Annotated in this window: 108 protein-coding genes, 1 tRNA gene and 2 pseudogenes (1 of these 111 running past the window's edge); 33 read left to right on the top strand and 78 right to left on the bottom strand. The window is 69.0% G+C overall.

Going from position 1 to position 112387, the window contains the following annotated elements; translation table 11 throughout:
• Nucleotides 1–87: 87 nt before the first annotated feature.
• From J9315_RS17570 to J9315_RS08690, 7 genes and pseudogenes are all read right to left on the bottom strand, one after another.
• Nucleotides 88–846: a transglycosylase family protein gene (locus J9315_RS17570; protein WP_269780024.1), complete on the bottom strand. Its 759-nt coding sequence runs from the start codon at nt 844–846 to the stop codon at nt 88–90.
• 118 nt (nt 847–964) lie between these two features.
• A complete protein-coding gene (locus J9315_RS08715) occupies nt 965–3343 on the bottom strand; it encodes an excinuclease ABC subunit UvrA (protein WP_211977563.1) in 2379 nt (792 codons plus the stop codon).
• 9 nt (nt 3344–3352) lie between these two features.
• Entirely contained in the window at nt 3353–3772 is a 420-nt protein-coding gene (locus tag J9315_RS08710; RefSeq protein ID WP_198498767.1) for a VOC family protein, read from the bottom strand.
• A gap of 1 nt (nt 3773) precedes the next feature.
• A complete protein-coding gene (locus J9315_RS08705) occupies nt 3774–4205 on the bottom strand; it encodes a helix-turn-helix transcriptional regulator (RefSeq protein ID WP_198498768.1) in 432 nt (143 codons plus the stop codon).
• Between the two features lies 1 nt (nt 4206).
• The gene (locus J9315_RS08700; protein ID WP_198498769.1) at nt 4207–5745 is read right to left on the bottom strand and encodes an APC family permease; all 1539 of its coding nucleotides are present in this window, start codon (nt 5743–5745) and stop codon (nt 4207–4209) included.
• A 15-nt stretch (nt 5746–5760) separates the two neighbouring features.
• A pseudogene (locus J9315_RS08695) lies at nt 5761–7176 on the bottom strand (FAD-dependent oxidoreductase); the annotation flags it as partial.
• 37 nt (nt 7177–7213) lie between these two features.
• Nucleotides 7214–8197 (bottom strand): SDR family oxidoreductase, encoded by a 984-nt coding sequence (locus J9315_RS08690; RefSeq protein WP_198498771.1) that lies wholly within the window; start codon nt 8195–8197, stop codon nt 7214–7216.
• A 95-nt stretch (nt 8198–8292) separates the two neighbouring features.
• Here J9315_RS08690 and J9315_RS08685 point away from each other — a divergent pair, with 95 nt between their 5' ends.
• Complete coding sequence (locus tag J9315_RS08685; protein WP_198498772.1) at nt 8293–9261, top strand: WYL domain-containing protein; 969 nt, start codon at nt 8293–8295, stop codon at nt 9259–9261.
• A gap of 18 nt (nt 9262–9279) precedes the next feature.
• Here the strand turns inward: J9315_RS08685 and J9315_RS17565 are convergent, their stop codons facing one another.
• Entirely contained in the window at nt 9280–10050 is a 771-nt protein-coding gene (locus J9315_RS17565; protein WP_198498773.1) for a septal ring lytic transglycosylase RlpA family protein, read from the bottom strand.
• Nucleotides 10051–10214: 164 nt separating this feature from the next.
• The gene (locus J9315_RS08675; protein ID WP_198498774.1) at nt 10215–10571 is read right to left on the bottom strand and encodes a hypothetical protein; all 357 of its coding nucleotides are present in this window, start codon (nt 10569–10571) and stop codon (nt 10215–10217) included.
• A 55-nt stretch (nt 10572–10626) separates the two neighbouring features.
• On the opposite strand from J9315_RS08675, the gene J9315_RS08670 reads away from it, so the two are divergent.
• On the top strand, nt 10627–11361 hold the full coding sequence (locus tag J9315_RS08670) for a glycerophosphodiester phosphodiesterase family protein (RefSeq protein WP_198498775.1): 735 nt from the start codon (nt 10627–10629) through the stop codon (nt 11359–11361).
• 82 nt (nt 11362–11443) lie between these two features.
• Complete coding sequence (locus J9315_RS08665) at nt 11444–11785, top strand: RNA polymerase-binding protein RbpA (RefSeq protein ID WP_009375781.1); 342 nt, start codon at nt 11444–11446, stop codon at nt 11783–11785.
• Nucleotides 11786–11862: 77 nt separating this feature from the next.
• Here the strand turns inward: J9315_RS08665 and J9315_RS08660 are convergent, their stop codons facing one another.
• Nucleotides 11863–12606, bottom strand: coding sequence for a polyprenol monophosphomannose synthase (locus J9315_RS08660; protein ID WP_198498776.1), 744 nt, complete (start codon nt 12604–12606; stop codon nt 11863–11865).
• Between the two features lie 284 nt (nt 12607–12890).
• Nucleotides 12891–13805 carry a metal-dependent hydrolase gene (locus J9315_RS08655; protein WP_198500968.1) on the bottom strand — a complete coding sequence of 305 codons (915 nt, stop codon included), beginning with the start codon at nt 13803–13805 and terminating at the stop codon, nt 12891–12893.
• A gap of 87 nt (nt 13806–13892) precedes the next feature.
• Between J9315_RS08655 and J9315_RS08650 the strand changes: the two genes are divergently transcribed.
• Both J9315_RS08650 and secA2 read left to right on the top strand, forming a co-directional pair.
• Entirely contained in the window at nt 13893–15602 is a 1710-nt protein-coding gene (locus tag J9315_RS08650; RefSeq protein ID WP_232623595.1) for a 5'-3' exonuclease H3TH domain-containing protein, read from the top strand.
• 1 nt (nt 15603) lies between these two features.
• Entirely contained in the window at nt 15604–17865 is a 2262-nt protein-coding gene (gene secA2, locus J9315_RS08645; RefSeq protein ID WP_198498777.1) for an accessory Sec system translocase SecA2, read from the top strand.
• 54 nt (nt 17866–17919) lie between these two features.
• On the opposite strand, the gene J9315_RS08640 is transcribed toward secA2, so the two are convergent.
• The 5 genes from J9315_RS08640 to J9315_RS08620 all read right to left on the bottom strand — a co-directional run bounded on the left by J9315_RS08640 (nt 17920) and on the right by J9315_RS08620 (nt 23692).
• A complete protein-coding gene (locus J9315_RS08640) occupies nt 17920–20610 on the bottom strand; it encodes a DEAD/DEAH box helicase (protein WP_198498778.1) in 2691 nt (896 codons plus the stop codon).
• The gene (tatC, locus tag J9315_RS08635) at nt 20607–21395 is read right to left on the bottom strand and encodes a twin-arginine translocase subunit TatC (RefSeq protein WP_171006939.1); all 789 of its coding nucleotides are present in this window, start codon (nt 21393–21395) and stop codon (nt 20607–20609) included. Before tatC ends, J9315_RS08640 begins: the two co-directional genes overlap by 4 nt.
• A 56-nt stretch (nt 21396–21451) precedes the next feature.
• Nucleotides 21452–21733, bottom strand: a complete 282-nt coding sequence (tatA, locus tag J9315_RS08630) for a Sec-independent protein translocase subunit TatA (protein WP_232623596.1) — start codon at nt 21731–21733, stop codon at nt 21452–21454.
• Nucleotides 21734–21807: 74 nt separating this feature from the next.
• Entirely contained in the window at nt 21808–22695 is an 888-nt protein-coding gene (locus tag J9315_RS08625; protein WP_198498779.1) for a WYL domain-containing protein, read from the bottom strand.
• Nucleotides 22679–23692 carry a WYL domain-containing protein gene (locus tag J9315_RS08620; RefSeq protein WP_232623597.1) on the bottom strand — a complete coding sequence of 338 codons (1014 nt, stop codon included), beginning with the start codon at nt 23690–23692 and terminating at the stop codon, nt 22679–22681. The genes J9315_RS08625 and J9315_RS08620 overlap by 17 nt, the downstream gene beginning before the upstream one ends.
• 51 nt (nt 23693–23743) lie before the next feature.
• Here J9315_RS08620 and J9315_RS08615 point away from each other — a divergent pair, with 51 nt between their 5' ends.
• Nucleotides 23744–24880: a DUF3866 family protein gene (locus tag J9315_RS08615; protein ID WP_198498780.1), complete on the top strand. Its 1137-nt coding sequence runs from the start codon at nt 23744–23746 to the stop codon at nt 24878–24880.
• Between the two features lie 12 nt (nt 24881–24892).
• Here the strand turns inward: J9315_RS08615 and J9315_RS08610 are convergent, their stop codons facing one another.
• The 7 genes from J9315_RS08610 to dop all read right to left on the bottom strand — a co-directional run bounded on the left by J9315_RS08610 (nt 24893) and on the right by dop (nt 30939).
• Nucleotides 24893–25267: an FKBP-type peptidyl-prolyl cis-trans isomerase gene (locus J9315_RS08610; RefSeq protein WP_198498781.1), complete on the bottom strand. Its 375-nt coding sequence runs from the start codon at nt 25265–25267 to the stop codon at nt 24893–24895.
• 61 nt (nt 25268–25328) lie between these two features.
• Nucleotides 25329–26285, bottom strand: coding sequence for an FKBP-type peptidyl-prolyl cis-trans isomerase (locus tag J9315_RS08605; protein WP_232623598.1), 957 nt, complete (start codon nt 26283–26285; stop codon nt 25329–25331).
• A 33-nt stretch (nt 26286–26318) separates the two neighbouring features.
• Nucleotides 26319–27722, bottom strand: coding sequence for a Pup--protein ligase (gene pafA / locus J9315_RS08600; RefSeq protein WP_332839524.1), 1404 nt, complete (start codon nt 27720–27722; stop codon nt 26319–26321).
• Complete coding sequence (gene prcA / locus J9315_RS08595) at nt 27722–28411, bottom strand: proteasome subunit alpha (RefSeq protein ID WP_198498782.1); 690 nt, start codon at nt 28409–28411, stop codon at nt 27722–27724. Before prcA ends, pafA begins: the two co-directional genes overlap by 1 nt.
• Nucleotides 28408–29208 (bottom strand): proteasome subunit beta, encoded by an 801-nt coding sequence (prcB, locus tag J9315_RS08590; protein ID WP_198498783.1) that lies wholly within the window; start codon nt 29206–29208, stop codon nt 28408–28410. Before prcB ends, prcA begins: the two co-directional genes overlap by 4 nt.
• A 1-nt stretch (nt 29209) precedes the next feature.
• Nucleotides 29210–29401: a ubiquitin-like protein Pup gene (locus tag J9315_RS08585; RefSeq protein ID WP_095375555.1), complete on the bottom strand. Its 192-nt coding sequence runs from the start codon at nt 29399–29401 to the stop codon at nt 29210–29212.
• Nucleotides 29401–30939: a depupylase/deamidase Dop gene (dop, locus tag J9315_RS08580; RefSeq protein WP_198498784.1), complete on the bottom strand. Its 1539-nt coding sequence runs from the start codon at nt 30937–30939 to the stop codon at nt 29401–29403. Before dop ends, J9315_RS08585 begins: the two co-directional genes overlap by 1 nt.
• A 32-nt stretch (nt 30940–30971) precedes the next feature.
• On the opposite strand from dop, the gene J9315_RS08575 reads away from it, so the two are divergent.
• Nucleotides 30972–31367 (top strand): DUF3054 domain-containing protein, encoded by a 396-nt coding sequence (locus tag J9315_RS08575; protein WP_198498785.1) that lies wholly within the window; start codon nt 30972–30974, stop codon nt 31365–31367.
• A gap of 40 nt (nt 31368–31407) precedes the next feature.
• Here the strand turns inward: J9315_RS08575 and arc are convergent, their stop codons facing one another.
• From arc to J9315_RS08560, 3 genes are read right to left on the bottom strand one after another with little or no spacing between them, the layout of a single operon-like run.
• The gene (arc, locus tag J9315_RS08570; RefSeq protein ID WP_198498786.1) at nt 31408–33054 is read right to left on the bottom strand and encodes a proteasome ATPase; all 1647 of its coding nucleotides are present in this window, start codon (nt 33052–33054) and stop codon (nt 31408–31410) included.
• Nucleotides 33051–34175 (bottom strand): tRNA (adenine-N1)-methyltransferase, encoded by a 1125-nt coding sequence (locus J9315_RS08565; RefSeq protein ID WP_232623599.1) that lies wholly within the window; start codon nt 34173–34175, stop codon nt 33051–33053. Before J9315_RS08565 ends, arc begins: the two co-directional genes overlap by 4 nt.
• 46 nt (nt 34176–34221) lie before the next feature.
• Entirely contained in the window at nt 34222–35382 is a 1161-nt protein-coding gene (locus J9315_RS08560; RefSeq protein ID WP_198498787.1) for a site-2 protease family protein, read from the bottom strand.
• 153 nt (nt 35383–35535) lie between these two features.
• Between J9315_RS08560 and J9315_RS08555 the strand changes: the two genes are divergently transcribed.
• On the top strand, nt 35536–36345 hold the full coding sequence (locus tag J9315_RS08555; RefSeq protein WP_198498788.1) for a PD-(D/E)XK nuclease family protein: 810 nt from the start codon (nt 35536–35538) through the stop codon (nt 36343–36345).
• On the opposite strand, the gene J9315_RS08550 is transcribed toward J9315_RS08555, so the two are convergent.
• Nucleotides 36323–36982, bottom strand: a complete 660-nt coding sequence (locus J9315_RS08550) for an HAD family phosphatase (protein WP_198498789.1) — start codon at nt 36980–36982, stop codon at nt 36323–36325. The two genes, J9315_RS08555 and J9315_RS08550, sit on opposite strands and share 23 nt — an antisense overlap.
• Nucleotides 36983–37004: 22 nt before the next feature.
• Between J9315_RS08550 and J9315_RS08545 the strand changes: the two genes are divergently transcribed.
• Nucleotides 37005–37835 carry a PAC2 family protein gene (locus tag J9315_RS08545; protein ID WP_198498790.1) on the top strand — a complete coding sequence of 277 codons (831 nt, stop codon included), beginning with the start codon at nt 37005–37007 and terminating at the stop codon, nt 37833–37835.
• A 1-nt stretch (nt 37836) separates the two neighbouring features.
• Here the strand turns inward: J9315_RS08545 and mshC are convergent, their stop codons facing one another.
• From mshC to J9315_RS08530, 3 genes are read right to left on the bottom strand one after another with little or no spacing between them, the layout of a single operon-like run.
• Nucleotides 37837–39096, bottom strand: coding sequence for a cysteine--1-D-myo-inosityl 2-amino-2-deoxy-alpha-D-glucopyranoside ligase (gene mshC / locus J9315_RS08540; protein WP_198498791.1), 1260 nt, complete (start codon nt 39094–39096; stop codon nt 37837–37839).
• Nucleotides 39097–39136: 40 nt separating this feature from the next.
• Nucleotides 39137–39970 (bottom strand): SCO1664 family protein, encoded by an 834-nt coding sequence (locus J9315_RS08535; RefSeq protein ID WP_232623600.1) that lies wholly within the window; start codon nt 39968–39970, stop codon nt 39137–39139.
• Nucleotides 39957–40520 (bottom strand): DUF3090 domain-containing protein, encoded by a 564-nt coding sequence (locus J9315_RS08530; RefSeq protein ID WP_137824063.1) that lies wholly within the window; start codon nt 40518–40520, stop codon nt 39957–39959. Before J9315_RS08530 ends, J9315_RS08535 begins: the two co-directional genes overlap by 14 nt.
• A 95-nt stretch (nt 40521–40615) precedes the next feature.
• Between J9315_RS08530 and J9315_RS08525 the strand changes: the two genes are divergently transcribed.
• A complete protein-coding gene (locus J9315_RS08525) occupies nt 40616–40924 on the top strand; it encodes a hypothetical protein (protein WP_198498792.1) in 309 nt (102 codons plus the stop codon).
• Between the two features lie 54 nt (nt 40925–40978).
• Here the strand turns inward: J9315_RS08525 and J9315_RS08520 are convergent, their stop codons facing one another.
• On the bottom strand, nt 40979–41878 hold the full coding sequence (locus J9315_RS08520; RefSeq protein ID WP_198498793.1) for an aldo/keto reductase: 900 nt from the start codon (nt 41876–41878) through the stop codon (nt 40979–40981).
• Nucleotides 41879–41950: 72 nt separating this feature from the next.
• Between J9315_RS08520 and J9315_RS08515 the strand changes: the two genes are divergently transcribed.
• Nucleotides 41951–42784, top strand: a complete 834-nt coding sequence (locus J9315_RS08515) for an undecaprenyl-diphosphate phosphatase (protein ID WP_198498794.1) — start codon at nt 41951–41953, stop codon at nt 42782–42784.
• A gap of 2 nt (nt 42785–42786) precedes the next feature.
• Here J9315_RS08515 and J9315_RS08510 read toward each other — a convergent pair whose 3' ends face one another.
• On the bottom strand, nt 42787–43518 hold the full coding sequence (locus J9315_RS08510; protein WP_198498795.1) for a histidine phosphatase family protein: 732 nt from the start codon (nt 43516–43518) through the stop codon (nt 42787–42789).
• A 54-nt stretch (nt 43519–43572) separates the two neighbouring features.
• Between J9315_RS08510 and J9315_RS08505 the strand changes: the two genes are divergently transcribed.
• Both J9315_RS08505 and J9315_RS08500 read left to right on the top strand, forming a co-directional pair.
• Nucleotides 43573–43776: a DUF5703 family protein gene (locus tag J9315_RS08505; RefSeq protein WP_232623601.1), complete on the top strand. Its 204-nt coding sequence runs from the start codon at nt 43573–43575 to the stop codon at nt 43774–43776.
• An 8-nt stretch (nt 43777–43784) separates the two neighbouring features.
• Nucleotides 43785–44762 carry a DMT family transporter gene (locus J9315_RS08500; RefSeq protein ID WP_232623602.1) on the top strand — a complete coding sequence of 326 codons (978 nt, stop codon included), beginning with the start codon at nt 43785–43787 and terminating at the stop codon, nt 44760–44762.
• On the opposite strand, the gene J9315_RS08495 is transcribed toward J9315_RS08500, so the two are convergent.
• From J9315_RS08495 to J9315_RS08475, 5 genes are all read right to left on the bottom strand, one after another.
• Nucleotides 44716–46023 (bottom strand): M20/M25/M40 family metallo-hydrolase, encoded by a 1308-nt coding sequence (locus tag J9315_RS08495; RefSeq protein ID WP_211979219.1) that lies wholly within the window; start codon nt 46021–46023, stop codon nt 44716–44718. The two genes, J9315_RS08500 and J9315_RS08495, sit on opposite strands and share 47 nt — an antisense overlap.
• Before the next feature lie 112 nt (nt 46024–46135).
• Nucleotides 46136–46223: transfer RNA gene (locus tag J9315_RS08490), tRNA-Leu, on the bottom strand.
• A gap of 137 nt (nt 46224–46360) precedes the next feature.
• A complete protein-coding gene (locus J9315_RS08485) occupies nt 46361–47221 on the bottom strand; it encodes a MaoC/PaaZ C-terminal domain-containing protein (RefSeq protein WP_211979218.1) in 861 nt (286 codons plus the stop codon).
• Nucleotides 47221–48576, bottom strand: coding sequence for a 3-oxoacyl-ACP reductase (locus J9315_RS08480; RefSeq protein WP_211979217.1), 1356 nt, complete (start codon nt 48574–48576; stop codon nt 47221–47223). Before J9315_RS08480 ends, J9315_RS08485 begins: the two co-directional genes overlap by 1 nt.
• Nucleotides 48573–49862 (bottom strand): acetyl-CoA C-acetyltransferase, encoded by a 1290-nt coding sequence (locus J9315_RS08475; RefSeq protein WP_211979216.1) that lies wholly within the window; start codon nt 49860–49862, stop codon nt 48573–48575. Before J9315_RS08475 ends, J9315_RS08480 begins: the two co-directional genes overlap by 4 nt.
• A 62-nt stretch (nt 49863–49924) precedes the next feature.
• Here J9315_RS08475 and J9315_RS08470 point away from each other — a divergent pair, with 62 nt between their 5' ends.
• Together J9315_RS08470 and J9315_RS08465 are read left to right on the top strand one after the other, a co-directional pair.
• The gene (locus J9315_RS08470; RefSeq protein WP_211979215.1) at nt 49925–50578 is read left to right on the top strand and encodes a TetR/AcrR family transcriptional regulator; all 654 of its coding nucleotides are present in this window, start codon (nt 49925–49927) and stop codon (nt 50576–50578) included.
• A gap of 54 nt (nt 50579–50632) precedes the next feature.
• Nucleotides 50633–52669 (top strand): acyl-CoA dehydrogenase, encoded by a 2037-nt coding sequence (locus J9315_RS08465; protein ID WP_211979214.1) that lies wholly within the window; start codon nt 50633–50635, stop codon nt 52667–52669.
• Between the two features lie 13 nt (nt 52670–52682).
• Here J9315_RS08465 and J9315_RS08460 read toward each other — a convergent pair whose 3' ends face one another.
• The 6 genes from J9315_RS08460 to J9315_RS08435 all read right to left on the bottom strand — a co-directional run bounded on the left by J9315_RS08460 (nt 52683) and on the right by J9315_RS08435 (nt 62023).
• Entirely contained in the window at nt 52683–53717 is a 1035-nt protein-coding gene (locus J9315_RS08460) for a homoserine O-acetyltransferase (RefSeq protein ID WP_211979213.1), read from the bottom strand.
• 1 nt (nt 53718) lies between these two features.
• Nucleotides 53719–55041, bottom strand: coding sequence for a bifunctional o-acetylhomoserine/o-acetylserine sulfhydrylase (locus J9315_RS08455; RefSeq protein WP_198498802.1), 1323 nt, complete (start codon nt 55039–55041; stop codon nt 53719–53721).
• 130 nt (nt 55042–55171) lie between these two features.
• Nucleotides 55172–58585, bottom strand: a complete 3414-nt coding sequence (locus J9315_RS08450) for an error-prone DNA polymerase (RefSeq protein WP_211979212.1) — start codon at nt 58583–58585, stop codon at nt 55172–55174.
• The gene (locus J9315_RS08445) at nt 58585–60228 is read right to left on the bottom strand and encodes a DNA polymerase Y family protein (protein ID WP_211979211.1); all 1644 of its coding nucleotides are present in this window, start codon (nt 60226–60228) and stop codon (nt 58585–58587) included. Before J9315_RS08445 ends, J9315_RS08450 begins: the two co-directional genes overlap by 1 nt.
• Nucleotides 60218–60937 (bottom strand): DNA recombination/repair protein RecA, encoded by a 720-nt coding sequence (locus J9315_RS08440; protein WP_249121064.1) that lies wholly within the window; start codon nt 60935–60937, stop codon nt 60218–60220. The genes J9315_RS08445 and J9315_RS08440 overlap by 11 nt, the downstream gene beginning before the upstream one ends.
• 156 nt (nt 60938–61093) lie before the next feature.
• A complete protein-coding gene (locus J9315_RS08435) occupies nt 61094–62023 on the bottom strand; it encodes a cation transporter (protein WP_211979210.1) in 930 nt (309 codons plus the stop codon).
• A gap of 200 nt (nt 62024–62223) precedes the next feature.
• On the opposite strand from J9315_RS08435, the gene J9315_RS08430 reads away from it, so the two are divergent.
• From J9315_RS08430 to J9315_RS08420, 3 genes are read left to right on the top strand one after another with little or no spacing between them, the layout of a single operon-like run.
• Nucleotides 62224–62910 carry a class I SAM-dependent methyltransferase gene (locus J9315_RS08430; RefSeq protein WP_211979209.1) on the top strand — a complete coding sequence of 229 codons (687 nt, stop codon included), beginning with the start codon at nt 62224–62226 and terminating at the stop codon, nt 62908–62910.
• A gap of 24 nt (nt 62911–62934) precedes the next feature.
• Nucleotides 62935–63399, top strand: a complete 465-nt coding sequence (locus J9315_RS08425; protein WP_211979208.1) for a tRNA (cytidine(34)-2'-O)-methyltransferase — start codon at nt 62935–62937, stop codon at nt 63397–63399.
• Between the two features lie 35 nt (nt 63400–63434).
• Complete coding sequence (locus J9315_RS08420; protein WP_198498808.1) at nt 63435–64259, top strand: PfkB family carbohydrate kinase; 825 nt, start codon at nt 63435–63437, stop codon at nt 64257–64259.
• Nucleotides 64260–64369: 110 nt separating this feature from the next.
• On the opposite strand, the gene J9315_RS08415 is transcribed toward J9315_RS08420, so the two are convergent.
• Complete coding sequence (locus tag J9315_RS08415) at nt 64370–64624, bottom strand: type B 50S ribosomal protein L31 (RefSeq protein WP_009375892.1); 255 nt, start codon at nt 64622–64624, stop codon at nt 64370–64372.
• A gap of 177 nt (nt 64625–64801) precedes the next feature.
• On the opposite strand from J9315_RS08415, the gene J9315_RS08410 reads away from it, so the two are divergent.
• Entirely contained in the window at nt 64802–65365 is a 564-nt protein-coding gene (locus J9315_RS08410) for a YbaK/EbsC family protein (RefSeq protein WP_211979207.1), read from the top strand.
• A gap of 74 nt (nt 65366–65439) precedes the next feature.
• On the opposite strand, the gene J9315_RS08405 is transcribed toward J9315_RS08410, so the two are convergent.
• Nucleotides 65440–66225, bottom strand: a complete 786-nt coding sequence (locus tag J9315_RS08405) for a phosphatase (RefSeq protein ID WP_249121063.1) — start codon at nt 66223–66225, stop codon at nt 65440–65442.
• A 259-nt stretch (nt 66226–66484) separates the two neighbouring features.
• Here J9315_RS08405 and J9315_RS08400 point away from each other — a divergent pair, with 259 nt between their 5' ends.
• Nucleotides 66485–66982: a hypothetical protein gene (locus J9315_RS08400; protein ID WP_211979205.1), complete on the top strand. Its 498-nt coding sequence runs from the start codon at nt 66485–66487 to the stop codon at nt 66980–66982.
• 16 nt (nt 66983–66998) lie between these two features.
• Here J9315_RS08400 and J9315_RS08395 read toward each other — a convergent pair whose 3' ends face one another.
• The 6 genes from J9315_RS08395 to J9315_RS08375 all read right to left on the bottom strand — a co-directional run bounded on the left by J9315_RS08395 (nt 66999) and on the right by J9315_RS08375 (nt 71253).
• The gene (locus J9315_RS08395; RefSeq protein WP_249121062.1) at nt 66999–67601 is read right to left on the bottom strand and encodes a maleylpyruvate isomerase family mycothiol-dependent enzyme; all 603 of its coding nucleotides are present in this window, start codon (nt 67599–67601) and stop codon (nt 66999–67001) included.
• A 76-nt stretch (nt 67602–67677) separates the two neighbouring features.
• Entirely contained in the window at nt 67678–68247 is a 570-nt protein-coding gene (locus J9315_RS17445) for a sigma factor-like helix-turn-helix DNA-binding protein (protein ID WP_282959874.1), read from the bottom strand.
• Between the two features lie 3 nt (nt 68248–68250).
• The gene (locus J9315_RS17440; RefSeq protein WP_249121060.1) at nt 68251–68670 is read right to left on the bottom strand and encodes a sigma-70 family RNA polymerase sigma factor; all 420 of its coding nucleotides are present in this window, start codon (nt 68668–68670) and stop codon (nt 68251–68253) included.
• Nucleotides 68671–68696: 26 nt separating this feature from the next.
• Complete coding sequence (locus tag J9315_RS08385) at nt 68697–69608, bottom strand: RNA methyltransferase (protein ID WP_211979204.1); 912 nt, start codon at nt 69606–69608, stop codon at nt 68697–68699.
• Between the two features lie 25 nt (nt 69609–69633).
• Nucleotides 69634–70452 carry a sulfite exporter TauE/SafE family protein gene (locus J9315_RS08380; RefSeq protein WP_211979203.1) on the bottom strand — a complete coding sequence of 273 codons (819 nt, stop codon included), beginning with the start codon at nt 70450–70452 and terminating at the stop codon, nt 69634–69636.
• Between the two features lie 15 nt (nt 70453–70467).
• On the bottom strand, nt 70468–71253 hold the full coding sequence (locus J9315_RS08375) for an ABC transporter ATP-binding protein (RefSeq protein ID WP_198498818.1): 786 nt from the start codon (nt 71251–71253) through the stop codon (nt 70468–70470).
• A gap of 43 nt (nt 71254–71296) precedes the next feature.
• Here J9315_RS08375 and J9315_RS08370 point away from each other — a divergent pair, with 43 nt between their 5' ends.
• Nucleotides 71297–72031 carry a hypothetical protein gene (locus J9315_RS08370; protein WP_211979202.1) on the top strand — a complete coding sequence of 245 codons (735 nt, stop codon included), beginning with the start codon at nt 71297–71299 and terminating at the stop codon, nt 72029–72031.
• The gene (gene serB, locus J9315_RS08365) at nt 72028–72687 is read left to right on the top strand and encodes a phosphoserine phosphatase SerB (protein WP_249121059.1); all 660 of its coding nucleotides are present in this window, start codon (nt 72028–72030) and stop codon (nt 72685–72687) included. The genes J9315_RS08370 and serB overlap by 4 nt, the downstream gene beginning before the upstream one ends.
• Here serB and J9315_RS08360 read toward each other — a convergent pair.
• The 3 genes from J9315_RS08360 to J9315_RS08350 form a co-directional block, all read right to left on the bottom strand.
• Nucleotides 72665–73153, bottom strand: a complete 489-nt coding sequence (locus tag J9315_RS08360; RefSeq protein WP_211979201.1) for a histidine phosphatase family protein — start codon at nt 73151–73153, stop codon at nt 72665–72667. The two genes, serB and J9315_RS08360, sit on opposite strands and share 23 nt — an antisense overlap.
• Nucleotides 73154–73157: 4 nt before the next feature.
• Nucleotides 73158–73916, bottom strand: a complete 759-nt coding sequence (gene fabI / locus J9315_RS08355; protein WP_137824033.1) for an enoyl-ACP reductase FabI — start codon at nt 73914–73916, stop codon at nt 73158–73160.
• Between the two features lie 76 nt (nt 73917–73992).
• Nucleotides 73993–74703 carry a beta-ketoacyl-ACP reductase gene (locus tag J9315_RS08350; protein WP_198498821.1) on the bottom strand — a complete coding sequence of 237 codons (711 nt, stop codon included), beginning with the start codon at nt 74701–74703 and terminating at the stop codon, nt 73993–73995.
• A gap of 119 nt (nt 74704–74822) precedes the next feature.
• Between J9315_RS08350 and J9315_RS08345 the strand changes: the two genes are divergently transcribed.
• Genes J9315_RS08345 through J9315_RS08335 form a run of 3 tightly spaced genes read left to right on the top strand, consistent with a single transcriptional unit; the run spans nt 74823 to nt 76521 of the window.
• A complete protein-coding gene (locus tag J9315_RS08345) occupies nt 74823–75416 on the top strand; it encodes a DUF3099 domain-containing protein (protein WP_211979200.1) in 594 nt (197 codons plus the stop codon).
• Nucleotides 75413–75625 (top strand): hypothetical protein, encoded by a 213-nt coding sequence (locus J9315_RS08340; RefSeq protein WP_137824030.1) that lies wholly within the window; start codon nt 75413–75415, stop codon nt 75623–75625. The genes J9315_RS08345 and J9315_RS08340 overlap by 4 nt, the downstream gene beginning before the upstream one ends.
• Nucleotides 75625–76521, top strand: coding sequence for an SURF1 family protein (locus J9315_RS08335; RefSeq protein WP_211979199.1), 897 nt, complete (start codon nt 75625–75627; stop codon nt 76519–76521). Before J9315_RS08340 ends, J9315_RS08335 begins: the two co-directional genes overlap by 1 nt.
• Nucleotides 76522–76573: 52 nt before the next feature.
• Here J9315_RS08335 and abc-f read toward each other — a convergent pair whose 3' ends face one another.
• The 10 genes and pseudogenes from abc-f to J9315_RS08285 form a co-directional block, all read right to left on the bottom strand.
• Nucleotides 76574–78172, bottom strand: a complete 1599-nt coding sequence (gene abc-f, locus J9315_RS08330) for a ribosomal protection-like ABC-F family protein (RefSeq protein WP_211979198.1) — start codon at nt 78170–78172, stop codon at nt 76574–76576.
• Between the two features lie 245 nt (nt 78173–78417).
• Nucleotides 78418–78873 (bottom strand): annotated as a pseudogene (locus J9315_RS17435) (ribonuclease H); the annotation flags it as partial.
• A gap of 171 nt (nt 78874–79044) precedes the next feature.
• Nucleotides 79045–79380 (bottom strand): metal-sulfur cluster assembly factor, encoded by a 336-nt coding sequence (locus J9315_RS08320; protein ID WP_137824023.1) that lies wholly within the window; start codon nt 79378–79380, stop codon nt 79045–79047.
• Nucleotides 79380–79874 (bottom strand): Fe-S cluster assembly sulfur transfer protein SufU, encoded by a 495-nt coding sequence (gene sufU / locus J9315_RS08315; RefSeq protein WP_211979196.1) that lies wholly within the window; start codon nt 79872–79874, stop codon nt 79380–79382. Before sufU ends, J9315_RS08320 begins: the two co-directional genes overlap by 1 nt.
• Entirely contained in the window at nt 79871–81154 is a 1284-nt protein-coding gene (locus J9315_RS08310) for a SufS family cysteine desulfurase (protein ID WP_211979195.1), read from the bottom strand. The genes sufU and J9315_RS08310 overlap by 4 nt, the downstream gene beginning before the upstream one ends.
• Nucleotides 81154–81912, bottom strand: a complete 759-nt coding sequence (gene sufC / locus J9315_RS08305; protein ID WP_198498830.1) for a Fe-S cluster assembly ATPase SufC — start codon at nt 81910–81912, stop codon at nt 81154–81156. Before sufC ends, J9315_RS08310 begins: the two co-directional genes overlap by 1 nt.
• Nucleotides 81913–81923: 11 nt before the next feature.
• Complete coding sequence (locus J9315_RS08300; protein ID WP_198498831.1) at nt 81924–82247, bottom strand: non-heme iron oxygenase ferredoxin subunit; 324 nt, start codon at nt 82245–82247, stop codon at nt 81924–81926.
• Entirely contained in the window at nt 82244–83419 is a 1176-nt protein-coding gene (gene sufD, locus J9315_RS08295) for a Fe-S cluster assembly protein SufD (RefSeq protein WP_211979194.1), read from the bottom strand. The genes J9315_RS08300 and sufD overlap by 4 nt, the downstream gene beginning before the upstream one ends.
• A gap of 33 nt (nt 83420–83452) precedes the next feature.
• A complete protein-coding gene (sufB, locus tag J9315_RS08290; RefSeq protein WP_137824018.1) occupies nt 83453–84883 on the bottom strand; it encodes a Fe-S cluster assembly protein SufB in 1431 nt (476 codons plus the stop codon).
• On the bottom strand, nt 84880–85599 hold the full coding sequence (locus J9315_RS08285; RefSeq protein ID WP_137824017.1) for a helix-turn-helix domain-containing protein: 720 nt from the start codon (nt 85597–85599) through the stop codon (nt 84880–84882). The genes sufB and J9315_RS08285 overlap by 4 nt, the downstream gene beginning before the upstream one ends.
• 119 nt (nt 85600–85718) lie before the next feature.
• On the opposite strand from J9315_RS08285, the gene J9315_RS08280 reads away from it, so the two are divergent.
• The 4 genes from J9315_RS08280 to J9315_RS08265 are packed head-to-tail and all read left to right on the top strand — an operon-like array spanning nt 85719 to nt 88783.
• Nucleotides 85719–86654 (top strand): ABC transporter ATP-binding protein, encoded by a 936-nt coding sequence (locus J9315_RS08280; protein WP_211979193.1) that lies wholly within the window; start codon nt 85719–85721, stop codon nt 86652–86654.
• Nucleotides 86651–87436 carry an ABC transporter permease gene (locus J9315_RS08275; protein ID WP_249121058.1) on the top strand — a complete coding sequence of 262 codons (786 nt, stop codon included), beginning with the start codon at nt 86651–86653 and terminating at the stop codon, nt 87434–87436. Before J9315_RS08280 ends, J9315_RS08275 begins: the two co-directional genes overlap by 4 nt.
• Nucleotides 87437–87450: 14 nt before the next feature.
• On the top strand, nt 87451–88356 hold the full coding sequence (locus tag J9315_RS08270; RefSeq protein WP_211979192.1) for a COX15/CtaA family protein: 906 nt from the start codon (nt 87451–87453) through the stop codon (nt 88354–88356).
• On the top strand, nt 88319–88783 hold the full coding sequence (locus J9315_RS08265) for a VOC family protein (protein ID WP_211979191.1): 465 nt from the start codon (nt 88319–88321) through the stop codon (nt 88781–88783). Before J9315_RS08270 ends, J9315_RS08265 begins: the two co-directional genes overlap by 38 nt.
• Before the next feature lie 221 nt (nt 88784–89004).
• Here the strand turns inward: J9315_RS08265 and J9315_RS08260 are convergent, their stop codons facing one another.
• Nucleotides 89005–89991, bottom strand: coding sequence for a heme o synthase (locus tag J9315_RS08260; protein ID WP_137824014.1), 987 nt, complete (start codon nt 89989–89991; stop codon nt 89005–89007).
• A gap of 11 nt (nt 89992–90002) precedes the next feature.
• Nucleotides 90003–90500, bottom strand: coding sequence for a hypothetical protein (locus J9315_RS08255; protein WP_211979190.1), 498 nt, complete (start codon nt 90498–90500; stop codon nt 90003–90005).
• A gap of 225 nt (nt 90501–90725) precedes the next feature.
• Here J9315_RS08255 and tkt point away from each other — a divergent pair, with 225 nt between their 5' ends.
• From tkt to J9315_RS08240, 3 genes are read left to right on the top strand one after another with little or no spacing between them, the layout of a single operon-like run.
• Nucleotides 90726–92810 carry a transketolase gene (tkt, locus tag J9315_RS08250; protein WP_211979189.1) on the top strand — a complete coding sequence of 695 codons (2085 nt, stop codon included), beginning with the start codon at nt 90726–90728 and terminating at the stop codon, nt 92808–92810.
• Nucleotides 92807–93910 (top strand): transaldolase, encoded by a 1104-nt coding sequence (gene tal, locus J9315_RS08245; protein WP_211979188.1) that lies wholly within the window; start codon nt 92807–92809, stop codon nt 93908–93910. The genes tkt and tal overlap by 4 nt, the downstream gene beginning before the upstream one ends.
• Nucleotides 93907–95523, top strand: coding sequence for a glucose-6-phosphate isomerase (locus tag J9315_RS08240; RefSeq protein WP_211979187.1), 1617 nt, complete (start codon nt 93907–93909; stop codon nt 95521–95523). The genes tal and J9315_RS08240 overlap by 4 nt, the downstream gene beginning before the upstream one ends.
• A 113-nt stretch (nt 95524–95636) precedes the next feature.
• Here J9315_RS08240 and secG read toward each other — a convergent pair whose 3' ends face one another.
• The 10 genes from secG to J9315_RS08190 all read right to left on the bottom strand — a co-directional run bounded on the left by secG (nt 95637) and on the right by J9315_RS08190 (nt 109286).
• Nucleotides 95637–95882: a preprotein translocase subunit SecG gene (gene secG / locus J9315_RS08235; RefSeq protein WP_137824009.1), complete on the bottom strand. Its 246-nt coding sequence runs from the start codon at nt 95880–95882 to the stop codon at nt 95637–95639.
• 44 nt (nt 95883–95926) lie between these two features.
• Nucleotides 95927–96712, bottom strand: a complete 786-nt coding sequence (tpiA, locus tag J9315_RS08230; protein WP_211979186.1) for a triose-phosphate isomerase — start codon at nt 96710–96712, stop codon at nt 95927–95929.
• Between the two features lie 12 nt (nt 96713–96724).
• Nucleotides 96725–97945 carry a phosphoglycerate kinase gene (locus J9315_RS08225; RefSeq protein WP_211979185.1) on the bottom strand — a complete coding sequence of 407 codons (1221 nt, stop codon included), beginning with the start codon at nt 97943–97945 and terminating at the stop codon, nt 96725–96727.
• Nucleotides 97942–98943 (bottom strand): type I glyceraldehyde-3-phosphate dehydrogenase, encoded by a 1002-nt coding sequence (gap, locus tag J9315_RS08220; RefSeq protein WP_198498843.1) that lies wholly within the window; start codon nt 98941–98943, stop codon nt 97942–97944. Before gap ends, J9315_RS08225 begins: the two co-directional genes overlap by 4 nt.
• A 9-nt stretch (nt 98944–98952) precedes the next feature.
• Nucleotides 98953–99936: a DNA-binding protein WhiA gene (whiA, locus tag J9315_RS08215; RefSeq protein WP_137824005.1), complete on the bottom strand. Its 984-nt coding sequence runs from the start codon at nt 99934–99936 to the stop codon at nt 98953–98955.
• Nucleotides 99937–99962: 26 nt separating this feature from the next.
• On the bottom strand, nt 99963–100958 hold the full coding sequence (gene yvcK, locus J9315_RS08210; protein WP_211979184.1) for a uridine diphosphate-N-acetylglucosamine-binding protein YvcK: 996 nt from the start codon (nt 100956–100958) through the stop codon (nt 99963–99965).
• A gap of 1 nt (nt 100959) precedes the next feature.
• Entirely contained in the window at nt 100960–101844 is an 885-nt protein-coding gene (gene rapZ, locus J9315_RS08205) for an RNase adapter RapZ (protein WP_137824003.1), read from the bottom strand.
• 120 nt (nt 101845–101964) lie between these two features.
• Nucleotides 101965–103827 (bottom strand): excinuclease ABC subunit UvrC, encoded by a 1863-nt coding sequence (uvrC, locus tag J9315_RS08200; protein WP_211979183.1) that lies wholly within the window; start codon nt 103825–103827, stop codon nt 101965–101967.
• The gene (gene uvrA, locus J9315_RS08195) at nt 103820–106699 is read right to left on the bottom strand and encodes an excinuclease ABC subunit UvrA (protein WP_211979182.1); all 2880 of its coding nucleotides are present in this window, start codon (nt 106697–106699) and stop codon (nt 103820–103822) included. The genes uvrC and uvrA overlap by 8 nt, the downstream gene beginning before the upstream one ends.
• Before the next feature lie 73 nt (nt 106700–106772).
• Nucleotides 106773–109286 (bottom strand): DEAD/DEAH box helicase, encoded by a 2514-nt coding sequence (locus J9315_RS08190; RefSeq protein WP_211979181.1) that lies wholly within the window; start codon nt 109284–109286, stop codon nt 106773–106775.
• Nucleotides 109287–109357: 71 nt separating this feature from the next.
• Here J9315_RS08190 and J9315_RS08185 point away from each other — a divergent pair, with 71 nt between their 5' ends.
• Nucleotides 109358–109648, top strand: a complete 291-nt coding sequence (locus J9315_RS08185) for a YciI family protein (RefSeq protein WP_211979180.1) — start codon at nt 109358–109360, stop codon at nt 109646–109648.
• Nucleotides 109649–109763: 115 nt separating this feature from the next.
• Here J9315_RS08185 and J9315_RS08180 read toward each other — a convergent pair whose 3' ends face one another.
• On the bottom strand, nt 109764–110828 hold the full coding sequence (locus J9315_RS08180; protein ID WP_211979179.1) for a TerC/Alx family metal homeostasis membrane protein: 1065 nt from the start codon (nt 110826–110828) through the stop codon (nt 109764–109766).
• Nucleotides 110829–111139: 311 nt separating this feature from the next.
• Nucleotides 111140–112387, bottom strand: the 3' portion of a protein-coding gene (uvrB, locus tag J9315_RS08175) for an excinuclease ABC subunit UvrB (protein ID WP_232623606.1). Its footprint extends 888 nt past the window's final position; 1248 of the gene's 2136 nt are visible here — the last part of the coding sequence; its start codon lies beyond the right edge, outside the window — the gene reads right to left on this strand; the stop codon is at nt 111140–111142.

The raw sequence follows: 112387 nt of genomic DNA, 5'->3' as shown, positions 1-112387 counted from the left end.
GACGATGAGCACATCTGTCCGGGGTCCGCGCGTGGGAATCGTCTCAGAGGACGGTCACCGTGCCCTGAGTGCGCCGACTCCCCCGGATCAGAAGATCTGGATGACGTGCCCGGTGAGGCCGGTGCCGTTCGGCGGGCTCCCGCCGTCGTCCGACTCGGGTGCGTCGCCGGTGTCTGCCGAGTCGCCGGCGGTGCCGTCGGCAGGCGCGTCGTCCGTCGGCTCTTCGGGCGCTGCCGGTTCTTCCGCGGCGGGCTCCTCAGGCTTCGGCTCTTCAGCCTTCGGCTCTTCAGCCTTCGGCTCTTCAGCCTTCGGTTCCTCGGCCTTGGGCTCCTCGGGTGCCGGCGGCTCCTCAGCCTTCGGTTCGTCCTTCTTGGGTTCCTCGGCCTTGGGCTCTTCGGGCTTCGGCTCGTCCTTCTTCGGCTCTTCGGCCTTCGCGTCCTCGTCCTTCTCGGCCTCGGAGGCTCCGCCGTCATCGGCAGCGCCGTTCGCCTTCGTCAGGCCGGCCTTCTTCCCGCACGTCGGCCAGGCGCCGGGACCCTGCACGGCGAGCGTCTTCTGCGCGATCCGGATCTGCTCCTCACGGCTGGCTTCGTGCGGCATGCCCTCACCGCCGAACGCCTTCCACGTCTGCAGCGAGAACTGCAGACCGCCGTAGTAGCCGTTGCCCGTGTTGATGCTCCAGTCGCCGCTCGATTCGCAGGCGGCGACGCGATCCCACACACTCTCGGACTCATCGGCCTGGGCGGGCGCATTCGCACCGAGGAGACCGGCCGCGGCCAGTGCCCCGGCCCCGACGAGCATCGCGGATCTGCGCAGGAAGGTGCTGACGAGTTTCACAGTGGTCATCTCCGTTGTGAGGTGGGTGCATGCCCTTGGGAAGGAGCCTCGGACACGGCCGGACGTTACCGAACCGTTAGAAACGGTAATCGACTTCTCCGGCCGTGTCTATACGGGCACGGAAAGTTCACACCTGTACACTCTGCCGGACATAATCGCCGAGGTGGCGCGCCGTGAGCGTGGCACCGTCGGCGATGAGCTCGGCGGGATTGCCGGTGAAGACGACCCGCCCGCCGTCGTGTCCGGCTCCCGGCCCGAGATCGATGATGTGATCGGCATGCGCCATGACCGCCTGATGGTGTTCGATGACGATGACGGTACGGCCGGCGTCGACGAGGCCGTCGAGGAGGCGCAGGAGGTTCTCGACATCGGCGAGGTGGAGGCCGGTCGACGGCTCGTCGAGCACGATGACCGACGCCGCGTCGGCGGCCTTCGCCGACAGATGCGCGGCGAGTTTGAGGCGCTGCCGCTCACCGCCGGACAGCGTCGTCAGCGGCTGGCCCAGACTGATGTAGCCGAGACCGACGTCGACGAGGGTGGCGGCGATCTTCGCGGCCTGCGGGATCCTCGACTCCCCCGCTGAGAAGAAGTCGACCGCCTCGGCGGCGGGCATGTCGAGCACCTCGCGGATGTTCCTGCCCCCGAACGTGTAGTCGAGCACCGCGGCCTGGAAGCCCTTGCCCTGACAGACATCGCACGGGGCCGACATCCCCGCCATCATCCCGAGATCCGAATAGATCACGCCGGCCCCGTTGCACACCGGACAGGCCCCTTCGGAGTTCGCGCTGAAGAGGGCCGGTTTGACGTCGTTGGCCTTCGCGAACGCCTTGCGGATCGGTTCGAGCATGCCGGTGTACGTCGCCGGATTGCTCCGTCTCGATCCCCTGATCGGCGTCTGGTCGATGATGATGACCCCGTCGCGGGTGACGAGCGAGGTGTCGATGAGCGTGCTCTTGCCGGATCCGGCGACCCCGGTGACGACGGTGAGCACCCCGAGGGGGATGTCGACGTCGACGTCGCGGAGATTGTGGCCGTCCGCTCCTCTGATCTCCAGTGCGCCCGTCGGTGTGCGCACGGCCTCCTTGAGCGCGGCGGTGAAGCCGAGATGATCGCCGGTGCGCGTGCCCGACTCCCGCAGACCCGCGACCGTGCCGGTGAAGCAGATCTCTCCCCCTGCGGTGCCGGCACCGGGGCCGAGGTCGACGACATGATCGGCGATGCCGATCGTCTCCGGTTTGTGCTCGACGACGAGGACGGTGTTGCCCTTGTCCCGCAGCTGCAGGAGCAGACGGTTCATCGACTCGATGTCGTGAGGGTGGAGGCCGATCGTCGGTTCGTCGAAGACGTAGGTGACGTCGGTGAGCGCGGAGCCGAGATGGCGGACGAGCTTGATCCGCTGGGCCTCTCCCCCGGACAGCGACCCCGATGAGCGCTCGAGGGAGAGGTAGCCGAGTCCGATGTCGACGAAGGCCTGCACGGTCTCTTTCAGAGACGCGACGAGCGGTGCGACACCGGGGTCGTCGATCTCAGCGAGCCACGCGGTCAGCTCCGAGATCTCCATCGCGCACACCTCGGCGATGGACTTCCCGGCCAGCAGCGAGGACCGCGCCGCCGCATTGAGCCGCGTGCCGTGGCACTCGGGGCACTCGGTGAAGACGACGGCGCGGTCGACGAACTCCCGGATGTGCTTCTGCATGCCGTCGCGGTCCTTGGACAGGAACGACTTCCGGATCTTCGGGATGAGGCCGTCATAGGTGAGGTTCGTCCCGCTGACGACGATCTTCTCCCCCTCGAGATCGAGCAGGGCGCGCCGCTGCGCGGCCGTGAACTCGGCCACCGGGACGTCGGGGTCGAAGAACCCCGACTCCGCGTAGAAGCGGACGGACCAGCCGCCGACCTTGAACCCGGGGACGGTGATCGCCCCCTCGTTGATCGACTTCGTCTCGTCGACGATCTGCGCGACGTCGATGTCGGTGGCCGTGCCCATCCCCTCGCAGTGCGGGCACATGCCGCCGTTGACGCTGAATTCGCGCCGTTCGACCTCCTTCGCATCGCCCTTGACCGTCGTCACCGCGCCCTTGCCGCTGATCGTCGCGACGTTGAACGAGTAGGCGTTGGGCGAGCCGAGGTTCGGTTCGGCGAGCCGGGAGTAGAGGATCCGCAGCTTCGCGTTGATGTCGCTCACGGTGCCCACGGTCGAGCGCGGGTTCGCCCCGATCCGCTCCTGATCGACGAGGATCGCCGTCGTCAGGTTCTCGAGGACGTCGACGTCGGGCCTGGCCATCTGCGGCATGAACCCCTGGACGAAGGCGCTGTAGGTCTCGTTGATCATCCGCTGCGACTCCGCGGCGATCGTGCCGAAGACGAGTGAGCTCTTGCCCGACCCGGAGACACCGGTGAACACGGTGAGCCGGCGTTTGGGCAGGTCGACGGAGACGTCGCGGAGGTTGTTCTCCCGGGCCCCGCGCACCCGGATGAGGTCATGGCTGTCCGCTGCCTGGGTCATCGCGGCCCTTCAGTCCCGCTGCTGGACGCGGATGAGGTTGCCGGCCGGATCGCGCAGCGCGAAGTCGCGCAGACCGTAGGGCTGGTCCATCGGCTCCTGGACGATGTCGGCGCCCTTCGCCTCGACCTCGGCGAAGACGGCGTCGACAGCGGGGCTCGCGAAGACGATGGACGCGTAGCTGCCCTTGGCCATGAGCGCCTCGATGGTCTCGCGCTCGGCATCGGTGAGCGTCGGGTCGACGACGGCCGGGGTGAGCACGATCGAGGTGTCGGGCTGGTCGGGGGCGCCGACGGTGATCCAGCGCATCTGGCCCTGGCCGACGTCGAGGCGGACCTCGAAGCCGAGGACGTCGCGGTAGAAGGTCAGTGACGCCTCGGCGTCGGTGTGCGGAAGGAAGCTGGCAGTGATCGAGATGTCCATGACTCTCATGCTAGTCGCCGGGGCGGTGTCCCACTTCTCGATTCCTGACGGGCCTGAGCACGGTCTTGGCGATGATCGTCGGAAGGTCGAGGTCGCCGTGGACCGCCCGCTGCCGGTAGCTCGTCGGTGACATGCCGACGAGCTCGGAGAACCGCGTGCTGAAGGTGCCGAGCGAGGTGAACCCGACGGCGAAGCAGATCTCGGTGATCGAGAGGTCGCCGCGGCGGATGAGCGACATCGCCCGCTCGATGCGCCGGGTGAGCAGGTAGGCATACGGCGACTCGCCGTAGGCGGCCTTGAAGCGGCGGCTGAGATGACCGGCCGACATGTGCACCCCGGCCGCGAGGTCGGGGACGTTGAGGGGTCGGTCGAACTCGCGGTCGATGCGATCGCGGACCCGCCGCAGCGCCCGCAGCTCGGCCAGCCGATGCCTCTCCCCCACCTCAGGCCGCCTCGGCGTGGATGCCCTTCTTCAGCGTCTCCCCGCGGAAGTACGCGGGGTGGCGCACGGCCTGGATGATCATGATGACGACGCCGAGGAGGAGCACCCCGATCCCGAGGACGAAGACGAGGCCGATGCCGAAGACCGATGACCCCGACCCGTACGAGGGGTCGAGGGAGTCGATCGCGGTGCGGACGAAGATGACGAGGAGGGTGAGTCCGCCGAGGAGGGGGAAGAGGAAGCGGAAGAACACCGTCCGGGCGGAGAGGAAGAGGGACCGGCGGAAGTACCACGTGCAGGCGAGTCCGGTCACCCCGTAGTAGAAGCAGACCATGAGCCCGAGCGCGGTGATCGTGTCCCACAGGGCGTTCTCGGACAGCAGGCGCATGACGACGTAGAAGATGATCGCCGCTGCCGCCGAGGTGATCGTCGCGACCGAGGGCGACTTGAAGCGCGGGGAGACGTTGCCGTAGCGCTTCGGCAGCGCACCGTAGTGGCCCATCGCGAGGATCGTGCGTGAGGGTGAGACCATCGTCGACTGCAGCGAGGCGAGTGACGAGGAGAGCACGGCGATCGAGACGATGATGGCGAAGGGGCCCATGATCGGTGAGGCGAGTGCTGCGAAGATCGACTCCTGGTTCTCCGGGTTGCCGGCCCCGAGGCCCTCCGTGCCGACGCCGGCGTAGGCGATGACGGCGATCGTGCAGGCGAGGTAGATGACGACGATCGCGACGATCGTCAGCATCGCCGCCCGGCCGGGGGTCTTCTCCGGGTCCTTGGCCTCCTCGTTCATCGTGATGACGGTGTCCCAGCCCCAGAAGAGGAAGATCGACAGCGACACGGCCGCCGCGATCGTCGAGAAGTCCCCGGCCGCGACCGGGTTGAACCAGTCGAGGCTGACCGGGGTGGCGTCGAAGGCGGTGCCGTTGGCGACGTGGATGAGTGCGGCGATGACGAACCACCCGAGCGCGATGACCTGGAAGGCGACGAGCCAGACCTGGACCTTCTCGGTGGCTTCGACGCCGCGGTAGGAGATCCAGGCGGCGACCGCGGTGAGCAGGATGGTGATGGGGATGTTGATCCACAGCACCCGGGTGAGGTCGGCGATCGCGGGATCGGAGAAGATCTGGCTGAGGAGGATGAAGAGGAAGTCGACGCCGACGGCGGCGAGGTTGGACAGGACGAGCACGGTCGCGGCGATGAGCCCCCAACCGCCCATCCATCCGAGCCACGGGCCGAAGGCGCGCGTCGCCCACGTGAAGGTCGTGCCCGAATCGGGCATCGCGGTGTTGAGCTCCCGGTAGCCGAAGACGACGAGGAGCATGGGGACGAAGCCGATGAGGAGGATCGCGGGGGTGTGGACCCCGACCTCGGAGATCGTCGGGCCGAGCCCCGATGTGAGCGTGTACGCGGGCGCGATGCAGGCGATGCCGATGATCGCGCCGCCGATCGCACCGACCTTGCCGGCGGAGAGCCCCTTTGCGCTCAGGCCGGAGTCGGTTTCGATGGGGCGTTCTGGTGCGGGTGTTGCCGAAGTCATCCGTTCATCTAACCACTAGTCGGCGAGAGCGCGAAGCACCGTCTCAGCGGTGTCCCGCCCGATCCGCACCGCGCCGTCGACGTGCTGGTAGCCGCGGCCGGCGATGTCCGAGCTCGCGAAGTGGAGCGGCCCGACGGGATCGTTCTGGTACCGGCCCCAGCGGCTCAGTCCCCCGAGGTCGTAGCTCGTCGCGTACGCCCCGCGCGTCCATTCCTCGGCCCCGAAGTCCGAGAGGTGGAAGACCGTCGGGGTGAGCGCCTCCGGTCCGAGGAACGCGGCGATCGCCTCGAGGATCTCAGTCTTCCGGTCCTCCTCGCTCAGTGCCCACATGCGGTCGGCGTTGACGTCGGAGATGAAGCCGACGAGCGTTCCCTGCTCCTCCCCGTGATTCGTGTTGTCGTAGACCTCCTGGACGAGGTGGCCGGCGCCGAAACCGGTGCCCGACAGGCCCTGCTCCCGCCAGAACGGGCGCGGGTACGTCGCGTGGACCTTGATGACGAGCCCCATCGACTGGTGTTGGTGGAAGACCTGCTGGAGGCGCGGCAGGTGCGGGACGTAGGTGATCCGGGAGTAGAGGTTGGGCGGGACGGCGACGATCACCGCGGTGCCGGTGTAGGACGCGTCATCGGTGGAGACGACGACGTTCTCACCGCTCCAGTCGATGGTTCGGACGGGGCTGTTCAGCCGCACGATGTCCTCGCCGAGGTCGGCGGCCAGGCGCTGCGACACCGACTGCATGCCGCCGACGACCCGGCGGTCGAGGATGAAGTGGTCGTCGACGAGGTGGGAGAACGATCCCGCCGAGGCGGCCATGAGGATCGCCTGGAGCGCCGAGAACGCGGTCGTCGGCTTCGTCAGCATGCCTCCGGCGACGAACATCCCGATGTTCGCCACCGCGAGCGCGTCGTCGGACTGCCCCTCCAGCCAGTGCTGGAAGGAGACTGCGTCGAGGTCGGCGGCCTCGGCGGCGTCCCACGGGGCGTCGGCGCCGATGCGCTCGGCGAGGTCGTCCAGCAGGCCGATGAGGCGTTCCATCTCCGCCTGCGTGGCCGCGGGCACGGGGAACATGCCGCCGTCGTAGACGGTGCGGGTCCCGTCGGGTGCGAGGTAGACGCTGTCGCCGTCCCGGTAGCGCTGGTAGGTCGTCAGGCCGAGTTCGTCGACGAGGTCGAGGATCGCCGTCTGGTCCGGTGAGATCCACTGGCCGCCGATCTCGAACATCTGTCCGTCGATCGTGTCCGTCCACGTCCTCCCGCCCACCCGGTCGCGGGCTTCGAGGACGATGACCGACCGGCCCGCCGCGGTGAGCGCGCGGGCGGCGGTCAGCCCCGTCGGCCCGGCTCCGACGATGATGACGTCTGCTGTCTCCTCCGACATGGCGCTCCCCTCAAGGATCGTGGTTCCTCTGATGTACTGCCAGAGTAGTCCCGGGCACCGGGGTTGGGTAGCGGTGTCTCACGACACCCGGTCATCGGAAGGTCATCGGGTCCGCGGACGGATCGTCCTCCTTCGCGGCGAGGTAGCCCCACGAATCGGGTCGGGAGCCGTCGAGGTCGGTGAGATCGTAGGTGCCGGCGAGGTCGAAGCTGCTCAGCGTGAGTCCCGTGAAGCGGTGACGGTCGGGATCGGCGGCGAGTGCGGCGATGCCGCGGCCGATCAGGTGCGGGGTCTCGGAGATCGCGAAGTCCCGGGGTGCGGCCTCGTTCGACTCGTCGAGGGCGTCGGTCAGCCACGTCTCCTCAGTCGTCGCGAAGCCCTCGAGCATCATCTCCGAGCGCAGCCAACCCGGGGTCAGGGCCACGGCGGTCGCGCCGACGGGGGCGAGCTCATGGGAGAGACCGAAGGCGAACCGGCTGATCGCCGTCTTCGTGAGGTCGAGCCAGATGGATTCGCGGAAGTGCGTCGCGTTGTAGGCGCTCGTGCCGTCGGTGATCTCGATGTGGAGCCCGCCCGGTGTGCGGGTGAGCAGCGGGAGGAGGGCACGGGCGGTGAGGAGGTGGCTGAGCAGACCGGTCTCGAGGAGTCGCCGACCCTGGGCGCCGTCGCCCTCCCACAGCGGCTGACCCCAGGACACGTACGCCTCTCCGCCGATGTCGCCGACGAGGATGTCGAGGCCCCGGCCCTCCGCCTCGACCTGCTCGGCCAGGGCGGACAACGACTCCTCGTCGAGGTGGTCGCAGACCACGGCCTGCCCCTCTCCCCCGGCGGCGCGGATGAGGTCGACCGTCTCCTCGATCGTCTCCGGTCGCCCGTAGTCCGATGGTGCGCCGGCCGTCGACCGGCCGGTGCACCACACGAATGCTCCGGCGGCGGCGAGTTCCCGGGCGATCGCCCGGCCGGCGCCGCGGGTCGCCCCGGCGACGAGAGCGGTCCGGCCGGCCAACGGTCGGCTGTCGAGACGGGTCGGTGCGGGTCGGGTGGAGGACTGAGCTGGAGCTGGTGAATGCGTCATGGATCGATCCTCGACCCCGATCCCTGACATCCACTGTCAGGGATGAGCATAGAATCTCTGTCCATGGATGCTGTGTCGCCGGTCGGGAGAGCTGCGTGAAGGCCGCCCGACTCGTCTCGGAGATCGCGCTGCTCTCGGCGCGGTCGCATCCGCTCACGGCGAGCGACCTCGCGACCCGCCTCGAGGTCACGGTGCGCACGATCTACCGCGACCTCGCTGAACTCTCCCGGATGGGCGTGCCCATCGTCACGGAGTCCGGTCCGGGCGGCGGGGTGAGCCTCCTCGGCGAGTGGACGTCACCGCTGTCGGGCCTCACCCGCACCGAACTCGATTCGGTGCTCCTCGGATCCTTCGCCTCCGCTGATCTCGGGCTCTCCGGCGACCTCGCGACAGCGCGGGCGAAGATCGCCGCTGTTTCCGGTCACGACGATCTCACGCGCACCGTCATCGTCGACGGTCCCGACTGGTTCGCCGAGGAGGCCGCTCCCCCGGCACTGAACACCGTGGCCACCGCACTGCGCCAGCGCCGCGGTCTCCGCTTCGCCTATGCGCGGGCCGACGGCACCCGGCAACGCAGCGTCATTCCGCTGGGTCTCGTCGTCAAGGCCGGGCGCTGGTACCTCGTCGCCCAGCCGCCGGGAGTCGCGCCCCGGACGTATCGGGTCTCGCGGATCTCCGAGGTCCGCGTGCACTGGACGCAGGCGACCGGTCCCACGGGATTCGACCTCGCCGACCACTGGCAGCAGGCGCGCATCGACTTCGACCGGAGTCTGCGCACACTGCCGGTCCGGATCCGGCTCCCGCAGACGGCGTGCGCTGATCTCGTCCACCACGTCCCCGGTCCCCTCACCGCCGAGGCGGTGGCCGCCGCCCGTCCGGTCACCGGGGCCGACGGGGTGGGCCGCATCGAGGTCGACATCGCCCTCGAATCGGTCGAGGTCGCCGTCTCGCAGCTGCTCACCGTGCCCGGGGTCGAGGTCGTCTCCCCGGCGGAAGTGCGCGAGAAGCTCGCACGCCGGGCGTGCGAGCTTCTCGAACTCAACAGAGGGACCGGCCGGCTGTGACCGGCCGCGCGATCGGTGTCAGAGGACTTCGTAGGTGCCCTGGATCTCCCCGGCGCTGATGCCGCCGACGGCGGACATCGCGGCCTTCGAGAGGTCGATGCAGCGGGATCCGCTGTAGGGGCCGCGGTCATTGATGCGCACGGTCACGGACTTGCCGTTGGCCTTGTTCGTGATCTTCACCTTCGAGCCGAAGGGCAGACTCTTGTGCGCGGCGGTGAGCTCGTTCGTGTTGAACGTCTCGCCGTTCGCGGTCTTCTGTCCGTCGAAGCCGTCACCGCCGCCGTAGTAGGACATCGGGCACGAACCGGAGCTGCCGGCCGAGGACCCCGACTTCGAGGGTGCGGAGTCGTCGGATCCGGAGGACTTCGATCCGGAGCTCTGTGCCGTCGACGACTTCTCGCTCGAGGCCGACGGCTTGGGCTCCGGTGCCTTCGTCTTCGCTTCGAGCGAGAGCTTCTCCGGCTCGGCCTTCGCCTGCTCCTCGGCCTTCTTGAGGTTCTCATCGGCGGCCGGGCTGGCAGCGGGAACCTCGACGACGACCGGGCTCTGCGCGACGACCTGCTCCGCGGGTCCGGCGGCATTCGGCGCCATCGCGAACGTCGACCCGACGACCGCCGCGGTCGCGGCGGCGGGCACGATGAAGGCCGAGAGCACGGGGCGCGACCGGACGGCGGAGAGGACTCCGGTCGCCGAGTTCGCCTCGGGTGCGTGGCGCCCTGTGCGCTTCTTCGCCGGCTTGAGTGCGGCGAGGAGCGAGCCCTTCGTCGAGGTCGAGGAGTGTTTGCCCACAGTCCGTCCTTCGCGTGAGAGTGCGCGGCACACGCTCAGCGAGCCTGTGCCCCAAGTTATCGGATCGTTACCTGGGGCCAGTCTAGTTAACGAACTGTTACATTTTCAACGCGGCACGCGCAATCGCCGCCCGAGCGCAGGAGACTTCCGTCACTGCGGCGGTGTCAGTCGCGGGTGCGCCCGGCGGCATCGCCGGTGTCCCGTGACCGCCGCGTGACCAGTCGGCGGACGCTGTCGGCGCCCGAGGTCACGGTCTCCTGTGCCCGGTCGAAGGCGCGTTCGACCTTGCCGCTGCGCACGGCGTCGTCGATCGCATGGGAGACGCTGCCGAGCGCCCTGTTCACCGACGACTCGGCGGCCTCGATGAGGCGTGAGCCCTTTGCGGCCTCACGGACGTTCCTCACGCCGCTGCTCGCGGCGCCGTAGGCGCGGGTCGCCGCGGTGCGCGCCCGCTCGGTGGGGGTGCGCTTGGTCGAATCGATGACGAAGTCCGGTTCGATGGGGTCCTGTGCTCGGCTCATGCCTCCATCGTTGTCGACACCAGGAGAGATTTCAACAGGACTCTAGGATTGGATCATGAATTCCCAGCCTGAGATCATCGCCCACCGCGGCGGCCTGTGGCCCGGCACGAGTGAGAACACGCTCACGGCGTTCACCGCGGCCTGGGACGCGGGAATCGTCTGGATGGAAACCGACGTCCACGCCTCCGCCGACGGCGTCCTCTTCGCCGCCCACGATGCGGATCTGCGGCGCATCGCGGACTGCCCGCATCTCATCCGGGACCTGCCGGCCGACGAGCTCGACGCCATCGACCTCGTCGACGGCGGACGCCTGCCCCGCCTCGGCGATCTCGTCGATGCCCTGCCGGGTGCGAAGTGGAACATCGACGTCAAGGCTCCGGAGTCGATCGCGGCGATGGTCCGCTTCGTCCGCCTCGGCGGCATCGAGGACTCCCTGCGCCTGGCGTCGTTCTCCGATGCCACGCTGCGCCGGCTGCGGGCGAGCCTGCCCGGGGTGGCCACCTCGGCGGGCACCGGGGAGACGGCACGGTTCCTCCTCGGCGCCCTGCCCGGCTTCCCGACTCGCGGTCTGCTCGAGCTCTCCCCCGACCTCGACGCCTTCCAGGTGCCGATGCGCTGGAAGGGCGTGCCGATCGTCACGGGCGACTTCGTCGACCGCGCCCACCGGCTCGGCCTCGAGGTGCATGTGTGGACGATCAATGAGGCAGCCGACATGCGCACGCTCGCCGGCCTCGGCGTCGACGCCATCGTCACCGACGACGTGCCGCTCGCGCAGCGCACGCTCGGCTGACCGTCCGCGCAGGGGAATAGCCCGAAGCGGTAGACTGTTGCTTTCGTATGCACGTCTGCAGTCGAGTCGGAAGGTCGAAGAGATGAGCGAACGCAGTCTTCGCGGAACACAGTTGGGCTCGCGCAGCCTGGAGTCGGAGGAGGGCGTCGAGCCGGCGCCGCGCCAGATGGTCGAATTCGAATGCGAGGACGGCACCCGCTTCAAGGTTCCGTTCTCGATCGAGGCGGAGGTCCCCTCGACGTGGGATTCGGGCATCCACGGCATCGGCGTGCGCGTCGGCGTCAACGAACCCGACGGCGAACCCGAGAAGCACGTGCGCTCGCACTGGGACATGCTCCTCGAGCGCCGGTCCTTCGACGAACTCCAGGTCCTCCTCGACGAGCGCCTGGCGATTCGCCGCGGTGAGGTGCCCGCGCAGAGCTGAGACTCCGCTGCCCGACACGAGGGGCGTCGACCGAGAGGTCGACGCCCCTCGTGCATTCGCGAACGGAACCGGGGCCCTCAGCGTCCGAAGAGGGCGCGCACCTGGCGGCCGCGGCGGGCCAGTCCCCAGCCGGCGACCTTCGTGAACGCCTCCGAGATGATCGAGGAGCTCATCTTCGACTCCCCGAGTTCGCGTTCGACGAAGACGATCGGGACCTCGAGCACGCGGAAGCCGGCCTCGATCGTGCGATACGTCATGTCGATCTGGAAGCAGTAGCCCTGGGATTCGACCCCGGTCAGCTGCAGCGCCTCGAGGACCTCGCGGCGGTACGCGCGGAAGCCGGCAGTGGCGTCCCGGACCCCGAGGCCCATCATCGCGTCGACGTAGAGGTTGGCCCCTCGCGAGAGGAGGAAGCGGGACCGGGGCCAGTCGACGATCGCGCCGCCGCGCACCCAGCGGGAGCCGATGACGAGGTCGGCGGCACCGGCGAGTGCCGGAGCGATGAGCTGTCCGAGGTCGAGGGGCCGGTGCGACCCGTCGGCATCGAATTCGCAGATGATCTCGTAGTCGCGCTCGAGCGCCCACGTGAAGCCGGCGATGTAGGCCATGCCGAGACCGGCCTTCTCCGTGCGGTGGAGGACGTGGACGCGCTCATCGACGGCCGCCTGCGCAGCGGCCCACTCCCCCGTCCCGTCGGGAGAGCCGTCGTCGACGACGAGGACGTCGACCTCGGGCTGATGCTCGAACAGCCCCGCAAGGGTGACGGGAAGGGCGAGACGTTCGTTGTACGTCGGGATGACTACCAGAATCTTCGAAACCACGGCGTCAACCCTACGCCCACCCGGGAGCAAACAATGAGCCGACACCCCCGCCTTCGGACCACGCTGTGCGCGAACGGGACAACCGCGGCGCACAGTGAGTTATCTATTGACAGGAGTGTCGGCTCCATTCCACGACCGGTGGAACGTCAACGACGAATCTAATCGCTCGACCCGAGTCTGCAAAATGTCTGTGACCTGCGACTTTGATCAAATCCGCAGGTGAGAGCGAAGTGTCAAGGGGAAGAAAACTTTCCGCTTCTCGGCGTGTCGGATTGAAATCCGGCTCAGCTCACGCGTGTCGGCAGGGCGACGTCGGGAGCGAGCTCGGGCAGCCCGGGGGTGCCGGAGGCCGGATCCGTGCTCCACGCCGCCACCCGGGGGTCGGCGACCTGGACGACGAGGCGTTCGACCCGCCACCGCACGTAGTCGGCGGCGGCACCGGGACGGAGCACTCCGCCCTCGGGGTTGCCAGCGGCCCGGTGGGCGAACCGGGTGGCGGCGTTGAAGGCGGCGCGCGCGCCGACCCCGTCGCTGCCGATGACCGCGTCGCGCACGCTCACCCACGGCGATTCGTGGGCGAAGACGAAGGAGACCTGCGCTCCGGCGGAGAGCAGCGCGGCCAGGGGCTGGTCGCGGCTCGGGTCGAGGGTGAGTGCGACACCGGTCCGGCCGATGTCATCGACGAGGGACGCGGGCACCGTGAAGTCGAGGAGCAGACGGTACCCCCAGCGCTGCGCGTGGGCGGGGTCCGCGGCGAGTCGGGTGAGCACTGCGGTGAGCTCCTCAGCGTCGGCGACGACGAGGTAGAGGGAGGTCTCGGGCAGGGCCGTCAGTTCCGCCAGGGCCGCGGCGGGCAGCCACGCCCGGCTGCCGCCGGCCGCGAGCTCCGGGTAGCCGATGACCGTGAGGCCCTCGGGCGCGTCGGCCGCGAAGCGCGCAATGCCCGCCTCATCGCCGAGGGCGTGGACGTAGGCGATGCCCGCGTCATGGAGGGCGGCCGGACTCGGCGCCGCCTCGTCGAGGAGGAGGCCGGCATGGACGAACCCGGGCGTGAGGAAGTCACCGCCCAGGTCGATCGCCTCGGCGTCGAGGGCGAGTGCCGCCTCGTCCGAGCCGATGAAGTTCACGGTCCCGTCCGCGCTGCCGAGGGCAGTCGCGAAGGGATCGACGCTGCTGTAGACATCTCCGCCGTAGTACATGATCACAGCCGCCAGGCTACACCTGCCGCCGCGCACCGCGCGCATCGGGCGTCGCGGTGTCAGCGCCGTCGGGTATCGTCGGGGACTGTGAAGCCTTTGGTACTCGTCGACACGCCCGCGCTCTACTACCGCGCCTACTATTCGGTGCCGGATTCGATCGTCAACGACGAGGGCCAGCCGGTCAACGCCGTCCGCGGAGTCATCGACGCCATCGCCCAGATGATCCGCCGCTTCTCCTCGGCGCGGGTGATCGCGACGATGGACGCCGACTGGCGCCCGGAGTTCCGCACCCGGATCATGCCCGAGTACAAGGCGGCCCGGATCAAGGACGCCGAGGCCGGCACGGAGATCCCTCCCGAACTCGACGCCCAGCTGCCGATCATGCGTCGGGTGCTCGCGGCCGCCGGCATTCCCATCGCCGAGGTGGAAGGGACCGAGGCCGACGACGTCATCGCCACTCTCGCCGCGGAGTCGACGACCCCGGTCGTCATCGTCTCCCCCGACCGGGACCTGCTCGCCCTCCTCGACGCCGAGCGCGACATCAGCGTGCTGCGCCCGCGCAAGGGCGGCGAATGGGAGGCCATCGGCGCCGCCGACCTCCCGGCGCTCTACGGGGTCGCGACCGGCCTGCGCTACCGTGAGCTCGCCGCGCTGCGCGGCGACCCCTCCGACGGGCTGCCGGGCGCGCCGGGCATCGGGGAGAAGACCGCCGCCACCCTGCTGACGAGCTTCGGCTCGCTGTCCGGCATCATCTCCGCGGCCAAGGCAGGGGTCAAGGACGGGGGTCTGAGCCCGAAGCGGGCGACGACGATCGTCGACTCCGAGGAGACGCTGCTCAAGACCGTCGACGTGATGACGTGCCTGACCGACGTCGCCCACGGTCTCGATCTCACGGCGCTGCCCCACCCGGTCGACGCCGACGCCGTGACGGCGGCCGCGGCGGGACAGAACATCACCCGCTCCGTCGACAACCTGCTCGCGGCCCTGAGCGAAGCCGCCCGCGACGGCGCCGCCCCGGCGGCGGACACAGCGGCCGTGCCCGCGCCGGGGCCTGCCTCGAGTGCTGCCACCGCGCCGCCGTGGCCGCAGGCCCGCCTCATCGGCTTCGACCTCGAGACGACGGGGGTCGAACCGGCGACCGCGCGCATCGTCACCGCCGCGCTCGTCGAGGACCCCGACCGCGTCGAGATGTGGCTGGCCGATCCCGGCATCGAGATCCCCGAGTCCGCCCGCGCCGTCCACGGCATCACCACGGAGTACGCGCAGGCCAACGGCTCCCCCGCCGTCGAGGTCGTCACCGCCCTGTGCTCAGCGTTCGCCGGCTTCCGCGACGAGGGCGCCGTCGTCGTCGGACACAACATCGTCTACGACCTCAGCGTCCTCGACGCCGAGGTCCGGCGCCACCGCCCCGACCTCACGCTGAGCGAGCTGCTGCCGGCGATCGTCGACACCTTCGTCATCGACCGGCACGTCGACCGGTACCGCAAGGGCAAGCGCACCCTGACCGCGACCGCCGAGGCATGGCACGTCGCCCTCCTCGACGCCCACGACGCGGCCGCCGACGCGCGCGCCGCCCTGGACATCTCCCGAGCGATCGCTGACAGCTCGGTGGAGATCGCGGGACTGACCGGGCCGCAGATCATGGCCGCCCAGCGGGACTGGAAGCGCGCTCAGGCCGCGGATCTCCAGTCGTTCCTGCGCCGCAAGGGCAACGCCGAGGCGGTCGTCGACGGGTCATGGCCGATCGCCGTCGAGGATAGAATCGACTCTCGACCCCCGCAACAGACAGGACGATGACTTGGGACTCCTTTCCCGTTTGCTCAACCGCCCGGGCGCGCAGGCCGAGAAGGCCACCGGCTGGTTCGAGAAGGCCACCGCGGACATCGACGCCGCCGGCGCCGAATTCGCCGATCTCAGCGATGCCGAACTCACCGAGGCGGCCAGTGAGGTCTTCGCCAGCGGCGGAGCCAAGGACACGCTCATCCGATACGCCGCACTCGCCCGCGAAGCCGCCGAACGCACCCTCGGCGAACGCGCCTACGACACGCAGCTGACCGGTCTCGTCGGTCTCCTCCAGGGCCACATCGTCCAGATGGCCACCGGTGAGGGCAAGACCCTCGTCGGCGCCCTCGCTGCCGCCGGGTACGCGCTCCAGGGCCGCCGGGTCCACGTCGTCAGCGTCAACGACTACCTCGCGGTGCGCGACCGCAGCTGGATGCAGCCGGTCTTCGACCTCCTCGGCGTGACCTCCGCGGCGATCTCCGCTGCCCAGGACGACGCCGAGCGCCGCGCCGCCTACCGTGCCGAGGTGCTCTACGCCTCGGTCACCGAGGTCGGCTTCGACGTGTTGCGCGACCGCTTCGTCCTCGACGATGACGACATCAGGGTCGCCGAACGCGACGTCGTCATCGTCGACGAGGCCGACTCCGTCCTCATCGACGAAGCCAGGGTCCCCCTCGTCCTCGCCGGCTCCTCGAGCATCGAGGACGGCAACGAGCGCATCGCCGCGCTCGTCGAGACCCTCCACCCGGGCGTCGACTACGAGATCAGCCCCGACCGCCGCGCGGTGTCCCTGACCGACGACGGCGTCACCCGCGTCGAGGACGAACTCGGGGTCGAGCTCTACGGCGACGGCGCGGCAGACCTCGCCGCCGTCAACCTCGCCCTCTACGCCAAGGCGCTCGTCAAACGCGACGTCGACTACCTCGTCGTCGACGGAGCGATCAAGCTCATCTCCGCCTCCCGCGGCCGCGTCGCCGAACTCCAGCGCTGGCCCGACGGCCTCCAGGCCGCCGTCGAGGCCAAGGAGAAGCTCGTGACCACCGAGAGCGGGGAGATCCTCGACCAGATGACGGTCGAAGAGCTCATCCACGGCTATGCCACCGTGTGCGGGATGACCGGAACGGCGCTCGCCGTCGGCGACGACCTCCGCGAGTTCTACTCACTCGAGATCGTCCCCGTCGACACGCATCTGCCCGTCATCCGCGATGACGAACCCGACCGGCTCTACACGTATCAGGAGTCGAAGGAGCGGGCCATCGTCGAGGAGGTCGTCGAGAACCACACGAAGGGCCGCCCCGTGCTCATCGGCACCTCCTCGGTGGCCGAAAGCGAATCCCTGGCCGCCCGCCTCATCGACCGCGGCGTCGACGTCGCCGTCCTCAATGCCAAGGACGACTCGGCCGAAGCCGCGATCATCGGCGATGCCGGACGCGCCGGCGCCGTGACCGTGTCGACCCAGATGGCCGGGCGCGGCACCGACATCCGCCTCGCCGACGACGAGGTCGCCGAGGCCGGCGGGCTGCTCGTCATCGGCGCCGGACGCTACCTCTCCTCCCGCCTCGACGACCAGCTGCGCGGTCGTGCCGGACGGCAGGGGGATCCGGGATCATCGGTGTTCTTCACAAGCCTCGAGGACGAGCTCCTCACCCGCGTCCCGGAGATCCAGCGCTTCGTCACCGAGGGCGATGAGAACGGATGGATCGAATCGAAGCGGGCCCTCACCCTCGTCGAGCACGCCCAGCGGGTCGCGGAGGGGCAGAACACGGCCCTGCACCGCGACACGTGGCGGTTCAACGAGCTCATGGCCAAGCAGCGCGAACTCGTCCTCGCCCGCCGCCGGGAGCTGCGGGAGGACAACGAGGCCATCGACGAGCTCAGGGAGCGCCTCGGGGACACGGTGACCGACCTCGAGAAGGAGCATTCGACCGACCTCATCGATGAGAGCCTGCGCTCCGTGCTCCTCTTCCACCTCGACGCCCGGTGGGTCGACCATCTCGCGTTCCTCAACGACCTGCGGGAGGGCATCCACCTGCGCACCTTCGCGAAGGAGAAGCCGCACGAGGCGTTCAACACGGAGTCGATCCGCGTGTTCTCCTCGTTCTGGTCCGATGTCCTCGACGACTCGCAGGCCACGGTCGAGGAAGCGGAGTTCACCGACACCGGGATCGACCTCGCCTCCCACGGCCTCAAGCGCCCCTCGTCGACGTGGACCTATCTGACGACGGAGAACGCCTTCGGCTCCGACATCGAGAACATCGTCAAGCGCATCCGCCGCTGAGGCGCCGGCTCGCGAGGCAGGGGTACGCGAGCCGGCGGCTCGCGCGTCGTCGCCTCAGGAGTCGTCGGCGACGACGCCGCGGCGCACCGCATCGATGGTCCGGCGGATGCGCACCGCGGTCTCCGGGGTGACGACCTCGGTGAGCTGTCCGAGGAGGTCGAGCGTCTGCTTCGCCCAGCGGACGAAGTCGCCGGCGGCGATGTCCGTGCCCCTCAGGGACTCGGCGAGGTTCTTGCCCTCCGTCCACCGGTACATCGGAGTGAACAGCCCGCGGTCGGGTTCCGGCGTCGGGGTCAGCGCGTGCTGCTCCTCGAGCCGGTAGAGCTCCTTCCACAGGTCGATCGCCTCATCGCCTGCGACCTTGAGGTCGCGGCTGGGGGCGCGTTCGGCGTGGAAGCTCTCGCTGCGCCGGGCCTGGTAGACGAAGCTCGAGGCGAAGGCCGCGAGTTCGGGTTCCGTGAGCCTGTCCCAGAGGCCGGCGCGGACCGTCAGCGCCACGAGGAGGTCGCGCTCCCCGTAGATGCGGCGCAGCATGTCAGAATGCTCCGGGTCGAACCCGAGCGTCGCCAGCACCTCCTGCACGCGTTCGAAGACGAGGGCGATCGAGGTCGTGCGTCCCTCGATGCGCTTGATGAGCGACGCGTTCTCCTTCTGCAGCTTCGCCGCGCGATTGGCCCACCGGGCGTGCATCTCGCGGTCGGGACAGTCATGGCAGGGATGGGCCCGCAGCCGCGCCTGGAGTTCGGCGACCGTCGTGCTCACCCCGGTGCCCGTCGGGGTCGAGACCCAGTGCGCGTCACGGTCGACGCGGCCGTCGGCGATCGCCTCGGCGAGGATGCCGAGCAGCACCCGCCGGTCGGCGGCCTGCCGGTGATTGAACTTCTTCGGCACCTTGATCCGCCCCATCGAGGCGACCGGTTCGGTGACCTCGTGGGGACGCAGATGCCAGACCTTGCCCTGTTCGGTGAGCACCGTCGGCAGCCGGGAGACCCCGTCGCGGGAGCTCATCGGGGCGATGATCACCGCGGTGCCCTCGACGCGCTTCGTCGGCAGGGTGATGACATCGCCGACCTTGAGCGCGGTCAGCGATTCGACGATGTCCCGCTGCTTCGTCTTCGACTTCGTCCGCGTCTCCTGCTTCTCCGTCTCGGAGATCTGCTGCCGCAGCCGCGCGTACTCGCCGAAGTCGCCGCGGTCGCACTGCATCGACGTCTCGTACGCCGCGATCGTCGCTTCGTTCTTCCGGACCTTCCGGGCCAGACCGACGACGGCCTTGTCGGCCTGGAACTGGGCGAACGAGGTCTCGAGCACCTTCGCCGCGTCGGCGGGACTCATCCGGGAGAGCAGGTTCGCCGTCATGTTGTATGTCGGACCGAACGCCGAGCTCAGCGCGTACGAGCGGTTCGAGGCGAGACCGGCGACCTCGCTGATGTCCATCGTCGGATGCCACACGACGACGGCGTGGCCGATCCGGTCGATGCCGCGGCGGCCGGCGCGGCCGGTCAGCTGCGTGTACTCCCCCGGGGTGATCGACGCATGGGCTTCGCCGTTGAACTTCACGAGCTTCTCGAGGACGACGGTGCGGGCGGGCATGTTGATGCCCAGCGCCAGGGTCTCCGTGGCGAAGACGACCTTGATGACGCCGGCGGAGAAGAGCTCCTCGACGAGTTCCTTGAACTGCGGGATCATCCCGGCATGGTGGGCGGCCACGCCGAGGAGGAGCCCCTCGCGGAACGAGTGGTAGCCGAGGATTCCGAGGTCCTCGGCGGGCAGTTCGTCGCGCAGTCGCTCGAGCGCGGCGTTGACGATGACCTTGTCCTCACGCGTGTTGAGGTCGGCCCCTGTGGCGATGTACTGCTCGACGGCTTCGTCGCAGCCGTTGCGGGAGAAGATGAACATGATCGCCGGCAGCATCCCCGCCTCGGCGAGGGAGGCGACGATCTGCGTGCGGCTGGGCCGGCGGAAGCGGGCCTTGGCCCCGCGCTCGCGCTTCGACCGCGGTCCCCCGTACGTCCGGGTGGCGTGGGAGAGGGCGGGATCGATGCGCTCGGAGTCGTGGTGGGTGAAGAGGTCGTACATGCGGTGCCCGACGAGCGCGTGGTTGACCAGCGGCACCGGACGGTGCGAGGTCGAGATCACCGTCGTCGGCCCGCGGACCTCGCGCAGCCACGCCCCGAACTCCTCGACGTTCGACACCGTCGCCGAGAGCGAGACGACCTGGACGCGTTCGGGCAGGTGGATGATGACCTCTTCCCACACGGGCCCGCGGAAGCGGTCGGCGAGGTAGTGGACCTCGTCGAGGACGACGAAGCCGAGGTCGTCGAGGCCCTCGGGGTCGTTGTAGAGCATGTTGCGCAGCACTTCGGTCGTCATGACGATGATCGGCGCATCGCGCCGGATCGACGTGTCACCGGTGAGGAGGCCGACGTTCTCCGCCCCGTGGACGGCGACGAGATCGGCGAACTTCTGATTGCTCAGGGCCTTGATCGGGGTCGTGTAGAAGACCCGCTTGCCCTCGTCCATCGCGAGGTCGACGGCGAATTCGGCGATGATCGTCTTGCCCGCCCCGGTGGGCGCGGTGACGAGGACGTCCTTGCCCTCCTGCAGTTCGGTGCAGGCCTCGAGCTGGAAGTCGTCGAGGGCGAAGTCGGTGCGGGCGATGAACCGTCCCAGCGGCGTCTGGTCGCGTTCGGCGCGGGCCCGGAACTCCGCATACGCGGCGGCCGGACTCTGGGAGTCGTTCATCGCTGTCCCTTCTCATCGTCGTCGTCGAGTTCGTCCGGGTCGACCCAGACGCCCTGGGCGACGAGCTTGCGCTTGCGTCTGCGGTCGCCGAGCACGCAGATCCCCCACGCCAGGCAGAAGAGCGTGAGCATGGGGATGACGAGGAAGAACATCGACATCGCATCGGGGGTGGGGGTGGCGACGGCGGCGAAGACGAAGGTGATCATCACGATGATGCGCCAGGACTTGCGGATCCGCGTCGCCGAGAGGATGCCGAGCATGTTGAGTCCGACCATGAGGACGGGCAGCACGAAGGCGAGGCCGAAGACGACGATGATGACCATGACGAAGTTGAGGTAGTCCTGCGCCGGGATGATGTTCGTCGCGCCAGAGGGCGTGAACGAGGTCAGGGCCTTGACGGCGTTCGGCAGCGCGAAGAACGCCATCGCGGCGCCCGCGAGGAAGAGCGGGACGGCGGCGCCGAGGAACCCGAACGAGTAGCGCTTCTCCTTCTTCGTCAGGCCGGGGACGACGAACGCCCAGACCTGATAGAGCCAGATCGGGCACGAGATGAAGAGGCCGATGAAGAACGAGAGCTTGATCTTCATGTCGAACGGCGAGGCGACGCCGGCGAAGTTGACCTGCGCCACCCGACCGGTGGAGTCGTTGATCGTCCTCACCGGCTCCTGGAGGATGTCGAGGACCGGGTCGTAGAGGAACCAGCCGCCGATGGCGCCGAGGAGGATGGCGACGGCCGCGATGACGAACCGGTTGCGCAGTTCGATGAGATGCCCCATGACGGGCATCTTCTTCTCAGGGTTCTTCTTCCGTGAGGACAGGCCGCTCCGTTCGCTGTGGGATTTCACTTCTCGCGAGACTGCGGATCCTGGTTCGGCTGCGCCGCGGACGGGTTCGGCGCGGCATCAGGCGTGGTGCGCGGGGCCGACTGGTCGGACTCTCGTCCCAGCTGACCCGGTTCGGTGGTCTTCTCTTCGTTGTCATCGCTGCGGAGGTCCTTGACCTCGGACTTGAAGATCTTCAGCGACTGGCCGAGGCTCCTGGCCAGCATCGGCAGCTTGGGAGCACCGAAGATGAGGATGATGACGATGACCACCACGGCGATGTGCATGGGGCTTAAGTTCATGAGAGCTCCTAGGCTTGTGACTGCTCCTGGCAATTCTACGCTGTGCGGCTGAGCCTTTCATCCGCGCGCGCCGATCAGCCGAGGCGCTCCCGGGCGGCGGCCACCGCGGCCGGCGCGTCGATGGCGGAGACGACGTCGGCATGGCCGAGGAGGAACCGGGCCAGCCAGTCGCGGGAGTGAACGGTGAGACGGATCTCGACGCTGCCGTCGCCGTCGACGCCGTACGTCCGCTCACGGACGTCGAGCTCGTCGGCGAGCCACGCCCCGGCCGCGGTCAGGGTCATCGTCACCTCGGTCGGCGCCTCGGGGGCGGCACCCTCGTGCATCGGCGGATGCGCGGTCTCCGTCCAGGCGCGGATCCGGGACAGGGCGAAGCGGCGCGGGCCCTGCGCGGAGTAGCACCACGCATCGAGATACCAGTCGGCCCCGGGCACGAGCCGCGTGGGGGCGATGGTGCGCGTGGTCAGTTCGTCGCGGGACTCGACGTAGTAGTCGATCTCGACGGCCGCCTCGGCGGCGATGAACCCCTTGAGCGCGCTCATCAGCTCCTCGTCGGCGGGGACGGGATCGACGTCGACGGGGGTGTGGAGGTTCTCCCCTGCCGCGACCCGCAGCTTCGCCGCCGCCGTGCGCACCGCCTCGGCGTCGAGTCCCGGCAGGGCGGCGATGAGCTCGAGGGCGAGGACGAGGACACCGGCCTCCTCGGCGCTCAGGCGCACGGGGACGGAGACCTCCTCGGCGTTGGAGATAAAGATCTTCCCGCCGTCCCACGTCGCGTCGATGAGGTCGTCGGGCATGTGGCCGGGACGACCGGTGACGAAGAGGAGCTCGAGGTCGTCGATGAGGGTCGCCGCGTCGATGCCGAAGTACGCCGCCGTCTCCTCGAGGTCGGCGCCGGGGTGGGCGTCGAGGTAGGGCACGAGGCTGAGCAGCCGGGTGAGCCTCTCACGCGCTGAGGACACTGCGACCTCCCAAGCGGTCGAGGGAATCGGCGATCGTCTCCCGGCGCGCCTGCACCGCGCGGACGAGCTCGGCGGGCCCGCGGACCTCGACGGCGTCGCCGAAGCCGACGATCTCGGCGGCGAGCGTCTGGGCGTCGGAGTACTCGACGATGATGTCCTCGCCGTCCTCGCGCACCCGGCGCCGGCGCAGCGGATCGGCCCGGTGGGCGGCGAGGCGCAGCCGCGCCTCGGTGACGACGGCCATCTCGGTGCTCGCCTGGAGGCTGACCGCGGGCGCGAAGTCGGCGGGGATCTCGTAGTCCCCGGGCTCCCGTCCGCCGAGCTTGGTGAGCTTCCCCTCGATCCGGGTGAGCCGGAACGTGCGTTCGGCACCCCGGTCGAGGTCGAAGCCGATGAGGTAGACCCGGTCCCCGCGGCTGAGCAGGGCGTAGGGTTCGAGGCGCACCTTCCGCGGGCTCTGCCCGGGCTTGTGGTACTTGAAGCTCACCGCTTCCCGGGCGTTGATGTGGTGGAGGGCGGTGGCGAAGTTGACGTTGCCGAGTTTGCTCGCCGCCCCCGGGCCGATGCTCAGCCCCTGCCCGGCGGTGAGCTCGATGCCGAGCGCCCGCAGCTTCGTCAGGGCCTGCGCACTCGAGGCGCCGAGTTCGGTGTCGGACCAGAAGCGCGCGGCCACGGCCACCGCTGCCGCCTCGGCGGGGGTGAGATCGACATCGCCCATCGCATAGTCGTCGGTGGAGATCCGGTACCCGGTCTCCCCGACATCGGAGTACGCGTCGTGCTCGCCGCGGGTCGCGATCGTGATCCCCATGTGCCGCAGCAGCTCCTTGTCGCGGGAGAACTTGCGGTCGAAGGCGGCGTCGTCGAGGTCGCCGTAGCCGTCGATGGCGCTCATCAGGGTCGTCCGGGACACCCAGCCGCGGGCCGCCCGCAGGGCGATGAGCAGGTTCATCAGCCGCTCGGTCTGCTGCCGCTGGCGGCTGGCGCGTTGTGTGTTCACAGCATCCACCGTAACCCACCGCCACAGGGATCGGGCGATAGGGTTGGGACCATGATTCATTGGCGCACAGGCACTGTCGCAGGCATCCGCTCCTCCCGTCCCGGCCTCACCGAGGTCGACGCCGACCTCGATCGGCCGCTGCCGGGCACGGATGTGGCCCGGATCAGGGCGATCGCCTACACCGAGGCGGTCGGCACGCCGCAGGTCGGCGACACCGTCCTGCTCAACGTCTCCGCGCTCGCGAAGCGGCTCGGCACCGGCGGCTTCGGCCTCATCGTGGCGTTGCCCGACCGTCTGCCCGCGGACCCGGCCCCGGGTCCCGGCCATCTCGTCAAGGACCGCTACTCCCCCCTGCAGACGATGGTCCTCGGCGTCGACGATCAGGAGTCGGAGCATCATGAGACCCTCGCCGCGGCGGACTCGATCGACGGCATGCCCGTCGTCGTCGCCGACCTCCACTCCGCGCTGCCGGCGATCGTCGCCGGCATCCGCGCCGTCGATCCGACGCTGCGCATCGCCTACATCCTCACCGACGGCGCGGCGCTGCCGGCCGCGTTCTCCCAGGCCGTGGCCGGTCTCACCGCTGCCGGGTGGATCGCCGGCAGCATCAGCACGGGTCAGTCGTGGGGTGCTGATCACGAGGCGGTGACGATCCACACCGGCCTGCTCGCGGCCAAGCACGTCCTCGGCGCCGACATCGCCGTCGTCGCGCAGGGACCGGGCAACCTCGGAACGGGAACGAAGTACGGGTTCTCCGGTCTCGTCGTCGGCGAGCACCTCAACGCCGCCGCCCTCCTCGGCGGCATCCCCGTCGGGGTGCTGCGGATGTCGAACGCCGACGCCCGGGGCCGGCATTTCGGGATCTCCCACCATACGCTCACCGCGCTCGCCGAGGTGGCCCGTCCGGGCGTGCGGGTGCCGGTGCCCGACTTCGCGACGCTGCCGGAGACCGACCGCGCCGCCATGGATCCCGACCCGCAGGTCATCGCCGAAGTGGTCGCCGACCAGCTGCCGCAGCTGCGCGACCATGAGCTCGTCGACGTCGATCTCACCGGGCTGTGGGCGGCCCTGGAGGACAGCCCCGTGGGCCTGTCGACGATGGGACGCAGACTGCCCGCCGATGCGGCAGCGTTCCTCGCTGCCGCCGCGGCGGGCAGGTATGCGGCGGGGCTCGTCTCCCCCGCCTGAGTCGGCGTCGGCTCAGCGGACGCCTTCGAGGTCGCAGACGAAGATCAGCGACTCGCCGGGCTTGATGACCCCGCCGGCACCCTGATCGCCGTAGGCGAGGTGCGCGGGGATCTGCAGGGTGCGGCGGCCGCCGACCTTCATCCCCTGGATGCCCTGGTCCCAGCCGGCGATGACCATGCCGGAGCCGAGACGGAACTCGAGCGGGGTGCCGCGGTTGTACGAGGCGTCGAACTCCTCGCCCGTCGAGTGGGCGACGCCGACGTAGTTGACGCTCACGGTGTCCCCGGGCTTCGCCTCGGGGCCGTCGCCGATGATGTCGTCGACGATGACGAGCTCCGTGGGAGCCTCCCCGCCGGGGAATTCGACTTCGGGCTTCTGCTTGGCCATGGTGTTCCTCCTTGGTGGTGGACTGCAGCGCCTGACCGGGCGGTCGAGCGCTCGTGCCGTCTCAGCCGTCGGCCGAGAGGATGTCGATGACGAAGATCAGCGTCGCGTTCTCCGGGATCTTCGGCGGGCTGCCGGCCGAGCCGTACCCCTTGTCCGGGGGAATGACGAGGACGATCTGGCTGCCGACCTTGTGCCCGATGAGGCCTTCGTTCCAGCCGTCGATGACGTTGGCCTGACCCACCGGGGAGACGGGGAACGGCTGGCTGCCCTCGGGCCAGTTCGAGTCGAACGGCTGCGACGTGTCGTCCCACAGCCATCCGGTGTACTTCACGGCGACGGTCTGGCCCTCCTTGACCTCGGGGCCGGTGCCCTCGATCGTCGTGAACGACTGGAGGTCGCTCGGCTTGTCGCCGGTGGGAGCGGTGATCTTCGGTTCGCCGTTGTCCTCCCACGTCACGGTCACGGGGTTGCCGGACTGGTCGGCCTCCTCGCCCTCGGCGCGGGTGAGCGGCTGCGAGGTCTTCTCGATGTCGATGACGTAGATGAGCGTCTGGCTCGGCTGACCCTGCTGGGGGCTGCCGTTGAGGGTCATGAGCACCCGGGAGCCGACCTTCTTGCCCTCGATCGCGGTGTAGAGGTCCTCGGAGATCTGGGACTTGTCCATGGGGAACCCGGCGGGCGAACCCGAGTCGTAGCTCGACTCGATGACCTCGCCGGTGACGCCGGAGACCAGCGTCATCTGCGCGGTGACCTGCTCGCCGGCGGCCACCGGATCGCCGTCGCCCTCGCTGAGCACCTTCGCCTCGGTCGATTCGACGACGAGCGGGGCGGTGAACTCCACTGTCGGCTTCTCGCCCGGATCGCCGTCGACGGTGATGTCGTCGAGGCTCGTCGACTTCGCGTCCTGGGCGGGCACGGAGGCCGGAGCGCTCGCTCCGCTGTCGTCGGGCTCGGACGACCCGCAGGCCGAGAGCAGCAGCACGGCTGCCGCGATGGCGCTGAGCACTGTGGTGCGCACGTGGTTCCTTTCGTCGGAATGTTCCAGACGATCCTACAGGCCGGCGATGAGAGCTTCCGCCTGCGGATGCGTCGGAGAGAAGGGATCCTTGAGCGCCACGGCGCGGCCCGATTCGTCGTTGAGGCGCAGGTGGACCCAGTCGACGGTGTAGTCGCGGCGGGCGTCGTGGGCGGCGCGGATGAACTCTCCGCGCACGGCCGCCCGCGTCGTCTGCGGCGGAGCCTCCTTCGCCGCGTCCTGGGCCTGCCGGCTGACGAGGCTCTTCGCCAGGCCCGCCGCCTCGAGTCTGGGGAAGAGCCCGGTGGCCGGGGTGATGTCGTGGTAGGCGATGTCGAGACGCTGGATCTGCGGGTCGCTCAGCCCGATGTCACCGCGGGCCATCGCCCGGTCGATGAGCGTGCGCTTGATCACCCAGTCGATCTCGGTGTCGACGCCCGCGAAGTCCTGCGCCTCGACGGCGGTGAGCATCCGCGACCACAGGTCGATGACGTAGGCGGCCAGCGCCTCGTCGCCGAGGCTGTGGTCACCGGTCTCGACGAGGTGGGCCGCCCGGTCCCGGTAGTCGGCGAGCAGTCCCAGCGGCGTCGTCGTCGACCCGTCGCTGCGTTCGAGGACGGTCCTGCCCGTGAGGTCGCGGGCGATGACGCGGATGTCGCGGACGGGGTGGCGCAGCCCGTGGTCGGGGAGGCGCGCCCCCTGTTCGATGAGGTCGAGCATGAGCACGGCGGAGCCGAGCTTGAGCGCCGAGGTGGCCGTCGACATCGAGGAGTCGCCGACGATGACGTGGAGCCGGCGGTACTTCTCCGCATCCGCGTGCGGTTCGTCGCGGGCGTTGATGATCGGCCGCGACCGGGTCGTCGCCGAGGACAGGCCCTCCCACATGACATCGGAGCGGGCGGAGAGGCCGAAGGTCATGTCCGTGCGCGTGACGTCCTCGTCGGGATGGAAGGAGGAGGTGCGGGGAATGATCGCCCCGGCCCCGACGAGCAGCTGCCGGGTGACGAGGAAGGGCAGGAGCACGGTGGTCAGCCGGTTGAAGTCGAGGCCGCGCCGGATGAGGAAGTTCTCGTGCGAGCCGTAGGAGTTGCCCGCCGCATCCGTGTTGTTCTTCACCATGTGGATCCGCCCGGTCAGCCCGTCGGCGGCCAGGGCCTCCTGCGCCTGATCGAGGAGGTCGATCATCAGCGCCTCGCCGGCCCTGTCCTGGGCGAGCAGGTCGGGCAGCGAATCGCATTCGGCCGTCGCGTACTCCGGGTGGGAGCCGACGTCGAGGTAGAGGCGGGAGCCGTTGGGGAGGAAGACGTTCGACGACCGCCCCCAGCTGACGACCGGTCGGAAGAGGTAGCGGGCGATCTCCTCGGGACCGATCCGCCGCCGGTCCTCCCCCGGGGTGTGGGCGAGCCCGTACTCGGTCTCGAGCCCGTAGATGCGGGCCATCAGTCCGACCTGAGCTCGGCCAGGGCGGCATCGGAGAGCCGCCGGAAGGTGCGATGTCCGGGCACCTCGCGGTCGAGCACGGCGGCTTCGAGGTCGTCGACGGGCAGCGGACCCGAACCGGCGGCCTTGAGCGCCTCGACGCCGAGGTCGACGACCGCGGTGAGCGGCTTGGCGCTCGTGACGATCCCCTTGAGGCGGGCGGTGATCGCATCGGCCTGACCGCCGATGGCCACGTGCTCCGTCTCATCGATGACGGACCCGTCGTAGGTGATCCGATAGAGCTGGTCGGTCGCGGCGGTCCGGCCGAGCTCGGCGACGACGAGTTCGACCTCGAAGGGCTTCGACTCGGTCGTGAACACCCCGGCCAGTGTCTGGGCGTAGGCGTTCGTCAGTCCCCGGGCGGTGACGTCGCTGCGGTCGTAGGAGTAGCCGCGCAGGTCCGCGTAGCGGACCCCGGCCTGCCGCAGCGTCTCGAACTCGTTGTACTTGCCGACGGCGGCGAAGCCGATGCGGTCGTAGATCTCGGCGATCTTGTGCAGCGTCGGCGAAGGGTTCTCGGCGAGCAGGAGGATGCCCGTGTCGTAGCGGAGGACGACGACGGACCGGCCGCGGGCGATGCCCTTGCGCGCGAAGTCCGCCCGATCCTTCATCAGCTGTTCGGGTGAGACGTAGAACGGTGCCTGAGTCATGCCTGTGCCTTCCGCGTCCGCTCCGCGACCACCTCGGCGGCGGTGGCGAGCACCCGGTCGGCGGGGACCTCCCTGACCCCGGTGCCGAGTTCGACGGTGAAGACCGTCGGGGCGAGCTTCCGCACGAAGTCCGGTCCCCCGGTCGCCGAATCGTCGTCGGAGGCGTCGAAGAGGGCTTCGACGGCGACGGTGAGCGCGGCATCGGGCTCGAGTCCGGGCTCCCAGAGCTTCTTCAGCGCACCCCGGGCGAACCCGGAGCCCGAGCCGATCGCGTGGAAGCGGTGCTCCTCGTACTTGCCGCCGGTGATGTCGAAGCTGAAGATCTGACCCTGGGGGCGGGAGTCGTCGACGCCGGCGAACATCGGCACGACGCTCAGTCCCTGCATCGCCAGTCCGAGGTTGCCGCGCAGCATCGCCGCGAGCCGGTTGGCCTTCCCACCGAGGGAGAGCCGGGCGTCCTCGATCTTCTCGTAGTGCTCGAGCTCGAGCTGGAAGAGCCGGATGAGGTCGAGGGCGACACCGGCGGTGCCGGCGATGCCGATGACGGAGTAGTCGTCGGCGGGACGCACCTTCTCCATCGCGTGGGAGGCGATCATGTTCCCGATCGTCGCCCGCCGGTCGCCGGCCATGAGGACGCCGGAGCCGGTGTGGAACGCGACGATCGTCGTCGCGTGCGGCAGCTGCTCGCTCATCGCAGAGCCCTGCGGCTGCGGCAGCGCGTCCGGGGCGAGGTCCCGGATGAGGTCGATGAAGGAGTTGCTCGTCGAGCTGAGGAATGCAGGCGGGAACCCTGCCATCTCATTGGCCGCCCTTCTGCACGAAGTTGCGGACGAACTCTTCGGCGTTGGACTCGAGCACGCTGTCGATCTCGTCGAGGATCGAATCGACGTTCTCGGTGTTGATCTGGGCGGACACCGCCTGCGGCGGATCGACCGGCGGCTCGTCCCCACCGGCGGAGTGGTCCTTGTTGATCTGTTCGTTCGAGCTCATCACAGCCTTCTCTCTTGCGTCTTGGCGCTCAGTCTAGTCACTCCCAGGGCCGTGAGCAGGCCGTCGACGTCGTCGACGCCGGACAGCCGCTCGGCGAGCAGGGCGCGGGTTCCCTTGCGGGGTTCGCTCATCGGCAGGCGCACCAGCCCGGCGGCCCCGGCGTCGAAGACGAGGGAGTCCCAGCTGGCGGCGACGAGGGCGTCGGAGAACCGCGTCACCGCGAGTCCCCTGAGGTAGGCCCGGGTGCCCTCCGGCGGGGTGGTGACGGCGGCCTCGACCTCCTCCGGCGTCGTCAGACGGGTGATCCGCCCGGCCCTCTCGAGCTTGTGGAAGAGGCCCTTCTCGGGGCGCACATCGTGGTACTGGACGTCGATGAGGGCGAGCTTGGGATGATCCCAGGACAGTCCCTCCCGCTGCCGGTAGCCGTCGAGGAGCACCCATTTGGCGACCCAGTCGATCGAATCGGCGAGCGTGGTGGGATCGGTCGCGAGACCGTCGAGGAAGCGACGCCATTCGGCGAGCACCTCCTGCGTCTCCGGGTCATCGCCCGCGTGCTCCCGGCACGCGGTCCAGTAGAGGTCCTGGATCTCCAGGGCGGTCAGGTGAGACCCGTCGGCCAGCGGCAGGCGGGTGCTCAGCTGGAGATCATGGGAGACGTCCCAGAGCGCCTGGAGCGGGTCGGCGAGCTCGATCCGGGGGGCCAGACCCGCCTCGATGAGGCCGAGGACGAGGGCGGTCGAGCCGAACCGGACGAGGGTCGCGGGTTCGGCGAGGGTGGCGTCGCCGATGATGACGTGGAGTCGGCGGTACCGGTCGGGATCGGCATGCGGTTCGTCACGGGTGTTGACGATGGGGCGGCGCAGGGTCGTCTCGAGTCCGACCTGGGCTTCGAAGAAGTCCGCCCGCGAGGAGATCTGGAAGCCGGGGGTCTCCGCTTCGCGGCCGATCCCGACCCGACCGGAGCCGCAGAGGATCTGCCGGGTGACGAAGAACGGGATGAGCCCGGCGACGAGGTCGTCGAAGTCGACGGTGCGGTCGACGAGGTAGTTCTCATGGGTGCCGTAGGAGGCGCCCTTCGAATCGGTGTTGTTCTTGTAGAGGTTGACCGGCGCGTCGGTGGCGGCCAGCCGACGGACGGAGGCCAGGGCGACGAGATCCCCGGCCCGGTCGTAGGCGACGAGGTCACGCGGGGTGAGCACCTCGGGAGAGGAGTACTCGGGGTGGGCGTGGTCGACGTAGTAGCGGGCGCCGTTCTCCGTGACGACGTTGGCGAGGTACTCGGCTTCGACCGCCTCGGCGGGCAGGTGCGTGAGCTGGGAGGCGTCGGCGTCGGCGACGTTCATGAGGAACCCGCGGGCATCGGCGAGCGGGGACTCGGTCTCGAAGTCCCAGAAGCTCTGGGACGACTTGAGACCGCGCGGTCCCGCATATGCGTCGACGACGCGCGCGGAGTCGCGCATCGGGTTCGCCCCGGGGTTGCCCGGCTGGCTCAGCCCGAACTCGGTCTCGGCTCCCATCACCCGGTGCACCGTGATCATGACCTGCTCCCTCCACCGTTAGACTCGCACTCGTGGCTGCGAAGAAATCTCATCTCCCGATCGCCCTAGTCGTCGACCTCGTGCTCGTGATCCTCTTCACGATCATCGGGCATTACACCCACTCTAACGACCTCGACCCGCAGGGCATCGTCACGACCGCCTGGCCGTTCGTCGCCGCCCTCGTCGTCGCGTGGGTGCTCGCCGCGGTGTGGGACCGACCGCTGTCCCCGCTCGCCTCGGGCACGGGGATCTGGGCGATCACCGTGCTGCTCGGCCTCGTCATCCGCGGCCTCACCGGCGCCGGCGGGGATCCCGGGCAGGTTCCCGTGAGCTTCATGATCGTCGCCACGACGCTCAACTTCATCACCCTCGTCGGCTGGCGGGTCATCGCCACCGCCGTCTCCGGCGGCGGCAAGCGCCGCCGCTGAGCCGCAGACCACGACCCACAAGCCCGGACCCGGTCCGGCCTCAGAGCAGGTCGGGGTTCGGGGTCGCCTCGGCGATCTCGGACTCGAGCGTCGGGGCTCCGCGGGTCGTGTCGAGGTGCATCATCCGCAGATGGGTGACCCGCTCGCCCTTGCGCCCGGAGATCCGCGCCCACTCGTCGGGGTTCGTCGTGTTCGGCAGGTCCTCGTGCTCGCTGAACTCCTCGGCGATCGCCTCGGCGAAGTGCTCGGGATGCAGACCCCGCTGCCCGGTCTCGAGCAGTGACTTGATCGCCCCTTTCTTCGCCCGGTCGACGATGTTGTGGATCATCGCGCCCGAGGCGAAGTCGGAGAAGTGGAGGACCTCGCGGGAGCCGTCGGCGTAGGTGGCCTCGACGAACTCGTTCTCCGGCACGCTCGCGTACATCCGCTCGACGCAGTAGTCGATGAGGGCGCTGACCGTGGCTTCGGCTCCGCCGTGTTCGGCCACGAGGCTCTCCCGCAGCGGCAGCGCCGGGGTGAGGTACTTGCCGAAGATGTCGCGCGCGGCCTCGGCGTCGGGCCGTTCGATGCGGATCTTCACGTCGAGGCGACCGGGCCGCAGGATCGCGGGGTCGATGAGGTCCTCGCGGTTCGAGGCGCCGATGACGATGACGTTGTCGAGCTGCTCGACGCCGTCGATCTCCGTGAGCAGCTGCGGAACGATCGTCGTCTCGACGTCGGAGGACTTGCCGGTGCCGCGGGTGCGGAACAGCGATTCCATCTCGTCGAAGAAGACGACGACGGGGAACCCGGCCGAGGCCTTCTCACGGGCTCGGGCGAAGATCAGCCGGAGCTGCCGCTCCGTCTCCCCGACGTACTTGTCGAGGAGTTCGGGGCCCTTGATGTTGAGGAAGTAGGTCTTCCGCGCCCGTTCCGAGCTGCGTTCGGCGAGCGAGTTCGCGACCGCCTTGGCGATGAGCGTCTTGCCGCAGCCGGGCGGACCGTAGAGGAGGATGCCCTTGGGCGGTTTGAGCCCGTGCTCGGTGTAGAGCTGCGGGTGCTCGAAGGGCAGTTCGACGGCGTCCTGGATCTGCCCGATCTGATCGGCGAGACCGCCGATGTCCGAGTACGTGATGTCGGGGACCTCTTCGAGCAGGAGCGAGGACACCTCCGGCTTCTCGACGACCTCGAGGGCGAAGTGGGTGCGGGTGTCGACGACGACGGCATCGCCGAGGCGGACGCCTGAGTCGAGGACCTCCTGCGTGAGGACGTAGACCTGCTCGTCGTCGCCGGGAGCGCCGACGAGGATGCGGGTGTCGTCGATGAACTCGCGGACGGTGACGACGCTGCCGACCGAGCCGAAGTCGCCGGTGCCGATGATGACGAGGCCCTCGGACAGGAGCACCTCGGTGCCGGGACGCAGCGACTTCGCCTCGACCTCGGGACCGACCGCCACCCGCATCCGCCGTCCGCCGACGATGACATCGGCGAACAGGCCCGCGTCGTCGACGGCGATGAGGGTCCCCCAGCTGTTCGGGGGCTCGGTCAGCCGCCTGGCCTCCTCCTTGATCCGCCCGAGCTCCTCCCGGGCGGTGCGCAGCGTCTTCGACAGCGCCTCGTTCCGCTTGCCGGCGGTGAACAGCTGCTGACGCAGGGAGGCGGTGTCCTCCCGCAGCTTCTTCACCTCGCTCGTCGGTGTCTCTGTCATCGGCTGTCCTCCTTCTGCTCTGGGTCCGTGGCCGCTGCGGCCGGCTGGTCTGCGGCAGGCTGTGCCGGGTCGGTCTGGTCTCCGGCAGGCGGCGCCGGGTCAGGCTGGTCTGCGGCTGGCTGTGCCGGATTGGTGCCGGGAGTCTCGAGTCGTCTGCCGGCCTCGCGCATCACCCGACGCAGCTTCTTGCCGGTCGCCACCCGGGTGCCGATCGCCGTCTCCGTCACCTCTCCTCCGGTCCACGCCTCGACGTCGGCGGTCGAGGCCGGCGCACCCTGGGGGCGTTTCTTCTTCTCCAGGGGCACCTCCCCCGGTGCCATTCTGCGGGCGATGACGAGGAAGCCGGTGTGGGCGATCATCCTGTGGTCGGGACGGACGGCGAGTCCGTCGACGTGCCAGCCGCGGACCATCGACTCCATCGCGCTAGGTTCGCTGAAGCACCCGGTCTCCCGGACCGCCTCGACGAAGCGCGAGAGCTGCGGGACGGTCGCGACGTAGGCGATGACGACGCCCCCGGGAGCCAGCGCCTCCGTGACGGCGGCGAGCACGTTCCACGGGGTGAGCATGTCGAGGACGACGCGGTCGACCGTGCCGGGGGCGAACTCCGCGGGCAGGGTCTCGGCGAGGTCGCCGACCGTGACCGCCCAGTTGTCGGGGGCGCCGTCGAAGAAGTCGGCGATGTTGCCCGCGGCGATGTGGGCGAACTCCTCGCGCAGCTCGAAGGAGTGGAGGCGGCCCTGGGGCCCGACGGCGCGCAGCAGGGCGATCGACAGGGCGCCCGACCCGACGCCCGCCTCGACGACGGTGGCTCCGGGGAACACGTCGCCGAGGGTGACGATGAGACCCGAGTCCTTCGGGTAGACGACGGCGGCCCCGCGCGGCATCGAGAGCACGAAGTCCTCGTAGAGGGGGCGGAAGACCTGGAAGTCCACACCCCCGGAGTTCGTCACGACGATGCCCTCGGGACGGCCGATGATGTCGTCGTGGCTGATGAGTCCCTTGTGGGTGTGGAACACCTCTCCGGAGGCGAGCACGATCGTGTGCATCCGGCCCTTGGGATCGGTGAGTTGGATCTTCTCCCCCGCGCGCAGTGCGGTGTCGGGTCGGTGAGGCTGAGTCATGATGCTTCTACTCTACGCTGGTGAGGTGTGCCTTACGCACACCGGTTCAGGCCGCGAGAAGCTCGTCGAAGAACTCCTGCAGATCGATGACGCCGACGAGCGTGTTGCCGTCCATGACCAGGCAGAACTGCGCCTTGGGGCGGTGGGTGAGCGACTCGAGCAGATGCGGTGCCGTGATGTCCTTGGGCACCCCGATCCAGCCGGCAAGGGGCCTGGCCACTTCGCCGACGGGGATGTGGGTCATCGATTCGGCAAGGCGACCGGCCGCGGCGTGGCGGTCGACGAGACCGTAGGGCAGCCCCTTCTGGTCGAGGACGACGATGAGCGTGCGCTCCTTGGCATGGCCGAGCGTGTTCGCATAGTCGAGGGTGTCGGCGAGATCGGCGTCCCAGGTCGCGGCGATCGCCGGCTGGATGACCTGCCGCAGATCGTAGGTCTCCATCTTCCGGGCCCGCTTCGCATGGGTCGCGGCATCCCCGGCGGAGAACCACAGCATGATGGCGATGAGCGACATCCAGGCGACGTTGAGCGGATCGGGCCGCTGACCGGCGAGCAGCGGGGTGATGACCGACCAGCCGATGAAGCCGATCGCGATGATCCGCCCCACCCAGCTCGCGACGATCGTGCCGAGGTACTGGGACCCGGTGATCCGCCACATCAGCGCCTGCAGCGCCCACCCGCCGTCGAGCGGGATGCCCGGGAGCAGGTTGATCGCGCCGAGGGCGACGTTGGCGAAGGTGATCGCGACGAGGAGCAGCCACGGCACCGAGTACGGGGTGACCGCGCTCAGGCACCACCACCCGAGGAGGGCGAGGACGATGTTGACGATGGGCCCGACGATGGAGATGACGAAGCTCGTCATCGCCGCCTTGTCGCGCGGGTTGTCGACCTGCGGTTCGAAGCGGGTGAAGCCGCCCCAGATGTTGAGCTCGATCGCCGCGACCTTCTGCCCGTAGAACTGGCCGGCGACGCCGTGGGCGAGTTCGTGGAGGAACACCGAGGCGAAGAGGAGGACGGCGTAGGCGAACGCCACCGCCCACGACCACAGCCCGAGGTCGGGGCGCACCGTGTGCACCCACGGGGCGAAGAGGATCGTGATGACGATCGCGGCGAGGAACCACGACCACGCGAGGATGACGGGGGCGCCGAGAACGGTCCCCAGGCGCACGCCGGATGAGGCGCCGGTCTGGTGGTTCTTCGCGGCCATGAAAAGGACATCCTCTTGCACGTTGGGGTCGGGATTCTCAGCCTAACAGCGGCAGAGGCCTTCACCATGTCAGACGCGTCGTGTCCGCTCAACTCGACGGGGCCTGCCGCGTCGTGCCCGGCCCGTGTCAGGACCCCTCGTTAGAGTGGGTGCATGGCCGAGCTCACCAGTCTCTCTCCGTCCCGTGCGAACGACTTCGTGCAATGCCCCTTGAAGTTCCGCTTCCGCAGCATTGACAGGCTTCCGGAACCCCCTTCACAGGCGGCATTCAAGGGCACGCTCGTCCACTCCGTGCTCGAGCAGCTCTTCACGCTGCCGGCGGCCGAGCGCACCGAGGACGCCGCCCAGGCGATGCTCTCCCCGAGCTGGGACGCCCTGGTGGAGAAGGACCCGACCGTGCTCGAGATCTTCGCCGATGATCAGGAGAAGGAGACATTCTTCACATCCGCCCACAACCTCGTGCGCGCGTACTTCACCCTCGAGTACCCCGAGCATCTCGAACCGGAGACGACGGAGAAGTACGTGACGACGACGCTGGACAACGGGCTCGAGCTGCGCGGGTTCATCGACCGGGTCGACGTCGCCCCGGGCGGGGAGAAGCGCCTCGTCGACTACAAGACCGGCAAGCAGCCGAAACCCCAGTACGGGCGGGAGGCGAAGTTCCAGATGGGGTTCTACGCGCTCGTCGAGTACCGGCTCACCGGAGAGCTCGTCCACACGCTCCAGCTCATGTACCTCGGCTCGCGGAGCATCCTCAAATCCCATCCGACTCCGGCCGATCTCGAGGCCAGCGAATTCGAGATCGCCGCGATCTGGAACGACATCGTCGCAGCCGCCGAAGCCGATCGCTGGCGTCCCCGGAAGTCCCCGCTGTGCAACTGGTGCTCGTTCAAGCCCCTGTGCCCGGCCTGGGGCAACGCCGCTCCCCCGACCCCGGAGATCACGCGGATAGTCGGGACGTGAGCGCGCGCAGATCGTCGACGTCGTGTCCGGCGAGGCTCGTCCACAGGGTCGTGCCGGGGGCGGGGTCGAGGTCGACGAGGTGCGGGATGCCGATCGCGATCGTGCCCGCCGCCTCGGCGCTGGCCAGTCCGGGCCGGGAGTCCTCGAGGGCGATGCACCTGCCGGGATCGAGACCGAGCAGCGCGGCTCCCGCGAGGTAGGGCTCCGGATCGGGTTTGCCGGCGCTGACCTCGTCACCGGAGATGAGCCCGACGAAGCTGTCGGGCGGGCACGCGGCGATGACCGCCTCGGCGAGGCTGCGGTAGGACATCGTCACCATCACACACGGAATCCCCTCCTCCCGCAGCGCGCTCAGCAGCTCGAGCGCGCCGGGCCGGAAGGGCACGGACTCCGCGATGCGGGCGATGACGGCCGCGAGCAGCGTGTCGACGATGACGGGGGCGGGCAGGTCGAGTCCGGCCTCCCGCATGAGGCTGCCGGAGGTGAGGAGATCGTTGCCGACGAACTCGAGGCCCTGCTCCTCCGACCACGGCAGTCCATGGGCGGCCATGAGCTCGGTCTCGGCCTCGATCCAGTACGGTTCGGTGTCGACCAGGGTTCCGTCCATGTCCCAGAGGACCGCGCCAGGATTCGTCATGGTTCCAGCGTAATGTGGTCGCATGACATTTCTCCCATCAGGTCACGGTGCGCTCGTCTTCATCGCCTTCGAGGGGCAGGACGCCGATGCTTCGGAGGCGGCGAGCTCGCTGGTCAAGGACATCATCGACACGTGGGGGCTCGACGACAGCGAGATCCTCGACACCGACGGCTTCTACGAGTTCCGCTTCTCCGAACCGGAGATCGAACGCGATGAGACGGGACGCGCGAGCATCGCGTGGCCCGGCGTCGAGGTCCACCGCGGCACCCATGAGGGACGTGCCGTCACCGTCATCCACGGGCACGAGCCCGGACTCAAATGGCGGGAGTTCCTCTCCCTCATCCTCGCCGAGGTGGGTGAGGACGATTCCGTCGTCCTCCTCGGCGGCCTCCACGCCGAGGTGCCCCACACCCGGCCGCTGCCGGTCGTCGCGAACACCGAGGACCCCGACCTCGCCGCGCAGCTGGGCATCGAGATCAACAGCTACGAAGGGCCCATCGGCATCCTCGGACTCCTCGGGGTCGCGTGCTCGTGGCGGCAGCTCACCGCGATCAACCTCTGGGTGGGCGTGCCCGACTACCTCGGGGACTCGCCGTCGCCGAAGGCCGAACTCGCACTCGTCCGGGCCGTCGAGAAGACCACGGGGATCGAGATCGACATTCCCATCCTCGAGGAGGAGAGCCGAGCCTGGGAGCTCGGCGCCGATGAGGTCGTGTCGGGCAATCCGCAGCTGGCCGAGCTGCTCGGGCGCCTCGAGCAGCGCATCGACGCGACCGAGCTGCCCGAGGCCAGCGGCGAGGCGATCGCCGCGGAATTCGAACGCTACCTGCGCGGACGCGGCCGCGAGCGCTGAGTCAGTCGCGCAGCCGGATGCCGAGCAGGGCGTCGACGGCGTCGGCGACCCGCTCCCCGGTCACGGCGCCGGGCTCCCCGGCCGGTGTGTCGGCGTAGTGCTCGGCCCATTCGTCGAGGATCCCCAGGGCCCGGGGGCTGTCGAGGTCGTCGGCGAGGGCTTCGCGCAGGAGGCCGATGATGTGGGTGCGCAGCCCCTCCCGGCACTCCGATTCGCACGTCGCCGCGTGCTTCCATGCGGCGAGGCGCTCGGCCGCGGAGTCGAGGAGGTCGCGGGTGAAGTTCCAGTCGCTGCGGTAGTGGTTCGACAGGAGCACGGTGCGGATGACCATAGGGTCGACGCCCTCGGCGAGCAGCTGCGAGACGAGGACGAGGTTGCCCTTCGACTTGCTCATCTTCTCGCCCTCGAAGCCGACCATGCCCGTGTGCATGAACGTCCGCGCCAGCGGCGTGCGCTGCCACGCCGCGGCGTGGGCGGCGCCCATCTCGTGGTGCGGGAAGATGAGGTCGCTGCCGCCGCCCTGGACGTCGACGGGCAGGCCGAGACAGTCGTCGGCGATGACCGTGCACTCGATGTGCCAGCCCGGGCGTCCGGGACCGAGCGCCCCGCCGTCCCAGGAGGGTTCGCCGTCGCGGGCCGCGCGCCACAGCAGCGGGTCGAGCGGATTCTCCTTGCCGGGGGTCTCCGGGTCGCCGCCGCGCTCGGCGGACAGGCGCAGCATCGTCGCCCGATCGTCGTGGCTGACGCTGCCGAACGGCGGCTGAATCGGGGTGTCCACCCGGTAGTAGACGTCACCGTTGTCCAGGGTGTACGCGGCCCCCTCGGCGAGGAGGGCGCTGACGGCGGCGGCGATCCGCGGAATCGATTCGACGACGCCGACGTAGTCCTGGGGCGGGATGACGCGCAGCGCCTCCATGTCGTCGCGGAAGAGCTGGATCTGCGACTCGGCGAGTTCGCGCCAGTCCACGCCCGTGGCCGCGGCGCGTTCGAGCAGCGGGTCGTCGACATCGGTCGTGTTCTGGACGTAGACGACGTCGAGGCCGGCATCGCGCCACACCCGGCCCAGCAGGTCGAAGGCGACATAGGTCGCGGCATGGCCGAGGTGGGTCGCATCGTAGGGGGTGATCCCGCAGACGTAGAGGGCTGCTCTGCCGTCGCGTCCGCTCAGTCGCCTCGGGCTGCGCGCCCCGGTGTCGAAGACGGTGGGGACTGTGCCGGTGGTGGACAGCTGGGGCAGCTCAGGTGCGGACCATGATTTCACGCAGACCAGCCTAACCGAGACCGGCGGTCGCGAGCACGTCCTAGATCGGCGGCCAGGGAATCGCCGTCCTGTCCTCGGGCGGAGGGGGGAAGATCCCGGTGTCGGCCAGGGTCTGCGCCCGCTGCGCGAGCGCTGTGATCTCCGTCTCCCGCAGGCACTCGGTGAGCGCGTCGACGAGCACCGCGGGCATGGCCGCGACCTCGTCGAGGGCCGCGCGCTCGGTGTCATCGAACGCGGAGTCGGCGAATCCCCAGAGCACCGTGCGCAGCTTCTCCTCCGGGTGGAAGCTCAATCCGTTGTCGATGCCGAACGTCCCGAACCCCCCGGTCACCCCGGGCAGCACGCTGCCAGTGATGATGTGCCCGGCCTTGCGGTCGGCGTTGCCGGCGAGCAGATCGAAGAAGGCGACCCGGCGCAGCTCCTCGCCGAGGCTGTGGGAGAGGACGAGGTCCCGTCCGTCCTCGGTGCGCAGGGCGAACATCGGGGCGAACGCCTCGGGGATCCCGTCGATCTCGGTGAGCGCGACGTCGGCGTCGTCGCCGGCGTCCTCGACGTAGGCCTGGAGGGAGCCGGGACCGTGCGGCAGATCGGTGCGGAGCACGGTGGGCGGGACGACCCGCAGGCCGAGGTGGGCGCTGAGCCGGTACGCGGCGACTTCGCGCAGCCCCAAGGTGCCGTCGGGGAAGTCGTGGAGGGGTCTCTCGCCGGCGATCGGCTTGTAGACGGCCTTGAGCACGCGGTCGGCGTGGTCGACGACGACGAGCGAGGTCGAGTTGCTCGCCCGCGGGATGTCTCCCATGAGCGTGGGCTCCCCGCCGGTCAGCGCGGATTCGACGAGGCGGTCGACCGCCGCCGGGCCGTCAGGCTCGTGCAACACCGTTGGCGCGCGGGCAGAGGTGGCCTTCGGGTTCGAGCGGCAGCGAGCAGAACGGGCAGTCCCCGCGCCCGGCGGAGACGACCTGCTCGGCGCGGCGCGCGAACTCGCGGGCACCGGCCGCATCGAGGACGGTGCGCAGCACATCGCGCTCGACCTCGTCGTCATCGGGGTCGGCCGAGGTGCCGGCCTGCGCGTCCTCCTCGGTGAGTTCGAAGCACTCGACGACGAGTTCGTGGGCGACGGTGTCCCACCCCAGGCTCATCGTCCCGACCCGGAACTCGGGGTCGATGGGGACGTTGAGCCCGGCATTGTCGATGCGGTCGTCGATCGCCGTCTGCGGCACGCGGGCGGCGGGGTCCTTGATCATCACCATGTCGAGGAGCTCGGTGATGCGGTCGGCGAGGATCTCGACCTGCTCCTTCTCGACGATCACCGTCGTCAGGGCGTCGCCGGACTTCGCTTGGAGGAGGAAGGTCCGCTCCCCCGGCAGGCCGATCGTGCCGACGACGAAGCGGTCGGGTGTGGGGTGATCGTAGAGTGAGGCCATGTGGCCCAGCCTAATCCACTGCCGCCCGGCCGTCGGAACCCCGGCCATCTGCGCCGACCCTAGGCGTGACCGTCGTGCTGGGATACATTTGACTCATGAGCACAGATCCTCGTGAGGCCCTGGACGCATTCCTCGAAGCGGTGAGGGAGCACTTCGCCGCATCCGCACATCGCAATGGAGACCAAGACCCCCGAGTCGAAGCCGCGTACATGGCTTTGGCCGACGCCTTCGAGATCTACGAAGACGCCATCTACACCGCGTATGACGAAGTCACCCCGTTCGAGCTCTTCGACGACGTCGAGGATGCGAAGGCCGACGACGAAGACGAGGACTACGACGAGTTCGGCGTCGCCGATGACGACGATGACGAGGACGAGGACGACATCGACGACGCCCGGCGCTGACGCCTCACGAGGGCTGACCCTCACGAGGACCGGTGCCTGCCGGGAGCCGAGATTTCAGGAGATCTGCTCGAGCACCTCGGCGATCTCCGGTTCGAGGGTGACGTCGCTGCTCATGATCTGACCCAGCTGCTCCGGGGTGCGCGCGGAGACGAGGGTGGAGGCGATGCCGCGTTCGCGGTTGAAGGCCAGGGCGATGTCCGTCGTGCTCACCCCGAGGGCCGCCGCGGCCCGGCGCACGCCCGCGAGCACCCGCGACGCCCTGTCGTCGAGGTAGGGCGAGACGTAGTCGGAGAGCTCCCCCGCCAGCCGGGAGTCCTGGGGAGTGCCGCGCTGGTACTTGTCCGCAAGCACCCCGCGGCCCAACCCGGCACCGGCGATGAGGCCGATGCCCGCATAGTCGCAGGCCGGTCCGAGCTCGGCATCGGCGTCGCGGTTGAGCAGGGAGTATTCGCTGATCGCGCACGCGATCGGAATGCCGGCCCCGCGCATCTCGGCGAGCTGCCATCCCGTGTGGTGGGAGACGCCGACGTAGCGGACGGTGCCGAGCGTGAGCAGGGTGTCGATCGCCGAGGCGGTCTCGGACCTGTCGACCTCGGCGTCGAAGACGTCGAGGACGAGGACGTCGAGGTGCTCGCGGCCGATCGCGCGCAGCAGCTCGGCGACCTGGTCGAGGATGCGGGCGCGCCCGAGCCCGAGCTCGATGTGGGAGGACTCACTCAGCGACACCCCGACCCTGCCCATCACACTCACCGCGTCCGGCAGGTCGACCTGTCCGAGGACTTCGGCCGCATGGAGGCCTGAGCTGGGAAGTTCGAGGAGATTGCCGCCCGCCTCGGCGTAGGCGTCGACGAGCCTCTGCGCGTCCCGCCCGTCGACCCGATGCCCCCACTCGAAGGTGCCCAGACCCACATCGCTGACGTCAAGACCGGTCGTTCCCAGGCGGTTGGAGTTCATGATTCTTGAGGTTACCCGATTCGCCGACTACCGTGGTCACGTTCCCGCCAACCCTCTTCTCCTAGGAGACGCATGTACGAATGGCTCGTGGCCGCCGTGCTCGGAATCGTCCAGGCACTCACGGAATTCCTGCCGATCTCATCGTCGGCGCACGTGCGCATCGTCGGCGAATGGCTCCTGCCGGGTCGGGATCCGGGGGCGTTCTTCACCGCGATCATCCAGATCGGCACCGAGCTCGCCGTCGTCGTCTACTTCTGGCGCGACATCGTCTCCATCATCTCGAAGTGGTGCCTGGCGCTCGTCGGCAGGCATGACCGCAAGGACCCCGAGGTGCGCCTGGGCTGGCTCATCATCGTCGGGTCGATCCCCATCGTCATCCTCGGACTCCTCTTCCAGGACTACATCGAGACGACCTTCCGCAGTCTGTGGATCACCGCGACGATGCTCATCGTCTTCGGCCTCATCATCGGCCTCGCGGACTGGGTGGGGAAGAAGCAGTACACGATCGAGGACATGACCTGGGGACAGGGCATCGTCTACGGCTTCGCGCAGGCTCTCGCCCTCATCCCCGGCGTCTCCCGCTCGGGAGGCACGATCATGGCCGGCCGGTTCATGGGCTTCGACCGTCCCGCCGCTGCGCGCTACTCGTTCCTGCTGGCGATCCCCGCCGTGCTCGGGTCGGGCTTCTACGGCATCGTCAAGAGCCTCGGCGACACCGAGATGGTGCTCGGCTGGGGTCCGACGATCCTCGCCACCGTCATCGCGTTCTGCCTCGGCCTCGCCGTCATCCACTGGTTCCTGCGCTACATCCAGACGAAGTCGTTCGCGATCTTCGTGTGGTACCGCGTCGCGCTCGGCATCCTCCTCTTCATCCTCCTCGGCACCGGCGTCCTCGCCGCAGGCTGAGGTCACTCGGGGTCGCTGAGACCGCCGCCGCCGGGCACACCGGCCTCCGCAAGCCCGGCGGCGGTCACCGACATCGCCGTGAGCACCGGGAACGGCCCGGAGTAGTCGATGATCGTGAACGAGCCGGGGGCGACCGCGAGCCGCTGGAAGTCATCGAGCGGCATACCGAGCGCCTCGGCGATGATCGCCTTGATGATGTCGCCGTGGGAGACGATCATCCCCCACGCGGGCTTCGGCTTCTCCCCCGCTGCCGACGATTCGCTCGGCGGCTCGGGTCGCTGCGCCGCTTCCTGCTCCAGCCTCTCGAGCTCCCGGAGTTCGCCGACGAGGAACCGCACCCCGGACACGGCCCGGTCGGCCGCCTCGGCGATGGCCTCGCCGGCGGGGAACCGCATCGCCGAGGCGCGCCGGCTCACCGTCTCCCAGTCGGGTGTCGTGACGAGGTCGGCGAGGCTGCGCCCGGTCCAGTCCCCGTAGTCGAGTTCGACGAACTCCTCGCCGATGCGGGTCTCGGTCACCTCGATGTGCGTCTGTGCGATCTCGGCGGTCTGCACGCACCGCAGCAGCGGTGAGTGGATGAGGCGGGCGAAGGAGGTGTGCGGAAGCATCCGCAGCGTCGCCTCCAGTGCCCGGGTCCCGTCCTCGGTCAGCGACACGCCGGGGGTGCGTCCGGCGAGGATCCCTGCCGTGTTCGCGCTCGAGAGTCCGTGTCTGAGGAGGACGATGACGGGCATACGATCCAGATTAGCCCACATCGTCTACAGTGGCCCTATGAAGGAGGTGGGCGCATGAAACGCCAGCGACCGAGGATGACCTACGAGTTCCGGAAGGTCTCGTTCTCCAAGGACGTCCCGCGCTCCGTCAGTCTCCAGGAGCTCAACGACCAGGCCGAATACGGTCAGTGGGAGCTCGCACGGACCCGGATCTCCGCCGGGGGCACCCGCACCGTCTGGCTGCGCCGCAAGATCATGCCGCTGCCGACCGCCGGCTGATCGCGGGGTTGGCAACGCACTCGGGCTTCCTCTCCCTCCTCCTCGCCGGCTCCGCGACGATCCTCGCGGGGGCGGCGATGTCGCTGCAGGGACGCGCCAACGGTCTGCTCGGGGCGGTGCTCGGAGGCGCCGTCTTCGCCGCGCTCATCTCCTTCGCCACGGGTCTCCTCGTCGTCGGCGCAGTCCTCGTCGCGAGCGCGTCGTCGCGGGCCGCGGCCCGTGAACTCGTCGTCTGGGTGCGCTCGGGCCGGCTGCCGTGGTGGATGCTCCTCGGCGGGCTCAACGGCGCGTTCGTCGTCGTCGCCCAGGCGGTGACGGTCCCGCTCATGGGCGTCGCGATGTTCACGATGGCCTTCGTCGCCGGTCAGGTCGCCGGCGGCATCATCGTCGACGGCACGGCGCTGCCGCCCGGCGGCCGTCAGCGGCTGACGGTGCTGCGCATCCTCGGGGTCCTCATCGTCCTCGGGGCCCTCGTCGTCGGCGCCGCCGAGCGGCTCGACCTCGGGGTGCCGTGGTGGGCACCGGTGCTGCCGTTCATCGCCGGCGGTCTCGTCAGTGTCCAGCAGGCCTTCAACGGCCGCGTCCGGGCGGCATCCGGATCGGCCGTCGTCGCGACGACGGCGAACTTCGCGACCGGGTTCGTCGCCCTCCTCGCGGCCACCGCCGTCGTCATGGCCGGCGGTGCGCGGTGGCAGGGGTTCCCCACGGCGCCGGAGGAGTGGTGGCTGCTGCTCGGCGGAGCCTTCGGGGTGATCTTCATCGGGATCACCGCGCTCACGGTCGGTCGCCTCGGCGTGCTCCTCCTCAGCCTCTTCTCGCTGTTCGGGAACCTCCTCGGCGCGCTCCTCCTCGACTACCTGCTGCCGCTGCCGGGATCACTGGTGAGCGTGACGACGGTGCTCAGCGCCGCGCTCGTCCTCGTCGGGATCGCGGTGACGATCACGCCCGCATCAGGAAGTCGCCGAGGACGCGGGTCCCGAACCTGAGCGCGTCGACGGGCACGCGCTCGTCGACGCCGTGGAACATCGCCGGGAAGTCGAGGTCCCCGGTGAGCCGGAGAGGTGCGAACCCGTAGCCGGCGATCCCGAGCTCCGACAGCGACTTGTTGTCGGTGCCGCCCGAGAGCGTGTACGGCAGCACCCTGGCGTCCGGGTCGGCGGCGAGCAGGCTCGCGTTCATCTGGGCCACCAGCGGGGTCTGATAGTCGGCTTCGAGGGCAGGGCCCTGTTCGCTGACCTCGATGTCGATGCCCGGTCCGGCGAGTTCCTTGATCGTGAGCATGACGTCCTCGTGCTGGCCGGGAAGCGTACGGCAGTCGACGTATCCGGTCGCCGTGCCGGGGATGACGTTGTGCTTGTAGCCGGCCTCGAGGAACGTCGGGTTCGACGTGTTCTGCAGGGTCGGGGCGACGAACTTCGCGACGGAGCCGAGCTCGGTGAGCAGTTCGCCGATCGTTTCCGAGGTGAAGGCGATCCCGGTGATCTCCGAGACCCCTTCGAGCAGCTGTCGTGTCGCCGGGGGGATGTCCTGCGGCCATTCGTGCTCGCCGATCCGGGTGATCGCCGCGGCGAGCCGGGTGACGGGGTTGTCGTCGTTGCGCTGGGAACCGTGGCCGGCGGAGCCGTGGGCGATGAGGTTGAGCCATGCCAGCCCCTTCTCCGCTGTCTGGATGAGGTAGACCCGCTGTCCGCGGATGTCGACGGAGTAGCCGCCGACCTCGGAGATCGCCTCGGTGGCGCCGGCGAAGAACTCGGGGTGGTTGCGCACGACGTAGCGGGCCCCGTATTCGCCTCCGGCCTCCTCGTCGGCGAAGAAGGCGACGATGAGGTCGCGGCGGGGCTGGAGGCCCTGGCGGACCATGTCGCGGATCGCCGCGATGATCATCGCGTCCATGTCCTTCATGTCCACGGCCCCGCGTCCCCACAGCAGACCGTCCTTGATGACACCGGCGAAGGGGTCGACGCTCCAGTCCTCGGCGGCGGCCGGGACGACGTCGGTGTGGCCGTGGACGACGAGGGCCGGAGCCGTCGCATCGACGCCGGCGATCCGGGTGACCAGCGACGCCCGGCCGGGAGCGGATTCGACGATCGTCGACGCCAGCCCCACCTCGGCGAACCAGCTCTCGATGAGCTCAGCGGCCGGGCGTTCCGGGTTCGCCTTGTTCATCCCCCAGTTCTGGGTGTCGATGCGGATGAGCTGCTGGCACAGGGATGTGACCTCGTCCTCGGCGGCACTGAAATCAAACATGGAGACTCCCCTTCGACACGACGGTGCTGAACAGGATCAACGTTAACGCACGGGCGCGACGGGGAATGAGCGAAGGCCCTCCCGGATTCCTCCGGAAGGGCCTTCCCTGTTGTGCGCGAAGGGGGACTTGAACCCCCACGTCCGATAATTTGGACACTAGCACCTCAAGCTAGCGCGTCTACCAATTCCGCCACCCGCGCTGGCAACAGGAATTACTCTACACGCGTTCGGCGGCGGCGCAAAATCGAATCGGCCGTTTGTGACCGACCTCACTGCACACCGTCTCTGACCTCAGGCGATGCCTGTAGGCCGGCTCAGGCGATGCCGCCCGACAGCCTCAGGCGCTGCCGCTCGGTGCGGCCACCTCGGTGACGCTCGAGAGCACGTGCGGCTTGCCCTTAGCCGGGTCGAAGACCGCGAAGTCCGCCGCCTCGTGCCGCGCTCCCCCGGTGAAGGCGAACCCGACGGTCGCGGGAAGCAGGATCGGCTTCGCGAAGGAGACGTCCCAGCGGTAGGACTCGAGCCTGGGGTCGGCCGCAGCCAGCGCCCGGGACGCGGTGTACATCCCGTGCGCGATGACCTTGGGGAACCCGAAGCCGCGCGCGGCGAGCCCGTTGAGGTGGATGGGGTTGTAGTCGCCGGAGACCTTCGCGTAGCGCTGCCCGATGATCGGGTCGAGCCGCCAGCGCGCGGTCGGCAGCGGCGCGACGAAGTCCTCACGCGCCGGCTGCGGCTGCTCCTGCGCACCGGCGAGTCGCTTGCCCTTCGCCAGGTACGTCGTCGTCTCCGTCAGCACCGTCTCACCGTCGACCTGGGCGGTGACCTCGACGTCGATCGTCGTCCCCGCCGGATGCGCGAAGGGGCCGGCCAGCGAGACGGAGAAGTCGACGACATCGCCGATGCGCACCGGGCGGATGACCTCGACCCGATTGCGGATGTGGACCATCCCGACGAGCGGCAGCGGCACGGCGGGATCGCTGAGGAGCTGCATGCTCAGCGGGAACGCGAGCACGTGGAGGTAGCCGGGATGGACGACGTCGCGCAGCGGAGCCTCGATGACCTTCGCGAACCCCGCATAGGCGGTGGCGTCGATGGCGATGCTGCGCGCGATGGTCCTGTCCGGCAGGTCCGTGCCGGGACGCGTGCCGAACGGCAGGGCCTTGAGCACGGCCTTCGCGTAGACGGGAAGCATGCTCATCACGCACCCACCATGTTCTGCCCGCACACCCGCAGGGTCTGGCCGTTGATGCCGCGCGCCGAGGCGGAGGCGAGGAACGCGATCGTCTCGGCGACGTCGACGGGCAGTCCGCCCTGCTGGAGGCTCGAGAGCCGGCGCGCGACCTGCCGGGTGAGCGGGGGCATCGCCGCGGTCATATCGGTTTCGATGAACCCGGGGGCAACGGCGTTGGCGCTGCCGCCGAGTGCCGCGAAGTCCCCCGCCGAGGCGGCCGTGAGTCCGATGACCCCGGCCTTCGACGTCGCATAGTTCGTCTGCCCGCGGTTGCCGGCGATGCCGGAGGTCGAGGCGAGCGACACGACCTGCGCGCCCTCGGCGAAGCGTCCGGTCTCGAAGAGGCGGGAGTTGATGCGCGCCTGCGAGGCGATGTTGACCGCGATCACTGAGTCCCAGCGGGAGGCGTCCATGTTCGCGAGCAGCTTGTCACGGGTGATCCCGGCGTTGTGGACGAGGATGTCGACGGTGCCGTCGGCGGCCTCGGCGATCGCGTCGGCGGCCCCGTCGGCGGTGATGTCGAGCTGGAGGGACTTGCCCCCGACCTCGTTCATCACCTGCGCCAGCGCCTGCCCGGCCTGGGGCATGTCGACGCCGATGAGGTGGGCGCCGTCGCGGGCGAGCACGCGAGCCACCTCGGCGCCGATGCCCCGGGCGGCCCCGGTGACGACGGCGGTGCGCCCGGCGAGCGGACCGGTCTGACCGGTGGCGAGGAACTCGGCATCGGTCACGCTCTCGCCGGCACCCGAGGTCACGGTGATGAACTGGCCGTCGACATACGCCGATTTGCCCGACAGGAGGAACCACAGCGCCGACGCCACCGACGGCGCGTCGATGCCGACGCCGCGCCCGAGGAGGATCCCGTTGGCTGTCGCGCCGCGCCGCATTTCATGGGCCAACGACCGGGTGAGACCGGTGATGCCCTGGGTGGCGGCGGCCACCTGCGGCTCCTGAGCGGTCGGGTCGGGTGCTGCCGAGATCGTCACGACGCGACCGCATTTGGCCAGCGACCGCACCGCTCCGCCGAGGCCGAGCACGGTCTCGGAGAGCTCGGAGGGCGAGGTCACGTCGTCGAGGACGGCGATGATCGCCCGCAGCGACTCATCGGGGGCCGCGTGCCGCCTGACCTCGAATCCGTTGTCGAGGAGGAGGTCGGCGATCGTCTGGGCCCCGCTGCCGGAGCCTGTGACGAGGACGGGCCGGCGCAGATAGGACTCGGGGGTCGAGCCGAAGCGCTGGAGTTCGACGGGCTGCGGGAGACCGAGGGTCTTCGCGATCTTCCCGAGCGGTCCGCCCATGAGTTCGAGGTACTTGTCCTTCATGCTGCCTCCACGATCGCCGTGAGTCCCTGTCCGCCTGCTGCGCAGATCGAGACGAGGGAACGCTTCTTGCCGGTCTCCTTGAGGTACTTCGCGGTCGTCGCGATGATGCGTCCGCCGGTCGCGGCGAACGGATGTCCCGCCGCGAGCGAGGAGCCGAGCGGGTTGAGCTTCGACCGGTCGAGGGTTCCGAAGGCCCCGTCGAGACCGAGCTTCTCGCGTCCGAACTCCTCGGACTCCCAGGCGGCCAGATGCGCGAGCACTGTCGAGGCGAAGGCCTCATGGATCTCGAAGACGTCGAAGTCGTCGAAGGTCAGACCGTTGCGGGCGAGCAGCCGGGGCACGGCGTAGGCGGGAGCCATGAGCAGGCCCTCGGCTCCGTCGACGAAGTCCACAGCGGCCGCCTCGGCGTCGATGAGCCGGGCCAGCGGGGTGAAGCCGTGCTCGGCCGCCCACTCCTCGCTGCCGAGCAGGACCGATGCGGCCCCGTCGGTGAGCGGGGTCGAGTTGCCCGCGGTCATCGTCGCCGCGGTCGGCAGGCGCTTGCCGAAGACCGGGGAGAGCTTCGCGAGCGATTCGAGTGTCGAGTCGGGGCGGAGGTTCGTGTCGCGGCTGACTCCGAGGTACGGGGTCACGAGGTCGTCGAAGAAGCCCTCGTCCCACGCCCTGGCCAGTCCCTGGTGGGAGGCGAGGGCGAGTTCGTCCTGGGCCTCCCGGCTGATCTGCCATTCGGCGGTCGTGATCGCCTGGTGCTCACCCATGCTCAGGCCGGTCCGCGGCTCCCCCGTCGACGGCGCCTGCGGAGCGAGGTAGGCGGGGCGGATCTGCGCGGCGATGCGCACGCGCTGCGTCAGCGTCTTCGCCCGGGAGAGCTCGAGGAGGATCTCCCGCAGCGAGTCGTTGACGACGATCGGCGCGTCCGAGGCCGAGTCGACGCCCGCGGCGATGCCCGATTCGATCTGCCCGGCGTTGATCTTGTTCGTCAGGCTGACGACGGTCTCGAGGCCCGTGGCGCAGGCCTGGCCGATGTCGTAGGCCGGTGTCGTCGGGGACAACGCCGAGCCGAGCACGGCCTCGCGGGTGAGGTTGAAGTCCTTCGAATGCTTGAGGACGGCACCGCCGGCGACCTCGCCGATCGTCTCCCCGGCCAGCCCGAAGCGGGCGACGAGGCCGTCGATCGTGCTCGTGAGCATGTCGAGATTGCTCGCCTTCGCGTACTGCTTGTTCGACCGCGCGAAGGGAATGCGGTTGCCGCCGAGGATGACGGCGCGTGAGGTGGGTGCGGGCATGAGCGCCTCCGTGTCTGTCGAGGAATTAGCTGTTACCGACAGTACCTGATACCGTCTGTATCATGAAATCGCTCACAGACGGCCGCTCGACGCGGTGGCAGGAGCATCGCGACAGTCGCCGCCGCGAGCTGCTGCGGACGGTCCGCCATGTCGTCGACGAACACGGTGACGATCTGTCGATGGAGCAGATCTCCGAGCACTCCGGGACGACGAAGGCCGTGCTCTACCGCTACTTCACCGACCGCGCCGGGCTCCAGGAGGCGATGGGCGGCTGGGCGATGCAGGTGATCGCGAACTCGCTCGACGAAGCGAGCGCCTCCCGCGTCCCGATCGCAGACTCCGCCGGTCCGACCCCTGACCGCCGCGAGACCCTCGAGGCGATGATCCGCGCGTTCGTCAGCCTCGCCGCCGAGTCGCCGAGCATCTACCGCTTCTGCGACCAGGCCGTGGGGCGATTCGATCCCGGTGAGGAGGGCGGCTTCTTCCGCGAGGTCGCCGACCTCCTCGCCGAGCGCCTCGACCTCGATGTCACCGACGGACGGTTCGCCGGTGACGACGGGAAGCTGTGGGCCGCCGGCGCCATCGGCTTCGTCCGCGCCGCGACAGAGACGTGGCTCTCGGCCCCCGGCTCCCCCGAGGCGTTCGCCGCCTCGGTGAGCACGTGGCTGTGGGCGTCCCTGCCGCCCGAGGCCAGGGGCGCCCCGCCGACAGCCTGAGACACCCTTACGATTCGACCACGCACCGCCATCGCACAGACCAGGAGCACACGCATGACCGACTTCGCGCTCGACCTCGACCCCACCGCCATCCAGACCGTCCTCGACGGACGCTGGGCAGAGGCCCGCCGCCAGGGACGCAGCCTCGCCCTCGACGAGTCCACCCACCTCGATCCCGCTGACGACCTCGAGACCACCCGCGCGAACACGCTTGCCGCGGTCGGACTCATGGCCGGCACGAAGCTGCCGATGGCCGCGCTGCCGGAGACGCTCGGGGGCACGAACGAACACGCTAAGACCGTCGCCGGCTTCGAGGAGACCGTGACCGCCTCGCCGAGCCTGCAGATCAAGGCCGGAGTGCAGTTCGGACTCTTCGGCGGGGCGATCCTCCACCTCGGCAACCCCACCCAGCACGCCGACTGGCTCGTGCCCGCCCAGCAGGGAGAGCTGCTCGGATCGTTCGCGATGACCGAGATCGGCCACGGCTCCGATGTTGCCGCGATCGGCACGACCGCGACCTACGATGCCGCGACCGAGGAGTTCGTCATCGACACCCCGTTCCGGGCCGCGACGAAGGAGTACATCGGCAACGCCGCCCGAGACGCGCGGGCCGCCGTCGTCTTCGCCCAGCTCATCACCGCCGGGGTCAACCACGGCGTGCACGCGTTCTTCGTGCCCATCCGCACCGCCGACAGCCAGCCGCAGCCGGGCGTGAGCATCGAGGACGACGGTTACAAGGGCGGGCTGCGGGGAGTCGACAACGGTCGCTTCGCTTTCGACGCCGTGCGCATCCCGCGCACGAACCTCCTCGACCGCTACGGCGCGGTGACCGCCGACGGCGAGTACTCCTCCCCCATCGACTCGCCCGGACGCCGGTTCTTCACGATGCTCGGCACCCTCGTCCAGGGTCGCGTCTCCCTCGACGGGTCCGCGGTCGTGGCGAGCAAGCTCGCCCTCGACATCGCCGTGCGCTACGGGCTCGAGCGCAAGCAGTTCACCACCGTCGACGACTACACCGAGACGACGCTGCTCGACTACCAGCAGCACCAGCGCCGGCTCATGCCCGGCCTCGCCGCGGTCTACGCCTCGAGCCTCGCCCATGAGAAGCTGCTCACCTCGTTCGAGGAGGTGTTCTCCGGCGTCGACGACAGCGAGGAGAACCGCGCCCTGCTCGAGACCCGGGCCGCGGCGTTCAAGGCCGACTCGACATGGATGGCCCTCGACGTCATCCAGGAGTGCCGCGAAGCCTGCGGCGGTGCCGGCTTCATGGCGGAGAACCGCCTCGTGGGCCTGCGGGCCGACCTCGACGTCTACGTGACGTTCGAAGGCGACAACACGGTCCTCCTCCAGCTCGTCGCCAAGCGCATCCTCGGGGACTACGCCAAGGAGTTCGCACACATCGACGTCGGCGGGGCCGCCCGCTTCATCGGCACCCAGGCCGCCGAGCACACGCTCTACCGCAGCGGCCTGGCCAATGCCGGGCGCGCGATCTCCGACGTCTTCACCCCCAATCTCAGCGAGAGGCGGATCCGTTCGGGTCGCCTCCAGCGCACCCTGCTCGAGACCCGTCTCGAGGTCATGGTCTCCGGGCTCGCCGCAGCGCTGCGTCCGGCGGCGAAGATGCCGGCGGCGCAGGCGGCCGAGCTCTTCAACTCCCAGCAGCACGAACTCGTCGAGATGGCCCGCGCCTACGTCGAACTCGAGAAGTGGAAGGCCATCGACGAGGCGATGCGGGAGCAGAAGGATCCCGCCCAGGCGAAGATCTTCCGCCGTCTGCGCGACACCTACGGGCTCAGCCTCATCGAGAAGCACATCGGCTGGCACCTCATGTACGGCCGTCTGCCGATGTCGCGGGCACGGCAGGTCGGTGAGACGCTCAACCGCCTCTGCGCGAAGCTCGCGGCCAACGCCCTCGATCTGGTCGACGCCTTCGGCTACGGGGATGATCACCGGCGGGCGACGATCGCCACCGGCGTCGAAGCCGAGCGGCAGGCCGAGGCCGCCGCCCACTACCGGCGAGCCCGCGCCCAGCGCGACTACCCGGTGCCGGAGAAGCAGCTGAAGAAGGCCGCGAAGTCCCGCACCGCCTGATCAGCCGGGTGCCTCACGCGGTGAGGAAGTCCCGCAGCGCCGCGGACACGGCGGCGGCCTCGGTGAGGAAGCCGTCGTGTCCGACCGGGGAGTCGATGACCCGGTAGTCGACCCGCCCCGGCAGATGCTCCGCGAGCTGTTCGACCTGGGCCGGCGGATAGAGCCGGTCCGAGGACACGGAGACGACGAGGCTGTCGGTGCACGCCTGCGCGAGTGCCGTGCGCAGGTCGGCCGAGCGTCCCGTGCGCACATCGTGATCGCGCAGCGCCTTCGACAGGAGGACGTAGCTGTGCGGGTCGAAGCGCGCGGCGAGCTTCTTCGCCTGATGGTCGAGGTACGAGGTGACCTCGTAGTACCCGGCTGAGCGCAGCCGCCGGGAGAAGCGCTCATTGAGGTCGGCGTCGTTGCGGTAGGTCAGGTGCGCGATCTGCCGGGCGAGTCCGAGGCCGGCGGCGGGGAACCTGCCGATCGCCGCATAGTCGCCGCCGCAGTAGTCGGGGTCGAGTTCGATGGCCCGCTCCTGCGTCATCGCCCACGCGATCTGGTCGGCCTCGGAGAACGCGGGGGCGGCGATGATCGCGCACTTCGCGGTCTTGCGCGCATCGAGGAGACCGAATTCGAGGGCCCGCGCCCCGCCCATCGATCCGCCGATGACGGCATGCCAGGTCTCGATGCCGAGGATCTGCGTGAGATTGTGCTCGAGGCGCGCCATGTCCCTGATCGTCACCACAGGAAAGCGCGACCCGTAGGGCAGACCGTCGCCGAAGGCCGACTGCGGACCGGTCGTGCCGCTGCACCCGCCGAGCGCGTTCGCACAGACGACGAAGTACTCGTTCGTGTCGACGGCCCTCCCCGGTCCGACGACCCCCGACCACCAGTCGGTGGCCCGGGTGTCGCCGGTGAGCGCGTGCTCGACGAGGATCGCGTTCGACCGATCGGCGTTGAGGGTGCCGAAGGTCTCGTAGGCGATCTCGACGGTCCCGAACGTGTGTCCGGAATCCGTGGTGAAGCCGAGGATCGACTCCACGGACGTGCTCTGGGTGGTCATCTCAGGCGGCGGTCTCGGCCGTCGCCGCTGCGGCGGCGAAGCCCGCATCGAGGTCGGCGAGGATGTCGTCGATGCCCTCGAGGCCCACCGAGAGGCGCACGAGGGCGGGGTTGACCCCGGAGGCGGCCTGCGCCGCGTCGTCGAGCTGCGAATGCGTCGTCGAGGCCGGGTGGATGACGAGCGAGCGGACATCGCCGATGTTCGCGACGAGGGAGTGGAGCTCGAGGGCGTCGACGAACGCGACAGCGGCATCGTAGCCGCCGGCGATGTCGAAGGCGAGGACCGATCCGACGCCCTGCGGCAGGTACGTCTTCGCCCGGTCGTGCCACGGGCTGGATTCGAGGCCGGCGTAGGCGACGCGCGTGACCTGGTCGTGGCCTTCGAGGTAGGCGGCGACCCGCTCGGCGTTCGCGACGTGGCGTTCGATGCGCAGGCTCAGCGTCTCGAGACCCTGGGCGATGAGGAAGGCGTTGAACGGGCTGACGGCGGGACCGAGGTCGCGCAGCAGCTGGACGCGGAGTTTGAGGCCGTAGGACACGTTCGCCCCGAACGCGGAGTCCGCGCCGAGGTCACGGGCGTAGACGAGACCGTTGTACGACTCGTCGGGGGTGTTGAAGCCGGGGAAGCGCTCGGGGTGGGCACCGTAGTCGAAGGTGCCGCCGTCGACGACGACGCCGGCGATCGCGGTGCCGTGGCCGCCGAGGTACTTCGTCGCGGAGTGGATGACGACGTCGGCGCCGTGTTCGATCGGGCGCACGAGGTAGGGGGTGGCAAGGGTGTTGTCGACGACGAGCGGCACCCCGGCGGCGTGGGCGATGTCGGCGACCGCGGTGATGTCGAGGACGTCGGAGCGGGGGTTGGAGACCACCTCGGCGAAGAAGAGCTTCGTGTTGTCTTCGACGGCGTCGCGCCAGGCGTCGAGGTCGTCGACGTCGACGAAGGTCGTGGAGATGCCGAGCTTGCGCAGGGTGACGTCGAGGAGGTTGTACGTGCCGCCGTAGAGGCTCGAGCTGGCGACGATGTGGTCACCGGCTTCGGCGATGTTCGCGATCGCGAGGAACTCGGCGGACTGGCCGGAGGCGGTGAGCACGGCGTGGACGCCGCCTTCGAGGTCGGCGATCCGGTTCTCGACGACCTCGGTCGTCGGGTTGGTGATGCGGGTGTAGATCGGGCCGAGTTCGGCGAGGGCGAACCGGTTCTTCGCCTGGTCGTTGTCGGCGAAGACGTACGAGGTCGTCTGGTGGATCGGCAGCGCACGGGAGCCCGTCGCGGGGTCGGGGACCTGTCCGGCATGGATCTGGCGGGTTTCGAATGACTGGGCCATGGCATCTCCTCTGAGTGAGCGGGTGCCTCCACTCTCACCCGTGACCGCCCCTGCTCTGCGCGTTCTCGTCATGGAGCTGTCACCGACCGTCATCTGCCGTCATGTGGCCGACCTCACCGAGGCGGCCCCGTCACCGGAAGTTGCGGGCCTTTGTCGGCAGCTGGACCTCGAGCGGGACGAGCTTGTGCGCATAGAGGCTCACGACGTCCCCGCCGCGCTGGATGAGCCCGGTGACGACGAGGGCGTTGCGGGAGGTCGCGACCGACCGGAACCGCTTCATCAGCCCGGCGGTGGCGACGACATTGAGCATCCCGAACTCGTCCTCGAGGTTGATGAAGGTGATCCCCGAGGCGGTCGCCGGGCGCTGCCGGTGGGTGACGAGGGCGGCGACGGTCATCCGCTTGCCGTCGGGAGCGGCGGCGGCATCGGCGGTCGAGGCGTACCCGCGTTCGCGCAGCGACTGCCGGAGGATCTCCGTGGGGTAGCCGTCGACGGTGATCCCGGTGGAGAAGAGCTCGGCCAGGGTCGTCTCGAAGGCGTCCATCGTCGGCAGGGCCGGGGCGTGGGAGACGGCGCCCGTGCCCGGCAGCACGCCCGGATGGGATCCGGCGACTCCCCCGGCCAGCCACAGCGCCTGCCGCCGGTCGAGGTCGAAGCCGGACAGGGCCCCGGCGGTGGCGAGTCCTTCGAGGGCCTGCTTCCCGATGCCGGTGCGTTCGGCGAGGTCGGCCACCGAGGCGAACGGCGCATGTTCGCGTTCGGCGACGATCACCTCGGCGAAGGAGCCGACGTGGGAGACCGAGTCGAGACCGAGCCGGATCCCCAGCTCCCCGGTCTCCGTGGCCTCGAGGTCGGTGCCGGCCGAGGAGCGGCGGAGGTCGACGGGCAGGATCGGCACCGCGTGCCGGCGGGCGTCGGCGATGAGCGACTGCGGGGAGTAGAAGCCCATCGGCTGGGCACGCAGCAGGCCCGCGGTGAACGCTGCATGGTGATGGTATTTGAACCATGCGGACTGGTAGACGAGGTTGGCGAAGCTGATCGCATGCGATTCGGGGAACCCGTAGTTCGCGAACGCCGCGATCGTGTCGAAGATCTTCTCCGCGGTCTCCGCGTCGACGCCGCGCTCCTGTGCCCCGGTGCGGAACTTCTCCGCGAGCTCGGCCATCCTCCGCTGCGAGCGGCGCGAGCCCATCGCCTGCCGCAGCCGGTCGGCGTCGGCCCCGGAGAAGCCGCCGACGTCGATGGCCATCTGCATGAGCTGCTCCTGGAACAGCGGGACCCCGCACGTCTTGGCCAGGGACTTCTCGAGCAGCGGGTGGAGGTATTCGACCGGGTCGAGTCCCTGCCGTCGCCGGATGTAGGGGTGGACCGACCCGCCCTGGATGGGGCCGGGGCGGATGAGCGCGACCTGGACGGCGAGGTCGTAGAACTCGCGCGGTCGCAGCCGGGGCAGGGTTGCGAGCTGGGCGCGGGACTCGACCTGGAAGACGCCGACGGCGTCGGCCCGGCAGAGCATCTCGTACACCCGCGGGTCCTCATCGTCGATGAGGGCGCGGTCGATGCGCTCCCCGGTGTGCCGGTCGACGAGGTCGACCATTTCGTGGAGGGCGGTGAGCATCCCGAGGCCGAGGAGGTCGAATTTGACGAGGTCCATCGCCGCACAGTCGTCCTTGTCCCATTGGACGACGGTGCGATGGTCCATCGTCGCGTGTTCGATGGGCACGACCTCGCCGATGGGGCGATCGGCGAGGATCATCCCGCCGGAGTGGATGCCGAGGTGGCGGGGTGAGCCGAGCAGGTCACCGGCGACGTCGATGACCTGGGCCGGCACCGGGGAGTCCGCGGCCTCGGGCAGGGTCGACCAGCGGTTGCTCGCCTTCGAGAACGCGTCCTGCTGCCCCGGGGCGAAGCCGAGGCTGAAGGCGGCGTCGCGGATCGCCGACTTCGCGCGGTAGGTGATGACGTTGGCGACCTGGGCCGCCCGCTCCCGCCCGAAGTGGTCGTAGACGTACTGGATGACCTCCTCCCGCCGGCCCGATTCGATGTCGATGTCGATGTCGGGGTAGCCCTTGCGGTCCGGGGAGAGGAAGCGGTCGAAGAGGAGGTTGTGCTTGACCGCGTCGACGGCGGTGATGTCGAGGACATAGCAGACCGCGGAGTTCGCCGCCGATCCCCGGCCCTGGCAGAAGATCGCCTCCCGATGGCAGAAGCTCGTGATGTCGTGGACGATGAGGAAGTACCCGCAGAACCCGAGCCGGGCGATCATGTCCATCTCCCGGTCGAGCTGCTCCCAGGCGCGCGGATGCTCCGCCCGCGTCCCGTAGCGGGCGAGACCGCAGTCGGTGACGAGCTCCCGCAGGTACTCCTCGGCCTCACGGTCATCGGGCATCGGCGCCTTGGGCAGTTCGGGGCGGGCCGAGCTCAGGGTGAACGCGCACTCCTCGCCGATCCGCACGGCCCCGTCGAGGGCAGCCGTGGGGAACTGCGCCGCCATCTCCTCTCCTGTGTGGATCCGGCCCGCCGCCGTCGCCGGCAGCCACCCGGCGAGGTCGTCGAGGGAGCGCCGCGACCGCACGGAGGCCCGCACCTGCGCCGAGCGCCAGTGCGCCCGCGTGGCGAAGTGGACGTTGCTGCTGGCCGCGGTCGGCAGTCCCGTCCGGGCGGCCAGGTCGGCCAGGTGACGCAGCCGCTCGTCGTCGTCCGGGGTGCCGTCGCGGCTGAGTTCGACCGCGACGCGGTCGGGGCCGAAGAGCGCGCTCAGCCGCCGCAGGGCGCCCAGCCCGCCGTCGGGGTCGCCCAGCGCCTGACGCAGGGGGCCCTTGCGGCAGCCGGTGAGGATCATCCAGTCCGCACTGGCCGCGGCGAGCTCCTCGAGGTCGAAGACGGGGCGGTTCTTCTCCCCGGCGAGGTTCGCCTGCGTGATCGCCGCCGAGAGGCTGCGGTAGCCTGCGACCCCGCGGGCGAGGACGAGCAGGTGCGTGGCCTCGGGGTCGGTCTGGCCGGGGATCTTCTCTCTCAGCCCGAGGGAGAGCTCGGCACCGAAGACGGTGGGCAGTCCCGCCTCGGCGGCGGCATGGGCGAAGCGGACGGCTCCGTAGAGTCCGTTGTGGTCGGTCAGGGCCATCGCGGACAGGCCCGCGGCGGCACCGGCGGTGACGAGGTCCTCGGGGTCGGAGGCGCCGTCGAGGAAGCTGAACTGGGAGTGGACGTGCAGCTCCGCCCATGGTCGGGTCGCCGAGGGCAGGAGGATCGGGCCGCCGACGCCGTTCGAGCTGTCTCCGAGGGCGCCCGGGTAGCGGGCGAGGCCGTCGGGGCCGCGCGGACCGACGGAGACCGGGTAGCGGTCCGGGCGGGAGAAGGCCGGGGCGTCGGAGCCGTCGGCGTGCTTGTCGACCGGGGTGCGGTTCGAACCGGAGGGATTCGGCGCGCCGTCTGCCTGCGTGCCGCCGGTCGGTGTGCCGCCTGCCCGAGTGCCGCCGGTCTGTTTGCCTTCGAGACGTCGGGCGAGCTCCGACCACGGGGTGCGCGGGTTCGAGAAGCCCATCAGCGGTACCGTCCCGTGAGATACCACTGGCCGGATTCGCGGCTCAGCAGCAGCGCCTGACCGGACTCCGTGACGACCTGCAGCCGCGTCCGGTACGTCGACCGGGACGGATCCCACCACCCGGATTCGATCGGCCACGATCCGGAGAAGTCGACGATCGCCTCGGTGGTCCCGGTCGGGAAGCGGATCGTCTGCGGGGCGGCGCCGAGGCCTGCGGGACGCGCCTCGACGGGGAGGCCTCCGGCGGCGAGCACATCGACGGCGACCCGGTCGACGGTCGTCGGCCGCGGGGTGCCCAGCGACCCCGGCCAGGGGGCCTGCGGGTCCCGGGCCGGGGCGGCGGTCTGCTGCCACGGGGTCCAGAGGTTCGTCTCGGCCGGATCCCAGCCGCCCTGCAGCCGGGGCACGAGGACCGCGTCGGGGCCGAAGAGGCCCTGCAGGCGTTCGAGGGTGTGGGTGATCTGCCCCGTGTTCTCGTCGAAGAGGCTCTTCGTCGCGCCCACCGGTGTCGTCAGCTCCGCGGCGATGAGGCCGAGCGCGGTGATCCCCTCCTCGGAGAAGTCCTCGGGATCGGGACCGGGGTCATCGCCGCTGTCGGTCGGGCCGCCGCCGATGTTTCGGCCACCGCCGACGGTCCTGCCTCCGCCGACGCTCCGGCCTCCGGTACCGGGACGGCCGAGGCCGGCCAGCCAGCCTTCGGCCTGCCACCGCAGCCGGTCGGCGATGGCGTTCTCGGTCATGTCCTCGATGCGCCATGTGCGCCGCGAGGAGCGGTCGCCGGCGGCGCGGAGGTCGATGGTGATCTGCGTGCACACGAGGCCTCTCGCACGCACCCGGGTCAGCAGGTCCGCGGCGAGCTGCCGGGCGAGGAAGCCGAGGGTGTCGCTGCGGGTGGTGGGGACGTCGAGGACGCTCTCGACCTGGAGGTCCTCCGTGCGGAGGTGATCGCGCAGGGGCCTGTCGGGACGGCCCGAGGCGAGGTCGTGGGCGCGCCGGCCGGCAGTGCCGAACCGGGACATCACATCGGTCGCGTCGAGGGCGGCCAGGGCGCCCAGACTCCGCAGCCCGAGGTGGACGAAGACGTCGATGAGGTCGGTCCAGCTCTCCCCGGTGACCTCGAGGGCGGTGATCGGCTGGGCGCTGAGGAACGCCACGGTCTCCCCCGGCGGGACACGGGTGGCCCTGCCGGCGGCGATCCGGGCGGCGAAGACGGTGTCGGCGATGCCGGGGAAGAACTCCCAACCGGTCGTCGCGACGAGCGCGGAGATCAGGGCCTCGACGGCGGCGGCTTCGTCGGCATAGCCGTGCCGCAGGGCGTCGAGGGGAACGGCGAGGGTCCCCGGAGCGAGCAGGGTGAACCGGGCGACGAGGTCTTCGAGCGCCTCCACCCCGGCCGAGAAGTGCCGGTTGTCGACGTCTTCGTCCCACACGAGGATCTGCGCCTCGGGACAGCGGAAGCCCGCGGCGCGCTTGTTGCTGCCCACGGCGATGCCGGCGGCCCGGGCCGGAGCATTGGCGGCGATGACCTTGCCGGCGTGGAGGACGGCGACCGGGGTGCCGGGACTGAGGTCATGCTCGATGCCAGCGGCCACCGCCGGCCAGTCGGGGACGGTGAGGACGAGGGTCCGCGTATCAGCTGACACTGCGGATCACCGGTCTCTGCTCGGGGCCGCGCCCGACGTCTGGTTCGGCATCCGCCCCAGGCGTCGGCACGGCATCCTGCCCGGCGGAGGCCGGCGCAGGCGTGCCCTCGGGTCCCGGGAGGAGGAAGCGGTGGACTCCGGTCTGCGAACGGGCTTCGACGAGGCACGAGCGCAGTCGGCCGTGCCCGTGATCGGTGCCCGACCAGTGGACGTCGGTGATCTCGATCTGCTCCGTGCTCCCCTGCAGCGGTGCGAGGCTGATGAAGCTCATCTTCCTCTCGCGCACCTTGGCCAGCAGGCGGGCGCGCTCGCCCGCGCTCGGCTGGTAGGCGGGATCGACGAGGAGGATGTCGAAGGATTCGATGAGGATCGAGGCCACCCGCAGCCAGTCCTGCGGCGGGGTGACGAGATTGACGAAATGGTCGAGGTCGACGCCGAGGTCGGCGATCGAGGACACCGCCGGTTCGCCGAGGCCGATGCCGGCGCACCACTTCTGCTCCCGGGTGGACTCGGCGATCGTCGCGAGAGCGCAGCTGAGCGACTGTCCGCCGGTCAGGGACACGATCTCCCCGCGCGGCAGACCGCCGCGACGGAAGATCGGCGCGAGCACAGGATGCACGGGCCGAGACGGATGGCCGTCGAACAGGGACGTTGCCGTGGAGATCCCCATCTCCCGGCTGAGCTGTTCGACGAGTGGTGCAGCGGACATGACATCTATTATCGAACTAGTGTTCGAAATAGGCAACATTCAGGCGGCAGCTGCGTTCGCTCGGGCGTGTCGCATCTTCGGCAGATACGGAATATACGGGTCCATACGGACCCGAGCACTGAGCACCAGGATCCGGGCGACTGCCCGCCCCCCGCCTCACTCGGGCAGTGCCGGGGCTTCCTTCGTCGTGAACGACACCGTGATCCACGCGTGCGGGTCGTCGCCGCCGAGGCGCGCCTCGGCCTCATCGCGGATGCGATCCCAGTCCTCGAGCGGGCGGGGAGGCAGACCGCGGGGAACATAGAAGACGATCTCGATCGTCCGCGCACGCCCCTGAGCCGTCGCATACACCCGGAAGTCGTCGAAGCCCTCGGCCGCGCAGATGTCTCGGGCGACCGCCTCGGCGTCCTTCCGCAGCGCGGGCGGGGTGACGAGGGAGACCTGGGCCAGGGCGCGGCGCGCCGTCGACAGCGGCACGGGGATGAGGACGGCGGCGACGACGGTGAGGACGGCCGGGTCGACGTAGGGCATGAGCCAGGCGGCGTCGGTGCCGTCGATGAGCATGCCGATGATGAACGCGATGAGCAGGGCGCCGGTGACGCCGCCGGCCATGATCCAGCCCTTGACGTCCATCGCGACGAACTCGGAGCCGATCCGCCGGTTCGCCCGGTGTTCGAGGGTGCCCATGACGGCGGTGATGAGGACGACGACCGCGGCATAGACGACGGCGGGGCCGAAGTCGACCGGGCGCCCGCCGCTGAGCAGCGCCGAGACCGCTTGGAACAGGGCGTAGGCGGCCACGCCCATCATGAGCACCGAATTGATGAGGAGGACGATCGGCTCGAAGTGCCAGAATCCCATCGTGAACGCGTTCTGCGTGCGCAGCGACAGTCGGTTCGTCACCGACCGAGAGATGAGACCGGCCACGGTGAGCGAGACGATCGACATCACCGCGTCCATGAGGGAGAAGACGCCGTCGAAGAGGATCGCGAACGACCCGGAGACGAGCCCGAAGCCGATCCCGAGCACGGACACGAGGAGGATCGCGACCAGGGAGACCTTGAGTGCCTGCTGTTCGGTGCGCATGTGACGGTGGGTCCCTTCACCTCGGCGGATGTCCGATCTCCATCCTAACGAGCGCCGAGGCGGTCGTCCGTCCGCACCGGACCGCCCCGCCCCTCCGGCCCGCACCCGCCCGCTGCGTCACCGCGGAGGACGGGTCCGTCAGGGCGCACTGTCCCCACGGGGACGTTTCGTTTGCGCCCGGCACGGTCTAGGCTCAGGGCATGAACGCCTCCGACTACGTGACCGCGACCCGCACGTCCTATGACGCGATCGCCAAGACCTACACGGACTGGGTCTCCGCCGAGCTCACCGCCAAGCCCCACGATCGCGCCGTTCTCGGCGCCTTCGCCGAACTCGTCCTTGCCACCGGGCACCCCGAGACCCTCGACCTCGGCAGCGGACCGGGCCGGATCACGGCGTTCCTCACCGGGCTCGGCCTCGACGCGACCGGACTCGACCTCTCCCCGGAGATGATCGCCGCCGCCCGCAGCCTCTACTCCGATCTCGAGTTCACGACCGGATCGATGACGTGCCTGCCGTATCCGGCCAGCAGCTTCTCCGGCCTCGTCGCGTGGTACTCGATCATCCACATCCCCGATGACGACCTCGATCAGGTCTTCGCCGAGGCGGCGCGGGTGCTCCGTGCCGGCGGGTACTTCCAGCTCGCCTTCCAGCTCGGCGACTCCGTCGACCACTTCTCCGACCTCGCCGGGTTCGACGTCGACCTCGACTTCCACCGCCGCAGCCTCGACGACGTCCTCGAGCGCCTCCGGCCCCACGGCTTCTCCCCTGTCACCCAGCTCGAACGCGAACCTGACGCCGCCGGCCGCTTCCCCGAGTCGACCAGGCAGGGATATCTCCTCGTGCGCCGGGACTCCGCTGACCGCCTCGGCGAGGATCATTACTGACCGGGGTGAGATGATGGCTGTCATATGAGCATCGACATCGTCTTCCACACCCCCGAGATCCCCGGCAACACCGGCAACGCAATCCGCCTGGCCGCCGTCACCGGGGCTCACCTCCACCTCGTCGAACCGCTCGGCTTCGATCTCACGGACGCGAAGCTGCGGCGGGCGGGCCTCGACTACCACGATCTCGCCCATGTCACGGTCCATCCCGATCTCGACCACCTGTGGGAGGTCCTCGGCGACCGGCGGGTCATCGCGTTCACGACGCACACGTCCGACTCCTTCGCCGAGGTCGCCTACGAGGACGGCGACGTCCTCCTCTTCGGTCAGGAGTCGACGGGGCTGCCCGATGCCGTCGTCGACGATGACCACGTCAACCTGCGGGTGCGGATCCCGATGCTGCCGGGCCGGCGCTCCCTCAACCTCGCGAACTCCGCCTCGATCGCCGTCTACGAGGCATGGCGTCAGCGCGGATACGCGGGCGCGTAGACTTCTCGTCGACAGTTTTTCCCGAAAGGACCACCATGACCGCCAAGTTGCTCACCATCGCCGGCTCCGACGTCTCCGGCGGGGCCGGACTCGAAGCCGACCTGAAGATGTTCGAGGAGTACGGTGCCTTCGGCACTGCCGTCGTCACCTGCATCGTCACCTTCGACCCGGAGGACTCGTTCAACCACGCGATCGACTTCATCGAGCCTGAGGTCGTCAATCGCCAGCTCGCCTCGGCACTCGCGATCCACCGCTTCGACGCGATCAAGTCGGGCATGCTCGGCTCCGTCGACTCCGCCCTCGTCCTCGCCGAGGACCTCAAGGACAATCAGCTGCCGTACGTCTTCGACCCCGTCCTCGTGTGCAAGGGCTCCGGGTCGATGGTCGACCTCCGGGATCTCTTCGTCGAGAACCTCGTGCCCCTGGCCACCGTCATCACCCCGAACCTCGAGGAGGCGGCCGTGCTCGCCGGCATCGACCCCATCGACTCCGTCGAGGGCATGATCGAGGCCGCGCAGATCATCCACGGGCAGGGAGCTCAGAACGTCGTCGTCAAGGGCGGAGCGCGCCTGGCCGGTGAGGACGCCATCGACATCCTCTTCGACGGGCAGACCGTGACGACCCTGCGCTCGCGCAAGGTCAACGACAAGCTCGTCAACGGCGCCGGCTGTTCGTTCGCCTCGTCGATCGCCGCCGGGATCGCCACGGGCCTGTCGATCCCCGATGCCGTCGTCAAGGCCAAGGAGACCGTCGCCCACGGGATCGCGGCGAGCCTGGACAACGCGACCGGCGTGTCCTCGCTCCTCCACCCGGCCGCCCGCACGACGCCGTCGGCCGAGGTCGCCGTCACCGTCTCCTGACCCTCACCGCGCCCGGGGCGTCCCTGCGGGGACGCCCCGGGATGCGAAACTGCCCCGCACACCTGATGGTGTGCGGGGCAGCTTGTTCGCGGTGGGAACCGCGAGGGGGATCAGCGCTTGCCGAAGCCCTTGTAACGGTCCTTGAACTTCTCGACGCGGCCCGCGGAGTCGAGGATGCGCTGCTTGCCCGTGTAGAACGGGTGCGAAGCGCTGGAGATCTCGACGTCGATGACGGGGTAGGTGTTGCCGTCTTCCCACTCGATCGTCTTGTCGCTCTTCGCGGTCGAGCGCGTGAGGAACTTGGTGCCGGACGCGAGGTCGTTGAACACGATCGGCGCGTATTCCGGGTGGATGTCCTTCTTCATATTCTTACCTTTGCTGAATCCGCTCAGGCGCCTGGTATGGGTTCGACCCATCCGCCAGTGCCCGAATTCGTCTGCTGAAAACGCTTCGCGCCGTAGGAACCGGACGCGAACCGACAGTCCAGTCTAACCGACGCACGCTCCCAATGCGATTCGACACCGGTCTCCTAGACTGTGGTCATGAACACTGCCCTCCCCACCCGATCCCGTCTCAGCGCGCAGTTCGACGTGCGCCCCGCCGCTCAGGCACCCGAGCTCATGGCCGCCCCGACGGCCGCGGCACTGCCGACGGTCACCGGTGACGTCGAGGTCTTCGCGATCGATCCCGAGATCGCCGACACCGCGGCCCTCCTCTCAGCGACCGGGCTGGGCCCGGAGACCTCGGCGAACTGCGTCCTCGTCGCCGGTGCCCGCTCGGGCGAGGAGCGGATCGCCGCCTGCCTCGTCCTCGCCGACACTCGAGCCGACGTCAACAAGCGCGTGAAGAAGCTCCTCGACGTCCGCAAGGCCTCGTTCCTGCCGATGGATCGGGCCGTCGGCGAATCCGGGATGGAGTACGGCGGCATCGGCCCGATCGGCCTGCCGGACACCTACCGGATCCTCATCGACTCCCGCGTCGCCGAGGCCGATGAGCTCATCATCGGCTCCGGCATCCGCGGGTCGAAGCTCTTACTCTCCGGTGCGGCACTCGCGTCCCTGCCGGGCGCCGAGGTGATCGAGGGCCTGGCGACCACCATCGCCTGAGAACGGCGCCCGGACTCACCCGGCAGCGCCAGGTCTGGCCCCGCGCCGTCCGCTTCTGCTCAGTCGAGTTCAGTTCAGTCGAGTTCTGCCCGTTCGAGGCCGGCCCGGTCGAGGACGAACTCGATGAGCGGACCGTAGAGGTAGGGGTCGACGTCGTCATCGAGGGGCACGACCGTCTCCATGGCGCCCTGGGCTTCGGCGACGAAGAGCGCCGGATCGTTGCAGTCGGCATAGCCGACGGTGCGCAGACCCCGCGCCGAGGCGGCCCCGGCCCAGCCGTGGTCGGCGACGATGAGGTCGGGCAGCGGCTCGCCCCGGCGGGCGAGGTCGTCGAGCAGTGTCTGCATCGGTTCGGCGAGATGCGTGTGCGGGGTGCCGCCGTGGAGCTGCCAGACCCAGACCCGGTCGATCTCGCGCAGGTCGCCGCCGAGTGCGGGCAGCGGGACCGAGGACGACTGCCGCACGATCACGGCCCCGCGCTCCTCAGCCGCCTCGGCGATGGCCATATGGACAGGCAGGAGGCCTGCGGGGTGGCCGGTGGCGAAGAGGATCCGTCCCCCGGCCCGGGCGACGTCGCCGATGGCGGCCGCGAGTCGTTCGAGGGCGTCGATGCAGCGCTCGGTCGAGATCGTGTCGACCCCGTGGGTGAAGTCCTTCTCCGGGCGTAGGCCCGCGCGCTCGACCATGAGCGCGAAGACGGAGTCGAAGTCCCAGTCCGCGGTGAGGCTCACCCCGAAGTCGAACTGGCGCTCTCCGGCGAGGAAGCGCCGCATGTGGTCGAGGTTGTTGTCCCGCGGTGTCGCCACCTCCCCCGTGATGCGTCCGGTCTCCAGGGCTTGGGCTAGGGTCGTGCGGTCCACTGATCTCCTCATACGGGGCGGCTGTGCTGCCACAGCGCCGGTCTCTCCGCCATCGCCAGTCGGTTCTCGGCAACGGCTCCCACAACTCTATACAGTCCCGCGACCACCCAGCCCCCGCACGCCCGTGAGGACGGGGGCACAGACGGGTGTTCCCGAGGTGTTCACACAGAAGACATATGCCTCGAGCGCTGAGGAGGGCCACCGAGGCCAGTCAACAAGGGACCTCCTCAACCGGGCGGAGTGCGCGTACCCTGGTGGCATGAGCTCAGCGATGCGCGTCATCAGTGATCCGGCGGCTTGGCTCGAGCGCGCCTTCGCCGCTCCCGACGAGGACGTCATCCTCGTCAGCCCTCACCTCGCCCGCAACTTCGGTGAGCGCATCGCCGAGGCGGCCGCAGGCTCCCCGCGGACGTGGGCGGTGGTGACGACGATCGATCCCGTGGCCGTCGCCGGCGGGTATCTCTCGGTCGACGGTCTGCAGCTGCTCGTCGACACCGGAGTCCAGATCCAGCATGTCGACCGCCTGCGCACGCACTGCTTCTTCGTCGGCCGTCGCGCCCTGCTCGGGTCGCCGAACCTCGGTGCCGCTGCCCCCGGTGCGGCCTACCTCGCTGAGGACGAGTCCCAGTCCGGTGAGCTCGCCGTCGAACTCACCGACGACGACCTCGCTGCGGCGTGGCGGGAGATCGCGGCGCTGCGCTCCGTCGTCGTCGATGCCCGCGACCTCATCTGGCTGCGGGAGCAGGCCGGTCGCTGAGCGCGGGGCACGCCCGCTAGACCACCGCTCCGCCGGCACGCTTCGTCACCGTCAGCAGCATCTCCTTGGCGCTCATGCGGATCTCGCGCGGTCCGTCCCCGAGGGTGAGGTCGACGTCGTCGGCGATGAGCCGCGAACCGGTGAGGTCGACGCCGAAATGGGAGAGGTTCCGCTCCCCCGCGTTGTCGAGGACGATCCGGATCCGCTCGGGAGGAGCCGCCGGCAGCCCGAGTGGTTCGGTGATGTCGAGGCCGTGGATGACATCGTGGCTGAGCGCGCCGACGACGCCGCCTCCCGGTGGCCGCCAGTCGGTGTCGATGTTGTTCCGCAGGACAGCGAGCAGCTGCGCATCCGAGAGCGACTCCGTGTCGGCTCTCGCCCTCCGATCGGCGAACCGATCGAACCGGAAGCCGTTGCTCACCACGCCGAAGAGGAACTGGGGCACACTGAGCCGGAAGGGCATCGAGAGGTGAGCGGCGACCTCTCTCACCCGCCACCCCGCGCAGAGCGAGGGCGTCGCCCACTGCTCCTCGGTGAGGCCGGCGAGGAGATCGGTCAGCCGGGTGCGTTCGGCAGTGGTCTCACTGCGGATGAGCTTCTCATTCATGTTCTCAGTCATACTCCTGATACGGATGAGGGGCGCTCGATTCATCGCTCCGGGGAAAGGTTTCTTCCGCTGAATCCATCTGTCCTGGTCACCGGCGTCCCGGCGGCACCGAGCCCGGCTCGAGGCGCAGCGGCAGCCCGAACTCCGCAAACCGGTCACCGGTTCCGAGGAACGTGACGATCTCGGCGATCGCCCCGTCACGGATCTCGGGGACGACGAGCGCGAACGGGTGGAGCACATCACCCTCACGGCGGTACTGCCCGAACCCGGCCGTGCCGTTGATCGGCACCCGCAGGAGACGATCGCCGACGCAGGCATCGGCGGCGGCGAAGACAGCCAGGAACTCCTCACGACTCTCAAGCCGCCACGCGAACGGCGGCATCGACATCCGCAGGTCCTCCCGGAGCACACGTTTGAGCCCGCCGACGTCGTGGGCCTCGAAGGCGGCGACGTAGTCGTCGAGCAGTCGCTGCTGGTCGGGATCGGCGAGGGACTGCTGGGCGAGGGGTTCGGGCGCCGCCGCGGACAGGCGCGCTCGGGCCCGCTGGAGGGCGCTGTTGACGGCGGGCACGCTCGTGTCGAGGATGTCGGCGGTCTCGGCGGCGTCGAAGCCGAGCACCTCCCGCAGGAGGAGGGTCGCGCGCTGGCGCGGCGCCAGACACTAGAGGGCGGCGACGAAGGCGAGCCGCACCGACTGCCGTTGGGCGACGATGTCGGCCGGATCGTCGGCGCAGATCACCGCGGCGTCGGGCATCGGCTCGACGAAGCGATCGGCGGGCAGCGGCTCTCCGAGGTCAGCGGAGTCGGCGCGGGTGCGGGCGGGACCGAGATCGACAGCGAGTTCCCGGCGCGCGGCGCTGCGGGCGAGGTCGATGCAGATGTTCGCAGCGATCCGGTGCATCCACGTCGAGAGCTGCCCCCGGGCGGGATCGAAGCGGTCGAGAGCACCGTGTGCGCGGATGATCGTCTCCTGCACGGCATCGTCGGTGTCGGCGGCACTGCCGAGCATCCGGTAGCAGAATGCGGTGAGCCTGCCCCGCATCGCCTCGAGGTCGTCGACGGTCGGTGTGACGGACGTCATGGCGTCATTGTCGCACGCCCGCTGGCTCACCGTCCCTGCAGGGCGAAGCACGTGACCGCCGAGGCGGCGGCGACGTTGAGGGAGTCGACTCCCCCGCTCATCGGGATCATCACCGTCGAATCGGCCGCGGCGATCGTCGCCCTGGCCAGACCGTCGCCTTCCGTGCCGAAGACGACGGCGGTGCGCTCCGGGGCGGTGGCCGCGAACTCCTGGATCGAGACCGAGTCCTCGTCGAGGGCGAGGGCGGCGACGTGGAAGCCGAGCTCCCGCAGGGTCGCCACCCCGCCCGGCCAGGGGTCGATGCGCGTCCACGGCACTTGGAAGACCGTGCCCATCGACACCCGGATCGACCGGCGGTAGAGGGGGTCGGCGCACCGCGGCGTGACGAGCACGGCATCGACGCCGAAGGCCGCGGCGGAGCGGAAGATCGCGCCGACGTTCGTGTGGTCGACGACGTCCTCGATGACGACGACCCGGCGGGCCTCGGCGAGCAGATCAGCCAGTGCGGGCAGGGCCGGGCGCTCCATCGCCGCGAGTGCCCCGCGGTGGAGGTGGAAGCCGGTGAGCGCCTCGACGGCGGCGTCGGTGCCGATGTGGATCGGGGCGTCATTGCCGGCGATGAGATCGGCGAGGTCGAAGAGCCATTTCGGGCTCGTCAGATACGACCGCGGTGCCATGCCCGCGGCATGGGCCCGGCGGATGATCTTCGAGGATTCGGCGATGAAGAGACCCTCGGCCGGTTCGCGGACGCTGCGCAGGGCGACGTCGGTGAGGTTCGTGTAATCCGACAGCGCCTCACCCGCAGCACCGGTGGCCCGAGCACCCCCGCCGACCTCGGCGGCGTCGAAGAAGTCCAGGCGGCCGGCGGCGATCCCGAGTTCCGCGGCCCGTGCGATGATCTGCTCCCGAGTCAGCGGAGCCTTCGCTGGAGTGTTCACTGCCTGTCCCCCAACTCAGCGCCGCTCACAGCGTGAGGATCCGCACGATCGCGACGATGCCGAGGACGACGATGACCGCCCGCAGCAGACTCGGGGAGAACTTCCGTCCCACCCGGGCCCCGATGTAGCCGCCGATGAGCGAGCCGACTGCCACGCAGACGACCGCCGTCCAGTTGATCCGGTCGTGACCGACGATGATGTACGTCGTCGCCGAGACGGTGTTGACGACGAGGACGAGGACGTTCTTCAGCCCGTTGAGCCGCTGCAGGTCGTCGGTGAGGATGAGCCCGAGCAGCGCGACGAGGATGATCCCCTGCGCCGCGGCGAAGTATCCGCCGTAGATGGCGGTGAGGAAGATGATGATGAGCGCGACCGTGTACTTCGCCGGTCCCAGCCCCGCACCCGAGCCGTCGAGCGCGGTGGGGGCGACGGCCACCTCGGTGGCCTCCCGTCGCAGCGCCCGCTCCTTGAGGTACCGGGAGAGATAGGGCTGGCCGACGACCATGACGAGGGCGAGGACGAGGAGGATCGGCACGATCGTCTCGAACGCGTCCTCGGGCAGGTGGAGGAGCAGATACGCGCCGAGGAGAGACCCGGCCAGGGAGGCCGGAACGAACCCGGCGAACCGCTTCCACTGCCCCTTGAGCTCCTCCCGGTACCCGAACGACGAGGCGATGTTGCCGGGGACGAGGCCCACGGCATTGCTCATCGTCGCGACCACCGGGGGCACCCCGAAGGCGACGAGGACGGGGAACGTGATGAGCGTCCCGGATCCGACGACGGCATTGATCCCCCCGGCGCCGATGCCGGCGAGGATGATGAGTGCGATCTGCCAGATCTCCACGCTGTCAGCCGCGGTTCAGGACTGGGAGCGCGCGTGGAAGCGATCGCCGTCGCGGGTGAGCTTGACGTCGAGGCCGAAGGTCTCCGAGAGGTTGGCCGCCGTGAGCGTCTCATCGAGCGGACCCGCCGCGACCGCCTTCCCGCCGCCGAGAAGGAGCGCGTGGGTGATGCCCACAGGAATCTCCTCGACGTGGTGGGTGACCATGATCGTCGCCGGAGCCCACTTCGAGGAGAGGATCTCCGTGAGCGCGCTCAGCAGCTCCTCGCGGCCGCCGAGGTCGAGGCCGGAGGCAGGTTCGTCGAGGAGGAGGAGTTCGGGGTCGGTCATGAGCGCACGGGCGATCTGGACGCGCTTGCGCTCGCCTTCCGAGAGGGTGCCGAAGGTGCGCTCGGCGAGGTGGGTGATGTTGAAGGCCGCGAGCAGGTCCTTGGCACGGTCGATGTCGGTCTCGTCGTACTGCTCTACCCAGCGACCGGTGACGCCGTAGGCCGCGGTGAGCACGGTGTCGAGGGCGGCTTCGGAGTTCGGGATGCGCCCGGCCAGCGCGGTCGAGGCGTAGCCGATGCGCGGACGCAGCTCGAAGACGTCGACCCGGCCGAGGCGCTCCTCGAGGATGCCGACCTTGCCCGATGTGGGATGCATGCGTCCTGCTGCGAGTTCGAGCAGCGTCGTCTTGCCGGCGCCGTTGGGGCCGAGGACGACCCAATGCTGGCCTTCGGAGACGGTGAGGGAGAAGTCTCGGAGGAGGAAGCTCTCCCCGCGGCGCACGGACACGGAATCCACAGTCAGCACATCACTCATATCACCCAACTCTATCTCAGCGGTGGGTCTATTCTGGTCCGACATGGACTCACTGCTCGACTCGCTGCTGCTCACGCTCGCCCTCAATCACCGCCTCTCGGGGACCCGCGCCCCCGACGAGGTCAGCACTGCCTTCCTCGACGCCGAGCGTGATGTTCCTCTCATCGTCTCCGATGCCGTCCTGGAGACGCCGAGTCCGACCGGTCTCCTCCTCTTCGCCGCGGCCGCGCAGGCGGCTGGGATCACCCATGCCCGCCTCGCCCTCCACCATCCCTCCCTGCCGCACACCACCCCGCCGGTCGCGAAGGAGGACCGTGCGCGGGTCGGTCGCCATCCGGCCCCGATCGTCCTCCACCGGGGAGCCGATCAGGTGGGGATCATGCTGCTCGGCGCCGAGGCGAACGTCGAGGTCATCGCGTGCCGGGAGTCGGTCTATCGTCCCGTCACCGTCGAGACGCCCGCCGAGGCGCTGCGCCGGCTGCGGCTGCTCGTCATGGAGGGCCTGTCGATCGTCGAGTCGATCGACGTGCCCGAGCAGTGGCGGAGCGCGCCGTGGCGGAACTGGCAGGAGGAGCTGACGGCGACGCACCCGCTGACGACGCTCCTGCCGCTCGACGTCGATTCGCGGGCGATCTTCGCCGCCCTCGACATCCACGCGCGGATGCGCACCGTCCTCGCCCCGGCCACGCTCGACCCGCCGGTCTTCGGCGAGCTGCTCGCACGGCTCCACCCTGCCGCCGCGGACTATGTCACTGCGGTGGCTACGATGAGGGGGTGACTGACTCTCCCGTGCTCGCCGCCCCCGTCCAGCTGCTCGTCATGGACGTCGATTCGACGTTCCTCAACGAGGAGGTCATCGACCTCATCGCCGACCATGCCGGAGTCGGCGCCCAGGTCGCCGATATCACCGAGCGGGCGATGGCCGGTCAGCTCGACTTCGCAGCATCCCTGGCGGAGCGCGTCTCCCTGCTCGCGGGTCTTCCCGTCTCCGTCCTCGACGCGGTGCGGGAGCGGGTGACGCTCACCCCCGGAGCCGCCGAGCTCGTCGCCGCCGTGCAGGCCGCCGGCGGAGTCGTCGCCCTCGTCTCCGGCGGCTTCTCCGCCGTCATCGCCCCGCTCGCTCAGTCCCTCGGCATCACCGAGGTCCACGCGAACGGTCTCGAGGTCAGTGGGGGTCGTCTCACGGGACGCACGCAGGGTCCCGTCATCGACCCGGGGGCCAAGGAGCGGATCTTCACCGAACTCGTCGGCCGATACGACTGCGACCCCGAGCGGACCGTGGCGATCGGTGACGGTGCCAATGACATCGGCATGATCGGCGCGGCCGGGCTCGGGGTCGCATTCTGTGCGAAGCCGGCGCTGAGAGCGGCGGCGGACGTCGCGATCGACACCCGCGATCTCGCCGAGGCGGTCAGATTCCTCGGAACGACATGATCTCGGGGACGGGATAGGCTCCCGGTTCGACATCCCACGACGGCAGGTCGAAGACCGCGAGCGACGAGGGACGGAACGACTCCGGGACTCCGGCGTCGGCGGAGAGGTGACCGACCACCTCGGCGACGGTGGGCTGATGGCCGACGATGTACGCACACGTCGCAGCCGCCGGGATCGATCGGATCGCGTCCATCCAGTCCTCGACTCCCCCACCGTAGAGGGACTCGTCGAGGACGAGTTCGAGGTCACCGCCGGTCACCCGGTTGACGGCCTCGACGACGGCCTGCCCGGTCTGCGTGGTGCGCCGGGCCGCCGAGGCGATGGCCACCTCAGGTGACCAGCGCTCGGCGATCTCGGCCCCCGCCTCGACGGCTTGGGCCAGACCGGTCGCGCTCAGGGAGCGCTCGAAGTCGGTCGGACCGTTCGGTTCGGCCTTCGCGTGCCGGGCGAGGATGAGGACGGGCATGGTCTCAGGCGCCGGTCGAGTGGAATCCGCCGTCGACGTGGACCATCTCGCCGGTCGTCGCGGGGAACCAGTCGGAGACGAGGGCGACGATGGCCTTGCCGGCCGGCGTCGTGTCCTTCTGGTCCCAGCCGAGCGGGGCGCGCTCGCCCCACATGTCCTCGAGCGTCCCGAAGCCGGGGATCGAGGTCGCCGCCGTCGTCTTCAGCGGTCCCGCGGAGACGAGGTTGACGCGGATGCCCTTGTCGCCGACGTACTTCGCGAGGTAGCGGGCGGTCGACTCGAAGGCGGCCTTGGCCACGCCCATCCAGTCGTAGACCGGCCAGGAGATCGTCGCATCGAAGGTCAGGCCGACGATGCCCGCGCCCGGGTTGAGCACCGGGAGGGCGGCGACGGTGATCGCCTTGAGCGAGTAGGCCGAGACCTGGATGGCGGCCTGCACCGACTCCCACGGGGTGTCGAGGAAGACGCCGCCGAGGGCGTCCTTCGGGGCGAAGGCGATCGCGTGGACGATGCCGTCGATGTTGCCCTCGAGGCGCTCGGGCAGAGCGGCGAGGTCCTCTTCGCTGGTGGCGTCGAGTTCGATGACGCGCGGGGTCACGGGCAGGCGCTCGGCGATGACCTGGGTGATCTTCATCTGGCGGCCGAAGCTCGAGAGGATGACCTCGGCTCCCTGCTCCTGGGCGATGCGGGCGGCGGCGAAGGCGATCGACGCCTCGGTGAGCACACCGGTGACGAGGATGCGCTTTCCGTCAAGAATTCCCATGGTGGTCCTTTCTCAGTCTGTTCTCTGGTGTCAGTGCAGCGCTGGGCTGCTCAGTGTCCGGGGTCAGGGGCTGTTGTCAGTGTCCCATGCCGAGGCCGCCGTCGACGGGGATGACGGCTCCGGAGATGTAGGAGGCGTCGTCGGAGGCGACCCAGCGGACGACGCGGGCGACCTCATCGGCTTCGGCGAAGCGCTTGGCGGGAATCGTCGCGAGGTAGTCCTTCTGCTGCTTCTCGTCGAGCTCATCGGTCATGTCGGTGCGGATGAAGCCCGGGGCGACGACGTTGGCGGTGATGCCGCGGGAGCCGAGCTCGCGGGTGATCGAGCGGGCGAAGCCGACGAGTCCGGCCTTCGACGCCGAGTAGTTCGCCTGGCCGGGGACGCCGTAGAGGCCGGAGACCGAGGAGATGAGGACGATGCGGCCCTTCTTCGCGCGGATCATGTTGGTGATCGCGCGCTTCACGGTGCGGTAGGCGCCGGTGAGGTTCGTGTCGATGACCGCTGCGAAGTCGTCGTCGTCCATGCGCATGAGCAGGTTGTCGCGGGTGATGCCGGCGTTGGCGACGACCACCTCGACGGGTCCGAGCTTCTCTTCGACCTCGCTGAACGCGGCGTCGAGGGATGCGGAGTCGGTGACATCGGCGGCGACGGCCAGGGCGCCGTCGGGGGCATCTCCGTTGCGGGAGGTCACGGCCACCTTGTCGCCGTTGGCGAGGAACTCCTCGGCGATGGTGCGGCCGATTCCGCGGTTGCCTCCGGTGACGAGGACTACACGTGGTTCTGACACGGGACTCTCTTCTGTTGGAACGACAGTACGGAGACCAACCTACCGTGTTTGGTGCGGCCTCGACATGCTCCCACAAACGAAGCGTATGATTTTGTAGGTAGACCCGAGTGAAGAAGGTTATGGCCAAGCACCCGCAGCAGATCACCACAGCAGACACTGCGCTCGACGACGATATGAAGTCGAGGATCATCAAGTATTCGATCACCATGGGGATCCGCACTCTCTGCTTCGTGGCGGCCTATTTCGCGTTCGTCGCCTCGCAGCACGTCCTCATGTGGATCTGCGTCGCCGGCGCCGTGCTCCTGCCCTATCCGGCTGTCATCTTCGCCAACGCCGGACGGGAGCGCTCCCGCGACGACCGCTCGGCCCTCATCGACTCCGCTCCCCTCGACCAGCTGCCGCCCGGCCGGGGCGAGACGATCAGCGGCGACACCCTCGGCGGGGAACCCGGCGATGCGACCGCGAAGGACTCCGGGACCGGGCGCACGCCGCGGGGCGAGACGATCCCCGGGGAGACCGTCGATCCCGAGACCGACACTCCGGGAACCGGCGGTGCCGGGACCGACCCGGGCACCGCCTCGGCGGGTCCGTCTGCGCAGCGATCCCCGCGGACGTCGTCCCCGCGGATGACCGAGAGCGAGCATCACTTCACCGCCGACAGCAACGGCGAGATCGTCGAGGACGACGAGGAGAGCGCGGGTGGCCGACGGTGACCGAGGCACTGCGGTGCTCGGCCAAGGGATGCCGAGCCGATGCGACACGGGCGATCCTGTGGAACAATCCCCGCCTGCACACGCCTGTCAGGCGCAAGGTGTGGCTCGCCTGTGACGAGCACCTCGACCAGCTGCGGGAGTTCCTCACCCTGCGCAGCTTCTATCGCACCGATGTTTCCGTCGACGAGATCCCGGAGGACGCCGGCTGATGGCCCGTTACTCATTCCTCTTCAGTGCCCGGTGGCTCAAATACATCGCGATGACGATCATCGTCGTCATCGCGTGCGTGTTCCTCGCCCTGTGGCAGAAGGACCGCCGCGCCGAACGCCAGGCGGAGATCGACACGATCAACGCCAACTACTCGGCGGCTCCCGTCGACATCTCCGCGGTGCTCCCGTCGACCTCGGCGACGCTGCCGGAATCCGCGGAATGGACGCCGGTGTCGCTGACCGGTCGCTTCGAGACCGCGGACACCGTGCTCGCCCGCAACCGCACCGTCAATGACAAGGTCGGCTTCTACGTCGTCGTCCCGTTCACCCTGACCAGCGGAGAGACGATCGCGATCGTGCGCGGATGGGTGCCCGAATCGACCGCGGTGCCCGACGCCCCGGCCGGTGAGCAGACGATCACCGCACGGCTGAAGATCGCCCAGGACGGCTCCGACGATGACAACCCCGAGGGCATGATCAAGGCGATCGACCCGGCCCGGATCCCCGGCATGGACGCGGCGTACGCCAATGTCTACGCCGAGGAGGTGACGACGGGGGCGACGCAGGCCGAGGGTCTGACTCCCCTCCCGGCGCCCGACCTCAACCCCGGCAACCACCTGTCCTACATGCTCCAGTGGTTCGCGTTCGGGATCATGATCATCATCGCCGTGTCGATCTCGGCCCGGCGGGAACGGAAGGCGACCGCCGAGGCGCTGGCCACTGCGACGAGCGACACCGAGTACGTCGTCGTCGACAAGGCGGCCCTCGACGCCGGGGCCAAGGTCAGCCAACCGGGCAGCCGGTACGGTCGCAGCCGCTTCGTCAGTCCCACCGTGCGCGGTCGGGACGAAGCCGAGGAGGACGAGCTCCTCGAGGAGCGCTTCCGCCCGAGGTGAGCCCTGTGCGCAGCTCCAAGTCAGCGGCTCAGCGGCTCAGGGACGCAGCGGCTCAGGCCAGGGTGACGAGGTCGAGGTAGGTCTCGTTCCACAGGTCCTCGTCGCCGTCGGGCAGGAGCAGGACCCGGTCGGGATCGAGTGCGGACACCGCACCCTCATCGTGGGTGACGAGGATGATCGCTCCCTCGTAGCGGCGGATCGCCGAGAGGATCTCCTCCCGCGAGGCCGGGTCGAGGTTGTTCGTCGGCTCGTCGAGGAGGAGGACGTTGGCGCTCGAGACGACGAGGGTCGCCAGGGCCAGACGCGTCTTCTCACCGCCGGAGAGGACCCCGGCGGGTTTGTGGACGTCGTCACCGGAGAAGAGGAACGAGCCGAGCACGTTGCGCACCGCGGTGTCGTCGAGGTGCGGAGAATTGCGCTGCATGTTCTCGAGCACGCTGCGGTCGAGATCGAGCGTCTCATGCTCCTGCGCGTAGTAGCCGAGCTTGAGACCGTGACCGGCGATGACCTCACCGGAATCGGGTTCGTCGAGTCCGGCGAGCAGGCGCAGCAGAGTCGTCTTGCCGGCGCCGTTGTAGCCGAGGATGACGACGCGTGAGCCCTTGTCGATCGCCAGGTCGACACCGGTGAAGACCTCCGTCGACCCGAAGCTGCGGGAGAGGCCCTCGGCGGTCAGCGGCACCCGGCCGACGTCCGCGGGCGCCGGGAAGCGGAGATTCGCGACCTTGTCGGCGCTGCGTTCCTCATCGAGGCCGGCGAGCATGCGTTCGGCGCGTTTGACCATCTGCTGGGCGGCGACGGTCTTCGTCGCCTTCGCCATCATCTTGTTCGCCTGCGCCGTCAGCGCCGCGGCCTTCTTCTCCGCGTTCGCACGTTCGCGCCGGCGTCGGCGTTCGTCGTCCTCGCGCTGCTTGAGGTAGAGGCGGTAGCCCATCGAGTAGATGTCGATGGTCTGCCGGGTGGCGTCGAGGAAGAAGACCTTGTTGACGACTTCATCGATGAGGTCGAGGTCGTGGCTGATGACGATGAGTCCGCCGGAGTACGCCTTGAGGTAGTCGCGCAGCCAGAGCACGGATTCGGCGTCGAGGTGGTTCGTCGGCTCGTCGAGGATCATCGTGTCCGGAGCGGAGAAGAGGATCCGGGCGAGTTCGACGCGGCGACGCTGACCGCCGGAGAGGGTGCCGATCTCCTGGTTGACGAGGTCCTCGTCGAGGCCGAGGTTCGCGGCGATCGCGTACGCCTCGGATTCCGCAGCGTATCCGCCGGCGGCGACGAACTCGGCTTCGATGCGCGGGTAGCGGTCGATGGCCTTCGCCGCGACGTTCTCGTCGGGCGAGGCCATCTGACGTTCGGCCTTGCGCAGGCGCTTGACGAGCACGTCGAGGTCGCGGGCGCCGAGGATGCGCTCCTTCGCCGTCGCCTCGAGGTCGCCGCTGCGCGGGTCCTGCGGCAGATAGCCGACGGACCCGGAGATCGAGACGTTGCCCGAGGTGGCGGGGTGGCCGCCCATGATCACCTTCGTCAGCGTCGTCTTCCCGGCGCCGTTGCGTCCGACGAGCCCGACGCGGTCGCCCTTGTCGACGCGGAAGGACACGTCGGACATCAAGGTGCGGGCGCCGACGGCGACTTCGAGGCCGGAGGCCTGGATCATTCTCTCTCCAAACTGCGGCCGATGAGGTCGGCCAGGTATTCCTGTGGGTGGACTCCCTGGGCGCGGGCCCGGGAGACGAGTTCGTCGGCGATGGTGCGGGCCACGCGCGTGGAGACGACGGTGGTGTCCCCGGTGTCCCCGCCGGGCGCGGGAGCTTCGGCGAACGCCGATGCCTCTGGCTCGACCTGGGCGTTCGCCGGCGATTCCGTGCCGGCTTCGACGCTCACGGACGTCCCCGCGGGGACGTAGCCGGGTCCCTCGGGCACCGCTGTGCCCTTCTGGTAGGCGGTGGCGACGGCCCGGGCGCGCTCGTCGGCGGCTTCGTTCATCGCGTGGTTGTTGTGGCCCTTGACCCATTCGAATTCGACGTCGCGTCCGGTCAGCGCCTGATCGAGGGATTCGAGGAGGTCGCGGTTGAGGACCTCCTTGCCGTCGGCCTTCTTCCAGCCCTTGCGCTTCCAACCCGGCATCCACTTCGTCAGGGCGTTGATGACGTACTGGGAGTCGCAGAAGATCTTGAGGTCCTCGTCGACGTCGGCGGTCGATTCGAGGAGGTCGAGGACGGCCATGAGCTCACCGCGGTTGTTCGTCGCGTTCTTCCAGCCCCCGGCGTGCCAGCAGTCGTCGTCGATGTACCAGGCCCACCCAGCCGGTCCGGGGTTGCCGAGCGCAGACCCGTCTGCGGCAGCGATGATCGTCAATGGTTCTCCTCTGGACGTCGGGTCCGGTCGTCAATGGGCCCGCACCATTGTTTCACGGTCGCAGGCACCCGCCGAACGCGACCTCGCCGAGGCGGCGCATCGGCCACCTCGGCGAGGGAGGTGCGGACGGACGTCCGCGTGACGAGTTCGGGTGCAGTCCGCCCGAGTCGCTCAGATGTTGAACCCGAGGGCCCGCATCTGCTCGCGGCCGTCCTCGGTGATCTTCTCCGGACCCCATGGCGGCATCCACACCCAGTTGATGCGGTAGGCCGGGACGATGCCGTCGAGGCACTGCGCGGTCTGGTCCTCGATGACGTCGGTGAGCGGGCAGGCCGCCGACGTCAGGGTCATCTCGATGACGGCGGTGCCGTCGTCCTCCACGGCGAGGCCGTAGATGAGTCCGAGGTCGACGATGTTGACGCCGAGCTCGGGGTCGACGACGTCCATCATCGCTTCGCGCACTTCGTCGACGCTCGCGTTCTGCGGTGCATCAATGACTTCGGGCATCACTTCTCCTCGTCTTCGGTCGGTGCGTGTTCCGGTGCTCCCGCCTGGGCCTGGCTGAGCGCGTCCTTGAACGCCATCCAGGCGAGCAGGGCGCACTTGATCCGTGCCGGGAACTTCGACACTCCGGTGAACGCCGCGGCGTCGCCGAGTATTTCCTCGTCGGCCTCGAGAGTCCCCCGGGAGTGCATGAGCTCGTGGAAAGCCGCTTCGATCTCGAGCATCTCGGACACCGTCGCCGAGGCGGCGAGCTCGGTGAGCACGGACGCCGAGGCCATCGAGATCGAACATCCGTCCCCGGTCCACCGCACGCTCACGGTGCCGTCGGCGGCGAGTTCGGTCTCGAGCTCGATCTCATCCCCGCAGGTCGGATTGACCTGGTGGGAGTGCCCGTGCGGCCCGGGGGCCGAATCGCCGAGCAGCGCGGCGTTGCCGATCCGCGACCGCGAGTGGTCGAGGATGACCTGCTGGTAGAGCTGCTGCATCTGGGTGGTCATGATGCCTGCGCCTTCTCCGCGGCCGGCGTGTCCGCGAGACCGAAGAACGGACGCACCTCAGCCAGCGCGGTGAGGAAGCGCTCGACATCCTCGCCGTTGTTGTAGAGGTACGTGCTGGCCCGGGTCGAGGCGGTCACCCCGAACCGGCGGTGCAGCGGCTGCGCGCAGTGGTGGCCCACACGCACGGCCACGCCCTGCGAGTCGAGGTACTGGCCGACGTCGTGGGCGTGGACGCCGTCGACGTCGAAGGCCACGGTGCCGATCCGGTTCTCGGCATTGCCGAGGACCCGGATCCCCGGGATCTGCGCGATCCGCTCGAGCAGCTGCCGGCCGAGCTCGACCTCATGGTCGAAGACCCGGTCGAGCCCCACCTCGGTGAGGTAGCCGATGGCCGTCGCGAACGCCGCGACCTCGGCCACCGGCTGAGTGCCGGCCTCGAAGCGCTGCGGGGCGGGCATGAACTCCGCCGAATCCATCGTCACGGTCGTGATCATCGAACCGCCGGTGAGCACGGGCGGGAGCGCATCGAGGAGCTCGGCCTTCCCCCAGAGCACGCCGAGGCCGGTCGGCCCGAGCGCCTTATGGGCGGAGAAGGCGGCGAAGTCGACGTCGAGGTCGGTGAAGTCGACCGGCATGTGCGGCACCGACTGGCACGCGTCGAGGACGACGAACGCCCCGACCTCCCGGGCCCGGGCGACGAGCTCGGCGACCGGGTTGATCGTGCCCAGCACGTTCGAGACGTGGGTGAACGCGAGCACCTTCGTCGTCTCGTCGACGATCGTCTCGAGGTCGGTGAGGTCGAGCTCTCCGTCATCGGTGACCGGGATCCACCGCAGCTGCGCCCCGGTGGCCTGCGCGAGCTGCTGCCAGGGGACGAGGTTCGCGTGGTGCTCCATCTCGGTGACGACGATCGAATCGCCCTCCCCGATCGCGAACCGCTGCGCGGCCTCTCCCCCGAACCCGTGGCTGGCCCGGTCGATGCCGAGGGCGACGATGTTGAGCGCCTCGGTGGCGTTCTTCGTCCACACGACCTGGTTCGGCGCACCGCCGACGAGGTTCGCCACGGCCTCCCGGCCGGCCTCGAACGTGTCGGTGGCCATGACGGCGAGCGTGTGCGCACCCCGGTGAACGGCGGCATTGCGCTGCGTGAAGTACTCGGTGAACGTGTCGATGACGCATTCGGGCTTCTGCGACGTCGCTCCCGAGTCGAGATAGGTCAGCGGCGACTCCCCGACCCTCGCACGGAGGATCGGGAAGTCGCCCCGGAGCCGAGAGAACATCAGACCGCGGACGAGAGGAAGCGGTCGTAGCCCTCGTTCTCGAGGCGCTCGGCGAGTTCCGGTCCGCCCTCCTCGGCGACCTTGCCCTTGACGATGACGTGGACGAAGTCGGGCTTGATGTAGCGGAGGATCCGCGTGTAGTGGGTGATGAGGAGGACGCCGACGTCGGTCGTCTCACGGACCCGGTTGACGCCTTCGGAGACGATGCGCAGAGCGTCGACGTCGAGGCCGGAGTCGGTCTCGTCGAGGACGGCGAACTTCGGCTTGAGCATCTCCATCTGGAGGATCTCGTGGCGCTTCTTCTCACCGCCGGAGAAGCCCTCGTTGACGTTGCGGGTCGCGAACTCGGGGTCGACGCGCAGCTGCTCCATCGCCGACTTGAGGTCCTTCGTCCAGTTGCGCAGCTTCGGAGCCTCGCCGTCGATCGCGGTCTTGGCCGAGCGGAGGAAGTTCGTCACGGTCACGCCGGGCACCTCGACGGGGTACTGCATGGCGAGGAAGAGACCGGCCTTGGCGCGCTCGTCGACGGTCATGTCGAGGACGTCCTCACCGTCGAGGGTGACGGATCCGCCGGTGACTTCGTACTTCGGGTGACCGGCGAGCGAGTAGGCCAGTGTCGACTTGCCCGAGCCGTTGGGGCCCATGATCGCGTGCGTCTGGTTCGAGTCGATCTCGAGGTTGATGCCGTTGAGGATCGGCTTCGCGCCGGCCTCGGTGTTGACGCTGACGTGCAGGTCGGAGATTTTCAGTGTGGACATGATTATCCTTTTCAGTTCACAGTCGTGTTCGGGTCGAGCAGGATGCGGCCGGCGATCTCCTGGCACGGGTAGACCGCGACGGGTTCGAAGGCCGGGGGGCTCAGCGGCTGGCCGGTGTTGAGGTCGAACTGGGAGCCGTGCAGCCAGCATTCGATGGCGCAGCCCTCCACCTCGCCCTCGGCCAGGGACACCTCGCCGTGGGTGCACAGATCGTCGATCGCGTGGACGACTCCGAAGGAGTCGCGGGCCAGGCAGATCTCGCGGTTCTCCACGTCGATCCGCAGCGCGCTGTCGAGTGCCACATCCTCGGAGGCGGCCACGTCGATCATCGTCACAGAACGCTCCGGGACAGTTCGTCCTCGATGCGGGCCGAGAGGACCTCTTCGATCTCCGGCACCTGGATCTTCTGGATGACCTCGTTGAAGAAGCCGCGGACGACGAGCTGGCGGGCGACGTCCTCGGGGATGCCGCGCGACATCAGGTAGAAGAGGTGCTCCTCGTCGAAGCGACCGGTCGACGAGGCGTGTCCGGCTCCTTCGATGTCACCGGTCTCGATCTCGAGGTTCGGCACGGAGTCCGCGCGCGCCCCATCGGTGAGGATGAGGTTGCGGTTGAGCTCGTACGTGTCGATGCCGAGCGCCTCGGGGCGGATGAGGACGTCGCCGATCCACACGCTGCGCGCGTCCTTGCCCTGCAGGGCGCCCTTGTACATGACGTTCGACGTCGCCTTCGCGGTGTTGTGGTCGATGTACGTGCGGTGCTCGAGGTGCTGGCCGGCATCGGCGAAGTAGAGGCCGAGAAGTTCGGCCTCGCCGCCGTTGGCCGAGTAGCGGACGTTGGCGTTGAGCCGGACGATGTCACCGCCGAGGGTGACGACGATGTGCTTGAGCTTCGCGTCCTTGCCGACGATCGCATCGTGCTGGCCGAGGTGCTGCGAACCGTCGTCCCACAGCTGCAGGGAGACGAAGGTGAGGTCCGCGCCGTCGCCGACGACGAGGGAGACGAGCTCGGAGTAGCGGGTCAGGCCCTCGTGCTCGACGACGATCGTCGCCTTCGCGTTCGCCCCCACGGACACGACGACATGGCCGTGGACGAGGTCGGTGCCGGTGCCGTCGGCGTGGATGACGACCGCCTCGGTGAGCTCCGTGTCAGCGGGCACCGTGTAGTGGGTGACGGTGGCCGTGCGGTTCGCGGCCACAGCGGCCGCGCGGTCCTCGGGTTCGAGGATGCCGAGCTCCTGGGCGGCCTCGAGGCTGATCTCCTCGACGGTGACGCCGGCAGGCAGTTCGCCGGTGACGCTCAGGCGCGCTTCACCGGGCGCATCGGCGAAGAAGTCGCTGAGCTTGCGCACGGGCGAGAAGCGCCACTCCTCCTCCCGGCCGGTGGGCACGGGGAAGTCGGCGACGTCGAAGCTGCGGGTGCGCGCGTCGCGCTTGGCGTCGGGCACGTGGACGCCCGCGCCGTGCGAATGCTCGGAGACGCCGAGCGGGTTGGTGGTGTCAGTCACAAAATCTCCTTAAGCGTGCAGTCGGTCGCGGGCTCAGCCCACGGCGCCTTCCATCTGCAGTTCGATGAGGCGGTTGAGCTCGAGGGCGTACTCCATCGGCAGCTCACGGGCGATCGGCTCGACGAAGCCGCGCACGATCATCGCCATCGCCTCGGTCTCCTCGAGGCCGCGGGACATGAGGTAGAAGAGCTGGTCCTCGCTCACCTTCGACACGGTCGCCTCGTGGCCGAGCGTGACGTCGTCCTCACGGATGTCGATGTAGGGGTACGTGTCCGACCGGGAGATGTTGTCGACGAGCAGGGCGTCGCAGAGCACGTTGTTCGACGAGCCCTCGGCACCCGGGTAGACGTGGACGAGTCCGCGGTAGCCGGCGCGACCGCCGCCGCGGGCGACGGACTTCGAGACGATCGAGGACTGCGTATGCGGGGCGGCGTGGACCATCTTCGCACCGGTGTCCTGATGCTGGCCCTCGCCGGCGAAGGCGACCGAGAGCGTCTCGCCGCGAGCGTGTTCGCCCGTCAGCCAGATCGCCGGGTACTTCATCGTCACCTTCGAGCCGATGTTGCCGTCGACCCATTCCATCGTCGCGCCCTCTTCGGCGATCGCACGCTTCGTCACGAGGTTGTAGACGTTGTTCGACCAGTTCTGGATCGTCGTGTAGCGGACGCGGGCGTCCTTCTTCGCGATGATCTCGACGACGGCGGAGTGGAGCGAGTCCGTCTTGTAGATCGGGGCCGTGCAGCCCTCGACGTAGTGGACGTACGAGCCTTCGTCGGCGATGATGAGCGTGCGCTCGAACTGGCCCATGTTCTCCGTGTTGATGCGGAAGTAGGCCTGCAGCGGGATCTCGACGTGGACGCCCTTGGGGACGTAGATGAAGGATCCGCCCGACCACACGGCCGTATTCAGCGCCGAGAACTTGTTGTCACCCGACGGGATGACCGAGCCGAAGTACTCCTCGAAGATCTCCGGGTGCTCCTTGAGACCGGTGTCGGTGTCGAGGAAGATGACGCCCTGGCTCTCGAGCTCCTCGTTGATCTTGTGGTAGACGACCTCGGACTCGTACTGCGCGGCGACGCCGGCGACGAGGCGCTGCTTCTCCGCCTCCGGGATGCCGAGGCGGTCGTAGGTGTTCTTGATGTCCTCGGGCAGGTCCTCCCACGACTGGGCCTGGCCCTCGGTGGAGCGGACGAAGTACTTGATGTCGGCGAAGTCGATTCCCGAGAGGTCGGCGCCCCAGTTCGGCATCGGCTTCTTCTCGAAGAGCTTGAGCGCCTTGAGGCGACGCTGGAGCATCCAGTCCGGTTCGTCCTTGAGCTTCGAGATGTTGCGCACGACGTCTTCGTTGAGACCGCGAGCCGCTGCGGCTCCGGCATCGTTCTCGTCGTGCCAGCCGTATGCGTACTGCCCGAGGTCTTTGAGCTCGGGGTTCGCCTCGATGATCGGATTGCTTGTGTCAGTCATCGTGAACCTCCTTGAGGTCGATCGATTGAGTGGATGAGGGGCCTGGTGAGTTCCGAGGTCGGAATGTGGGTCGTGCAGACGTGGTCACCGTGGGCGAGCGACGAGAGTCTTCTCACATCGACGCCGAGGTATTCCGAGAACATCGCGAGCTCTGCTTCGCAGATCTCGGGGAACTCGGCGGCCACGGATTGGATCGGACAGTGTCCTTGGCACAGCTGCATCGCCTCGAGTGACGTGCCCGCCGCGACCGGTGTCGCCGAGGCGGCGTAGCCCTCACGGGTGAGCGCTGAGGCCAGGGCCCGCGAGCGTGACGCCACCGACGTCCCGCCCCGCTTCTCGAGTTCTCCGCCGAGGCGGTCGCGCAGCTTCGCGACGAAGTCGTCGGAGAAGTCGACGACCGCGTCCTCCCCCATCCGGTCCTGGAAGAACCGGAGGATGTTGACGGCGAACTCGTCGTAGGACCGGCTGAGCTCGTCGTGGCCGCGCGAGGTGACTACGTAGTGCCGCGCCGGTCTCCCCCGCCCTGCCTGCTTCCCGGCGAGACCGCGGACCTCGATGAGTCCTTGGCCTTCGAGCGCGTCGAGGTGACGACGGATCGCTGCCGGGGTGAGCTCAAGGCCTTTTGCCAGCGCCGAGGCGGTGATGGGACCGTCGTCGAGCACGGAGCGGAACACCTTCTGCCGGGTCCTGCTGTCGTCCGCGTCGTTCGCAGTCATAGTCCACCTCCCTTGACTAACACAACACTATTGTTGCGTAAATTGTTTCGTAAAACTAGGTGAGCCTAACTGAAGGCGCGGTTTCGACGGGACGTTTCGACCGGTCGTAGAATGGTCGGGTGGCACAATCGGCACTCCTCATCCGTGGGCTGCGCTATTCCTACGGCGCGCACCATGTCGTCGACGGCATCGACCTCGACGCCCGCGTCGGCACCGTCCTCGGCGTCCTCGGCCCCAACGGGGCGGGCAAGTCGACGACGATCGCGCTGGCTGTCGGCTCGAAGCGACCCGACGCCGGAACCGTGGAGATCTTCGGCCGCGACCCCTACCGCCGTCACGAGGAGACCGCGCAGCTCGCCGGGGTCATGCTCCAGGACGGTGGCCTGCCGATGAGCGCGAAGCCGCTCGCCGTCCTCCGCCACCTCGCCGCTCTCTATCCCGATCCGCGCCCGCTCGACGAGCTCGTCGAACCGCTGGGCATCCGCGAGTTCGCCAACCGGTCGATCCGCCGGCTCTCCGGCGGACAGCGGCAGCGCGTGGCCCTTGCCGCCGCCCTCATCGGCCGTCCCCGCATCGTCTTCCTCGACGAGCCGAGCGCCGGCCTCGACCCGCAGGCCCGTGAGGTCGTCCACGAGGTGATCGGCGATCTCGCCGCCTCCGGGGTCAGCGTCGTCCTCACCACCCATGACCTCGCCGAGGCGGAGAAGCTCGCCGAGGACATCGTCGTCATCGACCGCGGCAGGATCATCGCCCGCGGTGCCCCCGCGGAGCTGCGCGGCGCCTCGGCGGCCGGTCGTCGGCTCGTCATCACCGTGCCCGACGCTCCCGACCCCTCCACCGACGCCGGACGGGAGCTGACGTCTGCCCTGACCGCCGTCGCCCCCGCCTCGGTGCAGGGCACGCTCATCGTCGCCGCGGGCAACCTCGACAGCGCGCGCATCGCCGCCCTGTGCACGGTCATCGCCGAGGCGGGGCTGACGATCGGGGACATCAGCATGCAGTCGCAGTCGCTGGCCGATGTCTTCTTCGAACTCACGGGGAGGCCGCTGCGATGAGCGAGACGACAGTCAGCGGCACGGGTGCCTCCCAGCCGTCCCCGGCGCCGGGCATGCGCGCCCGCCGCGTATTCGCGCAGGCGAAGTTCGAGACCGCAGCCGTGCTCCGCAACGGCGAACAGCTCCTGCTCGCGCTCATCCTCCCGCTCGGGCTCCTCGTCTTCCTCACGACGACTCCCCTGCTCGACGCGCTCGGCGCGATCCCGCCGGGCGGTGACCGGCTGAGCATCGCCCTTCCCGGCACCCTCGGTCTCTGCCTGGCCTCGACGGCATTCACCGGACAGGCGATCGCCACCGCCTTCGACCGCCGCTACGGGGTGCTCGCCCAGCTCGCGACGACGCCGCTGGGGACAACGGGGCTCATCCTCGGCAAGCTCGGGGCGGTCATCGGCGTCGTCGTCATCCAATTCGCCCTCGCGTTCGGCATCGCCGGGATCCTCGGCTACCGCGGCGGACTCGACATCCTCGCGCTCATCATCACCACGATCCTCGGCACTGCGACGCTGCTCGCGCTCGGCCTCCTCATGGCGGGCACGCTGCGCGCCGAGGCGACCCTGGGCGCTGCCAATCTCGTCTGGGTCCTCATGGCCGGTGCCGGCGGACTCGTCCTTCCCGCCACCGGCGAATGGGGAACCATCGTCGGCTGCCTTCCCTCCGGTGCCCTCGGGGACGCGATGCGCGCGAGCCTCGCCGGCACCTGGGACTTCACAGCTCTGATCGTGCTCCTCGTCTGGAGCCTGGTGGGAGCGCTTGCCGCACGCAGGTGGTTCCGCTTCGAATGAACACAGGAATGCGCATGAGAAACCAAGAGACCAGAATCCGCTTCGCCGCGTGGGCGATGCTCATCGCCCAGGCCGGCATCATCTTCACCGGCGGCATCGTCCGCCTCACCGGATCCGGTCTGGGATGCTCGGACTGGCCGAAATGCACCCCGGATTCCCTCGTCGCCACCCCGGAGATGGGCATCCACGGGGTCATCGAGTTCGGCAACCGGCTGCTCGCCGTCGTCCTCGCCCTCATCGGCGTCGCGATCCTCGTCCTCCTCTGGCGGATCCGGAAGGAGCGCAAGGACCTCTTCTGGCTCAACATCGCGCTCACTGCGATCGTGCCGGTCCAGGCGGTCATGGGCGGGATCACCGTGTGGACGAAGCTCAATCCCTGGGTCGTCGCCGGGCACTTCGTGCCCTCGGCCATCGCCGTCGGTGTCGCCGCGTACTTCGTCCGCCGCACCTACGACACCGGGGTGCGCACCGGCGAGAAGGCACCGTCGCCGCTGCCGGCACTCGGGTGGGCGATCCTCGCGCTCACCGCGGTCATCGTCCTCTTCGGCGTGCTCACCACCGGCGCAGGCCCGCACTCCGGGTCGACGATCTCGACCCGCAACGGCCTCGACAACATCTGGATCACCCGCCTCCACGCGTTCCCGGTGTGGCTGCTCGTCATCGCGACGATCGTCGCTCTCGTCTACGCGCGCAAGCGCTGGGCCCCGATGGTGCGCCCGCTCGTCGTCCTCCTCATCGTCGAGCTCGCGCAGGGTCTCATCGGCTACATCCAGTACTTCACCGGCGTCCCGTGGGTGCTCGTGGCATTCCATATGATCGGTCTCTCGGCTACGATCGCAGCCAGTGTCGCTGTGCTCGACAGCGCGTACCCGAGGAGAACCCATGTCAACGCCGATCGTCCCGTGTCTGTGGTTCACTGACCGCGCCGAGGAGGCGATGGAATTCTACTGCACCGTCTTCCCGAACTCCCGCATCGTCTCGATCGAGCGATACCCCGATGAGAGTCTCGACGAGCATTTCGCGGGGATGAGCGGCAAGGTCATCACCGGCGTCTTCGAACTCGACGGCAACCGCTTCATCTGCCTCGACGGCGGACCCGCGTTCACCTTCAACGAGGCGATCTCCCTGACCGTCGAATGCGCCGACCAGGCGGAGATCGACCACTACTGGCAGGCGCTGTCCGCGGTGCCCGAATCCGAGCAGTGCGGCTGGCTCAAGGACAGGTACGGGATCAGCTGGCAGATCGTGCCGAAGAACCTCGACGAGCTGATGACCGGCGACGCTCAGGTGCGCGCGCTCATGGGAATGAAGAAGATCGTCATCGCCGAGCTCGTCGCCGCCGGCTGACGCGCCGCCTCGGTCGTCGGGATCACGCTCGCTCCCGCTGCGCGCATCCCTGGGCCTCAGCAACAACCTCGGCGAGACTGCACCACCCGGAGACCCACGGACAACCTCGGCGCGTATGCACCACCCTCAGCTCCGCAACTCCTCCACGCAGCGATGAGAACACCGCGGGCACGGGTGGTGTGTGGACCGTCAGGTGCGGGGTGGCAGATACCTGCCGCGGATCACCAGAGGCTGGGCAGCAGCGGGGTGACGAACGGGTCGACGGCGACGGCGAGGAAGAGCACCGACAGGTACGTGATCGAGCCGTGGAAGACCTTCATCGCCCGCAGCGAGGTGCCGCTGAGGCCCTTCTTCGCGCGAGACACGAGCTGGTAGCACGACCAGAGGAACCAGGCACCGGCGAGCACCGCGACGGCCGTGTAGACCGGTCCCATCGGGGCGACGGGGATGAGGACGAGCGAGGTGAGCACCATCGCCCAGGCGTAGAGGATGATCTGGCGGCCCACCGAGGTCGGCGGGACCTTCGACGGCAGCATCGGCACACCGGCAGCGTCGTAATCGGCCTTGTACTTGATCGCGAGCGGCCAGTAGTGCGGCGGCGTCCAGAAGAAGATGACGAGGAAGAGGATGACCGGCTCCCACGACAGCCCGCCGGTCACCGCCGACCAGCCGATGAGCACCGGCATGCAGCCGGCCGCGCCGCCCCACACGATGTTCTGCGTCGTGCGGCGCTTGAGGACGAGCGTGTAGAAGACCGCGTAGAGGAGGATCGCCGAGGCGGTCAGTCCTGCCGTCACCCAGTTCGTGAATCCGCCGAGCCAGAAGATCGACCCGATGCCGAGGACGAAGGCGAAGATCAGGGCTGCACGCGGCGAGATCTCCCCGGTGACGAGCGGACGGTGCTTCGTCCGATCCATCTTCGCGTCGATGTCGCGGTCGACGTAGCAGTTGAACACCGATGCCGAGGCGGCAGCGGCGGCCCCGCCGATGAGGGTGTTGAGGACGAGCCAGAGATTCGGCATGCCGTTGGCGGCGAGGAACATCACCGGGGCGGTGGTGACGAGGAGGAGTTCGATGACCCGCGGCTTCGTCAGGGCGATGTAGGCGCCGATGATCGATCGGGGTTTCTGCGAGTGTCGAGCTTCGTCGATGGTCCTCTGCAGAGGTCGTTCACTCTGCGTGCCCGGGTTCTGACGAAGTTCACTCACGAGAGACGATTCTACTCTGTGTCGAATGAATTTCCAGTTGGGGTCGGGCGAGTCGCCCTGTCATCGGGACCGAGTGCGCGGTCATCGGGATCATCTGCGCGCTCACGGCGTCGCCGGACAAGCACCGCGACGGCCCCGACCACCAGCCCCACTACGGCGAGTGCGGCCCACAGGACCGCCGCGAGGACGAACAGTCCGAGCCCCGCGAGGGGATCTTCGAGTGTGAGCATGTCGACATCGACGACGATGCCGAAGGCTCCGGCGAGGACTGTGAAGGCCACCGCCGCCCACCAGATGAGACCGGCAGGTCGGGCGATCGCGAGGACGATGAGGAGGACGAGGAAGGGGCCCGCGCCGAGGAGGAAGGCGAGCAGCCAGCTCCCGACCGCCTCGGTGCCAGTGCCGTTTCCGAAGGGCTCGACGAAGAGGGTCGTGAAGACGATCCGCTCGACGAGGACGAGGACGGTCAGGCTGATGCCGAGGTTCCGGAGTGCCCGGGCATGGCGCACGGGTGATCGTCGAGGCAGGGTCGGGTGCTGGGGACTGCGGGGAATGGGGAGGTCTCCTTGACGTGGGCGGGCGACGTGGACGTGCCGGCGGTGGGAGGGCAGCACAGTGGGGACACTGCCAGCGCAGCGACCGTATCACCACGTGTCCGGACCGGGAGGGTCCGGCCGGTGCGCGGTAGAGTTTGAGAGGACGCATCGCCGACGACAGAAGGAACGCTCTCAGACATGAATGCCCTGTCCTGGACAGACCTCGACTCCCAAGCAGTCGACACCGCCCGCCTCCTCGCCGCTGACGCCGTGCAGAAGGCCGGAAACGGACACCCCGGCACCGCGATGAGCCTCGCTCCCGTCGCCTACTACCTCTACCAGAAGGCCCTCACCCTCGACCCGTCCGATCCCACGTGGGTCGGCCGTGACCGCTTCGTCCTCTCCCTCGGCCACAGCTCGCTGACGCAGTACGTCCAGCTCTACCTCGCCGGCATCGGCCTCGAGCTCGACGACCTCAAGGCGCTGCGCACCTGGGATTCGCTCACCCCCGGCCACCCCGAGGTCGGACACACTCCCGGTGTCGAGATCACCACGGGCCCGCTCGGCTCCGGTGTCGCCTCGGCGGTGGGCATGGCGATGGCCTCCCGCCGCGAACGCGGACTCTTCGATCCCGACGCCGCCCCCGGCACCTCGCCGTTCGATCACGACATCATCGTCCTCGCCTCCGACGGCGACATGGAGGAGGGCGTCTCCGGTGAGGCCTCCTCGCTCGCCGGCACCCAGGAGCTGTCGAACCTGATCGTCATCTGGGACGACAACCGGATCTCCATCGAGGACGACACCGCGATCGCCTTCGGCGAGGACACTGCGGCGCGCTATGAGGCCTACGGCTGGCACGTCCAGCACGTCGACTGGACTGCCGACGGAGAGTACACCGAGGACCTCGACGCCCTCCACGCCGCCGTCAAGGCCGCTCGCGCCGACTCCCGTCCCTCCTTCATCCGCCTCTCGACGATCATCGCGTGGCCCGCGCCGAACGCCCGGAACACGGGGGCCGCCCACGGTGCCGCCCTCGGTGAGGACGAGGTGCGGGCGACGAAGGAGCTGCTCGGCTTCGACCCCGATGCGAACTTCGCGATCTCCCCCGAGGTGCTCGAGCACACCCGGACCAGCGCCGAGGAGCGCGGTCGCGCCGCTCACCTCGCGTGGAAGGAGAAGTACGCGGCCTGGCGCGACGCCAACGGCGAACGCGCCGCACTCTTCGACCGGCTCGCCACCCGCACCCTGCCCGAGGGCCTCGACGGAGACTTCCCCGTCTTCGACGCCGACGCCAAGGGCATCGCCACCCGCGCCGCCTCCGGCCAGGTGCTCAATGCGATCGCCGCCCGGATGCCCGAGCTCTGGGGCGGATCGTCCGACCTCGCGGGGTCGAACAACACCCTCATCAAGGCCGACCCGAGCTTCCTGCCCACCGACCGCTCGACGGACACGTTCACCGGCAACCCGTACGGACGCAACATCCACTTCGGCGTCCGCGAGTTCTCCGCCGGCCTCATCGGCAACGGCATCGCACTTCACGGCGGGACCCGTCCCTACAACGGCACGTTCCTCGTCTTCAGCGACTACCAGCGACCGGCCGTGCGCCTGGCCGCCATCCAGAAGCTGCCGAACATCTTCGTGTGGACCCACGATTCGATCGGCCTCGGCGAGGACGGCCCCACCCATCAGCCCGTCGAGCACCTCTCGGCGCTGCGGGCGATCCCCGGCCTCGACGTCGTCCGCCCCGCCGATGCCAACGAGACCGCGGTCGTGTGGCGGAAGATCCTCGACCGCACCGACGGCCCCAGCGGCCTCATCCTCAGCCGGCAGGCCGTGCCGACCCTCGACCGGACGAAGTACGCACCGGCCTCCGAGGCGGCCCGCGGAGGCTACGTCCTCCTCGACACCGGCGACGACCCGCAGGTCGCGATCATCGCCACCGGCTCGGAGGTCCAGCTTGCGATCGCCGCGGCCGAGGAGCTCGAGACCAAGGGGATCGCGGCGCGCGTCATCTCGATGCCGAGCCAGGAATGGTTCGACGCCCAGGACGAGGACTACCGCGACGCCGTCCTCCCCCGGTCGCTCAAGGCCCGGGTCAGCGTCGAAGCGGGATCGGCGATGAGCTGGCACCGCTACCTCGGCGATGCCGGGCGCGCCGTGTCCCTCGAGCACTTCGGCGCCTCAGCCGATGCCAAGACGCTCTTCGAGAAGTTCGGCATCACTGCCGAGGCGGTCGTCGCCGCGGCCGAGGAGTCCATTGCAGCAGCGAAGGGAGAAGCATGAGCGAGAACCTCACCCGCCTCACCGAGGCAGGAGTCTCGGTGTGGCTCGACGACCTGTCCCGCACCCGGCTCGAGTCCGGTGACCTCCAGACCCTCATCGACGAGTCGTCGGTGACCGGGGTGACGACGAACCCGACGATCTTCGCCACCGCGATCGCCGGCTCCGACAGCTACGACGGCGCACTCTCCGACCTCGCCGCCTCCGGTGCCGACGTCGAAGAGGCCATCGAAGCCCTGACCACCGAGGACGTCGCGGCAGCTGCCCGGCTGCTGCGGCCCGTCTACGACGCCACCGACGGCGCCGACGGACGCGTCTCGATCGAGGTCCCCCCGCCGCTGGCCCGCGACACCGCGGGAACGGCGTCGGCGGCGACGATCATGTGGGAGCGGGTCGGCGAGCCGAACGCGATGATCAAGATCCCCGCCACCGAGGAGGGACTGAGCGCGATCGCCGACACCATCGGCGCCGGGATCAGCGTCAACGTCACGCTCGTCTTCTCGCTCTCCCGCTACCGGCACGTCGTCGAGGCGTACCTCCAGGGACTGGAGAAGGCGCGGGCCGCCGGTCACGACCTCTCGACGATCCGGTCGGTCGCCTCGATCTTCGTCTCCCGCGTCGATGCGGAGATCGACAAGCGCCTCGCCGCCGTCGACGATCCGGCCGCCGCGGAGCTCGCCGGTCGCGCGGGCATCGCCAACTGCGTGCTCGCCCATGAGATCCACTCGCAGCTCTTCACCTCCGAGCGCTTCCGCGTCCTCGAACTCGCCGGGGCCCGCCCGCAGCGGCTCCTGTGGGCGTCGACCGGAGTGAAGAACCCCGACTACCCGGACACGATGTACGTCACCGGTCTCGTCTCCCCCGACACCGTCAACACGATGCCCGAGGCGACGCTGCGCGCCTTCGCCGACCACGGCGAGGTCGGGGCTCCGATCGCCGCTGAGGACTACCGGGCCGCCGACGAGGTCTTCGACCGGCTCGCCGGTCTCGGCATCGACTACGCCGATGTCATGACCGTCCTCGAGACCGAGGGCCTGGAGAAGTTCGACGTCAGCTGGACCGAGCTCCAGGGCACTGTCCGCCGGGCATTGGAGCGCGCATGAGAGTCGAGCTCAGCGTCCCCGTCAGTGCGGAGTTCGAGGCCGAACTCGACCGTCTGCTCAGCGCCCGGGTGCCCTCGCGGATCGCGGCGCAGGACGCGAGCGTCTTCTCCGACTCCGTCGCCGCCGATCGTCTCGGCTGGGTCGATCTCGCGGGCCGGGCCGGTGAGCTCGTCACCGAGATCGAGGCGCTGCGCGACGATCTCGCCGCGCAGGGTCTGCGCTCGATCAGCCTCACCGGCATGGGCGGCTCGTCGCTCGCCCCCGAGGTGATGGCGGCGTGGGCCGGGGTCGACCTCGAGATCGTCGATTCGACCGATCCCAATCAGGTCGCCGAGGCGATCGGCACCGACCTCGACCACACCGTCCTCGTCATCGCCTCGAAGTCGGGGACGACGATCGAGACCGATGCCATCCGGCGCGCGTTCGCCGCGGCCTTCGAGGCCGTCGGCATCGACCCGGCCAGCCGGTTCATCGCGATCACCGATCCCGGGACCGAACTCGCTGAGCTCGCGAGTGCCGAAGGGTACCTCGCGACGTTCCACGCCGACCCGAACGTCGGCGGTCGGTTCAGTGCCCTCTCCCCGTTCGGCCTCGTCCCCGCCGGTCTCGCCGGGGTCGACATCCGCCGGATCGTCGAGTCCGCGGCGGGCATCGCCGCCGACCTCGGCGCTGACAGCCCGGACAACCCGGCGCTGCGGTTCGGCACCTGGCTGGGCATCGCCCACGCCCGGGCCACGGAGAAGCTCGTCCTCGCTCCCACCTCGGCGGCCCTTGCCGGTCTGGGAGCCTGGGTCGAGCAGCTCATCGCGGAATCGCTCGGCAAGGACGGGCAGGGGATCCTCCCCGTCGTCCTCGACGAACCCGGTGATGTCGGCTTCGCCGACGCCCGCGCCGATGCCCTGCTCTGCACCCTCGGCCCGGCCACGACGATCGGCGCGCCCTCGGGCTTCAATGCCGAGGTCGACGGCGATCTGGGCGAGCAGTTCCTCTTCTGGGAGTTCGCCACCGCGATCGCCGGCTACAGCATCGGGGTCGACCCGTTCGATCAGCCGGATGTCGAGGCGGCGAAGGCGTTCGCCCGGGAGGCCCTCGACACGGGCACCCACGCCGAGGAGATCCCGGCGTTCGTCGACGGCGCCGTCGAGGTCTACGGCGACATCGATGAGGCCGACGACCTCGTCGGGGCCCTCCGTGAGCTCTTCGCACAGGTCGACGAGTACGGCTATGTCGCCATCCAGGCCTACCTCGATCGGCTCGGCGACGCCGAGGCGGTCGACCTCCGTCCGCTCGTCTCCCGGCACGCCGGGGTGCAGACGACGTTCGGCTTCGGCCCGCGGTACCTCCACTCGACGGGCCAGTACCACAAGGGCGGTCACCCCAACGGCGTGTTCCTCCAGATCACCGCCGACCCGCGCACGGAGCTCATCGTGCCCGGCCGCGGCTACGGGTTCGGTGAACTCGAGCACGCGCAGGCGCTCGGCGATGCCGCGGCCCTGCGGGCGAAGGGGCGTCCGGTGCTCCGGGTCCACCTCACCGACCGGGCCCGCGGGCTCGCACAGCTGCGCGACGCCGTCGCCGAGGTCGCCCCGCACCACCACTTCGGAGTCGACTGACGTGCGAGTCGGCTGACCTTCGAGTCGGATGCCCTGCGCGTCGCATGACCGCACGACGAAGGCCCTCACCGGTGTCGGTGAGGGCCTTCGTCGGTTCTGCGTTCGGTCGGGTCTCAGCTGTTGAAGCGCGTGATGAGTCCGAGGAGGATGATCGACGCGCCCCAGACGATCGCCATGAGCGCGGTGAACCGGTTGAGGTTGCGCTCGGCGACACCGGAGGATCCCAGCGAGGAGGACATGCCGCCGCCGAACATGTCGGACATGCCGCCGCCCTTGCCCTTGTGCATGAGGATGAGCAGGGTGAGGAAGATGCTCGTGAGGACGAGCACGCCGATGAGTACGTAGGTGAGAATTTCCACGTCGAGTTCAACCTGTGTTTCTGTCAGAGGATTTGCGGTTCAGTCTACTTGCCGACGGCGGCCTTGCACAAAGCGGCGAAATCGGGCCCGCTCAGGCTCGCTCCCCCGACGAGTGCGCCGTCGACGTCGTCGGAGACGAGGATGTCGGCGACGTTGTCGGTCTTCACCGACCCGCCGTAGAGGATCCGGGTGGAGTCGGCGAGGCTGTCGCCGTACCTCTCGCGCAGGCGACCGCGGATCGCCGCGGCCATCTCCGCGGCGTCAGCCGCCGTCGCCGTCTTCCCCGTTCCGATTGCCCACACGGGTTCGTAGGCGACGACGAGGCCGCTGAGCTCCTCGGCCGAGAGGCCGGCCAGGGAGTCGTCGAGCTGGCCCAGGGTGAAGTCGACGTGGGTGCCGTCCTCGCGTTCGGCCAGGGATTCGCCGACGCAGAGGATGGGGGCGAGGTCGTGGCCGAGCGCGGCCTTGACCTTCGCGGCGACGACATCCGAGGTCTCGTGGTTGTCGGCGCGGCGCTCACTGTGCCCGACGACGACGTACGAGCAGCCGAGGCGGGAGAGGAACGACGCGGCGATCTCCCCGGTGTGCGCGCCCGGTTCGTGGCGGGACACGTCCTGGGCGCCGTAGCGCAGCCACAGCTTGTCGCCCTGGACGAGCGTCTGGACGGAGCGGATGTCGGTGAACGGCGGGACGACGACGACCTCGAGCTGGGAGTCGTCGAGCTTGGCGTCCTCGAGCGCCCATGCGAGCTTCTGCACCGTCGAGATCGCCTCGAGGTGGTCGTGGTTCATCTTCCAGTTGCCGGCGAGCAGCAGTGTGCGGTCAGTCATGATGGGTCGTCCTCACGCGAGAGCGTCGATGCCGGGCAGGGTCTTGCCTTCGAGGTACTCGAGGCTCGCCCCGCCGCCGGTGGAGATGTGGCCGAATTCGTCGTCGGAGAAGCCGAGCGCCCGCACGGCGGCCGCGGAGTCTCCTCCGCCGACGACGGTGAGCCGGTCGGCGCGCGCGCCCTCGGCGGTGGCCGTGAGCGCGGCGGCCACGGTCTTCGTGCCCGCGGCGAAGGCCGGGAACTCGAAGACGCCCATGGGGCCGTTCCAGAACACGGTCGCGGAGTCGGCGATCACCTCGGCGTAGGCCCGTGCGGTGTCGGGCCCGATGTCGAGGCCGAGTCCCTCGGCCCCGGCTGGGGTGTCCTCGAGGCGGTCGACGGGGCGCACCCAGTTCTCGGCGTCGGGGGCAAAGGAGGCGGCCATGACGATGTCGGTGGGGAGCATGATCCGCGCCCCGCCCTGCTCGGCCCGGTCGAGGTAGCCCTTGACGTCGTCGATGCGATCCTTCTCGACGAGGCTCGCACCGATGTCGTGGCCGAGCGCGGCGAGGAACGTGAAGACCATGCCACCGCCGATGAGGAGGTTGTCGGCCCGGTCGATGAGGTTGTCGATGACACCGAGCTTGTCGGAGACCTTCGAACCGCCGAGGACGACGGTGAAGGGCCGCTGCGGCGAGTTGAGGAGACGGTCGCTGACCTCGACCTCAACCTGGACGAGCGAACCGGCGTAGTGCGGCAGGAGCTGCGCGAGTTCGTAGACCGAGGCCTGCTTGCGGTGGACGACGCCGAATCCGTCGGAGACGAAGTCGTCGGCGAACTCGGCGAGCTGTTCGGCGAATGCGCGCCGTTCGGCCTCGTCCTTGGAGGTCTCCCCCGGGTTGAACCGGAGGTTCTCGAGGAGGAGGACGTCCCCGTCGCCGAGCGCTGCGACCTTCGCCTGCGCATCCTCGCCGACGGTGTCGGAGGCGAAGGCGACGTCACGGCCGATCGCAGCGGCGAGTTCGCCGGCGATCGGGGCGAGCGAGAAGTGCGGATCGGGTGCGCCCTTCGGGCGGCCGAGGTGGGAGATGACGATCACCCGGGCCCCCGCCTCGGCGAGGGATCGGATCGTCGCCGCGGATGCGAGGATGCGTCCGTTGTCAGTGATCGTCGTCCCGTCCATGGGAACGTTGAGATCGCTGCGGACGAGCACCGTCCGGTGGGCGAAGATCTCCGGGTCCGTGAATGTCCTCATTGGGGCCTTTCGCGCAGAAGGTAGCTGACCATGTCCTTGAGTCGGTTCGAGTAGCCCCACTCGTTGTCGTACCACGCGACGACCTTGACCTGGTCGCCGAGGACCATCGTCAGCTCCGAGTCGGCGATCGCCGAGGCGGTGGTCCCGACGATGTCCGTGGAGACGAGGGCGGCCTCGGTGTAGTCGAGGTAGGGCGAGTCCTCCGCGGCGGCCTTGAGGATCTCGTTGACCTCGTCGCGGGTGACCGGCTTCTTCGGGGTGAAGGTGAAGTCGATGATCGATCCCGCGGGCACGGGCACGCGGATCGCGAAGCCGTCGAGCTTGCCCTCGAGGTGGGGCATGACCTTGCCGACGGTGCGGGCGGCGCCGGTCGTCGTCGGCACGATGTTGATCGCGGCGGCGCGGGCGCGGCGGAGGTCGCGGTGCGGACCGTCGACGAGCTTCTGGTCGCCGGTGTAGGCGTGGACGGTGTTGAGCAGTCCGGATTCGACGCCGATCGCGTCGTCGAGGGCCTTGACGACGGTCGCCATGCAGTTCGTCGTGCACGAGGCGTTCGAGACGACTTCATGCTTGTCCGGGTCGTACGTGTCCTCGTTGACGCCCATGACGAAGGTCGCATCGACGTCCTTGCCGGGGGCGGAGAGGACGACGGTCTTCACGGTCCCGCCGAGGTGGGCCTCGGCCTGGTCGCGGCGGGTGAAGATGCCGGTCGATTCGACGACGAGTTCGACGTCCTTCGACGTCCAGTCGATGTCGGCGGGGTTCTTCTCCGAGAAGACGGCGATCTCGCGGCCGTCGACGATGAGCGAATCCTCTCCGGCCTCGACGGTGTGGTCGAAGCGCGGCCACACGGAGTCGTAGGCGAGGAGGTGGGCGAGCGTCGCAGTGTCGGTGAGGTCGTTGATGGCGACGACTTCGAAGTCGGCACCGGGTTCGAGGGACAGGCGGAAGAGGGCGCGACCGATGCGGCCGAAGCCATTGATTGCGATTCGTCTCATGCTCGAATCCTATCGGTCTTCGAGCATGTCGGGAGTGAGACTTGCTTCAGTCCCAGGAATTCCCAATTCTTCCGCTCGCTTGTCCGCCGTCGACAGCAGCCGCCGGATGCGTCCGGCCACGGCGTCCTTCGTCATCGGCGGGTCGGCGAGCTGTCCGAGCTCCTCGAGGGAGGCCTGCTTGTGGGTGACGCGCAGCTGTCCGGCGTAGCGGAGGTGCTCGGGCACGTCCTCGCCGAGGATCTCCAGCGCCCGTTCGACGCGCGCGCCGGCGGCCACGGCGGCCCGGGCGGAGCGGCGCAGGTTGGCGTCGTCGAAGTTCGCGAGCCGGTTGGCCGTCGCCCTGACCTCGCGGCGCATCCGCCGCTCCTCCCACACGAGAACCGCGTTGTGGGAGCCCATGCGGGTGAGCAGGGCGGCGATGTCGTCGCCGTCGCGGATGACGACGCGGTCGACGCCGCGGACCTCGCGGGCCTTCGCGCTCAGGCCCAGCCGTCGGGCGGCTCCGACGAGCGCGAGTGCCGCCTCGGGACCCGGGCAGGTGACCTCGAGGGCGGAGGAGCGGCCGGGCTCGGTGAGCGAGCCGTGGGAGAGGAAGGCCCCGCGCCAGGCGGCCTCGGCGTCGGCGACGGAGCCGTTGACGATCGCCGAGGGCAGACCGCGCACGGGTCGGCCGCGGTTGTCGACGAGCCCGGTCTGGCGGGCCAGTGCGCCGCCGTCACGGGTGACGCGCAGCAGGTAGCGGTTGGAGCGGCGGATGCCGGCGGCGTTGATGACGACGATGTCGGCGAACTGGCCGTAGAGATCCTTGATCTCGCTGCGCAGGCGCTTCGCGGCCTGAGCGGTGTCGAGTTCGGCCTCGAGCACGATCGAGCCGTTGACGAGGTGGAGGGCGGAGGAGAAGCGGAAGATCGAGGACACTTCGGCCTTCCGAGCCGAGGTCCGGGTGATCTTCACCCTCGCCAGCTCGTCCTTGACCTGAGCGGTCAATGCCATTGTTCGTCCTCCTGCACGGATCGGTCCTACCACTGCTCGTCGACGTCGATCCCGGCGTCAACCAACATGTCACGGTAACATGCTGCGAGCTTGAGGCTGTCATGCTGCCCTGCCCGCCGGGAGCTGAGCGGATGCACCCGGAGTTTGGCGTCGAACATCTCCCGCGCATGGTGTTCGAGCTCCGGTTCGGAGACCACGGACGCCTCGTCGACGAGCACGTAGTCGAGGGTGAGGGCCGGGGCGTGGCGGTGCAGCGACATGAGGTGTTCGCCGAGGCTGAGGTCCCGGGTCTCCCCGTCCGAGGACGAGAGGTTGAGCGTGAGGGATTTCACCGCGTTCGACCGCACGATCGCATCGGAGAGGGAGGGCACGAGCAGGTGCGGCATCACCGAGGTGTACCACGAGCCGGGCCCGAGGTTGAGGACCTCCGCCTCGGCGACGGCTTCGACGGTCTCATAGCGGGCCGGCGGGTCCGCTGGGTCGAGGCGGACGGCTTCGACATGACCGCGGGTCGAGGCGAGCACCGACTGTCCGCGCACGACCTGGAACGAGCCGGGGAACTGGACGTCGGCTTCGATCGTCAGCGGCACCGAGGACATCGGCAGCACGCGGCCGTGGGCGCGCAGCAGCTTCGCCATCCAGTCGAGGCCGGCGACGTGGTCGCCGTGGATCTGCCAGAGGGCGGCGATGAGGAGGTTGCCGACGGCGTGGCCGTTGAGCTCCCCGCTCGATTCGAAGCGATGCTGGATGACGTCGCGCCACGTCTTGCCCCAGTTCCCGTCGTCGCAGAGCGCGGCCAACGCCATGCGCAGGTCCCCGGGCGGCAGACTGCCGAGCTCGTCGCGGAGCCGACCGGAGGAGCCGCCGTCGTCGGCGACGGTGACGACGGCCGTGAGCGATTCGGTGAGCAGCCGGAACGCGCGCAGGGCGGCGTAGAGACCGTGACCGCCGCCGAAGGACACGATCTTCGGGCCCTTGTTGATGACGGCCGGGGTGATCTGCGGGAGATCCTCGGTCTCCATGTCATTCCCTCCCCAGGTCGCGGTGGCGGACGGTGACGGGAATGCCGGTGCGGGCGGCCAGCCCCTTCGCGATGCGTTCGCTGATCGCCACCGACCGGTGCTTGCCGCCGGTGCAGCCGATGCCGATGAGCGCGTAGCCGCGGCCCTCCCGGAGGTAGCCCTGCGCGATCGTGTCGAGGGTGGCGGTGTAGCGTTCGATGAACTCCTCGGCGCCGTTCTGTCCGAGCACGTAGTCGGCGACGTCGGAGTCGAGTCCGTTGTGTCCGCGCAGGTGGGGAATCCAGTACGGGTTGGGCAGGAAGCGGACGTCGGCGACGTTGTCGGCGTCCTTGGGCAGGCCGTACTTGAAGCCGAAGCTCATCACCGTCAGCCGCAGCGGCGGGGCGTCGTCGGCGCTGAAGCGCTTGCGCACCTCGGCGCCGAGCTGGTGAACGTTGAGGTCGGAGGTGTCGATGATGATGTCGGCACGGTGCTTGAGCGATTCAAGGGCCTCGCGTTCGGCCTCGATCCCCTCGAGGAGGGTTCCCTCCCCCTGCAGCGGGTGCGGCCGGCGGGTGGATTCGAACCGGCGGACGAGGACCTCGTCGGCGGCGTCGAGGTAGAGGATGCGCAGCGACAGTCCCTGGTCGAGGAAGTCGGAGATCGTGTCCTCGAGCTCCGTGTACTTCGCCCGGCCCTTCGAGTCGGTGACGATCGCGATCTTCGGCACGGCGCCGTCGGCGCGGGCGACGAGTTCGACGAGGGTGCGCATCATCTGCGGCGGGAGGTTGTCGACGACGTACCAGTCGAGGTCTTCGAGGACATTGGCCACGGTGGTCCGCCCGGCCCCGGACATGCCGGTGACGAGGACGACCTCGATGGGGTGGTCGTCGGCCTGTGTGGTCATGCGTCCTCCTCGTGTCCCCGGCTGGCGGCGACCGCGCACGGTCGCTCATATCGAACACTACTGTAGAGCACGCCTGTGGGGCGCCGATCTCAGTGCCCGTTCAGCTCGGGATGGTGGGGTTCAGTCCGTCTGCAGGGCCGCGGCGATCTTCTCCGCCAGGGCCGGCCCGATCCCCTTGACCTCGCAGAGCTGCTCGACGCTGGCCGCACGTGTCCGCTTCACCGAGCCGAAGTGCTTGAGGAGTGCCGTCCGCTTCGCCTCGCCGAGGCCGGGAATCTCATCGAGGACGGAGCTCGTCATCGCCTTCGCCCGCTTCGACCGGTGGTAGGTGATCGCGAAGCGGTGCGCCTCGTCCCGCAGGCGCTGCATGAGGAAGAGTCCCTCGGAGTTGCGCGGGAGGATGACGGGGAACGGGTCGTCGGGGACCCAGACCTCCTCGAGCCGCTTGGCGAGGCCGACGACGGAGATGTCGACGATTCCGAGGTCGTGCAGCGCCCGGGTCGCCGCGGCGACCTGGGGTCCGGCGCCGTCGACGACGAGGAGGCTGGGACGGTACCCGAAGCGGTCGTCGGGTTCGTCGGAGGCCATCTGCTCGAGGTAGCGGCTGAAGCGCCGGGAGACGACGTCGTACATCGAGGCGGTGTCGTCGGTCGCCGCCTCGCCGTGGATCGCGAAGTGCCGGTAGTCGCGCTTCTTCGCCAGGCCGTCCTCGAAGACGACGAGGCTGGCGACGACGTTCGAGCCCTGGGTGTGGGAGATGTCGATGCACTCGATGCGCAGCGGCGCCTCGGGCAGGTCGAGGTGCTCCTGGATCTCCTTGAGCGCGGTGCTGCGGGTCGTCAGGTCGGAGGAGCGCTTGAGCTTGTGCTGGACGAGCGCTTCCTTAGCGTTCTTCGTCACCGTCTCGAGCACGGCCTTCTTCTCGCCGCGTTCGGGCACCCGCACGGTGACCTTGGCGCCGCGCTGTTCGCTCAGCCAGGCTTCGAGCGAGTCGAGGTCGGCGGGCACGGTGTCGACGAGGATCTCCTTGGGGATCGCATCGGCGTCGAGTCCCGTGTACGCCTGCCGGAGGTAGTCGGTGGTCAGCTCGGCCGGGGTGTGGTCGTCGGAGCGTTCGATGATCCACCCGCGCTGGCCGCGGATGCGGCCGCCGCGGACGTGGAAGACCTGGACGGAGGCTTCGAGCTCCTCGGTGACGAGGGCGAAGACATCGCAGTCGGCGGACACGGAGAGGACGACGGCGGACTTGTCGAGGACCTTCTGCAGCGCGGTGAGCTCGTCGCGCAGCCGTGCCGCCTGTTCGTAGTCGAGGTCGGCGGCGGCGGCGGCCATCTCCTTCTTCCGCTCGCTGATGAAGCGCCCCGTGTTGCCGGACATGAAGTCGACGACGCTGCGGGCGAGGTCCCGGTGCTCGTCGATGCTGATCTTGCCGACGCACGGGGCGGCGCATTTGTCGATGTACCCGAGCAGGCACGGCCGACCGCTGCGTTCGGCACGGCGGAACACCCCCGGGGTGCACGTGCGCATGGGGAACGCCTTGAGGAGGAGATCGAGGGTGTCCCTGATCGCCCACACCTGGGCGAACGGGCCGAAGTACTTCACGCCCCGGCGGCGTTTGCCGCGGGTGATGAACGCCCTGGGCACCTCGTCGTTCATCGTGATCGCCAGATAGGGGTAGGACTTGTCGTCGCGGAACATGACGTTGAACCGCGGATTGAATTCGTTGATCCACGTCCACTCGAGCTGGAGGGCCTCGACCTCGGTGTCGACGACGGTCCATTCCACCGAGGCGGCGGTGTGGACCATCGTCGAGGTCCGCGGGTGCAGCTGCGCGGGGTTGGCGAAGTACGAGTTGAGCCGGTTCCGCAGATTCTTCGCCTTGCCGACGTAGATCACCCGCCGGTCGGGGTCACGGAACTTGTAGACCCCGGCCGAGGTGGGAATGCTGCCGGTGGCCGGACGGTAGCTCGCGGGATCAGGCATCGAGCATCTCGGCGAGGAAGCGCCCGGTGTGGCTGGCGGGGTTCTTCGCGACCTCCTCCGGGGTGCCTTCGGCGACGACCTGACCGCCGCCGCGACCGCCCTCGGGGCCGAGGTCGATGACGTAGTCGGAGTTCGCGATGACATCGAGGTTGTGCTCGATGACGATCACGGAGTTCCCCTTTTCCACGAGCCCCTGGAGGACGTGGAGGAGCTTCGAGATGTCCTCGAAGTGGAGACCGGTCGTCGGCTCGTCGAGCACGTAGACGGTGCGACCGCGGGAGCGCTTCTGGAGTTCGGCGGCGAGCTTGACGCGCTGCGCCTCACCGCCGGAGAGCGTCGTCGCCGGCTGTCCGAGCCGGACGTAGCCGAGGCCGACGTCGACGAGGGTCGACAGGTGCCGGGAGATCGCGGGGATCGCGGCGAAGAACTCCGCGGCCTCCTCGATGGGCATGTCGAGGACCTCGGCGATCGTCTTGCCCTTGAACGTCACCTCGAGCGTCTCCCGGTTGTACCGGGCTCCCCCGCACACCTCGCAGGGGACGTAGACGTCGGGGAGGAAGTTCATCTCGATCTTGATCGTGCCGTCACCGCTGCAGTTCTCGCAGCGGCCGCCCTTGACGTTGAAGGAGAAGCGGCCCGGCTGGTAGCCGCGGACCTTCGCGGACTCGGTCTCGGCGAAGAGCCGGCGGATGTGGTCGAAGACGCCGGTGTACGTCGCCGGGTTCGACCGCGGGGTGCGGCCGATCGGCGACTGGTCGACGTGGACGACCTTGTCGAGGTTCTCCAGCCCCGTCACCCGCTTGTGCCGACCGGGCACGCGGGACGCGCCGTTGAGGACGTTCGCCATCTGCGTGTAGAGGATCTCGTTGACGAGCGTCGACTTGCCGGACCCGGACACCCCGGTGACCGCGGTGAGGACGCCGAGCGGGAAGGAGACGGTGAGGTCGCGGAGGTTGTTCTCGCTCGCCTTCTCGACGGTGACCATCCGTTCGGGGTCGATCGGCCGGCGTACGGTGGGGATCGCGATGGACTTGCGTCCGTCGAGGTAGGCACCGGTGATCGAGCGCTCGGCGTCCTTGAGCCCGGGGACCGGACCGGAGTAGATGACCTCTCCCCCGTGCTCGCCGGCACCGGGGCCGATGTCGACGATCCAGTCCGCGGCGCCGATGGTGTCCTCGTCGTGTTCGACGACGATGAGGGTGTTGCCGAGGTCCTTGAGCTTGATGAGCGTGTCGATGAGACGGCGGTTGTCGCGCTGGTGGAGGCCGATCGAGGGCTCGTCGAGGACGTAGAGGACGCCGACGAGGCCCGAGCCGATCTGCGTGGCCAGGCGGATGCGCTGGGCCTCACCGCCGGACAGGGTCCCGGCGGCGCGGTTGAGGCTGAGGTATTCGAGGCCGACGTCGAGGAGGAAGCCGAGGCGGGCGTTGATCTCCTTCATCACCTGCGCGGCGACAGCCGCGTCACGGCCGCTGAGCTCGAGTCCGGAGAGGAAGCCGGCCGCCTCGTCGAGGGCGAGCTCAGCCACCTCGGCGATCGAGCGGTCACCGACCTTGACGGCGAGGGCCTCGGGTTTGAGCCGGGTGCCGTTGCACGAGGCGCACGGGATCTCGCGCATGTACGACTCGTAGCGCTCACGCGACCAGTCGGACTCGGTTTCGTCGTGCTTGCGCTGGATGTACTGGAAGACGCCCTCGAAGCCCGTCGAGTACGTCCGCTCCCGCCCGAAGCGGTTGCGGTACTTGACGTGGACCTCGTAGTCCTTGCCGGTGAGGATCGCGGTGCGCTGTGCGCTCGTGAGGTCCTTCCACGGGGTCTTGAGCGTGAAGCCGAGCTCGTTGCCGAGACCGGTGAGCAGGCGGTTGAAGTACTTCGACACCTGTTTGCCGCCCGACCACGGAGCGACCGCGCCGGCGCCGAGGCTGAGGTCCTCGTCGGGGACGACGAGGCTCTCATCGACCTGGAGCCGGGTGCCGATGCCGTCGCACGTCGGGCACGCGCCGAAGGGCGAGTTGAAGGAGAAGGTCCGGGGTTCGATCTCGTCGATCGTCAGCGGATGCTCGTTCGGACACGACATGTGCTCGGAGAACGTGCGGGTCACGCCCTCGTCGACGAGGTCGATGTCGATGCGGCCGTCGGCGAGTCCGAGAGCGGTCTCGACGGAGTCCGTGAGACGCGGGCGCATGCCGGGCTTCGCGACGAGGCGATCGACGACGACGGAGATCGTGTGCTTGTACTTCTTGTCCAGGGTCGGCGGGTCGCTCAGGCTGATCTGCTCACCGTCGACGATGGCACGGGAGAAGCCCTTCGCCTGCAGGTCGGTGAAGAGGTCGACGAATTCGCCCTTGCGCAGGCGCACGACGGGCGCGAGGACGAGGAACTTCGTCCGCTCCGGCAGCTCGAGGAGCTGATCGACGATCTGCTGCGGGGTCTGCTTCGTGATGATCTCGCCGCAGATCGGACAGTGGGGCACGCCGATGCGCGCCCAGAGGAGGCGGAGGAAGTCGTAGACCTCGGTGATCGTGCCGACCGTCGACCGCGGGTTGCGCGAGGTCGACTTCTGATCGATCGACACCGCCGGGGAGAGCCCTTCGATGAAGTCGACATCGGGTTTGTCCATCTGGCCGAGGAACATCCGGGCGTACGACGACAGGGATTCGACGTACCGGCGCTGTCCTTCGGCGAAGATCGTGTCGAACGCCAGCGACGACTTGCCCGACCCCGAGAGTCCGGTGAAGACGACCATGGAGTCGCGCGGCAGCGCGATCTCGACGTTCTTGAGGTTGTGCGCGCGGGCGCCCTTGACCCACAGCGTGTCGAGGTGGGACACGCCGGAGGGGTTCTGCGCGCTGTTCGCACTGTTCGTTTTCATCACCTGTCCACTGTATTACTCGGTCCTGACATGACGGTCGCGGCGGGAGGAGGCAGCGCCTGCGAGGAGTGTCTCACTCGGCCCTGACATGGTTCTCGGCGATCTCTCCGACGGCGAGGATGCGCACGACGATGTCCCCGGTCTCATCGCTCGCGGCGACGTCGACCTCGGCATCGATCGCCCAGTCGCGGTTGCCGTCGGGATCGGCGAGGATCTGACGCACACTCCAGGTGGTCGAACCGGGAACGATGTCGATATATTCCCGTCCCCGCGCGGTCTGGTCGACGAGCAGGTCGCCGTATTCGTCGTAGAAGTCCTCGATCGCGGTCTCCCAGGCCTTCTCGTCGAACCCGGACTCCGCGTCGAGGCGGCCGAGCTCGGCGTAGTCCGCGCGTTCGGCGAGCAGCACGCGATGGAACATCGCATTGCGGATCTCGGCGGTGAAGAGCTTCGTGTTCGCCGAGAACGCGCGGTCGAGGTCGGGCAGCTCCTCGTCGCCGAAGTCCGTGGGACTCAGTCCCTGGAGGGTGCGCCATTCGTCGAGGAGGGAGGAGTCGGTGCGGGCCACCGTCTCCCCGAGCCATTCGATGATGTCCTGGAGCTCCTCCCCGCGCCGGTCGGCCGGGACGTTGTGGGTCAGCGCCCGGTAGACGTCGGTAAGGTAGCGCAGGAGGCTGCCTTCGGCACGGGCGAGACCGTAGTAGCCGACGAACTGGGTGAAGCCCATCGCCTGCTCGACCATGTCGCGCACGATCGACTTCGGCTCGAAGTCGCCGGCCCGCAGCCACGGGTGGGCGAGGAGGAAGTGGTCGAACGCGGGCTCGAGGATCTCGGCCAACGGCTTCGGCCCGGTCACCTCGTCGAGGATGGCCATCCGCTCCGGATACTCGAGGCCCTCGGATTTGAGTTCGGCCAGCGTCTCCCGCTTGATCCGGTCGAGCTGGCCCTTGAGGATCGCGAAGGGCACCGGGGTGGTCGCCTCGACGAGGGAGACGACGTCGAGCGCCCACGTCGGGGAATCGGGGTCGAGGAGGTCGAGTCCGGCGAGGACGAACGGGGCGAGCGGCTGGTTGAGGGCGAACTGGGGACCGAGGTCCTCCGTCGGCACGAGTTCGGTCCCGCGCCGCTCGATGAGTCCGGCGTCGAAAAGGGAACGGCCGATCTTCAGCGCCGTGAGCTTGAGGTCGAGGTGCCGTTCGCGGCTCTCGTGCGTCTCATCGATGAACCGGCTGATCGTCGAGACATCGGATCCCGGGCGGGCGATGAGGTTGAGGATCATCGAATGGTCGATGCGCATCCGGGACCGCAGGGATTCCGGCGCGGACTCGATGAGCTTGGCGAAGGTCTCCTCGGACCACCCGACGAAACCGGCGGGTGCGGACTTCTTCTTCACCTTCTTCCGCTTCTTCTCATCGCCGGCGGCCTTCGCCTCGGCGCGGAGGTTCTCGATGACGTGCTCGGGGGCCTGGGCGACGACGAACCCGCGGGTGTCGAAGCCGGCGCGACCGGCCCGCCCGGCGAGCTGCTGGAACTCGCGGACGCTGAGCTTGCGCATCCGCCGCCCGTCGAACTTCGTCAGCCCGGTCAGGAGCACGGTGCGGATGGGCACGTTGATGCCCACCCCGAGGGTGTCGGTGCCGGAGATGACGAGGAGGACGCCCTTGAGGGCGAGCTGCTCGACGAGGCGGCGGTACTTCGGAAGCATCCCGGCATGGTGGACGCCGACGCCGTGGAGGAGGAGCCGGCGCAGCGTCTGGCCGAATCCCTTCGAGAACGTGAATCCCCTGATCTCCTCGGCGATCCTCGCCTTCTGCTCCTTGCTCGCGAGATCGACCGAGAGCAGGCCCGTGGCGAGGTCGATCGCACCGGCCTGGGAGTACGAGACGACGTAGACGGGTGCCCGGTCGTGGCGGACGAGGGCGCGGAGGGTGTCGGAGAGCGGTTCGGTCGAGTACTCGTATTCGAGCGGCACGGGACGCGACGCCGAGGTGATGAGGGCGGAGTCGCGGCCCGTCGTCTCCGTCATCGTCGCCCGGATCTCCGCCGTCTCCCCGAGCGTGGCCGACATGAGCACCATCTGCGCCTGCGGGAGTTCGAGGAGCGGAACCTGCCAGGCCCACCCGCGGGTGGGATCGGCGAAGTAGTGGAACTCGTCCATGACGACCATGCCGACGTCGAGGAGTCCTCCCTCGCGCAGCGCCTGGTTGGCGAGGATCTCCGCGGTCGCGCAGATGACGGGCGCATCGCCGTTGACCGTCGAGTCGCCGGTGATCATGCCGACGTTCTCGGGCCCGAACGCGTCGATGAGGGAGAAGAACTTCTCACTGACGAGCGCCTTGAGCGGTGCGGTGTAGTACGCCCGGATGCCGCGGGTGAACGAGCAGTAGAGCGCGAACAGCGCGACGAGGGACTTCCCCGACCCCGTCGGGGTGGCGACGATCGTGTTGTCCCCGGAGAGGATCGCGAGCATCGCCTCCTCCTGCGCCGGGTAGGGTTCGATCCCCAGTTCGCGGCAGTACTCGGCGAACGCCTCGAAGATCGCATCCTCGTCGGCGAACTCCGCCGGAATCTCCTGCAGCCTCGTCACCACTGTGCACTGACCTTTCGCTCTAGACTGATGTCCATCCTATTGACCTCGAATCCCTCAAGGAGTGGCAGATGCCGGTTTTCGCCGTCACCTACGTCTATGGCCCCGACACCGAGACGCGTCTCGCGCACAGGCCCGCACACCGTCAGTGGCAGGCCGCGCAGAACGCGTCCGGTGCCATGCTCGCCTCCGGCCCGTTCACCGACGATGAGCAGCCCGGCGGCCTGCTGCTCGTCAGCGCCGCCGATCAGGATGCCGCCCGCGACATGCTCACCGGCGATCCGTACCACGACCTCGGTGTCATCGCCGAGACCCGGATCCGAGAGTGGAATCCGATGTTCGGGGCGTTCGCCGAGGACTGAGCCGCTCCCGGACTCGCCCGTCCGAACGACACAGTGCGCGGGTGCCCACCGCTGACGGGGGCACCCGCGCACTGCTGTCTCCGCTGCGGCGCGTGCCGCCTGCGGGAGCGGGGGCTCAGTCCTGCTTGGCTTCCGTTTCGGTCGCTCCGGCGTCCCGGAACGACTTGCCCTCGCGTTTCATCTTCCACAGCGAGGCGAGTGTCGCGACGACCATGGCGACGACGATGAACGTCAGCGACAGCCACGTCGGGACCTCGGGCACCGAGTTGCCCCACGACAGCCACGACACATCGGTCTCGTGGAGGGCGTGGAGGAAGAGCTTGACGCCGATGAACGCGAGGATCGCCGCGATCCCGTAGTGGAGGTAGACGAGTTTGTCGACGAGTCCGCCGAGGAGGAAGTAGAGCTGGCGCAGACCCATGAGGGCGAAGACGTTCGCGGTGAAGACGAGGAACGCGTTCTGTGTGACACCGAAGATCGCGGGGATCGAGTCGAGGGCGAACATGACGTCCGTCGAGCCGATCGCGAGGAAGACGATGAACATGGGCGTCCAGTACTTCTTGCCGTCGTCGAGCTCGACGCGCAGCTTGTTGCCGTGGTACTCGTCGACGACGTTGATCCGCTTGCGGAGGAAGCGGATGAGCGCGTTCTCGCCGTCGCCCTCGTCGTCGCTGCTGAAGGCCTGACGGTAGGCGACGAAGAGGAGGAAGAGGCCGAAGAGGAAGAAGACCTCGACGAAGGCGTTGATGATCGCCGCTCCCGCGAGGATGAAGATGCCGCGGAAGATGATGGCGATGATGATGCCCACCATGAGGACTTCCTGCTGGTACTTCCGGGGCACCTGGAAGCTGCTCATGATGATGATGAAGACGAAGAGGTTGTCGATGCTCAGGGAGTACTCGAGCAGCCAACCGGTGAGGAACTCGCTGCCGTGCTGGGCGTCGCCGATCCAGAAGAGCGAACCGGCGAAGGCCAGGGCGAGGGCGACGTAGAACGCGACCCAGATGCCGGCCTCGCGCATCGAGGGGACGTGGGGGCGCTTGATGACGAGGAGGAGGTCGAAGATGAGGATCGCGACGACGATGATCCCGGAGGTGATCATGAACCAGCCGGGAATGACTGCTCCTGTCGATGCAGCGGCATTGCCGCCGGCGGCGAGGGTGGAGGACAGGGTATCCAATTGGGGCCTTTCGTGATGACGGACTGTACCCGTGTCGAAAGTCTCTCCCACGCTGTGACCGCGGAGTCGTCGGCCGACCGCGATGTTCGCGGTGCGGCGGGCGAGCCTGCGGCGGCGTGCGCTCCGTGCCCGGACCCGCAGACGGGTCGTGGTGACGAGCACGGATGGACGGGATACTCCCTTTCGCCAGCCTCACCAGTATAGTCGGGTTGCCGCGATTGTGCGCATCCGCCTCTCAGGACGCGGACGGGATTCCCGTCAAGCCCGCCTGCCGCGTGGCCGCCGGGCACGCAGCACGCGCGGCGGCCGGCTCACGCGTGGCCGACCTCCTTCATCGCCCGCAGCTCCTTCTTGAGGTCGGAGAGCTCATCGCGCAGCCGCGCGGCGAGTTCGAACTGGAGTTCCGCGGCCGCCGCATGCATCTGCGTCGTCAGGGATTCGATGAGCTCGGTGAGATCGGCGGCCGGTGGCCGCAGCGAGCCGCCGCCGCTCGAAGCGGCCTGCCGCTGTTCGTCGGTGAGCGTCGAGTTGTAGCCGCGCTTGCCCTTGCCGTAGTCGAATTCGGTGAGGAGCTCGCGCGTGTCGGCGTCCTCGCGCTGCAGGCGCTCGGTGATGTCGGCGATCTTCTTGACCAGCGGCGCCGGGTCGATGCCGTGCTCCTCGTTGTAGGCGATCTGGATCTCGCGACGGCGGTTCGTCTCGTCGATCGCCTCCTGCATCGACCGGGTGATCGTGTCGGCGTACATGTGGACCTCGCCGTGGACGTTGCGGGCCGCGCGTCCGATCGTCTGGATGAGCGAGGTCGCCGAGCGCAGGAAGCCCTCCTTGTCGGCGTCGAGGATCGCCACGAGCGAGACCTCCGGCAGGTCGAGGCCCTCGCGGAGCAGGTTGATGCCGACGAGGACGTCGAACTCACCGGCGCGCAGCTCGGTGAGGAGTTCGACGCGGCGCAGCGTATCGACGTCGGAGTGGAGGTACTGGACGCGGATCTCGTGCTCGAGGAGGTAGTCGGTGAGATCCTCGGCCATCTTCTTCGTCAGGGTCGTGACGAGGACGCGCTCGTTCCTCTCGACCCGTGTCCTGATCTCGTCGAGGAGGTCGTCGATCTGGCCCTTCGTCGGCTTGACGACGACCTCGGGATCGACGAGACCGGTCGGGCGGATGATCTGCTGGACGGTGCCCTCCGACCGTTCGAGTTCGAAGTCGCCGGGGGTCGCCGACAGGTAGACGGTCTGTCCGACGCGCTCGCGGAACTCGTCGAACTTCAGCGGCCGGTTGTCCATCGCGCTCGGCAGGCGGAAGCCGTGTTCGACGAGGGTGCGCTTGCGGGACATGTCGCCTTCGTACATGCCGCCGATCTGCGGCACGGTGACGTGGGATTCGTCGATGACGAGGAGGAAGTCCTCGGGGAAGTAGTCGAGCAGGCAGTTCGGGGCCGACCCCGCAGGGCGTCCGTCGATGTGCCGGGAGTAGTTCTCGATGCCCGAGGTGAAGCCCATCGACTCCATCATCTCGAGGTCGTAGCTCGTGCGCATTTTCAGGCGCTGGGCCTCGAGGAG

This window comes from Brevibacterium sp. W7.2 (assembly GCF_018137945.1).
GTDB classification, from domain to species: Bacteria; Actinomycetota; Actinomycetes; order Actinomycetales; family Brevibacteriaceae; genus Brevibacterium; species Brevibacterium sanguinis.
This window is presented reverse-complemented; position numbering and strand designations above follow the sequence as displayed.

Bases quoted from the DNA above. Each gene is read 5' to 3' on its own strand.
- J9315_RS08270 (WP_211979192.1), top strand. From the start codon at position 87,451: ATGAGAAACCAAGAGACCAGAATCCGCTTCGCCGCGTGGGCGATGCTC.
- J9315_RS08555 (WP_198498788.1), top strand. From the start codon at position 35,536: ATGGCCGAGCTCACCAGTCTCTCTCCGTCCCGTGCGAACGACTTCGTG.
- gap (WP_198498843.1), bottom strand. From the start codon at position 98,943: ATGAGACGAATCGCAATCAATGGCTTCGGCCGCATCGGTCGCGCCCTC.
- J9315_RS08545 (WP_198498790.1), top strand. From the start codon at position 37,005: ATGACATTTCTCCCATCAGGTCACGGTGCGCTCGTCTTCATCGCCTTC.
- uvrA (WP_211979182.1), bottom strand. From the start codon at position 106,699: ATGAAAACGAACAGTGCGAACAGCGCGCAGAACCCCTCCGGCGTGTCC.
- J9315_RS08370 (WP_211979202.1), top strand. From the start codon at position 71,297: ATGGACTCACTGCTCGACTCGCTGCTGCTCACGCTCGCCCTCAATCAC.
- J9315_RS17440 (WP_249121060.1), bottom strand. From the start codon at position 68,670: ATGACGTCCGTCACACCGACCGTCGACGACCTCGAGGCGATGCGGGGC.
- abc-f (WP_211979198.1), bottom strand. From the start codon at position 78,172: ATGATCCAGGCCTCCGGCCTCGAAGTCGCCGTCGGCGCCCGCACCTTG.
- J9315_RS08455 (WP_198498802.1), bottom strand. From the start codon at position 55,041: ATGGCCCAGTCATTCGAAACCCGCCAGATCCATGCCGGACAGGTCCCC.
- J9315_RS08400 (WP_211979205.1), top strand. From the start codon at position 66,485: ATGAGCTCAGCGATGCGCGTCATCAGTGATCCGGCGGCTTGGCTCGAG.
- J9315_RS08675 (WP_198498774.1), bottom strand. From the start codon at position 10,571: ATGAGCCGAGCACAGGACCCCATCGAACCGGACTTCGTCATCGATTCG.
- sufB (WP_137824018.1), bottom strand. From the start codon at position 84,883: ATGACTGACACAAGCAATCCGATCATCGAGGCGAACCCCGAGCTCAAA.
- J9315_RS08715 (WP_211977563.1), bottom strand. From the start codon at position 3,343: ATGACCCAGGCAGCGGACAGCCATGACCTCATCCGGGTGCGCGGGGCC.
- J9315_RS08450 (WP_211979212.1), bottom strand. From the start codon at position 58,585: ATGGGCTTCTCGAACCCGCGCACCCCGTGGTCGGAGCTCGCCCGACGT.
- J9315_RS08560 (WP_198498787.1), bottom strand. From the start codon at position 35,382: ATGGCCGCGAAGAACCACCAGACCGGCGCCTCATCCGGCGTGCGCCTG.
- J9315_RS08670 (WP_198498775.1), top strand. From the start codon at position 10,627: ATGAATTCCCAGCCTGAGATCATCGCCCACCGCGGCGGCCTGTGGCCC.
- J9315_RS08615 (WP_198498780.1), top strand. From the start codon at position 23,744: ATGATTCATTGGCGCACAGGCACTGTCGCAGGCATCCGCTCCTCCCGT.
- J9315_RS08525 (WP_198498792.1), top strand. From the start codon at position 40,616: ATGAGCACAGATCCTCGTGAGGCCCTGGACGCATTCCTCGAAGCGGTG.
- J9315_RS08465 (WP_211979214.1), top strand. From the start codon at position 50,633: ATGACCGACTTCGCGCTCGACCTCGACCCCACCGCCATCCAGACCGTC.
- J9315_RS08425 (WP_211979208.1), top strand. From the start codon at position 62,935: ATGAGCATCGACATCGTCTTCCACACCCCCGAGATCCCCGGCAACACC.
- rapZ (WP_137824003.1), bottom strand. From the start codon at position 101,844: ATGACCACACAGGCCGACGACCACCCCATCGAGGTCGTCCTCGTCACC.
- J9315_RS08610 (WP_198498781.1), bottom strand. From the start codon at position 25,267: ATGGCCAAGCAGAAGCCCGAAGTCGAATTCCCCGGCGGGGAGGCTCCC.
- J9315_RS08505 (WP_232623601.1), top strand. From the start codon at position 43,573: ATGAAACGCCAGCGACCGAGGATGACCTACGAGTTCCGGAAGGTCTCG.
- J9315_RS08515 (WP_198498794.1), top strand. From the start codon at position 41,951: ATGTACGAATGGCTCGTGGCCGCCGTGCTCGGAATCGTCCAGGCACTC.
- fabI (WP_137824033.1), bottom strand. From the start codon at position 73,916: ATGGGAATTCTTGACGGAAAGCGCATCCTCGTCACCGGTGTGCTCACC.
- J9315_RS08640 (WP_198498778.1), bottom strand. From the start codon at position 20,610: ATGAACGACTCCCAGAGTCCGGCCGCCGCGTATGCGGAGTTCCGGGCC.
- J9315_RS08335 (WP_211979199.1), top strand. From the start codon at position 75,625: ATGGCCCGTTACTCATTCCTCTTCAGTGCCCGGTGGCTCAAATACATC.
- tpiA (WP_211979186.1), bottom strand. From the start codon at position 96,712: ATGACTGACCGCACACTGCTGCTCGCCGGCAACTGGAAGATGAACCAC.
- J9315_RS08345 (WP_211979200.1), top strand. From the start codon at position 74,823: ATGGCCAAGCACCCGCAGCAGATCACCACAGCAGACACTGCGCTCGAC.
- J9315_RS08440 (WP_249121064.1), bottom strand. From the start codon at position 60,937: ATGTCCGCTGCACCACTCGTCGAACAGCTCAGCCGGGAGATGGGGATC.
- J9315_RS08700 (WP_198498769.1), bottom strand. From the start codon at position 5,745: ATGACTTCGGCAACACCCGCACCAGAACGCCCCATCGAAACCGACTCC.
- J9315_RS08495 (WP_211979219.1), bottom strand. From the start codon at position 46,023: ATGTTTGATTTCAGTGCCGCCGAGGACGAGGTCACATCCCTGTGCCAG.
- J9315_RS08395 (WP_249121062.1), bottom strand. From the start codon at position 67,601: ATGACTGAGAACATGAATGAGAAGCTCATCCGCAGTGAGACCACTGCC.
- J9315_RS08275 (WP_249121058.1), top strand. From the start codon at position 86,651: ATGAGCGAGACGACAGTCAGCGGCACGGGTGCCTCCCAGCCGTCCCCG.
- J9315_RS08520 (WP_198498793.1), bottom strand. From the start codon at position 41,878: ATGAACTCCAACCGCCTGGGAACGACCGGTCTTGACGTCAGCGATGTG.
- arc (WP_198498786.1), bottom strand. From the start codon at position 33,054: ATGACAGAGACACCGACGAGCGAGGTGAAGAAGCTGCGGGAGGACACC.
- J9315_RS08410 (WP_211979207.1), top strand. From the start codon at position 64,802: ATGAACACTGCCCTCCCCACCCGATCCCGTCTCAGCGCGCAGTTCGAC.
- J9315_RS08460 (WP_211979213.1), bottom strand. From the start codon at position 53,717: ATGACCACCCAGAGCACGTCCGTGGAGTCGATCCTCGGCTTCACCACG.
- J9315_RS08665 (WP_009375781.1), top strand. From the start codon at position 11,444: ATGAGCGAACGCAGTCTTCGCGGAACACAGTTGGGCTCGCGCAGCCTG.
- J9315_RS08475 (WP_211979216.1), bottom strand. From the start codon at position 49,862: ATGCCCGCACCCACCTCACGCGCCGTCATCCTCGGCGGCAACCGCATT.
- tkt (WP_211979189.1), top strand. From the start codon at position 90,726: ATGAATGCCCTGTCCTGGACAGACCTCGACTCCCAAGCAGTCGACACC.
- J9315_RS08225 (WP_211979185.1), bottom strand. From the start codon at position 97,945: ATGAGGACATTCACGGACCCGGAGATCTTCGCCCACCGGACGGTGCTC.
- prcA (WP_198498782.1), bottom strand. From the start codon at position 28,411: ATGACTCAGGCACCGTTCTACGTCTCACCCGAACAGCTGATGAAGGAT.
- J9315_RS08435 (WP_211979210.1), bottom strand. From the start codon at position 62,023: ATGCGCACCGAACAGCAGGCACTCAAGGTCTCCCTGGTCGCGATCCTC.
- J9315_RS08655 (WP_198500968.1), bottom strand. From the start codon at position 13,805: ATGTACTACGGCGGAGATGTCTACAGCAGCGTCGATCCCTTCGCGACT.
- J9315_RS08585 (WP_095375555.1), bottom strand. From the start codon at position 29,401: ATGAGCTCGAACGAACAGATCAACAAGGACCACTCCGCCGGTGGGGAC.
- J9315_RS08420 (WP_198498808.1), top strand. From the start codon at position 63,435: ATGACCGCCAAGTTGCTCACCATCGCCGGCTCCGACGTCTCCGGCGGG.
- J9315_RS08480 (WP_211979217.1), bottom strand. From the start codon at position 48,576: ATGAAGGACAAGTACCTCGAACTCATGGGCGGACCGCTCGGGAAGATC.
- J9315_RS08185 (WP_211979180.1), top strand. From the start codon at position 109,358: ATGCCGGTTTTCGCCGTCACCTACGTCTATGGCCCCGACACCGAGACG.
- J9315_RS08690 (WP_198498771.1), bottom strand. From the start codon at position 8,197: ATGACGCATTCACCAGCTCCAGCTCAGTCCTCCACCCGACCCGCACCG.
- J9315_RS08430 (WP_211979209.1), top strand. From the start codon at position 62,224: ATGAACGCCTCCGACTACGTGACCGCGACCCGCACGTCCTATGACGCG.
- J9315_RS08375 (WP_198498818.1), bottom strand. From the start codon at position 71,253: ATGAGTGATGTGCTGACTGTGGATTCCGTGTCCGTGCGCCGCGGGGAG.
- prcB (WP_198498783.1), bottom strand. From the start codon at position 29,208: ATGGCAGGGTTCCCGCCTGCATTCCTCAGCTCGACGAGCAACTCCTTC.
- pafA (WP_332839524.1), bottom strand. From the start codon at position 27,722: ATGGCCCGCATCTACGGGCTCGAGACCGAGTACGGGCTCGCCCACACC.
- dop (WP_198498784.1), bottom strand. From the start codon at position 30,939: ATGATCACGGTGCACCGGGTGATGGGAGCCGAGACCGAGTTCGGGCTG.
- sufC (WP_198498830.1), bottom strand. From the start codon at position 81,912: ATGTCCACACTGAAAATCTCCGACCTGCACGTCAGCGTCAACACCGAG.
- whiA (WP_137824005.1), bottom strand. From the start codon at position 99,936: ATGGCATTGACCGCTCAGGTCAAGGACGAGCTGGCGAGGGTGAAGATC.
- J9315_RS08510 (WP_198498795.1), bottom strand. From the start codon at position 43,518: ATGCCCGTCATCGTCCTCCTCAGACACGGACTCTCGAGCGCGAACACG.
- sufU (WP_211979196.1), bottom strand. From the start codon at position 79,874: ATGACCACCCAGATGCAGCAGCTCTACCAGCAGGTCATCCTCGACCAC.
- tatC (WP_171006939.1), bottom strand. From the start codon at position 21,395: ATGCCCGTCATGGGGCATCTCATCGAACTGCGCAACCGGTTCGTCATC.
- J9315_RS17570 (WP_269780024.1), bottom strand. From the start codon at position 846: ATGACCACTGTGAAACTCGTCAGCACCTTCCTGCGCAGATCCGCGATG.
- J9315_RS08360 (WP_211979201.1), bottom strand. From the start codon at position 73,153: ATGCCCGTCCTCATCCTCGCCCGGCACGCGAAGGCCGAACCGAACGGT.
- J9315_RS08285 (WP_137824017.1), bottom strand. From the start codon at position 85,599: ATGACTGCGAACGACGCGGACGACAGCAGGACCCGGCAGAAGGTGTTC.
- J9315_RS08320 (WP_137824023.1), bottom strand. From the start codon at position 79,380: ATGCCCGAAGTCATTGATGCACCGCAGAACGCGAGCGTCGACGAAGTG.
- J9315_RS08565 (WP_232623599.1), bottom strand. From the start codon at position 34,175: ATGACTCAGCCTCACCGACCCGACACCGCACTGCGCGCGGGGGAGAAG.
- J9315_RS08550 (WP_198498789.1), bottom strand. From the start codon at position 36,982: ATGACGAATCCTGGCGCGGTCCTCTGGGACATGGACGGAACCCTGGTC.
- tal (WP_211979188.1), top strand. From the start codon at position 92,807: ATGAGCGAGAACCTCACCCGCCTCACCGAGGCAGGAGTCTCGGTGTGG.
- J9315_RS08415 (WP_009375892.1), bottom strand. From the start codon at position 64,624: ATGAAGAAGGACATCCACCCGGAATACGCGCCGATCGTGTTCAACGAC.
- yvcK (WP_211979184.1), bottom strand. From the start codon at position 100,958: ATGGAGACCGAGGATCTCCCGCAGATCACCCCGGCCGTCATCAACAAG.
- tatA (WP_232623596.1), bottom strand. From the start codon at position 21,733: ATGAACTTAAGCCCCATGCACATCGCCGTGGTGGTCATCGTCATCATC.
- J9315_RS08530 (WP_137824063.1), bottom strand. From the start codon at position 40,520: ATGGCCTCACTCTACGATCACCCCACACCCGACCGCTTCGTCGTCGGC.
- J9315_RS08240 (WP_211979187.1), top strand. From the start codon at position 93,907: ATGAGAGTCGAGCTCAGCGTCCCCGTCAGTGCGGAGTTCGAGGCCGAA.
- J9315_RS08710 (WP_198498767.1), bottom strand. From the start codon at position 3,772: ATGAGAGTCATGGACATCTCGATCACTGCCAGCTTCCTTCCGCACACC.
- J9315_RS08310 (WP_211979195.1), bottom strand. From the start codon at position 81,154: ATGTTCTCTCGGCTCCGGGGCGACTTCCCGATCCTCCGTGCGAGGGTC.
- J9315_RS08485 (WP_211979218.1), bottom strand. From the start codon at position 47,221: ATGAGCATGCTTCCCGTCTACGCGAAGGCCGTGCTCAAGGCCCTGCCG.
- J9315_RS08265 (WP_211979191.1), top strand. From the start codon at position 88,319: ATGTCAACGCCGATCGTCCCGTGTCTGTGGTTCACTGACCGCGCCGAG.
- J9315_RS08470 (WP_211979215.1), top strand. From the start codon at position 49,925: ATGAAATCGCTCACAGACGGCCGCTCGACGCGGTGGCAGGAGCATCGC.
- uvrC (WP_211979183.1), bottom strand. From the start codon at position 103,827: ATGCCTGATCCCGCGAGCTACCGTCCGGCCACCGGCAGCATTCCCACC.